This is a genomic window from Streptomyces sp. NPDC053367 (assembly GCF_044545925.1).
Classification (GTDB): domain Bacteria; phylum Actinomycetota; class Actinomycetes; order Streptomycetales; family Streptomycetaceae; genus Streptomyces.
Map to the genome: position 1 here is coordinate 166,904 of NZ_JBITYN010000009.1, position 112,344 is coordinate 279,247.

Below are 112,344 nucleotides of genomic sequence, written 5' to 3' on the forward strand. Positions count from 1 at the left end.
CGCGCGGTGTCCTCCAACCCGGACGCCTACGTCTACCTCGCCGAGTCCATCCGCGCCTGGCCCGACCAGCCGGCACTCGCCGCGCGGCTGCAGCAGGCCGGCTGGGACGACGTGGCGTGGCGGAACCTGACGGGCGGCGTGGTCGCGCTGCACCGGGGGTTCAAGAAGGGCTGAGCCCGGCCCCTTGAGTGGTCCGCGCGGATCACCGTACGGCCATGTACGGGTCCTCCGGCGCGTCCAGCTCCCGCTCCAGCCCGCCTCCGCCCGGGCGCGGCAGACGCGGCTCGCGCACGCCTCCGCCGCCCTCTCCGTCGCGGAAGTCGAACCACACCGTGACCACGGCGTCCCGCGGCACCTCGACGCCGGGCGGCGGGTACTGCCGTACGACGTGGTCGACGACGGCGAGATGGAAGTCGGGCCGGTCCGGCGCGGCCAGCAGCAGGCCGTGCCGCTCGGCTTCGCGGCGCGCGTCGACGGCCATCAGGCCGACCAGCCGCGGTACACGCACATCGGGCGTTGTGTGAGGTATGCGCACAGATGTCACCCCCAGCGGTACTGGAAGGGTAACCGCCCGGGGTGCCGTCCGGAAGCGTCAAGTCGCTTTCCGTAGCAGGCTGTTACCGTGTGTCACAGGTCGAGTCGGTAGCAGTGTCCCTGCTGCTTCGACTGCGGGCTGACGAAGGTCTCCGCGAGCCGCATGCCCAGCCGTCGGGTGACCGCGATCGAGCGGGCGTTGCGGGCGTTGACCATGGCGACCACGCCGCCCACGCCGGCCGCACGGACACGTTCCACGGTCATCCGGGCGGCCGCGGTGACGTATCCCTTGCCCCAGTGCGCCCGTCCGAGCCGCCAGCCGATCTCTATCTCGCCCTTGGGGCCCCACTCCTCCGGCCACGGCTGCGCGCCGGTGAAGCCGACGACCTCGCCGGACTCGTCCAGCACGGTCCACAGGCAGAAGCCCAGCTCGGCGTCGTGGCGGCGCTGGCGGGCGGTCAGCTCCTCGTAGACGGACAGCTCCGCGGACCTGCCGCCGTGGAACTCCATGACGTCCCGGTCGTCGAACACCCGGTGCCAGGCGACGGCGTCCTCGTCGGTGGGAACGCGCAGCCGTACTACGGGGAGAGCTCGGTTCACTGGGCAGCCCTTCAGCCGGTTGATCAATTCTGCTGCATAGACTGCCCATGTCCAGTGCCGGTCGGCACGCAGATTTCGAGCTTTGGGGAGATCCCGCCGTGACCGAGCCCCTCTCCGAGAACACCGCCGATGTGATCGTCGTCGGCGCGGGGCCAGCCGGCTCCACCACCGCGTACCACCTTGCCAGGGCCGGCCTGGACGTCCTTCTGCTGGAGAAGACCGAGTTCCCCCGCGAGAAGGTGTGCGGCGACGGCCTGACCCCACGGGCCGTCAAGCAGCTGGTCTCCATGGGCATCGACATCTCCGAGGAGGCCGGCTGGCTGCGCAACAAGGGCCTGCGCATCATCGGCGGCGGCGTCCGCCTCCAGCTCGACTGGCCGGATCTCGCCTCCTTCCCGGACTACGGCCTCGTCCGCAAGCGCGACGACTTCGACGAGCAGCTCGCCCGCCAGGCCCAGAAGGCGGGCGCCCGGCTGTACGAGCACTGCAACGTCTTCGGCCCGATCGTCGACGACCGCACCGGCCGCATCACCGGCGTGAAGGCCAGGCTCGGCGAGGAGAAGCGCGAAGTCTCCTTCCACGCCCCGCTGGTGGTGGCCGCCGACGGCAACTCCACCCGGCTGTCCCTCGCGATGGGCCTGCACCGCCGCGAGGACCGCCCGATGGGCGTGGCCGTACGGACGTACTTCACCTCGCCGCGCCACGAGGACGACTACCTGGAGTCCTGGCTGGAGCTGTGGGACCGCCGTGGCCCCGGCGAGGACCGGCTGCTGCCCGGCTACGGCTGGATCTTCGGCATGGGCGACGGCACGTCCAACGTCGGCCTCGGTGTCCTGAACACCTCCGACTCCTTCAAGGAGCTGGACTGGCGCGAGGTCCTCAAGGCCTGGTGCGCCTCCATGCCGGAGGACTGGGGGTACACCCCGGAGAACATGACCGGCCCGATCCGCGGCGCCGCCCTGCCCATGGCCTTCAACCGCCAGCCGCACTACACGCGCGGGCTGCTGCTCGTCGGCGACGCGGGCGGCATGGTGAACCCGTTCAACGGCGAGGGCATCGCCTACGCCATGGAATCCGGCCAGATCGCCGCCGACGTCATCGTCCAGGCACACGCCCGCTCCACGCCCGCGGGACGCGAGATGGCCCTCCAGCACTACCCGCGCGTGCTGAAGGAGACCTACGGCGGCTACTACACGCTGGGCCGCGCCTTCGTGAAGCTCATCGGCAACCCGAAGGTCATGAAGATCGCCGCCCAGCGCGGTCTGACCCACCCGATGCTGATGAAGTTCACCCTCAAGCTGCTGGCCAACCTCACCGACCCGGCCGGCGGCGACGCGATGGACCGCATCATCAACGGGCTGAGCAAGGTGGCGCCCAAGGCGTGACGCCGGCCTCGGGGGCAACGGCGAAGGGCCGCTGCCCCCGAGCGGCTGCGGCCCTTCGTCCGGTCCTGCGTGTGCGCAGGCGCGTGGCGCGGCTCAGAGCACGCGCACCGCACCCGACGCCGGGTAACCGGACAGGTCCTGGATGACGACGCCCTTGGACGGGTTGGCCGCGTCCAGGTACTGGCCGTCGCCGATGTACACGCCCACGTGGTACGCGGAGCCCTTGCCGCCCCAGTACAGGATGTCGCCGACCTGGAGGTTGGAGGTGCCGACCTCGGTGCCCATCATCGACTGGTCCTGGGAGACGCGCGGCAGGTCCACACCGACCTCGCGGAAGGCGGCCTGGACGAGGCTGGAGCAGTCCCAGGCGTCGGGGCCCGTGGCACCCATGATGTAGGCGTCGCCCACCTGCGCCTTGAGGAAGGCGATGACGGTCGCGACGGAGCCGCCGGCCGGGGTGGAGACGGTGGTCTCGGCGGTGGTGTCGGCGGAGGTGCCGCCGGCGTCGGCGGAGGCGGTGACGAGGGCCTCGCGCTCCGCGGCGCGGGAGGCGGCCTCCTCGGCGGCGGCCCGGCGGGCAGCCTCCTCCTGTGCCTTCTTCTTGGCGGCGGCCTTCTTCTTGGCCACCGCGAGGTCCGCCCTGGCCTGCTTGGCGGCCTGGGCTGCGGCCGCGTCACGCTCGGCCTCGAGCTCGTAGTTCGCGGCGGCCAGCTCGGTGGCGTCCGCGGACTCGGCGACCTGGGCGGCCAGGTCGGCCGTCAGAGTGGGCAGTTCGAGCGTCTGCGTGACCGGCTCGGCGGCGTTCGCCGAGGCCGACGCACCCGCCGCCGCCATGCTGAGGACGCCACCGGCAACTCCGGCGCGCATCGCGAGCGTCGAGGACGCGTTGCGGCGGGGCTTCCGGTGGCTGCGTATGTGAGCGGTGTGGGACATGAGAGCAATCGGTATCAGGGGGTCCTCCATACCTTCAAGAAACGTGTCCTGCGCCACAGTTGTTCAACCGGACCCCCGAAACCCGGGCGCCTCGCTCTTTATTGACGCCGTAACGGACATAGCGGACGCACCCTTTCAAGCCTGTGATCATGGGCTTTCGTCGTTACGTCCGGATTGCCCCGCGCCTACCACTGGTGGCGACCGTTGGCCAAGCCCGCTTCTTATCGATCTTTCACAATGTGGCGCAGGTCACGGAACGGTCACCGTGTCCGCCGCGTCCCGCGCGGGCAGACGACGACCCCGCGCACGGCCCCGCGCTCGTGAACGCGTGCACACGTCCACATCCCGCCCCGGACCTCCCCCTGATGTGTGAACGCCGCCCTCTACCAAGAGGTGGCGTCTCATGCCAATTTGCATGCAGCGGAAGTCTCTTGATATTGAGACGCCCCCTCTGAGCTGCCCTGACGAGCGAAAATGTCACGTCTGGTGATCACTCGGACGCTTCGCGTGCGAAGATCACCGCTCATCCGACTTCATGATCCTTCGTCAGGTGGTGGAGATCACAAAGCTCGTGTAATACCCCGTGTCGCAGATCACAGAGCGCCGGGCATAAGATGCGAGGCAGTTGGGCTTGTGACCTGCTTCACATGTTCTCGATCTTGGCCCGGGACGAGCGGGGTTCGAGGGACTGGTGGGGCGGCTGTGAGTCCAGTGCAACCGCCACCAGTCAGTGCCGACTGAGAGGAGCGAGGAGCGGTGAACGCGTATGCGCCCATCCTCGTACTGGGAGCCCTCGGGGCAGGCTTTGCGATCTTCTCCGTGGTCATGGCCACGCTGATCGGTCCGAAGCGGTACAACCGCGCCAAGCTCGAGGCCTACGAGTGCGGCATCGAGCCGACACCGACGCCGGCCGGCGGCGGGCGTTTCCCCATCAAGTACTACCTGACGGCGATGCTCTTCATCGTCTTCGACATCGAGATCGTCTTCCTCTACCCCTGGGCCGTCACCTTCGACGCCCTGGGTGTGTTCGGGCTCGTGGAGATGCTGCTCTTCGTGCTCACCGTCTTCGTCGCCTACGCCTATGTATGGCGGCGCGGCGGCCTGGAATGGGACTGAGGGGCCTTTTACGACATGGGACTCGAAGAAAAGCTGCCGAGCGGATTCCTGCTGACCACCGTCGAGCAGGCCGCGGGCTGGGTGCGCAAGGCGTCCGTCTTCCCGGCCACCTTCGGACTCGCCTGCTGCGCCATCGAGATGATGACCACCGGCGCCGGTCGCTACGACCTGGCGCGCTTCGGCATGGAGGTCTTCCGCGGGTCACCGCGCCAGGCGGACCTGATGATCGTCGCCGGCCGGGTCAGCCAGAAGATGGCGCCGGTGCTCCGGCAGGTCTACGACCAGATGCCGAACCCCAAGTGGGTGATCTCCATGGGGGTCTGCGCCTCCTCGGGCGGCATGTTCAACAACTACGCCATCGTCCAGGGCGTCGACCACATCGTGCCGGTCGACATCTACCTCCCCGGCTGCCCGCCCCGGCCGGAGATGCTGATGGACGCGATCCTCAAGCTGCACCAGAAGATCCAGACCTCCAAGCTCGGCGTGAACGCCGAGGAGGCGGCCCGCGAGGCGGAGGAGGCGGCGCTCAAGGCCCTGCCCACCATCGAGATGAAGGGGCTGCTGCGGTGAGCGACGCACCCAAGGACGCGAACGGCGTCAACCCCGACAAGGCGCTCTCCGCCGAGAACCTCCCCGGCCAGCGAGGCCAGGGCGGCGAGGAGATCCGCGTCCAGCGCGGCATGTTCGGCGCGAACAACGGCGGCGACACCTCCGGCTACGGCGGTCTCGTCCGCTCGGTCCGCCTCCCGGGACCGGCGGCCCGCCCCTACGGCGGCTGGTTCGACGAGGTCGCCGACGAACTGGAGGGCGCCCTGGAGGAGCAGGGCCTCCTCCCCGAGAACGCCATCGAGAAGACGGTCGTCGACCGCGGCGAACTCACCTTCCACATCGAGCGCGAGCACCTGCTGCGCGTCGCCCGCACCCTGCGCGACGACCCGGCCCTGCGCTTCGAGCTGTGCACCGGCGTCAGCGGTGTGCACTACCCGCACGACAAGGGCCGCGAGCTGCACGCCGTCTACCACCTGCGCTCGATCACCCACAACCGGCTGATCCGCCTGGAGGTCAGCGCCCCGGACGCCGACCCGCGGATCCCCTCGCTCGTCCCCGTCTACCCGACGAACGACTGGCACGAGCGCGAGACCTACGACTTCTTCGGAATCGTCTTCGACGGTCACCCGGCCCTGACGCGGATCATGATGCCGGACGACTGGCAGGGCCACCCGCAGCGCAAGGACTACCCCCTCGGCGGCATCCCCGTCGAGTACAAGGGCGCCCAGATCCCGGCTCCGGACCAGCGGAGGTCGTACTCGTGAGCACTTCGCACGCATCCGCCGCTTCGGCGCGAGAGACCACCGAGGGCACCGTCTACACGGTCACCGGTGGCGACTGGGACGAGGTCGTCCAGAGCGCGTCCCGCGCGGACGACGAACGCATCGTCGTCAACATGGGCCCCCAGCACCCCTCCACCCACGGAGTGCTGCGCCTGATCCTGGAGATCGAGGGCGAGACGGTCACCGAGGCCCGCTGCGGCATCGGCTATCTGCACACCGGCATCGAGAAGAACCTCGAGTACCGCACGTGGACGCAGGGCACCACCTTCGTCACGCGCATGGACTACCTCACGTCCTTCTTCAACGAGACCGCCTACTGCCTCGCCGTCGAGAAGCTCCTCGGTATCGAGGACCAGATCACCGAGCGCGCCAAGATCATCCGGGTGCTCCTGATGGAGCTGAACCGGCTCTCCTCCCACCTGGTGTGCATCGCCACCGGCGGCATGGAGCTCGGCGCGACCACGATCATGATCTACGGATTCCGGGACCGCGAGATGATCCTGGACCTCTACGAGCTGATCACGGGCCTCAGGATGAACCACGCGTACATCCGCCCCGGCGGACTCGCCCAGGACCTGCCGCCCGGCGCGGTGGACCAGATCCGCGAGTTCGTGAAGAAGATGAAGCGGAACCTCCCGGAGTACGACAAGCTCGCCACCGGGAACCCCATCTTCAAGGCCCGTATGCAGGACATCGGCTACCTCGACCTGGCCGGCTGCATGGCCCTCGGCGCCACCGGCCCGATCCTGCGCGCCACCGGCCTGCCGCACGACCTGCGCAAGACGCAGCCCTACTGCGACTACGAAACCTACGACTTCGACGTCCCGACCGCCGACACCTGCGACGCCTACGGCCGCTTCCTGATCCGCCTGGAGGAGATGCGCCAGTCGCTCAGGATCGTCGAGCAGTGCCTGGACCGGCTCAAGCCCGGCCCGGTCATGGTCGCCGACAAGAAGATCGCCTGGCCCGCCCAGCTCGCCCTGGGCCCCGACGGACTCGGCAACTCCCTCGACCACATCAAGAAGATCATGGGCACCTCCATGGAGGCCCTGATCCACCACTTCAAGCTGGTCACCGAGGGCTTCCGCGTCCCGCCGGGACAGGCGTACGCGGCCGTCGAGTCCCCCAAGGGCGAACTCGGCGTGCACGCCGTGTCCGACGGCGGCACCCGCCCCTACCGGGTCCACTTCCGCGACCCGTCCTTCACCAACCTGCAGGCCATGGCGGCGATGTGCGAAGGCGGCCAGGTCGCCGACGTCATCGTCGCCGTCGCGTCCATCGACCCCGTGATGGGAGGCGTCGACCGGTGACCACCTCTTCCTCGGAGCGAGCCGAGCGAGGCGTCAGCCTGGGCATGCCCGAGCTGCCCGCGCCCGGCTACCCGGACGACGTCCGGGAAAGGCTCGAGCGTGACGCGCGCGAGGTCATCGCCCGCTACCCCGACTCCCGGTCCGCCCTCCTGCCGTTGCTGCACCTCGTGCAGGCGGAGGAGGGACACGTCACCCGCACCGGCATGCAGTTCTGCGCCGACGTGCTCGGCCTGACCACGGCCGAGGTCACCGCGGTCGCCACCTTCTACACCATGTACCGGCGCCGGCCCTCCGGCGACTACCAGGTGGGCGTGTGCACCAACACGCTGTGCGCGGTGATGGGCGGCGATGCGATCTTCGACGCCCTCCAGGAGCACCTGGGCGTCGGCAACGGCGAGACCACCGACGACGGCAAGGTCACCCTGGAGCACATCGAGTGCAACGCGGCCTGCGACTTCGCGCCGGTCGTGATGGTCAACTGGGAGTTCTTCGACAACCAGACCGTCGAGAGCGCCAAGCGCCTCGTGGACGACCTGCGCATCGGGCGGACGGTCTCGCCCACGCGCGGGGCGCCGCTGTGCACCTTCAAGGAGACCGCGCGGATCCTCGCCGGTTTCCCCGATGAGCGGCCAGGGGCCGTCGAGGCGGGCGGCAGCGCGGGACCGGCGTCGCTGGTGGGCCTCCGCCTGGCCAAGGGAGAGACCGCACCCGCGCGCGTGGTCCACCCGCGCGACGGCGGACCGCACGACGAGCCGCAGGACAAGGTGCACGAGCCGTCACCGGCCGAGCACGTCAGCTCGCACGACGCGCCACAGGACACATCGGCATCCGACCCCGCCCACCCGGCAGGGCCCACCGCCGAGGAGGGGGAGTGATGACCTTGGCACCCGAGCTGAAAGACACCAGCCCCGAGAAGCTGCTCGCACCCGTGCTGTCGTCCTTCTGGGACGAGGAGCGCTCCTGGACGCTGGACGTCTACCGAAGGCACGAAGGGTACGAGGGACTCCGCAAGGCGCTCGCCATGTCGCCGGACGACGTGATCGCGTACGTCAAGGAGTCCGGTCTGCGCGGGCGCGGCGGCGCGGGATTCCCCACCGGAATGAAATGGCAGTTCATTCCTCAGGGGGACGGAAAGCCGCACTATCTAGTTGTCAACGCCGACGAGTCGGAGCCTGGAACCTGCAAGGACATTCCGCTCCTCTTCGCGAACCCGCACAGCCTCATCGAGGGCATTGTCATCGCGTGTTATGCCATCAGGTCGTCGCATGCCTTCATTTATCTGCGTGGTGAAGTCGTCCCCGTTCTGCGGCGGTTGCACGAGGCCGTGCGCGAGGCCTACGCGGCCGGCTACCTCGGCGAGAACATCCTGGGCAGCGGTCTGAATCTGGAACTCACCGTGCACGCGGGCGCGGGCGCGTACATCTGCGGTGAGGAGACCGCGCTCCTGGACTCCCTCGAAGGCCGCCGCGGCCAACCGCGGCTGCGTCCCCCCTTTCCTGCGGTGGCAGGTCTCTACGCCTGCCCGACTGTTGTGAACAACGTCGAGTCGATCGCCTCGGTTCCCGCGATCATGCAAAACGGAAAAGAATGGTTCAGGTCGATGGGCAGCGAGAAGTCACCGGGCTTCACGCTCTACTCGCTCAGCGGCCATGTCGCGAGCCCCGGCCAGTACGAGGCGCCGCTCGGCATCACCCTGCGCCAGCTGCTGGAGATGAGCGGCGGGATGCGGCCCGGGCACCGGCTGAAGTTCTGGACGCCCGGCGGTTCCTCCACCCCGATGTTCACCGACGAGCACCTCGACGTCCCCCTCGACTACGAAGGAGTGGGCGCCGCGGGTTCCATGCTCGGCACCAAGGCGCTCCAGTGCTTCGACGAGACCACCTGCGTGGTACGGGCCGTCACCCGCTGGACCGAGTTCTACGCCCATGAGTCCTGCGGCAAGTGCACGCCCTGCCGCGAAGGCACGTACTGGCTCGTGCAGCTGCTGCGCGACATCGAGGCCGGCAAGGGCGTGATGAGCGACCTCGACAAGCTGAACGACATCGCCGACAACATCAACGGCAAGTCGTTCTGCGCCCTCGGCGACGGCGCCGCCTCGCCGATCTTCTCCTCGCTGAAGTACTTCCGCGAGGAGTACGAGCAGCACATCACGGGCCGCGGCTGCCCCTTCGACCCGGCCAAGTCGACGGCCTGGGCCGACCGTACGGAGGTGAACGCATGACAGTGACCACCAGCGCTCCCTCCGGAGGGGGCGAGGCGGCGGTCCCGCCGGAAGACCTGGTGTCGCTGACCATCGACGGCATCGAGATCAGCGTGCCCAAGGGCACCCTGGTCATCCGGGCCGCCGAACAGCTCGGCATCGAGATCCCCCGCTTCTGCGACCACCCCCTCCTCGACCCGGCCGGCGCCTGCCGCCAGTGCATCGTCGAGGTCGAGGGCCAGCGCAAGCCCATGGCGTCCTGCACGATCACGTGTACGGACGGAATGGTCGTGAAGACTCAACTGACCTCACCCGTGGCCGAGAAGGCGCAGCACGGCGTGATGGAGCTGCTCCTCATCAACCACCCCCTGGACTGCCCGGTCTGCGACAAGGGCGGCGAGTGCCCGCTGCAGAACCAGGCCATGTCCCACGGGCAGGCCGAGTCCCGCTTCGAGGGAAAGAAGCGGACCTACGAGAAGCCCGTGCCGATCTCCACTCAGGTGCTGCTCGACCGTGAGCGCTGCGTGCTGTGCGCGCGCTGCACCCGCTTCTCCGACCAGGTCGCGGGCGACCCGATGATCGAGCTCATCGAGCGGGGAGCGCTCCAGCAGGTCGGCACCGGCGAGGGCGACCCCTTCGAGTCGTACTTCTCCGGCAACACCATCCAGATCTGCCCCGTCGGAGCGCTCACCTCGGCGGCCTACCGGTTCCGCTCCCGCCCCTTCGACCTGGTCTCCTCGCCCTCGGTGTGCGAGCACTGCTCCGGCGGCTGCGCCACACGCACCGACCACCGGCGCGGCAAGGTCATGCGGCGCCTGGCGGCCACGGACCCGGAGGTCAACGAGGAGTGGATCTGCGACAAGGGCCGCTTCGCGTTCCGGTACGCCCAGCTGCGCGACCGGCTGGAGACACCGCTGGTGCGCGGAGCCGACGGTGAACTCGCCCCCGCGTCCTGGCCGGAGGCCCTCCAGGCCGCGGCCGATGGCCTGCTGGCCGCCCGCGGCCGTACCGGCGTCCTCACCGGCGGCCGACTGACCGTCGAGGACGCGTACGCGTACAGCAAGTTCGCGCGCGTGGCGCTCGACACCAACGACATCGACTTCCGCGCGCGGGTGCACAGCAGCGAGGAGGCCGACTTCCTCGCCGCGCGGGTGGCGGGCCGCGGCCGTGACCTCGACGGTACGGGCGTGACGTACACGTCGCTGGAGAAGGCGCCCGCCGTCCTGCTGGTCGGGTTCGAGGCCGAGGAGGAGGCGCCCGGCGTCTTCCTCAGGCTGCGCAAGGCCTGGCGCAAACACGGACAGCGGGTCTTCGCGCTGGCCACGCACACCACGCGCGGTCTGCAGAAGGCGGGCGGCACCCTGCTGCCGGCCGCCCCCGGCACCGAGACCGAGTGGCTGGACGCCCTCGCGAGCGGTGTCGGCCTGGAGGAGCCCGGCGGTCGGTGCGCCGAGGCGCTGCGCGCCGAGGGCGCCGTGATCGTGGTCGGCGAACGCCTCGCGGCGGTCGCGGGCGGGCTCACCGCCGCCGTACGGGCCGCCTCCGCGACCGGCGCGCGGCTGGTGTGGATCCCGCGCAGGGCCGGGGAGCGCGGTGCCGTCGAGGCCGGCGCGCTGCCGTCGCTGCTGCCGGGCGGCCGTCCCGCCACCGACCCACGCGCGCGTGAGGAGGTCGCGGCCGCCTGGGGCGTCGCCGAACTCCCGCACCGCTACGGCCGAGACACCGGCCAGATCGTCGAGGCCGCCGCCTCCGGCGAACTGCGGGCGCTGCTGGTGGCGGGCGTCGAGGTCGCCGACCTGCCCGACCCGGCACGCGCGCGTGAGGCGCTCGCCGAGATCGGCTTCCTGGTGTCGCTCGAGCAGCGGCCCAGCGAGGTCACCGACCACGCGGACGTGGTGCTGCCGGTCGCGGCGGTCGCCGAGAAGGCCGGCAGCTTCCTCAACTGGGAGGGCCGGGTCCGCTTCTTCGAGGCCGCTCTCAAGCCCGACCAGATGACCCGCCGCCTGGCCCCCGCCGACGCGCGCGTGCTGCAGATGCTCGCCGACGCCATGGACGTCCACCTGGGCCTGCCGGATCTGCGCACCGCGCGCGCGGAGCTGGACCGGCTCGGCGCCTGGGACGGGCCGCGGGCCACCGAGCCGCTGGAGACCGGGGGCGTGCTGCCCCGGCCCGCCACCGGGGAGGCCGTGCTCGCCGGGCACCGGCTGCTGCTCGACCAGGGTGTGCTGCAGCAGGGCGACGAGGCGCTCGCCGGCACGCGGCACGCGGCACACGCGCGTCTGTCCGCGGCGACTGCCGTCGAGGCGGGCGTGAAGGACGGCGACGTCCTGTCCGTGTCCGGCCCGTCCGGCACCGTCGAACTGCCGCTGTCGATCACCGAGATGCCGGACCGCGTGGTGTGGCTCCCGCTGAACTCCACCGGCCGGGGCGTCGCCTCCGACGCCGGGGTGCAGCCCGGCTCCCTCGTCCGCATCGGTCCGGCGACCCTCGCCGCCGAGGCCCCCAAGGAGGTGGAGTCATGAGCTGGCACCTCGCCGCCGAAGACCTCTCCCTGTTCGGCCGCGACCCCTGGTGGCTCGTCGCGGTCAAGGCGGTCTTCTGCTTCGCCTTCCTGATGGTGACCGTGCTGTTCTCCATCGTCTGGGAGCGCAAGGTCGTCGCTTGGATGCAGCTGCGCATCGGCCCCAACCGGCACGGCCCGTGGGGCATGCTCCAGTCCCTCGCCGACGGCATCAAGCTGATGCTGAAGGAAGACATCATCGTCAAGCGCGCGGACAAGGTCGTCTACGTCCTCGCGCCGATCGTCGCGGCCATCCCGGCCTTCATGGCGATCGCGGTGATCCCCTTCGGCCCGGCCGGCAACGAGATCTCGATCTTCGGCACGCGCACCACGATGCAGCTCACCGACCTGCCGATCGCGATGCTGTACATCCTCGCGGTCGCCTCGGTCGGCATCTACGGCATCGTGCTGGCGGGCTGGAGCTCCGGATCGACGTATCCGCTGCTCGGCGGTCTGCGCAGTTGCGCGCAGATGATCTCGTACGAGATCGCGATGGGAGCCGCCTTCGCGTCGGTGTTCCTCTACTCGGGGTCGATGTCGACGTCGACGATCGTCGAGCAGCAGGCCGACCGCTGGTACATCGTGCTGCTGCCGGTGTCGTTCATCATCTACATCGTCACCATGGTCGGTGAGACCAACCGGGCGCCGTTCGACATGCCCGAGTCCGAGGGCGACCTGGTCGGCGGCTTCAACACCGAGTACTCGTCGATCAAGTTCGCGATGTTCATGCTCGCCGAGTACGTCAACATGGTGACCGTCTCGGCGGTGTCCGTGACCCTCTTCCTCGGCGGCTGGCGGGCCCCGTGGCCGGTGAGCGGCTTCTGGGAGGGCGCCAACCACGGCTGGTGGCCGATGCTGTGGTTCACCGTCAAGGTGCAGCTGCTGCTGTTCTTCTTCATCTGGCTGCGCGGCACGCTCCCGCGGGTGCGCTACGACCAGCTGATGAAGCTCGGCTGGAAGGTCCTCATCCCGGTCTCCCTGGTCTGGCTGATGCTCGTCGCGACCGTGCGGGCCCTGCGCAACGAGAACTACGACTTCGCCGACATCGCCCTCTACGTCGGCGGCGGGGTGATCGCCCTGTTGCTGCTCTCCTTCGTCGCGGACTTCTTCCGCGACCGCGGCAAGCCCGCCGAGGCGGCGCCCGCGGACCGGGCCGCGTTCGACCCGATGGCGGGTGGATTCCCCGTGCCGCCGCTGCCCGGGCAGGAGCTTCCGGCGGTGCCGCGCAGGCGCTCGCGCCGGGAGGGGGAGCTGATTGTCAGTGGTGCCCCCGATACTCAGAGTGACGGATCGCTGGATGGAAAGGAGGCGTCCGATGGCTGAGGAACCCAAGGAGACCGACCCTGGTTTCCAGAACCCGGTGGCCGGCTTCGGCGTGACCTTCAAGGCCATGTTCAAGAAGCGGCTGACCGAGCAGTACCCGGAGCAGCAGAAGACCACCGCTCCGCGCTTCCACGGACGGCACCAGCTCAACCGCCATCCGGACGGCCTGGAGAAGTGCGTCGGCTGCGAGCTGTGCGCGTGGGCCTGCCCCGCCGACGCGATCTACGTGGAGGGCGCGGACAACACCGACGAGGAGCGCTACTCCCCGGGGGAGCGCTACGGCCGCGTCTACCAGATCAACTACGCCCGCTGCATCCTGTGCGGCCTGTGCATCGAGGCGTGCCCCACCCGCGCGCTGACGATGACCAACGAGTTCGAGCTGGCCGACTCCAGCCGCGCCAACCTCATCTACACCAAGGAGCAGCTGCTCGCCGGTCTGGACGAGGGCATGGTCGACACCCCGCACGCCATCTACCCCGGCATGGACGAACAGGACTACTACCGGGGCCTGGTGACCGAGGCCGCGCCCGGCACCGAGCGGCAGGTCGCCCTCTCCAAGGGCGAGGCCCCGCAGGAGGGCGCCTCGACCTTCGGCGCGGACGAGCCGGCGTCGGAGGAGGTGATCCGCCGATGAGCGCGCAGCTCGCCGCCTACTCCACCTCCACCGGCGAGGCCGTCCAGTTCTGGGTCCTCGGTACGGTCGCGGTGATCGGCGCGCTGTGCACGGTCTTCATGAAGAAGGCCGTCCACAGCGCGCTGTGCCTGGCCGGCACCATGATCATCTTGGCGGTGTTCTACCTCGCCAACGGCGCCTACTTCCTGGGCGTCGTCCAGATCGTCGTCTACACCGGCGCGATCATGATGCTGTTCCTGTTCGTGGTGATGCTCGTCGGTGTCACCGCGGCCGACTCCCTGAAGGAGACCGTCAAGGGCCAGCGCTGGCTGGCCCTGCTGTGCGGCCTCGGCTTCGGCATCCTGCTGGTCGCCGGGATCGGCAACGCCTCCCTCACGGAGTTCGACGGACTCGGCCAGGCCAACGCGGGCGGCAACGTCGAGGGCCTGGCCTCCCTGATCTTCACCAAGTACGTCTTCGCCTTCGAGATCACCGGCGCCCTGCTGATCACGGCCGCCGTCGGCGCGATGGTCCTCACCCACCGCGAGCGCACCGAACGGGCCCGCACCCAGCGCGAGATGGCCGAGCAGCGGGTCCGCGAGGGCAAGCACCTGCCGCCGCTGCCGGCGCCCGGTGTGTACGCGCGGCACAACGCCGTCGACATCGCCGGCCTGCTGCCCGACGGCACCCCGTCGGAGCTCACGGTCAACAAGACCCTGCGCGAGCGCGGCCAGATCCGGGACGTCTCGGCGGAGGCGCTGAACGACCTCAAGGCCATCGAGCAGCGCGCCGAGGAGCGCCTGGAGCGCACCGCGATCGAGCCGCCGCACTTCAAGCGGGCCGAGGAGGCGTCCAAGTGAACCCGGTCAACTACCTCTACCTCGCCGCCCTGCTGTTCACGATCGGCGCCACCGGCGTGCTCATCAGGCGGAACGCGATCGTGCTGTTCATGTGCATCGAGCTGATGCTGAACGCCTGCAACCTCGCGTTCGTCGCCTTCTCCCGGATGCACGGCAATCTCGACGGCCAGATCATCGCCTTCTTCACGATGGTCGTCGCCGCCGCGGAGGTCGTGGTCGGGCTCGCGATCATCGTGTCGCTGTTCCGTTCCCGCCACTCGGCCTCGGTCGACGACGCCAGCCTGATGAAGCTGTAAGGGGTCGCTCAAGTGGAGAACCTGATTGCGCTGCTGATCGCGGCGCCCCTGCTCGGAGCGGCCGTACTGCTGTGCGGCGGCCGGCGGCTCGACGCCGTCGGCCACTGGATCGGCACACTGCTCGCGGCCGTCTCCTTCGTGCTCGGCCTGGTGCTGTTCACCGACCTGCTCGGCAAGGGCGCCGAGGACCGCACCGTCACCCAGCACCTGTTCAGCTGGATCCCGGTCGAGGGCTTCCAGGCGGACGTCGCCTTCCGCCTGGACCAGCTGTCGATGACGTTCGTCCTGCTGATCACGGGCGTCGGCTCGCTGATCCACCTGTACTCGGTCGGGTACATGGAGCACGACGAGCGCCGCCGCCGCTTCTTCGGCTACCTGAACCTGTTCCTCGCGGCCATGCTGCTGCTCGTCCTCGCCGACAACTACCTGCTGCTGTACGTCGGCTGGGAGGGCGTCGGCCTCGCCTCCTACCTGCTGATCGGCTTCTGGCAGCACAAGCCCAGCGCCGCCACGGCCGCGAAGAAGGCCTTCCTGGTCAACCGCGTGGGCGACATGGGCCTGTCGATCGCGATCATGCTGATGTTCACCACCTTCGGCACCTTCGCCTTCGGCCCGGTCCTCGGCACCCACGAGGAGGCCGGTCTGGTCGCCGACACCGGTGAGGGCAAGCTGACCGCCATCGGCCTGATGCTGCTGCTCGCCGCCTGCGGCAAGTCGGCCCAGGTGCCGCTGCAGTCCTGGCTCGGGGACGCGATGGAGGGCCCGACCCCGGTCTCGGCCCTCATCCACGCCGCGACCATGGTGACCGCGGGCGTCTACCTGATCGTCCGCTCCGGTGCGATCTTCGACGCGGCGCCCGACGCCCAGCTCGTCGTCACCATCGTCGGCGCGGTCACGCTGCTGTTCGGTGCGATCGTCGGTTGCGCGAAGGACGACATCAAGAAGGCCCTGGCCGGCTCGACCATGTCGCAGATCGGCTACATGGTGCTGGCGGCGGGCCTCGGCCCCATCGGCTACGTCTTCGCGATCATGCACCTGGTGACGCACGGCTTCTTCAAGGCCGGGCTGTTCCTCGGCGCCGGTTCCGTCATGCACGGCATGAACGACGAGGTCGACATGCGCCGCTACGGCGGCCTGCGCAAGTACATGCCGGTCACCTTCGTCACCTTCGGCCTCGGCTACCTCGCCATCATCGGCTTCCCGGGCCTGTCCGGCTTCTTCTCCAAGGACAAGATCATCGAGGCGGCGTTCGCCAAGGGCGGCACCGAGGGCTGGATCCTCGGCGGCGTGGCCCTGCTCGGCGCGGCCATCACCGCGTTCTACATGACGCGCGTGATGCTGATGACGTTCTTCGGCGAGGAGCGCTGGCGCGACCGGCCCACCCCTTCCCCGGCCGAGCCCAGCGTGGAACCGGCCGCCGAGACGCACGGCGAGCACAGCGAGCCTCACCCGCACGAGTCGCCGAAGGTCATGACGATCCCGATGATCGTCCTGGCCGTGGGCTCCGTCGCGGGCGGCGCGTTCTTCAGCGTCGGCGACCGCTTCCTGCACTGGCTGGAGCCCATCACCGGGCACGACCACGGTGACGCGCCGATCAGCGCGGGCGTGGTCACCGGCGCCACGGTGGCCTGCATGGTCATCGGCGTCGCCATCGCCTGGGCGATGTACGGCCGCCGCCCGGTCCCGGCCGTCGCCCCGCGCGGGTCGCTGCTCACCCGGGCAGCCCGCCGCGACCTGCTCCAGGACGACTTCAATCATGTCGTCCTGGTCCGCGGCGGCGAGCACCTCACCCGGTCCCTGGTCTACGTCGACCACACCCTGGTCGACGGCGTCGTCAACGGCACGGCTGCCTCGGTCGGCGGCCTCTCCGGACGGCTGCGCAGGCTGCAGAACGGCTTCGCGCGGACGTACGCGGTCTCGATGTTCGGCGGTGCGGCGGTCATCGTCGCCGCGACCCTGCTGATGAGGGCGGTCTGATACCGATGTCCTTTCCTCTGCTGACAGCGACGGCGGTGCTCCCGGCCGTCGGGGCGGTGGCCACGGCCGCCGTGCCCGCCGCGCGCCGCACCGCCGCCAAGTGGCTGGCCCTGCTGGTCTCGCTGGCCACGCTCGCCCTGGCGATCGCGGTCCTGGTCCGCTTCGACCCTGACGGCGACCGCTACCAGCTCACCGAATCCCACGCCTGGATCAAGGAGTTCGGGGTCCGCTACGAGCTGGGTGTGGACGGCATCGGGGTGGCGCTGATCGCGCTCACCGCCCTGCTGATCCCGTTCATCGTCCTCGCGGGCTGGCACGACGCCGACCCGCTGGAGACCGGCAGCCGCCGCTGGCGGCCGACGCAGGGCTTCTTCGCCCTGATCCTCGCCGTCGAGGCGATGGTGATCCTCTCCTTCGAGGCCACCGACGTCTTCCTCTTCTACATCCTCTTCGAAGCCATGCTCATCCCGATGTACTTCCTCATCGGCGGCTTCGGGGACCGTGCCCACGAGCACGGCGAGGAGGTGGCGTCGACCCAACGCTCTTACGCCGCGGTCAAGTTCCTCCTCTACAACCTCGTCGGCGGACTGATCATGCTGGCCGCGGTGATCGGCCTGTACGTCGTCGCCGGGAACTTCTCCCTCACCGAGATCGCCGAGGCCCGCGCCAACGGCTCGCTCGACATGGCGACCAGCACCGAACGCTGGCTGTTCCTCGGCTTCTTCTTCGCCTTCGCGGTGAAGGCGCCGCTGTGGCCGCTGCACACCTGGCTGCCCAACGCCATGGGGGAGGCCACCGCCCCGGTCGCCGTCCTCATCACCGCGGTCGTCGACAAGGTGGGCACCTTCGCGATGCTCCGCTACTGCCTCCAGCTCTTCCCGGAGGCCAGCAAGTGGGCGACGCCCGCGATCCTCGTCCTCGCGCTCATCAGCATCGTCTACGGTGCTCTGCTCGCGGTCGGCCAGCGGGACATCAAGCGCCTGGTGGCGTACGCGTCGATCTCCCACTTCGGTTTCATCATCATGGGCATCTTCGCGATGACCAGCCAGGGCCAGTCCGGCGCGACCCTCTACATGGTCAACCACGGCATCTCGACGGCCGCGCTGATGCTGGTGGCCGGCTTCCTGATCTCGCGGCGCGGCTCGCGGCTCATCGCCGACTACGGCGGTGTGCAGAAGGTCGCCCCGGTGCTCGCCGGCACCTTCCTGATCGGCGGCCTGGCGACGCTGTCGCTGCCCGGACTCGCGCCGTTCGTCAGTGAGTTCCTGGTGCTGGTCGGCACGTTCGCCGAGTACCCGGTGGTCGGCATCATCGCCACCTTCGGCATCGTGCTCGCCGCGCTGTACACCCTCGTCCTGTACCAGCGGACGATGACCGGCCCGGTGAAGCCCGAGGTCGCCGCGATGCCCGACCTGCGGGTGCGCGAACTCGTGGTCGTGGCACCGCTGGTCGTGCTGCTGATCTTCCTGGGCGTCTACCCGAAGCCCGTGACGGACATCGTCAACCCGGCGGTGAAGCAGACCATGTCCGACGTACACAAGAAGGACCCCCGGCCCGAGGTGGAGGCGGCCAAGTGAGCGCAACAGCCGTCCACAGCCTGTGGACAACGGCGGCCGATCCGATCTCGAAGATCGACGCGCCGAAGATCGAATATGGGCAATTGTCGCCCACCCTGATCGTCGTGGGCGCGGCGATCGTCGGGGTGCTCGTCGAGGCGTTCGTGCCGCGCAAGTCCCGCTACTACGCCCATCTGTTCGTGTCCGTCGTCGCGCTGGTCGCGGCGTTCGCCGCGGTGGTGGCGCTCGCCGCGGACGGCTTCGGCACCACCAAGGCACGGATCGCGGCGATGGGCGCGGTCGCGGTCGACGGTCCCGCGCTGTTCCTGCAGGGCACGATCCTGCTGGTCGCGCTGGTCGGTCTGTTCACCTTCGCCGAGCGCCGCCTGGACCCGCTGGCGCACGGCAACCGCGTCGACTCCTTCGCCGCGCAGGCCGCCTCCGTGCCCGGCAGCGCCGGTGAGCAGGCCGCGGTGAAGGCCGGGTTCACCACCACCGAGGTGTTCCCGCTGCTGCTGTTCGCCGTCGCGGGCATGCTGCTGTTCCCCTCGGCCAACGACCTGCTGACGCTGTTCGTGGCCCTGGAGGTCTTCTCCCTGCCGCTGTACCTGCTGTGCGCGCTGGCCCGCCGCAAGCGGCTGATGTCGCAGGAAGCGGCCGTGAAGTACTTCCTGCTCGGGGCGTTCGCCTCCGCGTTCACCCTGTTCGGCATCGCGCTGCTGTACGGCTACTCCGGCTCGATGTCGTACGCCACGATCGCGCAGGTCGTCGACGGCTCGGTCACCGACGTCACCCCGGCCCTCGCCGACACCATGGGCAATGACGCGCTGCTGCTGGTCGGCGCCGCGCTGATCGTGATGGGCCTGCTGTTCAAGGTGGGCGCGGTGCCGTTCCACATGTGGACGCCGGACGTCTACCAGGGCGCGCCGACCCCGGTCACCGGCTTCATGGCGGCCGCCACCAAGGTCGCCGCGTTCGGTGCGCTGCTGCGCATCCTGTACGTCGTCCTGCCGGGCCTGCGCTGGGACTGGCGGCCGGTGATGTGGGGCGTGGCGATCGTCACGATGCTGGGCGGCGCGATCGTCGCGATCACCCAGACCGACATCAAGCGGCTGCTGGCGTACTCGTCGATCGCCCACGCGGGCTTCATCCTCGCGGGTGTCATCGCGACCACCCCGGACGGCGTGTCCTCGGTCCTGTTCTACCTGGGTGCCTACTCGTTCGTGACGATCGGCGCGTTCGCGGTCGTCACCCTCGTGCGGGACGCGGGCGGCGAGGCGACGCACCTGTCGAAGTGGGCCGGTCTCGGCCGGCGCTCCCCGTTGGTGGCGGCCGTGTTCGCGGTGTTCCTGCTCGCCTTCGCGGGCATTCCGCTGACCTCGGGCTTCACCGGCAAGTTCGCCGTGTTCAAGGCGGCGGCCGAGGGCGGCGCGGCCCCGCTGGTGGTGGTCGGTGTGATCTCGTCCGCGATCGCGGCGTTCTTCTACATCCGCGTGATCGTGCTGATGTTCTTCAGCGAGCCGCGGCCCGAGGGCCCGACGGTCGCCGTGCCGTCCCCGCTGACGATGACGGCGATCGGCGTCGGCGTGGCGGTCACGCTGGTGCTCGGTGTGGCTCCGCAGTACTTCCTGGACCTGGCGGGTCAGGCCGGGGTGTTCGTGCGCTGAGCAGCGGTGCGCCGATGGGCCCCGGTTCCCCCCGTGGGGACCGGGGCCCATCCGTGTGCGGCCTGCGGCGTCCCGTCAGGGGGCCGGGTTCGCCGGGCAGGTCACGGTCGGGTTCGTCGGGCTGAACAAACCGTCGGGGTTCGTCTTGTAGAGCCATGCGCGCAGCGTGTGGCCGGACCCGAGGGGCTGGGGGAGCAGGTCCGGGCCGTTGAAGTCCTGGCCGAACAGCGACGGCCGGTCGACGCCCGTCCCGGCCTGGACGATCCACTCCGCGCCCACGAGCCTGCGCCTCCCGTCAGGCCCGTCCTCGTACAGGAGAGCCTCGGGCTTACCGGGATCGAGGTCGCCGTCGTCCTGGACGGCGTCCAGGTCGACGTAGCGGTAGCCCAGGCCCGGCACGCACGGGGTGATGAGGTAGCCGCCCGCCTGCGTGAACGGCTCGTACCCGTACGCGCCGGTCGCCGTGTACGTCGAGACCAGCTGCGTCCAGGCGAACGGGAACGGGTCCGCGGCGGGCGCGGCCTGCGCGGGGACGGCCGCGAGGGACAGGGACAGGGCTCCGGCTGCCGCGAGGCCGAGGGCGGCTCTGAGGGGGCGGTGGGACACGGGGGACTCCTTGAGCGGGAAATCGAGGGACGAAAGGGAGGGACGAAAGGGAGGGACGGGCGGGCCCCCGTCCCGCCCCAGCAGGATGTCCCTGCCGCAGGCCGGCCGCCATGTGACGAGTCCGATCGAATGATCACGGAAAGTAATGACTGTCACCCGAACGGGTCTGTGGATAACTCCGGGGCTGTCGGTGCGGGCGCCTATCGTGGACGCAGTGGTCGAGACGCGACGTACGGGGGACACGACGATGGGCGGGACGGGCGGGATCATCGACATGCCAGAGGTGACCGGGTTGCCGGCGGCCGGGAGCGAGGCGCTGGCCACGCTGCACCGCGTCTTCGGCTACGACGCCTTCCGCGGTGAGCAGGAGGCGGTCATCGAGCATGTGGTGTCCGGCGGCGACGCCGTGGTGCTCATGCCGACCGGCGGCGGCAAGTCGCTGTGCTATCAGATCCCCGCCCTGGTCAGACCCGGCACGGGCGTCGTCGTCTCGCCGCTGATCGCGCTGATGCAGGACCAGGTGGACGCGCTGCGGGCGCTCGGTGTGCGGGCCGGGTTCATGAACTCCACGCAGGACTTCGACGAGCGGCGCATGGTCGAGGCGGAGTTCCTGGCGGGCGAGCTGGACCTGCTCTACCTGGCTCCGGAGCGGCTGCGTCTGGACGCCACGCTCGATCTGCTCTCCCGGGGCAAGATCTCGGTGTTCGCGATCGACGAGGCGCACTGCGTGTCCCAGTGGGGCCACGACTTCCGCCCCGACTATCTCGCCCTGTCCCTGCTCGGCGAGCGCTGGCCGGACGTGCCGCGCATCGCGCTCACCGCGACGGCGACCCACGCCACCCACCGCGAGATCACCGAGCGGCTGCACATGCCGACGGCCCGCCACTTCGTCGCGAGCTTCGACCGGCCCAACATCCAGTACCGGATCGTGCCGAAGGCGGACCCCAAGAAGCAGCTGCTGAGCTTCCTGCGCGAGGAGCACGCGGGCGACGCGGGCATCGTCTACTGCCTGTCGCGCAACTCGGTCGAGCGGACGGCCGAGTTCCTCACGGCCAACGGTATCGAGGCCGTGCCCTACCACGCGGGCCTGGACGCGGGCACCCGCGCCGCCCACCAGTCCCGGTTCCTGCGCGAGGAAGGGCTGGTGGTGGTGGCGACCATCGCCTTCGGCATGGGCATCGACAAACCCGACGTCCGCTTCGTCGTCCACCTGGACCTCCCCAAGTCGGTGGAGGGCTACTACCAGGAGACCGGCCGCGCCGGCCGTGACGGGCTGCCGTCGACGGCCTGGCTGGCGTACGGGCTGAACGACGTCATCCAGCAGCGCAAGCTGATCCAGTCGGGCGAGGGCGACGAGGCGTTCCGGCGCCGGGCCGCCGCGCACCTGGACGCGATGCTCGCCCTGTGCGAGAGCGCCCAGTGCCGGCGTGGACAGCTCCTCACCTACTTCGGCCAGGACGCCGACCCGGCGGGCTGCGGCAACTGCGACACCTGTCTGACCCCGCCGGAGACGTGGGACGGCACGGTCGCCGCCCAGAAGGTGCTGTCGACGGTGGTGCGGTTGCAGCGTGAGCGCGGCCAGAAGTTCGGCACCGGGCAGATCATCGACATCCTGCTCGGCCGGCGCACCGGCAAGGTCATCCAGTTCGACCACGACCAGCTGTCCGTGTTCGGCATCGGACAGGACCTCACCGAGGGCGAATGGCGCGGTGTGGTACGGCAGTTGCTGGCCCAAGGGCTGCTCGCCGTCGAGGGGGAGTACGGCACGCTGGTGCTGACCGAGTCCAGCGGTTCGGTGCTGCGGCGCGAGCGGGAGGTGCCGCTGCGCAAGGAGCCGAAGAAGCCGGCCGGGTCCCGGTCGGGCTCCTCGGGCCGGGGCGAGCGCAAGCCGAAGGCCGCCGCGGCCGAGCTGCCCGAGGCCCTGCTGCCCGCCTTCGAGGCGCTGCGCGCCTGGCGTGCGGAGCAGGCCCGCGAGCAGGGCGTCCCGGCCTACGTCATCTTCCACGACGCCACGCTGCGGGAGATCGCCACCGTCTGGCCCACCTCGGTGCGCGAGCTCGGGGGCGTCAGCGGGGTCGGCGAGAAGAAGCTCGCGACCTACGGGGAGGGCGTGGTCAAGGTGCTGGCCTCGCTGGACGGACCGGGCACCTCTGCCGGTGCGCGCGACGAGGGCGGGGCCGCGCCGGGCCGAGGGGCCGCGCCGGACGAGGGCCGGGCAGAACCGGACGACTGGCCGGAGATGGACGCCGAGCCGGAACCGGACGACTGGATATAGCGCCGGGGCCGGGCCCGGCCGTCGGGCCGCGGCTTGCCCGCAGGTCCCTGCACCTGCCCCTTCCCCTGCCCCGGGCGGGGTCCGGATACGGATCAGGACCCGGGCCGGGACACGGATCAGGACCCGGGCCGGGATACGGATCAGGACCCGGACCGGGCCCGCGCCCGAAACCCGCCCGTCAGCTCAGTGCCGTCAGGCCAGGGGCGAACGTGATCAGCAGCGGCAGCAACGGCACCAGCGCCGCCACCGTCGTCGTCAGGGCCCGCTGCCCGCGCTCCAGCCGGGGCGGTGGCTGCAGGAGGCGGTCGACGCGCTCGCCGAGGAGGCGGTTGCTGGAGGCGCAGGACAGGACACCGCGGTGCTGGTTCAGCTCGATCAGAGCCAGGGCGGTGGTGAGGTGGCCGCACCGGCGGGAGGCCGCGTCGTCGGCGGCGAGCTCGACCAGGCGGCGGGTCTGGTCGCAGAAGTGGGTGAACAGCGGCACCCGGGGGAAGCCGGTCGCCAGGGCCGTCGACAGGTGCAGCAGCCAGTCGTGGTGGGCGCGCGCGTGGCCGCGCTCATGGGTGAGCACGGCGTCCAGCTGACGGTCGGTGAGCCGGTGCAGGGCGCCGGTGGTGACGACCAGCTGGGGCGGGTGGCCCGGCATCCACCAGGCGTCCGGGTATTCGTCCTCCAGCACCAGTAGGGGGCCGCGCGCGGCCGGGAGGCCGGCGGGCAGGTCGGGGGCGCGTTCCCGCAGATGCGCCCGGGCCGCTCCGCGCCGGCGGCGGGCCTCCACCAGCTCACGGGCGAGCATCGCGGTGGTCCAGGCGGCCCCGCAGGCCAGCAGGAGGGTGAGGACGGTGACCCAGGGCGGCGCAGCGGACAGGTCGTAGGCGGCGGTGACGGCCGACGGGGCCGGGGCGAAGACCCGGGACCGGACGGTCCCGAAGACGGCGGCGGCACTCAGCACGAGGGCGGTGAGGCAGCACAGCAGAACGGTCGCCACCAGGCACTGCCACACCCACAGCGCGACCACGGGTTCCCGTTCGGGCCAGGCGGCCCGGGTCAGCGCACGGGGGACCGGCACGGCGGCCGTCAGGGCGACGACGCCCAGCAGGAGCATGCAGACGGTCATGCCACGGGCTCCGGATCCTGATCGGAAGGGTCGGCTGCGGGGCAGGTGGGCGGGCGACGCGGGGGTGCAACGCCGGGCGCCGCACCCTCCGGCGGTCGGAGCGGACCGGCGACCGCCCGCCGCCAGTATGACGGCGACGGGCGACCGACGTAAGAAATCCGGCAGGACCGTCGCGGATCACGGGCCTTGTCGAACGTGCCGACCGGGCTCACCTGGACAGGCCCCCGGCCAGACACCCCCGGCCAGGCGCCCCCAACCAGGCACCCCGGGCCAGGCGCCCCGGGCCAGGCGCCCCGGGCCAGGCGCCCCAAGCCAGGCATCCCCGGCCAGGCACCCCGGGCCAGGCTCACCCGGTGCCGCAGTGCCCTCGCCGGGGCGGAACCAAACAGGCTCACCCCCAGGATCCCGGGGATCCCGGCCGGCTCACCCGCGGAGCGAGCCCTCAGTCGACCCGGCCCGGCACGACGCGCCCGGTCACCTCGCCGAGACCCACCCGGGTGCCGTCCGGGCCGGGAGCCCAGGCGGTCAGGGTGACGACGTCGCCGTCCTCAAGGAAGGTGCGCTTGCCGTCGGGGAGTTCGAGGGGGTCGCGGCCGTTCCAGGTGAGTTCGAGGAGGGAGCCGCGCTGGGCCTCGGTGGGGCCGCTGATGGTGCCGGAGCCGTAGAGGTCGCCGGTGCGCAGGGAGGCGCCGTTGACCGTCATGTGGGCGAGCTGCTGGGCGGCGGTCCAGTACATGGTGGAGAAGGGAGGTTCGGAGACGACATGACCGTTGATCGCGACGGAGAGGCGCAGGTCGTAGCCGTGGGGCTCCTCGTCGCCGTCGTCGAGGTAGGGCAGCAGCGGGTGGGTGCGCTCGGGCGGGGCGACACGGGCCTCCTCCAGCGCCTCCAGCGGGGTGATCCACGCCGACACGGAGGTGGCGAAGGACTTGCCGAGGAACGGGCCGAGGGGGACGTACTCCCAGGCCTGGAGATCGCGCGCGGACCAGTCGTTGAGCAGGCACAGGCCGAAGACGTGATCGCGGAAGCCGGCGAGGGGCACGCTGCTGCCCATGGGCGACGGCGTGCCGACGACGAAGCCGACCTCGGCCTCGATGTCCAGGCGGACGGACGGGCCGAAGACGGGCGCGGGGTCGGCGGGGGCCTTGCGCTGGCCGGAGGGCCGGATGACGTCGGTGCCGGAGACCACGACCGTGCCGGAGCGGCCGTGGTAGCCGATCGGCAGGTGCTTCCAGTTCGGGGTGAGGGAGTCCTCGGCGTCGGGGCGGAAGATCTGGCCGACGTTACGGGCGTGGTTCTCCGAGGCGTAGAAGTCGACGTAGTCCGCGACCGTGAACGGCAGGTGCAGGGTCACCGAGTCGAGCGGGTGCATGAGCGGCTCGATGGTCTCGCGGTACGAGGGCACCGTCACCCAGGCCGTCAGCGCGCGCCGGACGTCGGACCAGGCCGTGCGGCCGGCGGCCAGCAGCCGGTCGAGGGAGGGCTGGGCGAGCAGGGTGACGTAGGGGGAGCCGAGGGCCCGGGCCGCCGCGCCCGCGTCGAGGACGTGGTCACCGAGCCGGACGCCGACGGTCCGCTGGTCCGGGCCGCCGGTGGAGAACACACCGTACGGAAGGTTGTGCGGGCCGAAGGGGTCGCCTTCGGGGACATCGAAGGGGGGCATGCGGTTGTGCCTCGCTCTCGTGCGTGCCGTGTGCGGTGCCGTGCGGCCGCCCGCCGGTGCGGGCACGGGCGGGCGGCTGGGCCACACGTTACGGCCGAGGCGGCCGTCTTGGGCAGTGCCCCAGGGGCTGGCGGGGTGCCGCCGCCGGTCGGGGGAGAGGAGGCTGCCCGACGGGGAGGTCGTAGGTTCGCAGGGCGACACCTGGGGGTGAAATCCCGGAGAGTGAAAGGGAGTTGAAGGGGCGTGTGGGCTGGGACGGGCGCCCTGCGGGGGCCGGTCGGCGCCGGGGAGGGGGCGCGCGATGTCCGTATTCTCTGATCATGGCCGCACCCACCGCATATGCCGAGCGCACCCCGTACTCACTCATCGCCACCGATCTGGACGGCACGCTGCTTCGCGGCGACGACACGTTCTCCGATCGGTCGCGGGCCGCTCTGGCGCTGGTGGCGCACGCCGGCGCCCGACATCTGGTGGTGACCGGCCGGCCCGCGCCCCGGGTGCGCCCCCTGCTGGAGGACCTGGGCTGCACGGGGCTCGCGGTGTGCGGGCAGGGCGCGCAGCTCTACGACGTCGGCGCCGACCGGCTGCTGTGGTCCGTCACCCTGGACCAGGAGCTGGCCGAGACCGCGCTCGGCAAGATCGAGGCCGAGGTGGGGCAGGTGTACGCGGCCGTGGACCAGGACGGCGTCGACGGGCTCACCCTCATCGAGCCCGGCTACACGATGCCCCACCCGACGCTGCCTGCGGTGCGGGTGGAGCGGCGCGACGATCTGTGGTGCGAGCCGATCAGCAAGGTGCTGCTGCGCCATCCGAGTCTGGGTGACGACGAGTTGGCTGCCGTGGCGCGCGGGGTGGTCGGATCGCTCGCCACGGTCACCATGTCCGGGCCGGGCACCGTGGAGCTGCAGCCGTGCGGTGTCACCAAGGCGACCGGCCTGGCACTGGCGGCCCGGCACCTCGGGCTGGCGCCCGGGGACACGCTGGCGTTCGGCGACATGCCCAACGACATCCCGATGTTCGACTGGGCCGCGCACGGCGTGGCCATGGCCAACGCGCATCCGGAACTGAAGGCGGTGGCCGACGAGATCACCTGCTCGAACGAGGACGACGGCATCGCCGTCGTCCTCGAACGGATCTACTGCTGAGGAGGGATCAGTACGCGCCGAAGACGTTGTCGATCGATCCGTAGCGGGCCGCCGCGTAGTTGCAGGCGGCGGTGATGTTCGCGACCGGGTCGTACGGGTCGAAGGCGGTGCCCGGCACGTGGTACGCCGCGAAGGTCGGGTCGATGACCTGGAGCAGGCCCTTGGAGGGGGTGCCCGCGAGCGCGTTGGAGTCCCAGTTGTTGATGGCGAGGGGGTTGCCCGAGGACTCGCGCATGATGTTGCGGTAGATGCCGTCGTAGCTGCCCGGGATTCCGTGCTGGGCCATGACGTCGAGGGACTGGCGGATCCAGCCGTCGAGGTTGTCGGGGTACACGGTCGCCGTCGCCGTGGCCGCGGGGGCGGCCGAGGCGCCGGTCGCGCCGACGAGCGGCAGCGCGAGCGCGGCGGCGGCCACACCGGCGGCGGCGAGGGCACGGGCGAGACGGGGACGGCGGTTTGCATGCGTGTGCGCAGGCATGGGGAATTCCTCTCCGGCGCCTGCGAGGTGAGCTGTCGGGTTCGGGCGGAAAGGTGCCCGGCCGTGCCGAAGAAGGCATGGCTTCACCCCTAGCCGTCCCGGGTGTCGTAGCTGGTACGACGTCCGGGACGGCGACTTACCTGGGTCCCCCGCTCCTGCCGCTGCGATGTCGGTGGGTGCCTTGGGCGGCGGCAGGACTAGGCGTCCGCCCGGCAGGCCGGGAACGTATGCGAGAGCACATGCGCGAAACAAGTGCCGGATTCACACAAAGCACCGGTCAGGCATGATCCAGTCTGTTTGCGGCACTTGATCCTTTATGGCGACTGCCGCTCAACCAGGCGGCGGGAGGCGGCTTGCGCCGGCGGGGCAGGCCGCCGCGCGACCGGCCGGGCAGTGAGTCATCTCACCGTCGATCACAAGAGCGGCAATTGAGACATCGAGCCCAACTCGCCCTTAATCGGCGGCCCGTGGAATCCGCTTCTCCCAGGTGCGGTGGAACACGACCTCGCCGCCCTCCGTGCAGACCACCTCGTCCGAGGTGACGAAGTGCTCCCCGTCGCAGCCGATCTCCGAACGGGTGCGGACCGTGGCCTCCCAGGGCAGCTCGGGCCGGTGCAGCCGGACCGACCACTCGGCGCGGGCGCGGGCCGACAGCGGATCGTCGGCGCGGATCGTGTACGTCTCCAGCGCCTCCTCGGTGAGCTCCAGACCGTCCGGGTACACGCGTGTGCCGCCACGGACCGGAAGGACCTCAAGGCGCCACAGGCCCTCGGCGACCTCGCGCACCACCACCCGCTCCGGCCGGGGCTCGTCCAGGGTGGCCGGCAGGCTCACCCCCAGCGGCTCGGCCTGCTCCGGCTCCTCGAAGCCGACCTCGGCGCCCGCCTCGCGCGAGCGCACGGGCAGCTCCAGCGTGCTGCCGGCCGGGTCCAGCGTGAAGCCGGCCCCCGACCCCGGCTCGGGCCAGATCCACGGCCAGTACGCCGAGGAGACGGCGAGCCGGATGCGGTGCCCGGCCGGGAAGGCGTACCCGACGGCGCCCAGCTCGAAGTCCGCCCGCTGCGCAGGCCCGGCGGCCACGAGGTCGAGCGTCCCGCGGGTGACCAGCGTCGAGGACCCGTCCGGGGCCACGTCGCACAGCCGGGCGGCCACCTGCCCGCGCGGCGCCGCGCAGGCAAGCCGCAGCCGCACCCGGGGCCGCCCCAGCACCCAGGTCTCCTCGCCCACCTCGAACTCGAAGCACGCCGAGCGCGCGTCCTCCTCCCGCTGGTCCGGCGGCAGGTCGGCGTCGTGGCCGAGGGGCCGGAAGCGGCCGGCGTCCACACCGGTGTGCATCGGCGACCGTACGACGACGGGGGCGCCCCGGAGGGCGTACGTCACCGGTGTCACCCTCGGCGAGGGCCAGGCGGGCTCCCCGGCCCAGCCGCCCGGCAGGGCCGGGTACGTCGTGGCCGGAGGGTGCGCGTCGGTGACGTAGGAGCGCAGCAGGGGCTCAGCCAGGACGCCGGTGTCCTCGTCCTTCAGCCAGTGGTCCCACCAGCGCAGCGTCTCCTGCAGGAAGCCGATCGCCGGGCCGGGCGGCCGGTCGCGGTCGGGATAGCGGTGGGGCCAGGGGCCGAGCAGGCCGCGGACCCGGTCGGCGGGCAGGCGCTCCAGCAGGTGGAGCACGGTGTCGCGGTACGGGTCGTGCCAGCCGCTCACCGCGAGAACCGCCGCGCGGATCGCGTCGGGGTCCACACTGCCGCCGCCCTGCGGCCAGGGCGCGTCCCCGGGCTGCCGGTCCAGCCAGGTGTGCACGGCCGGCGAGACGGCCTCCAGCCGCCTCAGCCACAGATCGCGCCGGCCCTGACCGGCGTACGACGGGTCCGGCGGGAGACAGACCCGGGCGAGGGCCGCGGCGGAGCGGGTCAGCACCTCCTCCGCCCGGACGGAACCCGAGGCGGTGTGCGGTTCGTTGTCGGGGTGGTCGTCGGCGCAGCAGACCGCGACGACCGCCCTGAGCGGCTCGGGCGCCAGAGCCGCGACACGGAGGGAGCTGAGGCCGCCGCGGCCGATGCCGAACATGCCGACCCTGCCGTCGCACCACGGCCGGGCCGCCAGCCAGAGCACCACGTCCACCCCGTCGGCCGTCTCCAAGGCCGAGCGGCCGTCCGCGGGCAGCCCCTCGCTGTTGCCGTACCCGCGGGCGTCCACCCGGACGGAGGCATAGCCGTGCCCCGCGTACCAGGGGTGGCGCTGGGCGTCACGGACCGCGGTCGAGTCGGTCAGCCGGTCCGGCGCGTACTCCAGGAGTACCGGGACGGGCTCGTCCGTCAGGGGCCGCCACACGCGCGCATACAGCAGCGTCCCGTCCGCGAGCGGGACGCGCAGGTCCTCGTGGGCCGTGTCGTGGGGGAAGGACGTACGGATGCGCATGGCGGGATCCCTCGGGGGGTACCTGGGCTCAGCGTTGGGGCGGCGCTCTGTTGAGTCGATAAATGTCCGTTCTTATCGGTTGATCAGCAACATACCGGCCGTGCCGCAATACCGCCCGGCCTGCGGGGTGGGTGGCAGCAGTGATCGAAACGTGACCGGATACGCTGACTTGAGTGATGGCAGCGACCTATCGACATACCGCGTAATCGCCAGTAGACACCAGCAGACAGGAGACCCCTCGTGACCGTCGTCGGGCCGTTCGGGCTGAGCGTGCGGGACCAGGCTCTGGAAGCCGATGTCCAGGCCGGATTGGCGGCTGTCGAGGAAGGGCTGCTCGAGGCCACCAAGAGCGAGGTGCCCTTCATCACCGAGGCCGCCCAGCATCTGGTGCGGGCGGGCGGCAAGCGGTTCCGGCCGCTGCTCGTGATGCTCGCCGCCCAGTTCGGCGACCCCTACGCGCCGGGCGTCGTGCCCTCGGCGGTGGTGGTCGAGCTGACCCACCTCGCCACGCTGTACCACGACGACGTCATGGACGAGGCGTCCGTGCGCCGTGGCGTGCCCAGCGCGAACACCCGCTGGGGCAACTCGGTGGCCGTCCTCACCGGCGACTTCCTCTTCGCCCGCGCCTCGCACATCCTGGCCGACCTCGGCCCGGAGGCGGTCCGCGTGCAGGCCGAGGCGTTCGAACGCCTGGTGACCGGGCAGATCCTGGAGACCGCGGGACCGGCCGACGGCCGCGACCCGGTCGACCACTACCTGGACGTGCTGGGCGGCAAGACGGGCTCGCTGGTGGCGGTCTCCTGCCGGTTCGGCGCCATGATGTCCGGCGCCGACGAGACGGTCGTCGACGTCCTCACCCAGTACGGTGAGCGGCTCGGCGTCGCCTTCCAGCTCGCGGACGACGTCCTGGACATCGCCTCCGACTCCCACGAGTCCGGCAAGACGCCCGGCACCGACCTGCGCGAGGGCATCCCCACCATGCCGGTGCTGCGGCTGCGCGAGCGCGCGGCCCGGCTCGGGCTCGCCGAGGACATCGCCCTGTGCGAACTGCTCGACTCCGACCTCACCGACGACGCCCGGCACGCCGAGGCGCTCGCCGCGATGCGGGCGCACCCCGCCCTGGAGCAGGCCCGCCGCGACACGATCAGGTTCGCGGAGGAGGCCCGGGCGGCGCTCGTGCCGCTGAAGGAGTGCGACGCGAAGGCGGCGCTGATGGAGCTGTGCGACGCGGTGGTGCACCGGGCCGGCTGACGACCCGTTCGACCGAGATCGCCCAAGGGCGGCGCGCCCTGGACCCTTACGGGTCGGGGGAGGCGCCGCCCTTGTGTGTCATACCGCAGTAGTACGCGGAGTTGGCTCCGGAGAGTGACGCCCCGGCGGCGGGCATTTGGTCAGATGGAGACCAGACGGAAAACACCACTCCTCACCGAATCGGGTGAGAATGGCGGCTCAGGGTGAACAGTGCGCATCGAGCTGAACGGCCGCCGCCGACACGGAGGTAGGGCACACATGGCACCGTACGAATCCGACGAGAGCACCACCGCAGCGGAGTCCGACGACCAGCGCGCGGGCCGACGCAGGGCCGCGCGGTACGTCGTCCCGGTCGCGGTGACCGGCGTCGCGGTGGCGACCATCGGGCTCGTCCCGGCACTGGCCGACTCCGGCAGCCCCGACCTGCCGAAGATCAGCGCCGAGCAACTCGTCCAGCACATCGCCGAGTCGGACACCGAGCAGCTGTCCGGCACGGTCCGTGTCAACACCGACCTCGGCCTGCCCGACCTCGGCGGACTGGAGAGCGGCCTGCTGGCCGGCGCCGCCCAGGACGGGGCCGGCGGCGAGGGCTCCGCGGCCGACCCGTCGGCCCGCCTCACCGAACTGGCCTCCGGCACCCACACCCTGCGCGTGGCCGCCGACGGCCCCGACCGGCAGAAGGTGTCGCTGCTCCAGGACGCCGCCGAGTACAGCGTCATCCACAACGGCAAGGACGTCTGGGGCTACGACAGCAAGTCCAACGAGGTCTACCACTCCACGACCGCCGAGAGCGGAAAGGCCGCGGACGTGCCCGCCACGCCCAAGGACTTCGCCGAGCAGGCGCTGAAGGCGGTCGACGACACCACGTCCGTCACGGTCGACGGCACCGCCCGGGTCGCCGGCCGCGACACCTACAAGCTGCTGATCAAGCCCAAGCAGTCCGGCACCACCGTCGGCGCGATCAGCATCGCCGTGGACGCGAAGACCTGGACGCCGCTGAAGTTCACACTCACCCCGGCCGGTGGCGGCGCGGCCGTCGTGGACGTCGGTTTCACCCAGGTCAGCTTCGCCCGGCCGGCCGCCTCCACCTTCGACTTCGCCCCGCCCAAGGGCGCGAAGGTCACCCAGGGCGACAGCCACGAACACCCCACGGCCGCCCAGCCGTTCGAGACCGAGGAGGACGCCGCCGCCCGCGGTACCGAGGGCATGAACACCATTGGCGAGGGCTGGAACGCGATAGCCACCTTCGACACCGGCGGCGAGGGCATCCCCTCCGGCGAGGAGGCCGGCGACTTCGGCGGCTTCCTGGACTCCCTCGGCGACCACGTCAGCGGCAAGTTCGGCTCCGGCACCGTCTTCGAGACCCGCCTGATCAACGCCCTGATCACCGAGGACGGCAAGGTCTACGTCGGCGCGGTCACCGAGGACGCGCTGGTGAAGGCGGCCGAGTCGCGGGGCTGACCACCGGTCCGTGGCGAAAGGGGTGCCGCCGGCGGTGGAGGGCGTGCGCGCGGGGCAGTGAGTACCGTACGCGCGTACGACGAGTCGAGGGAGCCGGGGAAGCATGAGCGCAGCGCCCGCCAGGAAGCCTGACCGCAGCGACGCGGGTGACGGTGTCATCGCCACCCGCGGCCTCACCAAGCGCTACCGCGGCGGGCAGCTCGCCGTCGACGGCCTCGACCTGACCGTCCCGGCGGGCAGCGTCTTCGGCTTCCTCGGCCCCAACGGCTCCGGCAAGACCACCACCATCCGCATGCTGATGGGCCTGATCGAGCCCACCTCGGGCACGGCACGCGTACTGGGGCAGCCCATGCCCCGCGCCGCACGCGCCGTGCTCCCGCAGGTGGGCGCGCTCATCGAGGGCCCGGCTCTGTACGGCTTCCTCTCCGGCCGGGACAACCTGCTGCGCTACGACGCGGCCGACCCCACCGCCGACCCGCGCACCCGGCGGGCCCGGGTCGCCGCCGCGCTGGACCGGGTCGGGCTCGCGGCCGCGGCCGGCAAGAAGGCCAGGGTGTACTCCCTCGGCATGAAGCAGCGGCTGGGGCTGGCAGCGGCCCTGCTCCAGCCACGCCGGCTGCTGGTGCTGGACGAGCCGACCAACGGGCTCGACCCGCAGGGCATGCGGGAGATCCGCACCCTGGTCAGGGAACTCGCCGCCGACGGCACGACCGTGTTCCTCTCCTCCCACCTCCTCGACGAGATCGAGCAGGTCTGCACCCACGCGGCCGTCATGGCCCGCGGCCGGCTCATCACCCAGGGGCCGGTCGCCGACCTCGCGGCCGGGGCGCGCGGGCGTCTCGTCGTCACGACGCCGGACTCGGGGGACGCGGCTCGGGTGCTGAAGGAGCAGGGCGTGGGCGATGTGGTCGTCGACGGGGACCGGGTGACAGGAGAGCCGCCTGAGCGGGAACTCTCCGATCTCACCGCCGCGTTGGTGAAGGCAGGGGTGCGGGTGCGCGGCTTCGGCGTCGAACGGCCCTCGCTGGAAGAGGCGTTCGTGGCACTGACGGGGGAGGGATTCGATGTCGCGGGCTGAGGCGCGGGTTGAGACGAAGACTGCGGCGCAGGCCGAGGCCGCCGTCCGGCCGAACCCCTTGTGGACCTTCGGCCTGCTGCGCAGCGAGCTGCTGACCACCTTCCGGCGCTGGCGCACCCTCGCCCTGCTGGGTGTCCTGGCGGCGGTGCCGGTGCTGGTCGGGATCGCCGTGAAGATCGAGACCAGTGACGGCTCGTCCCTGGGCGGAGGCGGCGGAGAGGGGCCGGCGTTCATCTCGCAGATCACCAACAACGGCCTGTTCCTGGTGTTCACGGGCCTCGCGGCGACCCTGCCGTTCTTCCTGCCGATGGCCGTCGGCGTGGTCGCCGGCGACGCCCTCGCCGGGGAGGCGAACGCGGGCACCCTGCGCTATCTGCTGGTCGCGCCCGCCGGCCGCACCCGCTTGCTGCTCACCAAGTACGCCACCGTGGTCGCCTTCTGCCTGGCGGCCACCCTCACCGTCGCGATATCCGCGCTCGCGGTCGGCGCACTGCTCTTTCCGCTGGGCGACCTGACGACCATCTCCGGGACCCGGATCAGCTTCGCCGAGGGCCTCGGCCGGGCGGTGCTGATAGCCCTGGTCGTCGCCGCGTCCCTGCTGGGGATCGCCGCGCTGGGACTGTTCGTCTCCACCCTGACCGGCAGCGGCATCGCCGCGATGGCGACGACCGTGGGCCTGCTGATCACCGTGCAGATCCTCGACCAGATACCCCAGCTGAGCGCCCTGCACCCGTACTTCTTCTCGCACCACTGGCTGTCCTTCGCCGACCTCATGCGCGAGCCGGTCTACTGGGAGGACCTGCGCAAGAACCTCGGGATACAGGCGCTCTACGCGGTGGTGTTCGGCTCGGCGGCCTGGGCGCGGTTCACCGCCAAGGACATCACCGCCTAGGACCGCCCGGGGCATCGGCGCCCGGGACGGGCCCGGCCGTCAGCTGTCGTAGGGGAATCGCGCGAAGGGTGCCTCCTGCGCGAAGAAGGTCTTGGCGCGGGTCAGGGCCTCGGTGTCGTCCAGCACGTCACCGGGCTTGCTGCCGTTGCCGAGCAGCACTCCGCCGAAGCGCATGCCCATGTAGGCGGCCGAGTGGTTGAGGGTGCCGACGAGCGGGTCGGCGACCTCGGTCTCCTGGTGCGCGAGCACGGTCACGCCCCACAGGGTGCGCCCGGCCATCGTGGCCCGGAAGTCGACGCCGGGCACGCGCAGCCAGCCGGACCAGTAGTCGAGGTAGCGCTTGGCCGGCGCGGAGAGCGAGTACCAGTACAGCGGCGAGACGATCACCAGGTCCGTCGCGGCGAGGGTGGCGTCGAGGAGCAGCTCGATGTTGGGGTCGGCGGAGCGGACGCGGTCAGGGGCGTGCCGCAGGTCCTCGAAGTCGGGCAGGGGGTGGTCGGCCAGGTGGAGCCACCGCTGCTCGACGTCCTTGGGGAGCTGCTCGGCGGCACGGCGGGCCAGCAGCTCGGTGTTGCCGTCGGCGCGGCTGCCGGCGATCAGGAAGAGAAAGCGGCGGTTCATGGGTCCCCCAGGTCTCGGTGTGGTGCCTTCGCCAGGCACCCCCACAGTATATGCACACGCATCTATCTGGCTGGGCGGCCTGATCTCCAGGGCGAGCGGAGCCCCGCCCGGCGCTTGGGACGAGGCTGTGACGTCGTGGTGACGTGTGCAGAGCCGCTGAGCGGAGAGACTCGACAGTGCGTGTCCGGCGGAGTTCGCGGACACATGTGAGTGGGGGGACCGATGACGATGACACGATCCAGCCGCGGCGAGCAGCGCGAGCAGCCGTTCGACGCCGAGACGCCCGCCGCCGGACCGGCGGAGCCGCTCGACGTCCGCGTCACCGCGGCCGGCGCGCTGGTCGGTGGGGCGCGCGTGACCGCCCCCTCCGGCGAGGAGCTCCAGCGCGCGGTCCTCAAGCATCTGCACACCCTCGCCCGCGCTGCCGGTCGCCCCGTCCTCGCCCGGATCCACGACGAGCGCATCGGGTACGTCGTCCCGCTCCAGGTCGCCCCGGACGGCGCGAGCACCTTCACGGGAGAGCCGGTGCGCATGCGACCTGAGCCGCGGTGGGCTTCGCCCGAGGGCGGGGCCCCGTCGTCGTCCGCCTCCGCTGAGCCTTCCCCCTCCTCGCAGCCCTCGTCTTCCTCCCCCTCGCCGTCCCGGTCCGCGGACGCCTCCCCCTTCCCCTCCCCGGCGTCACCTGCGTCCTCGGTGGGGGGCTTCGGGCCGCCGCCGGTGATGGGGGCGCCTTCGCGTGCGGCCGAGCCGTACGGGCGGCAGGCCGCTGCCCGGCCCGCCGGGTCGCCGTACGTGGCACCGCCGCAGTCCGCCCGGCCGGGGGAACCGAACCCGTACCTGCGGCCGACGGAGGGCCTGTGCCCGGAGTCGGGCACGGGCCGGGCACCGGCGCCCGAGCCCCGCATGACTCGTGAGGCCCCCGTCGCGCCCCCCGTCGCGCCGCGCGAAGCCCCTGTGGCCCCCACGGCCCCCCTCCCGCCCATTGCCCCCACAGCTCCCCTCCCGCCCATTGCCTCGGCGGCGTTCAGGGAGCCCGCCTCACCCACCTCCGCCACTCCCACCCCTCCCCGGGGCTTCGACGCCATCGCAGAAGCCGTGCTCGACGAGGGCCAGGGCGTGGCCGGTCCGCTGGCGGAGCCGATGGCCGGGATCAACGAGGCCGTGCGGTCGGGGCAGGTGGACAGGGCTGCCGAGCTGGCCGGGCGGGTGCTGGCGGAGGCGTCCGGGGCGTTGGGCGCGGAGCACCCCGAAGTGCTGCGGCTGCGTGAGCTGGCCGCGTACATCGCCTACCTGGCCGGAGACGGCGAGCGGGCCCTGACGCTGTCCCTGGAGCTGGCCCGGGTTCACCGCGCTCGGCGTGACGCCGAGGCCGCCTACGGCAACGTCCAGAGCGCGGCGACGGCCTGGCGCGCGGTGCGCGACCCGCGGCTCGGACTGCATCTCGGGCGAGAGCTGATCGGGCTGTGGACCGAGCTGGTGGCAGAGGGCGGCCCCGCGGCCGACGACCTGGAGGAACTGGAGTCGGCGCACGCCCGCATGGGCCGCCTCAAGGGACGAGCGGAGCGGGCGGAGACGGCCTGACGGAGGCCGACGCGTCGGCCCCCGCCCGACTGTCAGCCACCGGCGGGGCATGCACCTCGGTCCTAGTTCACGCAGAACTCGTTCCCCTCCGGGTCCGCCATGACCACCCACTGCCCCGAAGGCTCCTTCACCTCGCGCAGCACAGTCGCCCCGAGCCCCTTCAGCCGGTCCACCTCACGCTCGCGCAGCGCCTCGCCCGGGTGCAGATCGAGGTGGAGCCGGTTCTTGCCGGTCTTGGGCTCGGGGACGCGCTGGAAGAGCAGCCGCCGGCCGAGGCCGGTGCCACTGTTCGGGTCGACGGGGTCGTCGGGATGCCGTACGGCGACTAGGTCGCGGAAGGCCAGGCGCGCGTGGAACTCCACGACGGCCTCGCGCGGCAGGGCGCCGAGCTCCAGCAGGCGCTCGATGAGGGCGTTGTTGTCCTCGACCTCGTAGTGGAGCGCGGCGGCCCAGAAGTCGGCCTGGGTGTGCGGATCCGTGGCGTCGATGACGACCTTGAAGTGGACGGGTGCCGGAGAGCCGGCCTCGCTTGTGGATGCCTCGATGTCGGTCACGTAACCAGTTATATTGGTTACGTGACTGAGCGGGCAACCAGAACGCCGAGAACACCGCGGACGCCGGGAGCCTCGTCGAGGGAGCCCGGCCTGACCCTGCTCTCGCACGAGGGCAAGCCGTACCGCTTCGACCCCGGCGCCCTCTGCCTGGAGCTGCTGACCACCGGCGGCCCGGGCGCCTTCGCGCGCTACGAGGTGCTGCACGAGCCCGCCGACCTGGTGACCTGGGTGGGCCGCAGCCGGCTGGCGGACGGGCTGGACCTCGCCGTCACCGAGGAGGAGCTGGGCGAGGTGCGGCGCTTCCGTGACGCGCTGTTCCTGCTCACCGCCGACCGGGCGCACGGCAGGCCGCTCCAGCCGCGCCACCTCGACGTCGTCAACGCGGCCGCCGCCGAACCGCCCCTGATCGCCAGGCTGGCCCCCGACGGCTCCCGGACCTGGGCACCGGGCGCCACCGGGACCCGGCTGCTGGCCACGCTGGCCCTCGACGCGATCGAGCTGTTCAGCGGGCCGTACGCCGACCGTGTCCGGGAGTGCGGGGCGCACGACTGCTATCTGCTGTTCGTCGACACCTCGCGGCCGGGCCGGCGCCGCTGGTGCGCCATGGAGCACTGCGGCAACCGTGAGAAGGTCCGCGCCCACCGCGCCCGCGGCGCGACAACGGGACAGGCCATCCCGCCCACGGGCTCCAGGCCTAGGCCTGGGCCTCCTGCCTGACCTCGGAAGCCACCGCACCCGAGCCGGCCACCTGACCCGAGCCGGCCACCTGACCCGAGCTGGCCACCTGACCCGAGCTGGCCACCTGACCCGAGCTGGCCACCGCACCCGCCCCGGCCACCGCACCCGCACCGGCCGCCGCACCCGCCCCGGCCACACTGTCGGCGCCGGCCGCGGCCACGGCCACGTCCTCCACCCCGGCCACGCCGTCCTCGGCGGCCACCGCCACCTCCGGACCGCCGCGCAGCGCTCGCGCGCTGCGGCGTGCCGTGCGCAGCGCGTCCCACGTCAGCAGCGTCAGCGCCAGCCACACCAGCGTGAAGCCGGCCCAGCGCTCGGGCGGCATGGCCTCGTGGAAGTAGGCGACACCGAGCAGGAACTGGAAGACGGGGGCGAGGTACTGCAGCAGCCCCAGCGTGGACAGCGGCACACGGATGGCGGCGGCGCCGAAGCAGACCAACGGGACCGCGGTGACCAGGCCGGTCGCGGCGAGCAGCGCCGCGTGCCCGGCACCCTCGGTGGCGAAGGTCAGGTCGCCCTGGCCGCTCAGCCACACCAGATAGGCGAGCGCGGGCAGGAACTGCATCGCGGTCTCGGCGGCCAGCGACTCGAGGCCGCTGAGGTTGACCTTCTTCTTCACCAGCCCGTACGTGGCGAAGGAGAAGGCGAGGACCAGGGAGATCCACGGCGGCCGGCCGTAGCCGACGGTGAGCACCACGACGGCGGCGAAACCGGTCCCGACGGCGGCCCACTGCACGGGCCGCAGCCGCTCCTTGAGCAGCAGCACACCCATGGCGATGGTGACGAGCGGGTTGATGAAGTAGCCGAGGGAGGACTCCACGACCCGGTCGTTGTTGACGGCCCAGATGTAGGTGCCCCAGTTGATCGAGATCACCGCCGCGGCGGCGGCCACGAGCGCCAGCCTGCGCGGCTGCCGCACGAGCTCGCCGAGCCAGCGCCAGCGCCGTACGGCGAGCAGCACCAGGGCGACCACGACGAAGGACCACAGCATCCGGTGGGCGAGGACCTCGACCGCGCCCGCGGGCTTCAGCAGCGGGAAGAACAGGGGGAACAGCCCCCACATCCCGTAGGCCGCGAAGCCGTTCAGCAGTCCTATGCGCCGCTCGCCCTTCGACTCGCCCACGGGCCCTCCTCACCTCGTCGCCGTCACCCGTCCGGACGACGGTAACGCCGAGCACCCCCGGATGTCATGCCCGTATCGCCATACGGTCATGACAAGCCGAGGGTGTGGGGGTCACCTCAGGTCAGCCCTTGAGGGCGTCCGCGACCGCCTGCTCGAGCGATGTGGTGGGGCGCCCCGCAAGCCGGGACAGGTCGCCGGTCGGCACCACCAGCTCGCCCTTCGCGATGGAGGCGTCCACCCCGGCGAAGACCACCGCGAGCGGCTCGGGCAGTCCGGCGCCGGTGAGGATGCCGGTGAGGGCCTCGACCGAGACGGGGCGGTAGGCGATCTCCCGGCCGGTCTGCCGGCTCAGCTCGGCCGCGTACTCGGCGAAGGAGAAGGACGTGTCGCCGCCCAGCTCGTAGGTCTTGTTCTCGTGTCCCTCGCCGGTCAGCACCGCGACCGCGGCGGCCGCGTAGTCGGCGCGCGAGGCGGCGGAGACGCGACCGTCGCCGGCGGCCTGGACGACGGCGCCGTGCTCCAGGACCGGGGCCAGGTGCTCGGTGTAGTTCTCGAAGTACCAGCCGTTGCGCAGCAGCGTGTAGGGCACGCCGGAGCCGAGCAGGATCTCCTCGGTCGCGCGGTGGTCGTCGGCGAGCGCGGCGGTCAGGGAGCCGGGCGCGCTGGTGTAGGCGAGCAGGGCGACGCCCGCGGCCTTCGCGGCGTCGATGACGCCCTTGTGCTGGGCGGGGCGGCCCTTGTCGAACTCGTTGCCGGAGATCAGCAGCACCCGGTCGCCGGTCGCGAAGACCCCGGCGAAGGTCTCGGGGGCGTTGTAGTCGGCGACCGCCAGCTGCACGCCGCGTTCGGCGAGGTCGGCGGCCCGGGCCTTGTCCCGTACGACCGCGGTGATCTGTTCGGCCGGGACCTTCTCCAGCAGCTGCTCCACGACGTGGCGGCCGAGCTTTCCGGTGGCGCCGGTGACGACGATGCCCATGGTTCATGTCTCCTTCGGTGGGGTCTGACACTCACCTTAGGAGGGGCGCTAACTATTCGTAAGTACCCACTTTGAAGTAAGGTACTGGCATGGCAGTAAGTACCGCGTGGGACTCCGAGGCCCTGTGCCCGCACCGCCTCGTCCTGGAGCACGTCACCAGCCGCTGGGGCGTCCTCGTGCTGATCGCCCTGCTCGAGCGCTCCTACCGGTTCAGCGAGCTGCGCCGGGAGATCGGCCGGACCGGCCGGGGCGTCAGCGAGAAGATGCTGACCCAGACCCTGCAGACCCTGGAGCGCGACGGCCTGGTCCACCGTGCCGCCCAGCCGGTCATCCCGCCGCGCGTCGACTACTCCCTCACCGAGCTGGGCCGCGAGGCCGCCGAGCAGGTACGCGCCCTCGCCGCGTGGACCGAGCGGCGCATGACCGCCGTACAGGAAGCCCGTCAGGCATACGACGAGGCCCGGGCGACGGGCGCCCGGGCCTCCTGAAAGCAACGCCTCCTGAGAGACAGGCCGGTCAGCCGAGGACCGTCCAGGTGTCCCCGCCAGCCAGCAGCGCCGCCAGATCGCCCTTGCCGTTCTGCTCGATGGACCGGTCGAGCTGGTCGGACATCTGGACGTCGTAGACCGGCCGCTCCACCGAACGCAGCACGCCGATCGGCGTGTGGTGCAGGGTGTCGGGGTCGGCGAGACGGGACAGCGCGAACGCCGTGGTCGGGGACGGCGCATGGGCGTCGTGCACCAGCACCTGCGCCTCGTTCTCCGCGGTCACGGTGACCACCTTCAGATCACCCGTCGCCGGATCGCGTACGACGCCCTTGGCGAGGTCCGTGCCGAAGCGGATCGGCTGCCCGTGCTCCAGCCGGATCAGCGCCTCGTCGGCGGAGTCCTTGTCCTTGAGGGCGTCGAAGGCGCCGTCGTTGAAGATGTTGCAGTTCTGGTAGATCTCGATCAGCGCGGTGCCCGGGTGGGCGGCGGCCTGCCGCAGCACATCGGTCAGGTGCCTGCGGTCGGAGTCGATCGTGCGGGCCACGAACGACGCCTCGGCGCCCAGCGCCAGCGACACCGGGTTGAAGGGCGCGTCCAGCGACCCCATCGGTGTCGACTTGGTGATCTTCCCGACCTCGGAGGTGGGGGAGTACTGGCCCTTGGTGAGCCCGTAGATCCGATTGTTGAACAGCAGGATCTTCAGGTTCACATTGCGGCGCAGCGCGTGGATCAGATGGTTGCCGCCGATGGACAGCGCGTCGCCGTCACCGGTCACCACCCACACGCTCAGGTCTCTTCGGGAGGCGGCGAGCCCCGTCGCGATGGCCGGGGCGCGGCCGTGGATGGAGTGCATCCCGTAGGTGTTCATGTAGTACGGGAAGCGCGAGGAGCAGCCGATGCCGGAGACGAAGACGATGTTCTCGCGGGCCAGCCCCAGCTCCGGCATGAAACCCTGCACCGCGGCGAGGATCGCGTAGTCACCGCAGCCGGGACACCAGCGCACTTCCTGATCGGACTTGAAGTCCTTCATGGACTGCCTGGCCTCGGCCTTGGGGACCAGCTTCAGTGCCTCAGTCATCGATGGCCTCCTTCAGGGCCCTGGCGAGCTGCTCCGCCTTGAACGGCATGCCGTTGACCTGGTTGTACGAGTGGGCGTCCACCAGATACTTCGCCCGGATCAGCGTGGCGAGCTGACCGAGGTTCATCTCGGGCACGACGACACGGTCGTAGGCCCGCAGCACCTCGCCGAGGTTGCGCGGGAACGGGTTGAGGTGGCGCAGATGGGCCTGCGCGATCTGCTGCCCGGCCGTGCGCAGCCGCCGTACCGCCGCGGTGATCGGGCCGTACGTCGAACCCCAGCCCAGCACCAGCGTGCGCGCGCCGTGCGGGTCGTCGACCTCCAGGTCGGGCACCTCGATGCCGTCGACCTTGGCCTGGCGGGTACGCACCATGAAGTCGTGGTTGGCGGGGTCGTAGGAGATGTTCCCGCTGCCGTCCTGCTTCTCGATGCCGCCGATACGGTGTTCCAGACCCGGCGTGCCCGGCACCGCCCACGGGCGGGCGAGCGTCTGCGGGTCGCGCTTGTACGGCCAGAAGACCTCGGAGCCGTCGTCCAGGGTGTGGTTCGGGCCCTGCGCGAACTGCACCTGGAGGTCCGGCAGCTCGTCCAGGTCCGGGATGCGCCACGGCTCGGAGCCGTTGGCCAGATAGCCGTCCGACAGCAGGAACACCGGGGTGCGGTAGGCCAGCGCGATCCGGGCCGCCTCCAGCGCCGCGTCGAAGCAGTCCGCCGCGGTGCACGGGGCGACCACCGGGACCGGCGCCTCGCCGTTGCGGCCGAACATCGCCTGCAGCAGGTCAGCCTGCTCGGTCTTGGTCGGCAGACCCGTCGAGGGACCGCCGCGCTGGATGTCCACGATCAGCAGCGGCAGCTCCAGCGACACCGCCAGCCCGATCGTCTCCGACTTCAGCGCCACACCGGGCCCGCTCGTCGTCGTCACCGCCAGCGAGCCGCCGAACGCCGCGCCGAGCGCCGCACCGATGCCCGCGATCTCGTCCTCGGCCTGGAAGGTGCGCACACCGAAGTTCTTGTGCTTCGACAGCTCGTGCAGGATGTCGGAGGCCGGGGTGATCGGGTACGAGCCCAGGAACAGCGGCAGATCCGCCTGCCGGGAGGCCGCGATCAGCCCGTACGCCAGCGCCAGGTTCCCGGAGATGTTGCGGTAGGTGCCCACCGGGAACGCCTTCGCCGCCGGCGCCACCTCGTAGGAGACCGCGAAGTCCTCGGTCGTCTCCCCGAAGTTCCAGCCCGCGCGGAACGCCGCGATGTTCGCCGCCGCGATGTCCGGCTTCTTGGCGAACTTCGACGTCAGGAACTTCTCCGTGCCCTCCGTCGGCCGGTGGTACATCCATGACAAGAGGCCGAGCGCGAACATGTTCTTGCTGCGCTCGGCCTCCTTGCGGGTGAGGTCGAAGTCCTTCAGGGCCTCCACCGTCAGGGTGGTCAGCGGGACCGGGTGGAGGTGGTAGCCGTCCAGCGAACCGTCCTCGAGCGGATTGCTGTCGTAGCCGACCTTCTGCATCGCCCGTTTGGTGAACTCGTCCGTGTTGACGATGATCTCCGCGCCGCGCGGCAGATCCCCCACGTTCGCCTTCAGCGCGGCCGGGTTCATGGCCACCAGCACGTTCGGCGCGTCGCCCGGCGTGAGGATGTCGTGGTCGGCGAAGTGCAGCTGGAAGCTCGACACACCGGGCAGGGTGCCGGCGGGCGCCCGGATCTCGGCGGGGAAGTTCGGCAGCGTCGACAGGTCGTTGCCGAAGGACGCCGTCTCCGAGGTGAAGCGGTCACCGGTGAGCTGCATCCCGTCACCGGAGTCCCCCGCGAACCTGATGATCACCCGGTCGACGCGCCGGACGTCCTTCGCCCCGGCCGGTTTGCGCTGCTCTCCTACGACGGCTCCGTCGGCCTGTTCCGCTGCACTGCTGACCTGGCTGGTCACTGAACTGGACCTCCTTCGAGGCGGCTGTCGGGGAGCGGCCTTCCCGCAGGCCTTCCCAGGATCAACCCTACGTCTGTAAGGGTCGCCTTCCCTGGACCACTCGCGCGTTGCCCTGAAGACGTACTCCGCTCATTGTTCGGTTCTGGGCTCGACCGTGGCTCGAAAACGAGCCCCGGCTTCAGATACGCCGGCCGGGAGTTCGGATACGCCGGTGACGAGCCGGGAAACGAGAGCCGGCAGTCCGGATGGGCGGGTCAGGAATTCAGATACGTGAGCACGGCCAGCACCCGGCGGTGATCGCCCTCGCTCGGCGACAGCCCGAGCTTGAGGAAGATGTTGCTGACGTGCTTCTCCACCGCGCCGTCACTGACCACCAGCTGCTTGGCGATCGCGGAGTTGGTCCTGCCCTCGGCCATCAGCCCCAGCACCTCCCGCTCCCTCGGGGTGAGCCCCGCGAGCACGTCCTGCTTGCGGGAGCGCCCCAGCAACTGCGCGACCACCTCCGGGTCGAGCGCCGTACCCCCTCCGGCTACCCGCACCACGGCGTCCACGAACTCGCGCACCTCGGCGACCCGGTCCTTCAGCAGATAGCCCACGCCCCGGCTGGAACCGGCCAGCAGTTCGGTGGCGTAGCGCTCCTCCACGTACTGCGACAGCACCAGGACGCCGAGCCCCGGGTGCGACTGCCGCAGCCGTACGGCGGCTCGTACGCCCTCGTCGGTGTGGGTCGGCGGCATCCGCACGTCCGCCACGACCACGTCCGGCAGCGCGCCCTCGGCGTCCAGCTCGGTGATGGTCTTGATCAGGGCCTCGGCGTCCCCGACTCCGGCGACCACGTCATGACCGCGGTCCGTCAGAAGCCGGGTCAGGCCCTCTCTGAGCAGCACGGAGTCCTCGGCGATGACTACGCGCACTCTGTTCTCCACGTTGTTCTGTCCCCCCGTGCCCTGGCTCTGCCCGTACGGTGCTCAAGCATTCCAGGGAATCGGGGTCGGCGGGGGGAAGTGAGGGGAGCAGGTGACCGAATCAGGTCAGCTGCCCTTCTCCGAGGCCGGTCAGCCGCCCGTCAGCGGGGGCCGGTCAGCCGCCCGTCAGCGGGGGCCGGTCGGCTGACCCGTCATCGCGGGCCCGTCGGCTGTCCGTCATCCGGGGCCGGTCAGCCGTGCCTTCATCCGGGGCCGGTCAGCCGCGCCACGGGAGCTCGGCCGTGATCGTCGTCGGACCGCCCGCGGGGGAGTCCACCACCAGGACGCCGTCGACCGCGTCCAGCCGTTCCGCCAGGCCCGCCAGGCCCGACCCCCGGCTCGCGTCGGCGCCGCCGACTCCGTCGTCCGTCACCTGGAGCATCAGCCGGTTCTCGGCCCGCCACACGTCCACGCCCGCCGACCGGGCCCGCGCGTGCTTGCTGATGTTCTGCAGCAGCTCGGAGACGGTGAAGTAGGCGATGCCCTCGATCGCGGGGGCCGGGCGGGAGGGCAGGTCGACCTCGACCGTGACCGGGACCGCGCAGCGGGAGGCGACCGCGGAGAGCGCGGCGTCCAGACCGCGGTCGGTGAGCACGGCCGGATGGATGCCGCGCGCCAGGTCACGCAGCTCCTGCAGCGCCGTCTTCACCTCGCCGTGCGCCTCGTCCACCATCCGCGCCGCCGCCCGCGGATCCTCGGTCAGCTTCTCCTTCGCCAGCCCCAGATCCATCGCCAGCGCCACCAGCCGGGCCTGCGCCCCGTCGTGCAGATCCCGCTCGATCCGCCGCAGATCCGCCGCCGCCGTGTCGACCACGACCCCCCGGTCCGACTCCAGCTCCACCACCCGCGCCGACAGCCGCGACGGCCCCAGCAGCCCCTGCACAAGCAGCCGGTCCACCATCGTCAGCGCCCGCACGATCCACGGCGTGGCCAGCGTGACCAGCAGCCCGAGGACCGCCGTCACCCCGATCTCGAACGGGTTGTCCAGATAGATCGCGTGCGTCTCGTCTCCGTACAGCTGCAGTCCGTCCTGACCCGCGTACGCCGGGAACAACCAGAACCACAGCGGATACGTCAGCATCGCCCAGCCGTACGACCAGAAGCTGACCGCGACGGCGAAGGAGAACACCGCCCACGGCAGGTGCAGCACCGCGTACAGCAGCTGTCGCCAGGACGAGCCGCTCTTGAAGACGGCACCCATCCACGCCATCAGCCCGTTGCCGCGCATCCGCAGCGGCTCCGGATCGGCCACGTCCAGCCGCAGCAGCGCCCGGGCCCGCACCCGCTCCAGCGCCCCCAGCCCCCGGCACCCGGCGAGCGCCGCCGCCAGCACCGGGATGCCGAGGAACGTCACCAGCAGACCCGCCCCGAGCGACACCATCGTCACGGCGTAGGTGAACATCAGCACGCTCACCGGCAGGCTCACCAGGACATAGAGCAGTTCGCTCCAGTGCCGCGCCTCGAACGGCGCCCGCAGCCCGGTGGGCAGCCGGCGCCGCCCGCCGTGACGCCGCCCGTAGTCCGGCCCGTACCCCTGCCCGTACCCGGTGTCGCCGTACCCGGTGTCCCCGTACCGCGTGGTGGCCATCGCCCGCCGTCCGTTTCTGCTCGCGGATTCCTGCTGTCGTACGTCCAGACTGTCGGCCCGGGACGCCGCGGACCATGGAGTCCGTCGGCGTCCCGGAAGGGGGGTTTTCCCTACCCCCGGCCGGGCACCGTGGCCCGCTCCCGCCAGGGCAGCTCGGCCGTGACGGTCGTCGGACCGCCCTCCGGCGACTCCACGACCAGCAGCCCGTCGACCGCGTCCAGCCGCTCGGCCAGCCCCCGCAGCCCGCTGCCGCCGTCCAGCCGCGCCCCGCCCCGGCCGTCGTCCCCGACCTGGATCAGCAGCCGGTCCCCGCTGCGCCACACCTCCACCGCGGCGGTACGCGCCCCCGAGTGCTTGCTGATGTTCTGCAGCAGCTCCGAGACGGTGAAGTAGGCGATCCCCTCGATGGCCTCGGCCGGCCGCGCGCCCAGATCGACGGTCACCTTCACCGGCACCGTGCACCGCGACGCCACCGCCGACAGCGCCGCGTCCAAGCCGCGGTCGGTGAGCACGGCCGGATGGATGCCGCGCGCCAGATCACGCAGCTCCTGCAGCGCCAGCTTCACCTCGCCGTGCGCCTCCGCCACCATCGAGGCGGCGGCGTCGGGGTCCTCCAGCAGCTTCTCCTTCGCCAGGCCCAGACCCATCGCGAGGTTCACCAGCCGCGCCTGCGCCCCGTCGTGCAGGTCCCGCTCGATCCGCCGCAGATCCGCCGCCGCCGTGTCGACCACGACCCCCCGGTCGGACTCCAGTTCGGCGATACGGCGCTCCAGCTCGTCCGACGGCGACAGCAGCCCGCGCACCATCGCCCGGTCCGCGTTCGCCAGCCCCCGTGCCAGATACGGCAGCACCGGCCACAGCACGAACAACGACACCAGCGTCAGCGTGAAGGTCAGCACCCCCCACGGCAGCCGGATGAAGTCGTACAGCAGCGTCCGCCAGCCCACCGGGTCCTTCAGCATCATCCACAGCTGCTGCAGGAACCCGCCCCGCCCGCGCATCGGCAGCCGCGACGGTTCCTCCACCCGCACCCCGAGCAACGCCCGGGCCCGCGCCCGCTCCAGCTTCCCCAACTGCCGCGCACCCATCAGCCCCGCCGCGAGCAACGGGAACCCGATCACGGTGACGGTGAGGAACGCGCTGGTGAACACCACGGTCGTCACATAGACGAAGCCCAGTAGCGCCATCGGGAAGTTCGCCAGGAGATGCGCGATCTCCCTCCAGGTGTGAGCGTCGTAGGCGAGGCGCGGCGGCGGCAACGGCTCGGCCGTCTCGGCGCCCACGGACGGAGTACGTTCGGTCATACGGCTCAGCCTGCCCGGCCGCGCCCGGCCACGCCATGAGGCGGACCGCCCGGCTCTGCTGGGGAAAACCCCACCCCTGGCGTCTCAAGGTCATCTCAAGGCGTGACGGGCTGCTTACCGCCTCTTTATCAGGGCCTAGACTCCCGTGCGTACAGATCGTCGAACAAGAGGCCGTCGGGGATCGAGGGCCGAAGTCCAGGGAGCGAGGGGACGGACGTGCGGGAACCGACCGTCGAACCGGCTGTCGTCGTCGCGGCGGACTACTTCCAGTCCTATTCGGTCGTGGGACTGCTCGCCGCCGTCGGCGTGCTGTTCGTCGCCGTCGCCTTCGGGGCCGGCCGGCTGCTGAGGCCCGTCGTGCCCACCCCCGAGAAACTCCTCACCTACGAGTGCGGCGTCGACCCGGTCGGCGAGGGCTGGGCCCACACCCAGGTCCGCTACTACGTCTACGCCTTCCTCTACGTCATCTTCGCCGTCGACTCGATCTTCCTGTTCCCCTGGGCGACCGTGTTCGCCGCGCCCGGCTACGGGGCGGCGACCCTCGTCGAGATGTTCATCTTCCTCGGCTTCCTGGCTGTGGGCCTGCTGTACGCGTACAAGAAGGGTGTCCTGGCATGGACGTGACCCCCTCCGAACCGGTCCTGCTCCCCGAGCCGAAGCGCCTGGGCGCACTCGCGCGCCTCGCCCCCGAGCCCATGAAGGTGGTCCTCAACTGGGGCCGCCGCTACTCCCTGTGGGTCTTCAACTTCGGCCTCGCCTGCTGCGCCATCGAGTTCATCGCCGCGTCGATGGCCCGCCACGACTTCATCCGCCTCGGCGTGATCCCCTTCGCCCCGGGCCCGCGCCAGGCCGACCTGATGGTGGTGTCGGGCACGGTCACCGACAAGATGGCCCCTGCCGTCAAGCGCCTGTACGAGCAGATGCCCGAGCCCAAGTACGTCATCTCCTTCGGCGCGTGCAGCAACTGCGGCGGCCCCTACTGGGACTCCTACTCGGTCACCAAGGGCGTCGACCAAATCATCCCCGTCGACGTCTACGTCCCCGGCTGCCCGCCCCGCCCCGAGGCGCTGCTGCAAGGCATCCTCAAGCTCCAGGAGAAGATCGCCCGCGAGTCCCTGGACGAGCGCTACGGCACCCGCCCCTCCGCGGCGGCCCTGCAGAGCGGCCTGGTGAAGCCGCCGGCGCCGGCCGAGGGAACCGACCCGGCCACGGAGGGCACGCGATGACCACCACCGGCTGGCTGCCCGCCCCCGCCGAGGAACTCTTCGGCCCGGAGGCCACCGCCGAGGAGTCCTACGACGTCCTCACCGTCGACGTCCCCCCGGCCGCCTGGATCCCGGCCCTGCGCACCGCCCGCGACGAGCTGAGCTGCACCTACTTCGACTGGCTCAGCGCCGTCGACGAACCCGGCACCGGCTTCCGCGTCGCCGCCCACGTCGTCGCCCTCCACCCGGTCCACCGCCTCCTCCTCCGCACGACCGTCCCGCACGAGAGCCCGACCCTCGCCTCCGCCGTGGACGTCTACGCCGGTGCCGCCTGGCACGAGCGCGAGACCCACGAGATGTTCGGCGTCACCTTCGAGGGCCACCCCGGCCTGGAGCCCCTCCTCCTCCCGGACACCTTCGAGGGCCACCCCCTGCGCAAGGACTTCGTCCTCGCCGCCCGCGTCGCCAAGGCGTGGCCAGGCGCCAAGGAGCCGGGCGAGTCCGACCACGGCGGCCCCAAGCGCCGCCAGATGCTCCCCCCGGGCGTCCCCGACCCCAACGACTGGGGCCCCCTGAAGGGCCAGCTCCCCCCGGCCCCGGCCCGACCCGCCCGAGGCGCCGCCCGCCCCGCCGGCGAACGCCCGGCCCGACGCGCCCGCACGGCCTCGGAGGGCTCCGCGAGCCAGACGGCCCCGGCCACGGAAACCCCCGCCACCCCGGCTCGCCGCACCCGAAGCGCGTCCCAGGGCTCAGCGTCCCAACACCCAGCGACGGAGGCTCCCGCCGCAGCGGCAGCCCCGGCGACCGGGGTGGGCGGGGCGGCTCCTGCGACTTCGCCGTCCCCGGCGGGAGGGGCAGCCCCGGCGCACGAGGTAACCCCCGCGACTCCGCCGACCCCGGCAGGCGGGTCAGCCCCCGCCGCCCCGGGAGGGCCTCGGCGTGCCCGCAGCGCATCGCAGGGCTCGGCCTCGCAGCGCGCCGTGGCTCCCGCCGAGCAGGAGCCCCCGGCGGAGCAGCCGCCTTCCGCGGGACAGCCGGCCCCGGCCGGGCCCAAGCCCCGCACGGCCCCCCGCAGCGCCGACGCCCCGTGGCACCACGCCCGCCCGGCCTTCGACGAACCTGAACGGGAGCCGGTGGCTGCGCCTGCCCCCGAGCGGCCGAAGGCGCCGCGGGCCAAGGGCGCGGCCGAGACCGAGCCGAGCCCTGAGCCGCCCGGGACGCCTGCCCCCGAGCGGCCGAAGCCGGAGGTCACCGCGCCGACGGAACAGACCCCTGCCCCTGGCCCGGCCCCGGAGTCCGAGCCCGCGGAGCCGTCGAAGCCGGCAGAGCCCTCGAAGCCCGCAGAGCCCTCGAAGCCCGACGCGCCGTCGAAGGACGCAGACCCCAGCCATCCCGAACGCCCCGCCGACCCCGCAGGAGGCCCGCAGTGAACGACGCGCTCGACGTCGCCCTGCGACTCCTGGTCGTCTTCGGCGTCTTCCTGACCTTCCCGCTGATCATCGGCCAGACCGAGCACAAGGTGATGGCCCATATGCAGGGCCGCCTTGGCCCTATGTACGCCGGTGGCTTCCACGGCTGGGCCCAACTGGTCGCCGACGGCGTGAAGTTCGCGCAGAAGGAGGACGTCGTCCCCGCGGGCGCGGACCGCCGGATCTTCCAGCTCGCCCCGGCCGTCGCCCTGCTGCCCTACCTCCTCGTGCTGCTCGCCATCCCGATCGGCCCGAGCGAAGGCGCGGTCGGTGAGGTCATCGACGCGGGTGTCTTCTTCGTCCTTGCGGTGATGGGCGTCGGCGTCCTCGGCTCGCTCATGGCCGGGTGGGCCAGCGCCAACAAGTTCTCCCTCCTCGGCGGCCTGCGCACGGCCGCCCAGCTGCTCGCCTACGAACTCCCGATGCTGCTCGCCGCCGCCTCGGTGGCGATGGCGGCCGGCACCGTCTCTCTGCCTGGCATCCTCGACGCGTTCGAGTGGTGGTGGCTGCCCTGGCAGATCGTCGGCGCGATCGTGTTCTTCGTCGCCGGTCTGGCAGAGCTCCAGCGGCCTCCCTTCGACATGCCCGTCGCCGACTCCGAGATCATCTTCGGCGCGTACACCGAGTACACCGGTCTTCGTTTCGCCCTCTTCCTCCTCGCCGAGTACGCAGGGATCGTCGTCCTGTGCGGCCTGACCACCGTCCTGTTCCTGGGCGGCTGGCACGGCCCCTGGGGCGCCGACGGCCTCGGCTGGGTGTGGACCCTGCTGAAGACGGCCGTCCTCGCCTTCGTCGTGATCTGGCTCCGCGTCACCTATCCCCGGCTGCGCGAGGACCAGCTCCAGAAGCTCTCCTGGACGCTCCTCGTCCCCCTCTCTCTCGCCCAGATCGCCCTCACCGGCATCGTCAAGGTGGTGATCCAGTAACCATGGCCATTCCTGGCTCCGGCCTCGCCAAGGGCCTGGCCGTCACCCTTCGCACGATGACGAAGAAGACCGTCACCGAGCAGTACCCGGACGTCCAGCCCGACCTCCCGCCCCGCACCCGCGGAGTGATCGGCCTGTTCGAGGAGAACTGCACGGTCTGCATGCTCTGTGCCCGTGAGTGCCCCGACTGGTGCATCTACATCGACTCCCACAAGGAGACGATCCCGGCGGCGACGCCCGGCGGACGCGAGCGCAGCCGCAACGTCCTCGACCGCTTCGCCATCGACTTCTCGCTCTGCATGTACTGCGGTATCTGCATCGAGGTCTGCCCCTTCGACGCGCTCTTCTGGTCCCCGGAGTTCGAGTACGCCGAGACCGACATCCACGAGCTCACCCACGAGCGCGACAAGCTCCGCGAGTGGATGTGGACGGTGCCGGCGCCGCCCGCGCTCGACCCGGGTGCGGAGGAACCGAAGGAGATCGCCGCGGCCCGCAAGACGGCGGAGAAGCTCGCCGCCGCCCAGGCCGAGCCGACCGAGCCGGCCGACCCGCGGGGAGGGGACGCGTGAGCCTCGCCTCCCTCGCCGTGGCCCCCGGTTCCACCGCGCTGACCACGGTCGCCGCGGACAGCCACGGCTTCCTCTCACCGACCGGCGTGGAGATCGCCTTCCTCCTCGTCGGCCTGGCCACCTTCGGCGCCGCCCTGATCACCGTCTCCACCCGGCAGCTGGTGCACGCCGCCCTGTGGCTGGTGGTGACCCTCGGCGGCCTCGCCGTCGAATACCTCCTGCTCACCGCCGAGTTCATCGCCTGGGTGCAGGTGCTGATCTATGTGGGTTCCGTCGTCGTCCTCCTTCTCTTCGGGCTGATGCTCACCAGGGCTCCCATCGGCCGCTCCCCGGACGCGGACTCCGGCAACCGCTGGGCCGCCCTCACGGTCGCCGTCGCCTCGGCGGCCGCCCTGATCTGGGTGGTCGTCGACGCCTTCCGCACCACTTGGATCGACCTCGACGGCGCCCCGGCCGGCTCCACCGAGGTCACCGGCGAGGCGCTCTTCCAGAACTGGGTCCTCCCCTTCGAGGCCCTCTCCGTCCTGCTCCTCGCGGCCCTGGTCGGCGCGATCGTCCTGTCCCGCAAGGCCAAGGCGGAGTCGAGCTCTCCCCCTGTGAACTTCCGGGCCGCCACCGGTGGTTCCCCCTTCGCCCCGAATTCCCGTAATCACCCGATCGGGCGAACGAGGTCGACTGGGGGAACCCGGCCGGGCGCGAGGACGGCGGAGCGAGCGGGGACGGCCCCGCGAACGGGCCCCGCGGAGGCAGCCGACCCGGCCGCGCGGCCCAGCCGGTCTGAGGCCGTGAGCTCCTCCGCAGCGGGGAGCCCGTCCGCAGACCGGAGCCCCTCTGCGGCCACCAGCCAGTCGCCGGCGCCGAGCCAGTCGGCGGCGCCGAGCCCGTCCCCGACCACGGGCCAGTCGGCGGCGCCGAGCCCGTCCCCGACCACGAGCGGGTCCGAGGGCGCGAGCCGATCCGCTGCCGCGAGCCCGTCCGCGGACAGCAGCCGATCGGAGACTGCGAAGTCCTCCGCCGCCACCGGCCGCCCCGCGGCCGAGAGCCCGTCGGAGGCCGCTGGCGAGTCCGAGCCCGCCGGCCAGTCGGATGCCCCCGGCCAGTCTGAGCCCGCCGGCCCGTCGGAGGCCGGTGGCGAGTCCGAGGCCCCCGGCCATCCCGAGCTGACCGGCCCGTCGGAGGCCGGTGGCGAGTCCGAGGCCGCCGGCCAGTCGGAGGCCCTCGGCCATCCCGAGCCGGCCGGCCAGTTCGAGCCCGCCGGTCCGTCCCATGCCCCCGGCCGATCCAGGCCCACCGGCCCGTCCGAGGCCCCCTCGTCCGAGCAGGAAGGCGCCCGCTGATGCACCTCGCCTATCCCGCCGTACTGTCCGCGCTCCTCTTCTGCACCGGCCTGTACGGCGTCCTCGCCCGCCGCAACGCGATCCTGGTGCTGATGTCGGTCGAGCTGATGCTGAACGCCGTCAACCTCAACCTCGTCGCCTTCGACGTCTGGCTCAGCCGTACCGCCGAGGAGACCCTGCACTCCGGGCAGGCACTGACCCTGTTCACCATCGCCATCGCCGCCGCCGAGATCGGCATCGGCCTGGCGATCGTCCTCGCCGTGTACCGCAACCGCGGTACCGCGGACATCGACAAGCTCCGCGACACCGCCGAGGGCCACGAGACCGACGTCCCCGGGGCGGGTACGGCCGCCGAGAAGGCTGAGGCCACCGCGTGACCACGACCACCCTCGCCGTCCTCGTCCCCCTCCTGCCGTTCCTCGGTGCTGCCGCCGGGCTCCTCCTCGGCCGCACCGCCCCCGGGTTCGTCCGCCCGCTCGCGGTCCTGCCGGTCCTCACCTCCCTCGTGCTGGCCTGCGTGGTCGCGGCCCGCCAGGGCGGGGACGCGGCCGTCGACGCGGCCACCGAACTGACCCCCACCGGCTCGGTCCCCATCGAACTCGCCCTGCACATCGACGGCTTCGCCGCGCTCGTCGCCGTCCTGGTCGCGTTCGTCGCCGGCTGCGTGCAGATCTACTCCACCGGCTACCTGCGCGACGATCCGCGCTACCCCTCCTACGCCGCCCTCGTCTCGCTGTTCACCTCCGCGATGCTGCTGGTCGTCTACTCGGGCGACCTGATGGTGCTGCTCGTCGGCTGGGAAGTCATGGGCATCTGCTCCTACTTCCTCGTCGGCCACTACTGGGAGACCCCCGAGGCCCGCGCCGCCTCCCTCAAGGCCTTCCTGGTCACCAAGCTCGGTGACGTCCCCTTCCTGATCGGTCTGTTCGCCCTCGCCACGGACGCCGGGTCCTTCCGCATCACCAAGGTCCTCGGCGCCGTCGCGAGCGGTGGCCTCGACCACCCCACCCTGATCGCCCTGCTGCTGCTCGCGGGTGTGGCGGGCAAGTCGGCGCAGTTCCCGCTGCACACCTGGCTCCCCGACGCGATGGCCGGCCCCACCCCGGTCTCCGCGCTGATCCACGCCGCGACGATGGTCGCCGCCGGTGTCTACTTCATCGCCCGGCTCCTGCCGGTCTTCCAGGCATCCACGGCAGCGATGGTCACCCTCGCCGTGATGGCGGCCGTCACGATGGTCGGCTCCGGCCTCGCCGCGCTCGCCCAGGACGACATCAAGCGGGTCCTCGCGTACTCGACGATCGGCCAGCTCGGCTACATGACCGGTGCCCTCGCCGTCGGCGACCGCGGTGCCGCCGTGTTCCACCTCCTGTCCCACGGCGCCTTCAAGGCGCTGCTGTTCCTCGCCGCCGGCGTGATCATCCACGCCGCCGGCACCAACTCGCTGGCCGCCATGTCCCGGATGAAGGACCTGCGCGACCGCGTCCCGGACGCCTACTGGACGATGACCGTGGCGCTCCTCGCGCTCGCCGCGATCCCGCCGTTCAGCGGCTTCTTCTCCAAGGAGTCCGTCCTCGGCGCCGCCGAGCACGTCTCCACCGGGCACACCGAGCACGCCCCCGGCGCCGCCGGCTGGATCGTCCTCGTCGCGGGCCTGCTCACCGCCCTGCTCACCGCGGCGTACGCGACGCGGCTGTGGCTGCGCGCCTTCCGCGGCCGGGGTGCCGAGGCGCCCGACCACGGCCGCCAGCCGCTGACGATGACCGTGGTGCTGTGGGTGCTCGCCCTGCCGTCCCTCGCGTTCGGCGGGCTCACCTACCGGCTGCTGCCCGACTGGTTCGACGGCAACGACCTCGCGCCCACGCTGACCACCTCCGTGCTCGGCACGGGCGTGGCCCTCGTCGGCGGCCTCGTCACCTACGCCGCCTGGCGGCACACCACCGCCCTCGCCGCGCGTGTGCCCCTGGGCGCGGTCGCCGCCCACCCCGAGGGCGACGCCGGGCTCGTCGAGGCCGAGGCGATCGCCAGCCACGAGCCCGTCTACGGCGACGTGGCCTACGCCCCCGACCCGGCCGACCCCGGACGGCTGCTGCTCGGCCCGCTGCACCGGCACGCGGCCGTCGGCTTCCACCTGGACGCGGTCTACTCGGCGCTGTTCGTCCGGCCTGTGCGGGCCGGGGCGAGCCTCGTCCGGTTCCTGGACCGCGAGGTCGTCGAGACCTATGTACGCGGCGCGGGCGCCCTGCCCCGCCTGCTCGGCGCGGCCGTCCGGCGCGCCCAGACCGGCAATGTGCAGACCTATGTGAGCGCGCTGCTCGCCGGCACCGTCGTCCTTGCGGTCGCCGTCGTCCTCGTCGCCACGGGAGCGTGAGCAGGCGTGATCGATATCAACGAGTCAGTGATGCAGTTCCTTCTGGCGTTCGTCGTCGTCGGCCCGCTCCTCGGTGCCGTCGCCGCTCTGCTGCCCGCCCCGCCCGGACTGAAGGGGAAGTCGCCCGACCAGGCCGTGCTCCGCCACGGCGTGACCGTCACCGGCGCGATCCTCGTCGCCGCGGTCGTCCTCACGCTCGGCTTCGACCACGACCACCCGTCGAAGATGCAGGCCAGGACCGACATCAGCTGGATCCCCGCACTCGATGTGCGCATCCACCTCGGCATCGACGGCATCTCCCTCCCCCTTCTGGTCCTGACCGCGCTGCTGACCTTCCTCTGCGCGCTCTACAGCTACTTCAAGATGCCGTCGGGCCCGTCCCCGAAGGCGTTCGTCGCCCTGCTGCTCGTCCTGGAGTCCGGCACCCTCGCCACCTTCGCCGTCCTCGACCTGCTGCTGTTCTTCCTCGCCTTCGAGATGGTCCTGATCCCGATGTACTTCCTCATCGCCCGCTGGGGCGGCGAGGGACGGGCCGAGGCATCCTGGCGGTTCATCCTCTACACGCTGCTCGGCTCCGTGGTCATGCTGCTCGGCCTGCTCCTGATCGGCATCGAGGCGGGCACGTTCGACATGGTGGCACTCGCCACTGACAACGGCCGGTCCCTGACCGCGTCCGTGCAGGTCATCGCCGTACTGACGATCGGTCTCGGGCTCGCGGTGAAGACCCCGATGTGGCCGCTGCACAGCTGGCTGCCCGACGCCCACACCGCCGCCCCGACCGTGGGCTCGGTGCTGCTGGCGGGCGTGCTGCTGAAGATGGGCACCTACGGGTTCGTGCGGATCCTGCTCCCGGTCGCGCCCGACGGGTTCCGGGACTTCGCGCCCTACCTCGCAGCCTTCGCGGTCGTCGGCATCGTCTACGGATCGCTCGCCTGCCTGGCCCTCGCCAGGCGCGGCGCGAAGGGCGACCTGAAGCGGCTCATCGCCTACTCGTCCGTCGGCCACATGGGCTTCGTCCTGCTGGGCATCGCCACGATGACCCCGACCGGCGTCAACGGCGCCCTGTTCGCCAACGTCGCCCACGGCCTGATCACCGGCCTGCTGTTCTTCCTGGTCGGCGCCCTGAAGGACCGCACCGGCACCATGGACCTCGACACCCTCGCCGAGAAGACCGGCGCCGCCCTGTACGGTCGCGCCCCGCGCCTCGGCGGACTCCTCGCGTTCGCCGCGGTCGCCTCCCTCGGGCTGCCCGGACTCGCCGGATTCTGGGGCGAGATGCTCGCGCTGTTCGGCGCGTTCGACCCCGCCGACGGGCTCAGCCGGCCCGCGTTCCTCACCTTCATGGCGATCGGTGCGTTCGGCACCCTGCTGACGGCCGCGTACCTGCTGGTCGTGGTCCGCCGCGTGTGCATGGGCGCCCCGCGGGACGAGGTGCCGAAGCTGGCAGACGTGCACGCCTACGAGTTCGCGGCCTGGACCCCGCTCGTCGTCCTCACCGTCGTGGCCGGCCTGTGGCCCAAGACCCTCCTCGGCCTGACCGACCCGGCCGTGCAGCAGCTCCTCGCAGGAGGCACCCGATGAGCTCCCCGGCCCAGACACTGGCCGTCAACCTCGTCCAGGACGTCGACTGGCTCGCCGTCGCCCCGCCCACCATCGCGGCGGTCGTCGCGCTCGCCGTGCTCGTCGCCGACCTGTTCGTGGCCGACGGCAGGAAGGCCGTGCTCGGCTGGATCTCGGTCGCGGGCCTCGCCGCGTCGACCGCCATGCTGCTGCCCCTCCTGGACGGCGACCGCTCCACCTTCTGCCTCACCGGCGACACACGCGTGTGCAGCTACACGGCGGACCGCTTCACCCTCGTCATCCAGTTCCTGGTCCTCGCCGGAGCCCTCCTCGCCGCCCTGCTGTCGGTGACCGCGCTGAAGGACGCGCGCAAGGAGCTCCCCGAAGGGGAATTCTGGTTCCTGCTGCTGTCCTCGGCCGCCGGCGCAGCCCTGCTGCCCGCCTCCCGCGACCTGGCGACCCTGATCGTCGCCCTGGAGGTCGCCTCCCTGCCCGCCTTCGCCCTCGTCGGCCTGCGCCACGGCGACAAGCGTTCCTCCGAGGCGGCCCTGAAGTTCTTCCTGTCCTCGGTCACCGCCACCGCGGTCAGCCTGATGGGCATCAGCTTCGTCTACGCCACCACCGGCACCCTCTACCTCACCCAGGTCGCCGAGCGCATCCAGAACGTCGACGGCCAGCTGCACACCCTCGCCCAGACCGGTGTCGTCCTCACCCTCGTCGGCTTCGCCTTCAAGACGGCCGCCGTGCCCTTCCACTTCTGGGTCCCCGACACCTACGTCGGCGCGCCCCTGCCCGTCGCCGCCTACCTGTCGGTCGTCGGCAAGGCGGTCGGCTTCTCCGGCCTGATCCTGGTCACCGTCGTCGCCCTGCCGTCCTACGCCGACGTCTGGGGCCCCGCCCTCGCCGTACTGGCCGCGCTCACCATGACCGTCGGCAACGTCGGCGCCCTGCGCCAGCAGGCCACGCGCGCGTACAGCGCCGTACGCCTGCTCGCCTGGTCCTCCGTCGGCCAGGCCGGCTACCTGCTGGTGCCGATCGCCGCCGCCGCGTACTCCGACGACGCCGAGCACTCCATCGGCTCGACCGTCGCCTACGCGCTCATGTACGGCGTCGTGAACCTCGGCGCGTTCGCGGTGGCCGCCCTGGTGGGCCGTAGGCACGCCCTGAACCGCGTGGCGGACTACCGGGGCCTCTGCGCCAGGAACCCGGTCACCGCGCTGGTCCTGGCGTTCTTCCTGCTCTGCCTCGCCGGTCTGCCGCCGGGCATCATCGGCCTGTTCGCCAAGGTCACCGTCTTCTCGGCGGCCGTCGACGCGGGCCTCGGCTGGCTGGCCGTGGTGATGGCCGTGAACGTCGTGATCGCGCTGGTCTACTACCTGAAGTGGACGGCTCTGCTGTTCCGCACCCCCGAGGGCGAGCCCGGCCGGCACACCGTCCCGGCGCCCCTCACGGCCGCGATCGCCGTCACGGCCGTCATCGGCATCGCTCTGTCCGGAGCGCCCCAGCTGGTCCTGCGCTTCACCGACACGGGCCTGTTCTGAGGCACGTCCGAGCGCGTACACGCCTGTTCCGAGGCGCGTAGGCCTCGTCCGAGGCACGTGGGCCGACGGGTCACCCGTACGGCCCACGTCCGCCTCCGCACGCAGCCCACGGGCACAAGGGAACTAGTGGCCCTCGCCTCGCGTTGTCCCAAGCGGGAGGGTCCACTGGACGTGACACCACGGCACCAGTGGCATCGAGATCGACACAGCGAGATCGACACAGCAAAGGGTTCCCCTGCCGCACCACTTGGAGGGCGTACCGTGCACCGCCGGCACAACGGGCTCAGGACCGCAGTACTCCTCGGGGGACTGTCCGCACTCATCATCGTCATCGGCGGCTTCTTCGGCCGTACGGGACTGATCGTCGCGGTGGTGGTCGCCCTCGGCACCAACGCGTACGCGTACTGGAACAGCGACAAGCTGGCCCTGCGCGCCATGCGGGCCCGCCCGGTCAGCGAGTTCGAGGCGCCCGCGCTGTACCGCATGGTCCGTGAGCTCTCCACGCAGGCCCGCCAGCCCATGCCACGCCTGTACATCTCGCCGACGGAGGCGCCCAACGCCTTCGCCACCGGCCGCAATCCGCGCAACGCCGCCGTGTGCTGCACGGAAGGCATCCTGCGTCTGCTCGACGAGCGCGAGCTGCGCGGGGTCATCGGCCATGAGCTGAGCCATGTCTACAACCGGGACATCCTCATCTCCTCGGTCGCCGGCGCCCTCGCCTCGGTGATCATGTTCCTCGTCAACTTCGCCTGGCTGATCCCGGTCGGCCGCTCGGACGACGACGAGGGCCCCGGACTCCTCGGCATGCTGATGATCATGATCCTGGGCCCGCTGGCGGCCGGCCTCATCCAGCTGGCCATCAGCCGTTCCCGCGAGTACCAGGCCGACGCCTCCGGAGCCCAGCTCACCGGCGACCCCCTCGCGCTCGCCTCCGCTCTGCGCAAGCTCGACGCCGGCACCAAGCAGCTCCCGCTGCCGCCCGAGCCGAGAATCGAGACCGCGAGCCACATGATGATCGCCAACCCGTTCCGGCCCGGACAGGGCATGTCCCGGATGTTCTCCACCCACCCGCCCATGGCCGAGCGCATCTCGCGCCTGGAACAGATGGCAGGTCCCCGCCGATGAAAGTCATCCTGAACGTCATCTGGCTCGTCCTGAGCGGCTTCTGGCTCTTCCTCGGCTACCTGGCCGCGGGCCTGCTGCTGTGCATCACGATCATCGGCATCCCCTTCGGGATCGCCGCGTTCCGGATCGGCGTCTACGCCCTGTGGCCCTTCGGCTACACCACGGTCGAACGCCGCGACGCGGGCGCCCCGTCCTGCCTCGGCAACGTGCTCTGGCTGGTGCTGGCCGGCTGGTGGCTGGCGCTCGCGCACATCGCCACCGGTATCGCCCTGTGCCTGACGATCATCGGCATCCCGTTCGGCATAGCCAACTTCAAGCTGATCCCGGTCTCACTGATCCCGCTGGGCCGCGAGATCGTCCCGACGGACCAGCCGTTCGCGGCCCGCTGACCCGCGCGCTTCCAGCCCGCCGGGCTGACCCGCGCGCTTCCGGCCCGCCGGGCTGACCCGCGCGCTTCCGGCCCGCCGGGCTGACCCGCGCGGTGCCTGCCCGCCGCGCCGACCCGCGCGGAGCCCGCCCCGCCGGACTAGGCGGCACGCGCGCGTACGCCGTAGGCGACCACCCCGGCCGCCAGCGCGGCCGCGCCGGTCAGTACCGAGAGCCCCGGCAGCGAGAACGCCAGCACCGCGCAGCCCAGCAGGCCCAGCACGGGCAGGGCGCGCGCCCTGGGGGAGGGGTCGAGGGTCCAGGCGGAGGCGTTGGCGATGGCGTAGTAGGTCAGGACCCCGAAGGAGGAGAAGCCGATCACGCCCCGCAGGTCGGCGGTGGCGGCGAGGACCGCGACGACCGCGCCCACGGCGAGTTCGGCCCGGTGGGGCACCTGGAAGCGAGGGTGCACGGCGGCGAGCGGGCGCGGCAGATGGCCGTCGCGGGCCATCGCCAGGGTGGTGCGGGAGACCCCGAGGATCAGCGCGAGCAGCGAACCCAGCGCGGCCACGGCGGCACCCACGCGCACGACCGGCGCCAGCCCCGGCAGCCCGGCAGCGCGTACGGCCTCGGAGAGCGGCGCCGTCGCCTGGCCGAGCCGGTCGGGACCCAGCACGGCGAGCACGGCCACCGCCACGCACGCGTACACGGCGAGGGCGATGCCCAGGGCGAGCGGGATGGCGCGGGGGATGGTCCGCGCCGGGTCCCGCACCTCCTCGCCGAGCGTGGCGATACGCGCGTACCCGGCGAAGGCGAAGAACAGCAGCCCGCCCGCCTGCAGCACCCCGCCCAGGCCGTCGGAGAGGCCGATGTCCAGGTTGGCGGCCACCGCGTCCCCCGAGCCCAGGCACACGGCCACGACGAGCGCGAGGACGGCCAGCACGACGGCCACGATCGCCCGGGTCAGCCGGGCGGACTTCTGCACGCCCCCGTAGTTGACCGCGGTCAGCGCGACCACGGCCGCGACCGCGACGGCGTGCGCCTGCTCCGGCCAGACGTACGCCCCCACGGTGAGGGCCATCGCCGCGCAGGAGGCCGTCTTGCCGACGACGAAGGACCAGCCGGCGAGGTAGCCCCAGAAGGGTCCGAGGCGTTCGCGCCCGTACACGTACGTGCCGCCCGAGGCCGGGTACAGAGCGGCGAGCCGGGCGGAGGCCATGGCGTTGCAGTAGGCGACCACGGCGGCCAGCGCGAGCCCGAGCAGCAGCCCCGTACCGGCCGCCCGCGCGGCGGGGGCGAGCGCGGCGAAGATACCGGCCCCCACCATCGAGCCCAGTCCGACGACCACGGCGTCGCCCACCCCGAGCGTGCGGCGCAGCCCGGGGCCAGAGGTGTGCGTCATGCGGCGCACCCTAGCGAAGGAATTCGAACGGCTCGGCCACCGACGAGGCGGGAGGGCACCCCCGGGAAACACCCCGGATGCCCGCCCGCCACGGTCGGTGAGGTCACCGGCCCAGTGAGGTCACCGACCCGATGAGTTCACCGGTAGTTCACGAACTGCAGCGCGAAGTCGAAGTCCTTGCCCTTCAGCAGGGAGATGACGGCCTGGAGGTCGTCGCGGCTCTTGGAGCTGACACGCAGCTCGTCGCCCTGCACCTGCGCCTTGACGCCCTTCGGGCCCTCGTCGCGGATGATCTTCGCGACCTTCTTGGCGTTCTCCTGGGAGATGCCCTCCTCGATCGACGCGAAGATCTTGTACTCCTTGCCGGAGAGCTGCGGCTCGCCCGCGTCCAGCGCCTTCAGCGAGATGCCCCGCTTGATCAGCTTGGACTGGAAGACGTCGAGGACGGCCTTGACCCGGTCCTCGGAGTTCGCCTCCATGAGGATCTTGTCGCCGGACCACGAGATCGAGGCGCCGACGCCCTTGAAGTCGTAGCGCTGGGAGATCTCCTTGGCGGCCTGGTTGAGTGCGTTGTCGACCTCCTGCCGCTCGACCTTGGAGACGATGTCGAAACTGGAGTCGGCCATGACGTGTGGCTCCTTGCTCGGGTGCTGGATGACGCTCTGCGGGTAGGCCCAAGCCTAGCGATCTCACCGCTGATCAACCGGGTGGCGAAGCACCCCCCGGGATCAGGTATTGTTTACGTCGTTGCCACGGAGCACCGCCGAAAAGCGGCTCCGGGCAGCAATCCCAGGCGGTGTGCCCGAGTGGCCAATGGGAGCGGACTGTAAATCCGTCGGCTTAGCCTACCCAGGTTCGAATCCTGGCGCCGCCACACTGGGGAAGACCCCCTCCGTGAGAACGGAGGGGGTCTTTGCGTTGTGTGCGCGGCGCCCGTTGTCAGACCCGGCGGGCACACTGATCCCATGTCGTCCCGCCGCAGGCGCTGCCCCGAGTGCCGTCGTGAAATCGCCGTCGTCGCCGGACGGTTCGCCCGGCACGATCCGCCCGGGGCGCGGGAGGGCGACCGGCTCGTCTCGTGCCCCGGTTCCCGCCGGCCCGCGCAGCTCGGAGCGGTGCAGCCGTCGCTCGACGGCTACGTCGTGCCCGAGTTCCCGGGGCAACTGCCCCTGTTCTGACGTCCGTTCCCCGCACCGGGGGAGGTTCAGTTGCCCGCCACCGACTTCACCGCGACCGACACCGGCACCGACCCGCCGACCAGTTCGAGGGTCAGACCCGCCGTCGCCGGGGTCTCGATCAGCTCCGCGAGCACGGCGGCCACGTCGTCGCGCGGGACCGCGCCGCGACCGGTGTGCGCCTCCAGCCGGACCAGCCCGGTGCCGGCGTCGTCCGTCAGCGAACCGGGGCGCAGGACCGTCCAGTCCAGCGCCGCCAGGCCCTGCACATGCGCGTCCGCCTCGCCCTTGGCGCGCAGATACACGTCGAAGACCTCGTCGCCCTCGTGCCGCGGGTCCGCGCCCATCGAGGACACCACCAGGAAGCGCCGTACGCGCGCCCGGACCGCCGCGTCCGCGAACAGCACGGCCGCGCCCTTGTCCACGGTCTCCTTGCGGTCCGTCCCGCTGCCCGGGCCCGCGCCCGCCGCGAACACCGCCACGTCCGCGCCCTGCAGATGCGCGGCGACCTCCTCCACCGAGGCCGACTCCAGGTCCAGCAGCACCGGTTCGGCGCCCGCCTCCCGCAGATCGTCGCCCTGCTCGGCCTTGCGGATGATGCCCGCGACCTCGTAACCGCGCGCGGCGAGCAGCCGCTCCAGCCGCAGCGCGATCTGACCATGACCTCCAGCGATGACAATGCGCATGTCTTCGACCGTACGCCCGAACGCCCGCCCCCGCCGCGCGACTCGGACGCCGTCGCGCTTTCGAGTGCTCCCGTCCCGGCGGCGTGACGCGAACCCCGCCCCGCTTCCGAGCGCCCCGGCCGAGGAGCACCCCGCGACCCGCGCGTCCCGGCGCCGCCCGCCGGGGAATCCAGCGCCCCGGGTTCTACGACAACTCCCCCCGCCCCTGCCGCGGCAGGCCCAGTTCCGCCGCCACGGCCGAGTTGCAGTACTCCCGCACCGCGCTGGTGCGGGCCACCACCCGCCCCCGGTGGACGACGATGCGGCTGTAGGCGAGCGACAGGGCGCCCGACAGCCGGTCTCCGCGCACCGCGAGCAGCTCGGCGGGGAAGCCGGCCTCCACCCGCACCTCCGGCAGCCCCAGCACGGCTCGCGCGGAGCCGCTCACGGCGTCGTAGGCGTCCTCGGGGCGCAGCCCGTAGCGGGAGGCCAGCAGGTACGCGGCCTCCAGCGGGTCGCCGCGCCCCACCGGGTTGGACACGTCCCGCAGCGCCCCGCTGCCGGCCGCGAGCCGGACACCCGCGGCGCGCAACAGCCGTACGGGAGCCGTGCCGCGCCCGTCGACACCCGCGCAGCCGCCCTGCGGCAGGCACACCACGCTCACCCCGGCCGCGGCGAGCTGGTCGGCGGTGCGGGAGACGGCCTCCACGGGCAGCCGGGCCAGGCCCGCGCAGGGGCTCAGCGTCACACCGGGCCGCAGCCCGCCGGCCATCGCGGCGAGCCTGGCGAGCCGGGCCGGGTCGGTGGCGTCGGTGTGCAGGTCGACGGGGCAGCCGTGCTCGGAGGCCACCTCCAGGACCGCCTCGGCGTAGCCCGTGGGGTCCGGGTCGAGGTCGGGGCAGCCGCCCACCACCGAGGCGCCCATCTTCACCGCGTCCCGCAGCATGGCGAGCCCGTCGGCCCCGGCCACCCCCGTCAGCAGCCGCGGTACGGCCACCGTCGTCAGCTCGGCGAGCCCGCGCAGCGAGCGCCTCGCCCGGAGCAGGGCGCCCAGCGCGCCCAGGCCCTGTACGTCGCCCACACGGACATGGGCGCGCACCGCGGTGGCGCCGTGGCCGAGCTGGAGCAGGGCCGCCTCGGTGGCGCGGCGCTGTACGTCGTGGGGGTCGTCGGAGGCCGGCCCGTCCTGGTCGGCGGTGAGCGCGGTGTCGCCGTGGGCGTGCGGTTCGGCGGGGGCGGGCAGCAGGAGGTAGCCGGAGAGGTCCAGCCGCGTGCCCTGGCCGCGGGCGGCTCCGCCCAGGCTGCCGGTCGTGCCGACCGCCTCGATGTGCCCGCCGCCCAGCCGCACGTCGACGGTCCGGCCGTCGGTGAGCCGTGCCCCGCACAGCAGCAGCGTGTCGGACTGCCCGGAGGAGCCCGGCGTGGACGACGGGGGTGGCGGCTGCGGCTGGCTGTCGGGCATCGCGCTCCAGGGGCTCGGCTCGGGGGTCGGATTCCGGCGGGCGGATCGGACGGCTCGGGGCTCGGGACGAAGGGGCTCGGGTCTGGCGGGCTCAGGACCAGCTCGCAAGATCACACAGAGTGAGTCGAGCCTAGGACCGCCGCCCGCCCCCGGCCGGGAGGAGCGCAATAGTCGTACCGGTGTGGCCCCGGGTGGACGCAGGTGACGGGTGGGGCCGGAAGGGCCGCCGAGAGCGGTGCGCAGGGCGGGCGGAGGGGGCCCGGGATACGGATTTGGGTGAACGGCCGCAGACCGTGTAATGTCTTCATCGCTCGCCCCAATAGCTCAGTCGGCAGAGCGTCTCCATGGTAAGGAGAAGGTCAACGGTTCGATTCCGTTTTGGGGCTCTGGTAAGAGAGGTTTCCGTCGTAGGACGGGATCCGATCGAACCGCAGCGGTGTAGCTCAGTCGGTAGAGCAAGCGGCTCATAATCGCTGTGTCACCGGTTCAAGTCCGGTCACCGCTACTAACAGTAGCCGATTGCGGGGTCGGTCCTTCAGTCGGCTACTCTTTCTTGTGTTGAATCACCTACCCGTTCGTCAAGGAGCACTCACGTGGCTGCCACCGACGTCCGCCCGAAGATCACGCTGGCCTGCGTGGAGTGCAAGGAGCGGAACTACATCACCAAGAAGAACCGGCGTAACAACCCGGACCGTCTTGAGATGAAGAAGCACTGCCCGCGTTGCAACGCGCACACCGCGCACCGCGAGACGCGCTGACTCAGACTCACGTACGAGGCCGCCCCCATCATTCAGGGGGGCGGCCTCGTGCCGTTTCCGCAAGCAGAACCACCGCTGAGACCGCTGAGACCAGGAGGCGCCGAACCATGGCACTCGATCAGTCCTTCGTGGGGCGCACGTATCCGCCCACCGAGCCCTATGAGGTGGGCCGGGAGAAGATCCGTGAGTTCGCGGAGGCCGTCGGGGACACCAATCCGGTCTACACGGACCCGGAGGCCGCCAAGGCGTTCGGCCACGCCGATGTGATCGCCCCGCCGACCTTCGTCTTCGCGATCTCCTTCAAGGCCGCGCAGGAGGTCGTCCATGACCCGCAGCTCGGCCTGGACTACAGCCGCGTGGTGCACGGCGACCAGAAGTTCGCCTACACGCGCCCCGTGCGCGCCGGCGACCGGCTGACGGTCACCTCCACCATCGAGGCGATCAAGTCCCTGGCCGGCAACGACATCCTGGACATCCGCGGCGAGGTGCACGACGAGGCCGGCGAGCATGTCGTCACCGCCTGGACCAAGCTCGTGGCCCGCGCGGCCGAGGAGGCGTGAGCAGCAGATGACCGCCAAGATCGCGTACGCCGACGTCGAGGTCGGCACCGAGCTGCCCGCGCAGACCTTCCCCGTGACGCGTGCCACCCTCGTCCGCTACGCGGGCGCCTCCGGTGACTTCAACCCGATCCACTGGAACGAGAAGTTCGCCAAGGAGGTCGGGCTGCCGGACGTCATCGCGCACGGCATGTTCACCATGGCGGAGGCCGCGCGTGTGGTCACCGACTGGACCGGCGACCCCGGCGCGCTCGTCGAGTACGGGGTGCGCTTCACCAAGCCCGTCGTCGTCCCCAACGACGACGAGGGCGCCGAGATCCAGGTCAGCGGCAAGGTCGCGGCCAAGCTCGACGACAACACCGTACGAGTGGACCTGACGGTGACCAGCGCCGGACAGAAGGTGCTGGGCATGTCCCGCGCGGTCGTACGACTCGCCTGACGGCGGGTCCGCAGCGAGGGGGCGCCTGGCGCGAGCCGGCGCCCCTTTTCCGCCTTGACTTGGTTAGTGATTGAGTACTAACTTAGCCGCATGGTCAGGATGAGCGCAGAAGAGAGGCGCGCCAGCGTCGTCCGCGCGGCGATCCAGGAGTTCGCCCGCGGCGGCTACCACGGCACGTCGACCGAGGCGATCGCCAAGCGTGTCGGCGTCTCGCAGCCGTATCTCTTCCGGCTCTTCCCGGGCAAGAAGGCCATCTTCCTGGCGGCGGCCGACTGGTGCATGGAAGACACCATCCGGACCTTCCAGGAGGCCTCCGAGGGGCTCGAGGGCGAAGACGCCCTGCGGGCGATGGGTGACGCGTACACCAGGGTCATCGCCGAGCAGCCCGAGCGGCTGCTGATGCAGATGCAGATGTACATCGCGGTCGGGGCCGCCGAGCAGGAGGGCGACCACGAGTTCGGCGAGGCCGTGCGCGCCAACTGGATGCGGCTGTGGGACACCGTCCATGTGCCGCTCGGGGCGGACGTCAACGAGACGACGACGTTCCTGGCGTACGGCATGCTCATCAACAGCCTGGTGGCCATGGGTTTCCCGCCCGGGCACCGGGTGTGGGAAGGGCTGTACCCGCAGGCGCGGGCCAAGGGCTCGCTGGGGACGTAGTCCCACGCACGCGCACTTCGCATCACTCGACGGACGGCGGACCTCCGCCTGTCCGGGGCCGGGGCTCTTCATGGCCGCGAAAGTTAGTCATCAATAACTAATCAACGCACCCGCTGGGGGAGAGATGTCACAGCACAGCGCACCGCCCGCCCGCCGTGGAGGAATCGGCTGGGCCCTCGCCATCACCAGCGTCGCCGGGTTCATGGCGGCCCTCGACAACCTCGTCGTCACCACCGCGCTGCCCTCCATCCGGGAGGACCTCGGCGGGGGACTGCACGACCTGGAGTGGACCGTGAGCGCCTACACGCTCACCTTCGCCGTGCTGCTGATGTTCGGTGCGGCCCTCGGCGACCGCTTCGGCCGCCGCCGGCTCTTCGGCGTCGGGCTCTCGATCTTCACCCTCGCCTCCGCCGCCGCGGCCCTCGCGCCCGGCATCGACTCGCTCATCGCCGCCCGCGCGGTGCAGGGCGTCGGCGCGGCCGTCATGATGCCGCTCACCCTGACGCTGCTCACCGCCGCCGTCCCCGCCGAGAAGCGCGGCATGGCGTACGGCATCTGGGGCGCGGTCAACGGACTCGCGGTCGCCTCGGGGCCGCTGATCGGCGGCACGCTCACCGAACACGTGTCCTGGCAGTGGATCTTCTGGCTGAACGTCCCCCTCGGCATCGCCCTGCTGCCGCTCGCCCGGCTGCGCCTCGCCGAGTCGCACGGCACCGGTGCCCCGCTCGACATACCCGGCACCCTGCTGGCCAGCGGCGGTCTCTTCGGGCTCGTCTACGGCCTGGTCCGCGGGCCCGCCGACGGCTGGACCGCGCCGGCCGTGCTGCTCGGCCTGTTCGCCGGGGCGGCCCTGCTCGCCGGGTACGTCCTGCACGGCGCCCGCGCCAAGAACCCCATGCTGCCGATGCGGCTGTTCCGCTCCCGGGCCTTCGCCGGGATCAACGCCGCGAGCATGCTGATGTTCCTCGGGATGTTCGGCTCGATCTTCCTGCTGAGCCAGTACATGCAGGGCGTGCTCGGCTACTCGCCCACCGAGGCCGGACTGCGGATGCTGCCCTGGACCGGTATGCCGATGCTGGTCGCGCCCGTCGCCGGCATCCTCTCCGACCGCATCGGCGGCCGGCCGGTCGTCGCCGCGGGGCTCTTCCTGCAGGCCGCGGGCCTCGCCTACCTCGCCTCCGTGGCCACCGCCGACGCCTCCTACGCCTCCCAGCTGCCCGGGCTGACCCTCAGCGGCATCGGCATGGCGCTGTTCTTCGCACCCGCCTCGGCGCTGGTCATGGCCAGCGTCAGCGCCAAGGAGCAGGGCATCGCCTCCGGCGCCAACAACGCGCTGCGCGAGGTGGGCGGCGCGCTCGGCATCGCGGTCATGTCCTCGATCTTCTCCGCCCAGGGCGGCTACGAGTCCGCGCAGTCCTTCGTCGACGGCCTGCGGCCCGCGGTCGCCGTCGGCGCCGGGATCGTCGCGCTGGCCGGAGTCGCGGCCCTGGCCGTCCCGGCCCGCCTCCGGGCCCTGCCGGAGGCGACCGGCGCCGGCGAGCCCGCACCGGCGAAGGTGCCCGCCGGAGCCACCCGCTGACCCCGTGTCGACCACACAGAGGAGCCCGCCATGCCCACCCTCCCCTGGACCTTGCCGAACACCCCGCCCGCCGGCGCCGAGGTCCACGTCTTCGCCTCCCGCTTCGAGACCCGCACCCTGTGGGGAGCGCTCAAGTTCCTCGCCCGCACGCCCGGAGTGTGGCGGCAGGTGAGCGGCGCACCCGGCGCCTACGGGGCCACCCTGAAGGCCGAGCCGCTGAAGCGGACCTTCTGGACGCTGTCCGCCTGGGAGTCGCCCGCCGCCCTCAAGACCTTCGCCCGCGCCGGAGCGCACGCCCCGACCTCCAGGGGACTGGCCGGCGAGATGAAGGACGTGAAGTTCGCGACCTGGTCGGTGTCCGCCGGCGAACTGCCCCTCGGCTGGCCCGAGGCGTTCCGGCGGCTGACCTGAGGACCGGGCGCCCGAGACCGGCGGCTGACCTCGCGGCCGGGCGCCTGAAACCGGCGCCTGAGGCTGAGACCGGGCGCCTGAGGCAGGGTGCCTGTCCCGAGACCGAGTCCGGCACACGCGTGTACGGCCCCGCCCAGTCCGGCGGGGCCGTACACGCGTGTGCCGGGGCTGTCAGTGGTGTCTCGTAGTCTTGGGCGCGTGCAGGAACTCCACGACGCCCCCCTCGCCCCGCTGACCACCTTCCGGCTGGGCGGCCCCGCCACCCGGCTGGTCACCGCGACGACCGACGCCGAGGTGATCGACGTCGTCCGCGAGGCGGACGCCACCGGCACCCCCCTGCTGGTCATCGGCGGCGGGTCGAACCTGGTCATCGGGGACAAGGGCTTCGCCGGCACCGCCCTGCGCATCGCCACCCGCGGCGTGGAGCTGACCGGCACCCGCCTGGAGCTGGCCGCCGGCGAGGTGTGGACCGACGCCGTCGCGCGCAGCGTGGAGGCCGGGCTCGCCGGCATCGAGTGCCTGGCCGGCATCCCCGGCTCGGCGGGCGCGACGCCGATCCAGAACGTGGGCGCGTACGGCCAGGAGGTCTCCTCCACCATCACCGAGGTCATCGCCTACGACCGCCACGCGGGCGAGACGGTCACGCTCACCGGCGCCGAGTGCGCCTTCTCGTACCGCCACAGCCGCTTCAAGGCCGACCCCGAGCGGTACGTCGTCCTGCGGGTCCGCTTCGAGCTGGAGGACGCGGGCGGGCTGTCCGCGCCGGTCAAGTACGCCGAGACGGCCCGCGCCCTCGGCGTCGAGCCCGGCGACCGGGTGCCCCTCGCCGACGCCCGCGAGACCGTGCTGAAGCTCCGGGCGGGCAAGGGCATGGTGCTCGACCCCGAGGACCACGACACCTGGTCGGCCGGGTCGTTCTTCACCAACCCGATCCTCACCGACGCCCAGTTCGCCGCCTTCCACGCGCGCGTGAAGGAGCGCCTCGGCGAGGGCGTCGAGCCGCCCGCCTATCCGGCGGGGGAGGGCCACACCAAGACCTCCGCGGCCTGGCTGATCGACAAGGCCGGCTTCACCAAGGGCTACGGCAGCGGCCCGGCCCGCATCTCCACCAAGCACACCCTCGCCCTCACCAACCGCGGCGAGGCCACCACCGAGGACCTGCTCGCCCTGGCCCGCGAGGTCGTCGCCGGGGTCCGCGAGGCCTTCGGCATCACCCTGGTCAACGAGCCGGTGACGGTCGGGGTCAGCCTCTAGGGGGCGTCTCGCCGATCATGCCGGGCTCCCGGCGCCCGGCACCGCGCCTCGCCGCGTCGTCGTCAGTCGCCGAATCCCCCACTCTCGGCTTCGCGCGAGCGGGGGGACCCCCATCGCGTCGACCCCTTCCTCCGCCTTGCTACGCACGGCACCGGGCGCCGCTCGCTGATCCCGCCTGATCGACGAGACCCCCCAGGGCCCGCGCCGAGGCTCAGTAGGCCACCCCGACCCCCTGCCTCACCGCCCCCGGGTCGTCCGTCAGCGCCAGCATCGCGTGGGCCACGTCCGCGCGGCCGATGAAGCGGCCCCGGGGCGGGAAGCCGCCCACGACCGTGCGATAGCTGCCGGTGAGCGGCTTGTCCTGGAGCCGCGGCGGCCGTACGACCGTCCAGTCCGTGGCGCTGCCCGCCAGCGCGGCCTCCATCGCCCGCAGGTCGTCGTACACCTCCTTGAGCACCGCCGAGACGATCGCGCGCATCCCCCGGTCGAGGAACCCGTCGTCGGGCTCCGGTCCCACCGGCCCGGCGCTCACCACGACCAGGCGGCGCACCTCCGCGGCCTCCATGGCGTCCAGGACCGTACGGGTCAGGCGCGCGGCGACACCGGCGTCCTTGCGGCTGCGGGCGCCGAGCCCCGACAGCACCGCGTCCCGGCCCGCGAGCGCCGGACGCAGCGACCGGGCGTCCGTCAGCTCGGCGCGCACCACCTCCAGCCGGCCGCCCGCCTCCACGCCGAGCCGGGCGGGGTCCCGTACGACCGCGGTGACCTCGTGGCCCGCGTCCAGGGCCTGACGGACGATCTGTCCGCCGATGCCGCCGGTGGCTCCGAAAACGGTGAGCTTCATGGGGACTCCCGCACGTCGAGATGGTGGGTGAGTGTTCACTCACCCCCGTCACCTCTAGGGTGGGTAAGCACTCACCCACCCGTCAAGGGCGATTGGACGACCACCCCATGGAGAACAAGCCGACCCGGGCCCGGATCCTCGACGCCGCGCACGAACTGATGCTCACGGTCGGACTGGCCCGCACCACGACCAAGGAGATCGCGCGGGCCGCCGGATGCTCGGAGGCGGCGCTCTACAAGCACTTCGCCGGCAAGGAGGAGCTGTTCATCCGCGTCCTCACCGAGCGGCTGCCCCGGCTGAACCCGCTGCTGCACAGCCTCGCCGCCGCACCGGGCCGCGGCACCCTGGAGGACAACCTCACCGGCATCGCCCGCCAGGCGGCCCTGTTCTACGAACAGAGCTTCCCGATCGCCGCCTCCCTGTACGCCGAGACCCACCTCAAGCGACGGCACGACGACGCCATGCGCCGGATGGGCGTGGGCCCGCACCTGCCCATCACGTCCCTCGACGCCTATCTGCGCGCCGAGCAGGCCAATGGCCGCCTGCGCTCCGACGCGGACACCTTCGCCGCCGCCTCCCTCCTCCTCGGCGCCTGCGCCCAGCGCGCCTTCGCCTACGACGCCGACGAGGACGCCCGCCCGCCCGTGGACGAGTTCGCCGCCCGGCTCGCGCGGACGCTGCTCGCCGGAATCTCCGTTGCCGACGGCACCCCGGGGCCGCGACCCTGAGGGCCATGCACCCGCCCTCCGGAAACCCCGCATGCGTCTGAGGCTCCGCCGCTTCCGGCCCCGCACCGGTCCCCACGAGCACCGAGTCGTCCAGCCCCTGCACCCACTGCGCCACACCTCACTGCGCGACCCGGCCCCCATCGGCCACCTGCTCGCCGACCACGACGGACTCAGCGCCCTCGCGGGCCTGTTCTCGTTCGCCGCCTACTCCCGGCACACCGTCGTCCACATCCCCCTGCGCGACGGCGTCCCGCCCGACGAGGGCGTCGGCGAGCTGGTGGACCTGGTCGTGGCGCACCACTCCTACGGACTGCGCCCCAGCCAGTGGCCCGCACTGCGCCGCCGGCTCACCCACGGCACCCCGCTCACCGTCCGCACCGACGAGCGGCGCACCGCCCGCGACGCGGCGGCCCGGCGGGAGCGCGCCCAGCGGGCGGACCACCGCGACGAGCTGCGGCACACCACCCACGCCCGCACGTTCTTCCTGTTCGGCAGCCGCGACGTGTTCGCCGAGGCCGCCGGCTCCTTCGCGGACGCGGCCGGCAACGGGCCGCGGCACAAGCGCGTCGAGCAGGGGCACCTCGCCCTCGTCGCCGGACTGCCGGGACTGCGTCAGCCCCCCGGCGGCGGGCACCCCTTCGAGGTGCTGATCTGCTTCAAGGCGTATCCGCCGTACGCCCACTTCAAGCGGCCGGGCCGCTGAGCCAGTCGTCCACGCCCGCGAGCAGCTTCGCCTTCGTCTCCTCGGGAGCCGCCGAGGCACGCACCGACTGGCGGGCCAGCTCGGCCAGCTCCTGGTCCGTGAAGGCGTGGCTGTGCCGGGCGATCTCGTACTGGGCCGCGAGGCGTGAGCCGAAGAGGAGGGGGTCGTCGGCGCCGAGGGCGAGGGGGACACCGGCCTCGAACAGAGTGCGCAAGGGGACGTCCTCGGGCTTCGCGTAGACGCCGAGGGCCACGTTCGAGGCCGGGCAGACCTCGCAGGTGATGCCCCGGTCGGCCAGCCGCTTCAGCAGGCGCGGGTCCTCCGCCGCGCGCACGCCGTGCCCGATGCGGTCGGCGTCCAGGTCGTCCAGGCAGTCGCGGACCGAGGCCGGACCGGTCAGCTCCCCGCCGTGCGGGGCCGACAGCAGGCCGCCCTCCCGCGCGATGTGGAAGGCCCGGTCGAAGTCCCGCGCCATGCCCCGCCGCTCGTCGTTGGACAGCCCGAAGCCGACCACGCCCTGATCGGCGTACCGCACCGCGAGGCGGGCCAGGGTGCGCGCGTCCAGGGGGTGCTTCATCCGGTTCGCGGCGACCAGCACCCGCATCCCGAGCCCGGTCTCCCTGGAGGTCGTCTCCACCGCGTCCAGGATGATCTCCAGCGCCGGGATCAGCCCGCCCAGGCGCGGCGCGTACGAGGTGGGGTCCACCTGGATCTCCAGCCAGCCCGAGCCGTCCTCGAGGTCCTCCTCCGCCGCCTCGCGCACCAGCCGCTGGATGTCCTCCGGCTCCCGGACGCACGAGCGGGCCGCGTCGTACAGCCGCTGGAAGCGGAACCAGCCGCGCTCGTCCGTCGCCCGCAGCTGCGGCGGCTCCCCGCTCGTCAGCGCCTCGCTCAGCACCTCCGGCAGGCGCACCCCGTACTTGTCGGCCAGCTCCAGCACGGTCCCCGGCCGCATCGAGCCGGTGAAGTGCAGGTGCAGATGGGCTTTCGGCAGTTCAGAGACATCACGTACACGCTCCATCCGCCGATCCTGCCGTACGCCGTACATGTCCCGGTAGCCGTTTCCCCCTACGGGGCTTGCCCGCACAAAGAAACAGGGGCCCACCGGTCCGGTGAGCCCCTGGTCCGCGGGAACGCGTCAGTCGCGGGCCTCGGCCAGCAGCTTCTGGATGCGCGAGACGCCCTCGACGAGGTCCTCGTCGCCGAGCGCGTACGACAGGCGCAGGTAGCCCGGGGTGCCGAAGGCCTCGCCCGGGACGACCGCGACCTCGACCTCCTCCAGGATCAGCGCGGCCAGCTCGACGGTGTCCTGCGGGCGCTTGCCGCGGATCTCCTTGCCGAGCAGCCCCTTCACCGACGGGTAGGCGTAGAAGGCGCCCTCGGGCTCGGGGCAGTACACGCCCTCGATCTCGTTGAGCATCCGCACGATCGTGCGGCGGCGCCGGTCGAAGGACTCCTTCATCTTCTCCACGGCCGCGAGGTCACCGGAGACGGCGGCCAGGGCCGCGGCCTGCGCGACGTTGGAGACGTTCGACGTGGCGTGCGACTGCAGGTTCGTCGCGGCCTTGACCACGTCCTTCGGGCCGACGATCCAGCCCACGCGCCAGCCCGTCATGGCGTACGTCTTGGCGACGCCGTTGACCACGATGGTCTTGTCGGCGAGCTCCGGCACGACCACCGGCAGCGAGTGGAACTCGGCGTCGCCGTAGACCAGGTGCTCGTAGATCTCGTCGGTCAGGACCCACAGGCCCTTCTCGGCGGCCCAGCGGCCGATCTCCTCGATCTGCTCACGGGTGTAGACCGCGCCGGTCGGGTTGGACGGGGAGACGAAGAGCAGGACCTTCGTGTTCTCCGTGCGGGCCGCCTCCAGCTGCTCCACCGAGACGCGGTAGCCGGTCGTCTCGTCCGCGACGACCTCCACCGGGACACCGCCGGCCAGCCGGATCGACTCCGGGTACGTCGTCCAGTACGGGGCCGGGACGATGACCTCGTCACCCGGGTCGAGGATCGCGGCGAAGGCCTCGTAGATGGCCTGCTTGCCGCCGTTGGTGACGAGGACCTGGGAGGCCTCGACCCGGTAGCCGGAGTCCCGCAGCGTCTTGGCGGCGATGGCCTCCTTCAGCTCGGGCAGGCCGCCGGCCGGCGTGTAGCGGTGGTACTTGGGGTTCTTGCAGGCCTCGACGGCCGCCTCGACGATGTAGTCCGGGGTCGGGAAGTCCGGCTCACCCGCGCCGAAGCCGATCACCGGACGCCCGGCGGCCTTCAGTGCCTTCGCCTTGGCGTCCACGGCGAGGGTGGCGGACTCGGAGATCGCGCCGATTCGGGCGGAGACCCGGCGCTCGGTGGGAGGGATTGCAGCGCTCATGCCGCCCATCGTTCCAGACCCGAAACCAGCCCGGCACACGGGTTTCACGGACTGAACATGGACGGGCAACAGTCCGGACAGGTGTCCGGATCATGTCCGGATCCACGGCCCGGCCTGGTGATCTTCCGGCGATCCTTCGCTTTCCCGGCAGCTTTCCCTGCCCCACGGGCACTTTCTGTTCGACGCCCGGCTCAGGACCACGTACACTCTCACCTCGTCGGCCTCCAGCGGCACGCACACAGACGGTGCACACCGAGCACCCGTCCGGATGCGGTACGTTGGGGGACACACAAAGGGTCGTAGCTCAATTGGTAGAGCACCGGTCTCCAAAACCGGCGGTTGGGGGTTCAAGTCCCTCCGGCCCTGCTACACACACCGCCAGGATGTGTGCGCAGGTACGTACAGCAATGCACCGCCGTGCGGCTCAGACCGGGCGCGGCACGGCCACGACCCGGGATCAGGTGAGGATGAATGACGGACGCCGTGGGCTCCCTCGACACGCCTGACGCCCGGGATGAGGCGCCTGAGTCGAAGAAGGCCCGCAAGGGCGGCAAGCGCGCCAAGAAGGGCCCGCTGAAGCGTCTCGCGCTCTTCTACCGCCAGGTCATCGCGGAACTCCGCAAGGTCGTCTGGCCCACGCGCAATCAGCTGACCACGTACACGACCGTAGTGATCGTCTTCGTGGTCATCATGATCGGCCTGGTCACCGTGATTGACTATGGACTCGACCACGCAGCCAAGTACGTCTTCGGCTGAGCCAAGTGCGAAGGGCGCCGCGGTTACCGGCGCCCCTTTCGCATGTTCCACCCCTATGTATCCAGGAAGAAGCAGCCACCGTGTCTGACCAGAACCTGAACGACGCCATCGAGCCGGATGAGTCGGAGGACGACGAGCTCGACATCGTCGAGGGCGCGGACGAGGACCTGGACGAGTTCGAGGCTGCCGAAGCCGAGTCGGGCGAGCCCGCCGAGGAAGCCGCTGTGCACGTCGAGGACGAGGACGAGGCCCTCGCGACCGGCGAAGAGGCCGAAGAGGCCGGCGACGCCGAAGAGGCCGGCGAAGAGGTCGAGGAAGAGGAGGAGGCCGAGGAGGCCGCTCCCGTCGACCCCGTCCAGGCCCTGCGCGAGGAGCTGCGCACCCTCCCCGGCGAGTGGTACGTCATCCACACCTACGCCGGCTACGAGAACCGCGTGAAGACCAACCTGGAGCAGCGCGCGGTCTCCCTGAACGTCGAGGACTACATCTTCCAGGCCGAGGTGCCGCAGGAAGAGGTCGTCCAGATCAAGAACGGCGACCGCAAGACCATCCGTCAGAACAAGCTCCCCGGCTACGTGCTGGTGCGCATGGACCTGACGAACGAGTCCTGGGGCGTCGTCCGCAACACCCCCGGCGTCACCGGCTTCGTGGGCAACGCCTACGACCCCTACCCGCTGACCCTGGACGAGATCGTCAAGATGCTCGCCCCGGAGGCGGAGGAGAAGGCCGCCCGCGAGGCCGCCGAGGCCGAGGGCAAGCCCGCCCCGCAGCGCAAGGTCGAGGTCCAGGTGCTGGACTTCGAGGTCGGCGACTCGGTCACCGTCACCGACGGTCCGTTCGCCACGCTGCAGGCCACGATCAACGAGATCAACGCCGACTCGAAGAAGGTCAAGGGCCTCGTCGAGATCTTCGGCCGCGAGACCCCGGTCGAGCTGAGCTTCGACCAGATCCAGAAGAACTAGTCCCTTCTGGACGTACCGCTTCCGGACAGGTCGGGCAAGCCGCTGAGGCTTGTCTGACCTGCTCGGTTTTTGGCCGCACACCTATACCCGTTATCGTTGTGCGGTATGCCTGCGTCCGGGTGATTCCCGCGCGCGGGCAGGACCCGAATCGAAAGGACCCGGAGAGCTATGCCTCCCAAGAAGAAGAAGGTCACGGGGCTCATCAAGCTCCAGATCCAGGCCGGTGCCGCCAACCCGGCTCCGCCGGTCGGCCCCGCGCTGGGTCAGCACGGCGTCAACATCATGGAGTTCTGCAAGGCCTACAACGCCGCGACCGAGTCGCAGCGTGGCTGGGTCATCCCGGTGGAGATCACGGTCTACGAGGACCGCTCCTTCACCTTCATCACCAAGACCCCGCCGGCCGCGAAGATGATCCTCAAGGCCGCGGGTGTGGAGAAGGGCTCCGGCGAGCCGCACAAGACCAAGGTCGCCAAGATCACCCAGGCGCAGGTCCGCGAGATCGCCGAGACCAAGATGCCCGACCTCAACGCCAACGACCTGGACGCCGCGTCGAAGATCATCGCCGGCACCGCCCGTTCCATGGGCATCACGGTCGAGGGCTGAGAACCCACCTCGTAGACACGCAGTAGTGGCAGGGCCTGCTCGGCCCGGACCACAACTCCTAAGCAAACCCAGGAGCAGTAGTGAGCAAGCGCAGCAAGTCTCTCCGCGCTGCGGACGCCAAGGTCGACCGGGAAAAGCTGTACGCCCCGCTCGAGGCCGTCCGTCTCGCCAAGGAGACCTCCACGACCAAGTTCGACGGCACCGTCGAGGTCGCCTTCCGTCTGGGTGTCGACCCGCGTAAGGCCGACCAGATGGTCCGTGGCACCGTGAACCTTCCGCACGGCACCGGTAAGACCGCCCGGGTCCTGGTCTTCGCGACCGGCGACCGTGCCGAGGCCGCGCGTGCCGCGGGCGCCGACATCGTCGGCGCCGACGAGCTGATCGACGAGGTGTCGAAGGGCCGTCTGGACTTCGACGCCGTCGTCGCCACCCCGGACCTCATGGGCAAGGTCGGCCGCCTCGGCCGCGTGCTCGGTCCGCGTGGTCTGATGCCGAACCCGAAGACCGGCACCGTCACCCCCGACGTCGCCAAGGCCGTCACCGACATCAAGGGCGGCAAGATCGAGTTCCGCGTCGACAAGCACTCGAACCTGCACTTCATCATCGGCAAGGTGTCGTTCGACGACAGCAAGCTGGTGGAGAACTACGGCGCCGCGCTGGAGGAGATCCTCCGTCTGAAGCCGTCCGCCGCCAAGGGTCGCTACATCAAGAAGGCCGCCATCACCACCACGATGGGCCCCGGCATCCCCGTCGACCCGAACCGCACCCGCAACCTCCTCGTCGAGGAGGACCCGGCCGCGGTCTGAGCCCCCAAGGCTCACTGAAGCAGGCCACGGGCCCCGCACCTTCATCAGGTGCGGGGCCCGTTCCCGTGGTGCCGCCCTGCGCTAGCGTGCGGGCAGGGACGGGCGCGGGGGAGGACGTATGGCCGGCGGCAGGGCGTGGCGGGGCCGGGTACTGCTGGCGGTGCTGCTGCTCATGGGCGCGGCCGCCTGCACCTCGGCCGGCGGCGACGCCGCCGCGGACCGAGCCCCCGACCGTCGTACGGCCGACCCGGCCCCTGCCGTCCTCGCCGCGCTGCGGGCCGCCGAGCGGGCCACCGAGGCGGCCGGCTCGGCGCGCGTGCGGTCCACGGCCTCCCTCGGCGCGGACGCCGCCATGACCTCCACGGGCGCCCTCGCCTGGCGCGACGGGCTCTGCGGCGCCCTCACCCTCACCTACACCGGCGGCGGCGTCGCCGGGACGCTGGGGGAGCTGGGCAGCACCTCGACGCAGGCCCGCTATCTGCCCGACGCGTACTACACGCGCGTGGGCGAGGAGTTCGCGGCGAAGGCGGGCGGCCGGCACTGGATCCGCTACGGCTGGGATGACCTGGCCGGTCTCGGCGGCGCCGACGGGCCCGGGCTCGCCGGGCAGATCCGGGAAGCCGCCCCGCACCGCTTCCTGGCGCTGCTGCGGGCCGCCGACGGTGTGCGCCGGGTCGGTGTCGAGACGGTCCGAGGGGAGCGGGCCACGCACTACACGGGCGTCGCACGGCCCGCCGGACTGCCGGAGCAGACCCTCGATCTGTGGGTCGACGGCGACGGACTGCTGGTCAAGAAGGCCGAGAGGAGCCGGACGCAGGACGGCGAGGTGTCCCAGACCGCGTACTACGACGACTACGGCGTGCGCGTCTCGGTCCGGCCGCCGCCGCCCGCGGACACCCAGGACTTCGGGGAGCTCGTCCGTCCCCGCGGCCGGAATTGAGAGGTCGGCCGTCAGTGGCCTCGGATACGCTCGCAGCCTGACTGTGTATCGGCCATCTGTTCCGTGGGGGGAATCATGGGCCTTTCTGTACGTACCCGTGGCGGGGTGACGCTCGCCGGGCTCTCGGCGCTCCTGCTCGCGGGCGGGGCCGTCGGCTGTGCCGGCGACAAGGGGGAGAACAGGGCCGACCGCACGCCGTTCCAGGTGCTGACGGCGGCGTACGAGAAGACCGCCGAGGCCAAGTCCGCGCGTGTCCACATGACCATGACCGCGCCCGCGATGCTGGGCGGCTCGGAGGAGCCCTCCACCGTGAGCGGCGTCATGGGCTGGGACCCGGCCGTCATGGACCTCACGGTCGAGGGCTCCTCGGAGCCGGGCATGCCGGCGAAGATCCGCATGATCCTGCGCGACGACGTCATGTACATGGACGGCGGCAAGGAGGCCGCCGCCGAGATGGACGGCAAGCGCTGGATGAAGCTGGACTTCGGCGCCGCGGCCGAGGCCTCCGGCGACAAGGACATGGCCCGGCAGATGACGGCGGGCCTGGACAACCTGAACCAGAACCCGGCCGAGCAGATCGCCCTGCTGCTGGAGTCGCCCAACCTCAAGCACGTGGGTGCCGAGAAGATCGGCGGCGTCGAGGCCGAGCACTACAAGGGCACGCTGACCGTCGCCGAGATGATGAAGACCAACAAGGCGCTGGACGTGCTGAAGCCCCAGGAGCGCAAGCAGCTCCTGGAGAACATCGAGAAGTCCGGCATCAAGGGCTACGACACCGAGGTATGGGTGGGCGAGGACGACCTGCCGGTCCGGATGGACGTCGGGATGGACACTCCGCAGGGCGACGTCGAGATGAGCATGACCTTCTCCGACTACGGCACCAAGGCGGACGTCCAGGCGCCGCCGGCCTCCGAGACCTTCGACCTCATGGAGATGTTCAAGGAGCTCGGCGAGAGCGGGGCCTTCGACGAGGGCGCCCTCGGCGAGGACACCCTCGACCTGGAGGGCCTGGACGACCCCGAGCCCCTCGACGCGGGCTGAGCCCGTCCTGGGCCCTTCGAAGATCCTGGTACGACCGGATTTGCTTCCCGGCGATCCGGTCACGTACTCTCCTTCTCGAAGCCAAAGACCGCTGGTCGTTGCCGTGCGCTCGCGAGAGGGCGCGGTGGCCGAAGGATCCGCTGAAAATGCGGACGACCCGCGCAGGTGACTGTGGAAGAACTCCTGGTGTGCACACCATCGCGTGTGTACGGCCGGTCGAGTCCGCCCCGTGCGCCTGCGCCGGGGCGTTTCGTTTTCCCCAGTCCTCCTTCGGGTCCGCGCGGTCCGAATCACCCGGAAGGAGGCCGAGGCTCTATGGCGAGGCCCGACAAGGCTGCCGCGGTTGCCGAGCTGACGGACAAGTTCCGTAGCTCCAACGCCGCCGTGCTGACCGAGTACCGCGGTCTCACCGTGGCGCAGCTCAAGACGCTGCGTCGTTCGCTCGGTGAGAACGCCCAGTACGCCGTGGTGAAGAACACGCTGACCAAGATTGCGGCCAACGAGGCCGGGATCACGCTGGACGACCAGCTCTTCGCTGGTCCGACGGCCGTCGCCTTCGTCACCGGTGACCCGGTGGAGTCGGCGAAGGGTCTGCGCGACTTCGCCAAGGACAACCCGAATCTCATCATCAAGGGCGGTGTCCTTGACGGCAAGGCGCTGTCCGCCGATGAGATCAAGAAGCTTGCGGACCTCGAGTCCCGCGAGGTTCTGCTCTCCAAGCTGGCCGGTGCCATGAAGGGCAAGCAGTCGCAGGCTGCCTCTGTCTTCCAGGCGCTGCCGTCGAAGCTCGTCCGCACCGTGGACGCGCTCCGTGCCAAGCAGGACGAGCAGGGCGGTGCCGAGTAATTCGGCTCGCTTTCTGATCCGCGCCGCCTAGCGGCACGGGTCGCAGCGGGCCCGACGTACGCCCGCCTCACCCAGTACACCCGGCACCTGCCGAATTAGTGGAAGGACCGCCATCATGGCGAAGCTCAGCCAGGAAGACCTGCTCGCGCAGTTCGAGGAGATGACCCTCATCGAGCTCTCCGAGTTCGTGAAGGCCTTCGAGGAGAAGTTCGACGTCACCGCCGCCGCTGCCGCGCCGGTCGTCGTCGCCGGTGGTGCCGCTGGTGGCGCCGCCGCCGAGGCCCCCGAGGAGAAGGACGAGTTCGACGTCATCCTCACCGGCGCCGGCGACAAGAAGATCCAGGTCATCAAGGTCGTGCGTGAGCTGACCTCGCTGGGTCTGAAGGAGGCCAAGGACCTCGTCGACGGCACCCCGAAGCCGGTCCTGGAGAAGGTCAACAAGGAGGCCGCGGACAAGGCTGCCGAGGCCCTCAAGGGCGCCGGCGCCTCCGTCGAGGTCAAGTAACACCTCACGGGTCCGCACGGACTCACGCGAGCTGATTGCGGCCCTGTAGGGCTGTAACGCTGACGCACCGAAGAGCGATCATCCATCCGGGTGGTCGCTCTTCGGCGTTTGCGGGGGGCCGGCCGCGGTTGCCTTGCACCCGGTACGGCGGGGGGTATGGTGATCTTCGTCGTGTCTTCGAACGTCCTGGTTCCGGCCAGGGGGCCTTGACGAACCGAACGCAGCGCGCAATTCTCAGGACGCGTCGTCACAACGGTCCGAATCCGAGGCATGGATCGGCGACGAAGAGGGCAGTATCAACGTGCGTTGAGGGCAGACATGCCGCAGACGTTGAGAACAAAGAGGGTCCCTATGGGTGTGGTGCAAACCGGGACTGGACATCAGTGTGCCCAGTGGCTACACTGACCCTTTGCGCTGCCTGTTAGCTGTCCCCTGCCCGTCACCAGGGGTCTGCCCTCACCTCAGCACGACGACCAGAACTCTCTGACCTGGCCCAACAGCCACAAAGGGAAGCCTGTCGCCTCGTGTGAGTGAGGGGCCGGTACGCGCGTAGTGAGTCCGAGCCCTCGGAAGGACCCCCTCTTGGCCGCCTCGCGCAACGCCTCGACCGCGAATACGAACAACGGCGCCAGCACCGCCCCGCTGCGCATCTCTTTTGCAAAGATCAAGGAGCCTCTCGAGGTTCCGAACCTGCTCGCGCTGCAGACCGAGAGCTTCGACTGGCTGCTCGGAAACACCGCCTGGCAGAGTCGGGTCGAGGAGGCTCTGGAGAACGGTCAGGACGTCCCCACCAAGTCCGGTCTGGAGGAGATCTTCGAGGAGATCTCCCCGATCGAGGACTTCAGCGGGTCGATGTCGCTGACCTTCCGTGACCACCGCTTCGAGCCGCCGAAGAACTCGATCGACGAGTGCAAGGAGCGCGACTTCACGTACGCCGCGCCGCTCTTCGTCACGGCCGAGTTCACCAACAACGAGACCGGCGAGATCAAGTCCCAGACCGTCTTCATGGGCGACTTCCCGCTCATGACGAACAAGGGCACCTTCGTCATCAACGGCACCGAGCGTGTCGTGGTGTCGCAGCTGGTCCGTTCGCCGGGTGTCTACTTCGACTCCAGCATCGACAAGACGTCCGACAAGGACATCTTCTCCGCCAAGATCATCCCGTCCCGGGGTGCCTGGCTGGAGATGGAGATCGACAAGCGCGACATGGTCGGCGTCCGCATCGACCGCAAGCGCAAGCAGTCGGTGACCGTCCTGCTCAAGGCGCTCGGCTGGACCACCGAGCAGATCCTCGAGGAGTTCGGCGAGTACGAGTCCATGCGCGCCACCCTGGAGAAGGACCACACCCAGGGCCAGGACGACGCGCTGCTCGACATCTACCGCAAGCTGCGTCCGGGCGAGCCCCCCACGCGTGAGGCCGCGCAGACGCTGCTGGAGAACCTCTACTTCAACCCCAAGCGCTACGACCTCGCGAAGGTCGGCCGCTACAAGGTCAACAAGAAGCTGGGTGCGGACGCCCCGCTCGACGCGGGCATCCTGACCGTCGAGGACATCATCTCGACGATCAAGTACCTGGTGAAGCTGCACGCCGGTGAGACCGAGACGGTCGGCGACAACGGCGACACGGTCGTCGTCGAGACCGACGACATCGACCACTTCGGCAACCGTCGTCTGCGCAGCGTCGGCGAGCTCATCCAGAACCAGGTCCGTACGGGTCTGGCGCGTATGGAGCGCGTCGTGCGTGAGCGCATGACCACCCAGGACGTCGAGGCGATCACGCCGCAGACCCTGATCAACATCCGGCCGGTCGTCGCCTCCATCAAGGAGTTCTTCGGCACCAGCCAGCTGTCGCAGTTCATGGACCAGAACAACCCGCTGTCCGGGCTGACGCACAAGCGTCGTCTGTCCGCGCTCGGCCCGGGTGGTCTGTCCCGTGAGCGGGCCGGCTTCGAGGTCCGAGACGTGCACCCGTCCCACTACGGACGCATGTGCCCGATCGAGACCCCCGAAGGCCCGAACATCGGTCTGATCGGTTCGCTCGCCTCCTACGGCCGCGTCAACGCGTTCGGCTTCGTCGAGACGCCGTACCGCAAGGTCGTCGACGGCCAGGTCACCGACGAGGTCGACTACCTGACCGCCGACGAGGAGGACCGCTTCGTCATCGCGCAGGCCAACGCCGGCCTGAACGACGACATGCGCTTCTCCGAGAACCGCGTCCTGGTCCGCCGTCGTGGCGGTGAGGTCGACTACGTCGCCGGTGACGACGTGGACTACATGGACGTCTCGCCGCGCCAGATGGTGTCGGTCGCGACCGCCATGATCCCGTTCCTCGAGCACGACGACGCCAACCGTGCCCTCATGGGCGCGAACATGATGCGCCAGGCCGTTCCGCTCATCAAGGCGGAGGCCCCGCTCGTCGGCACCGGCATGGAGTACCGCTCCGCCGTCGACGCCGGCGACGTCGTCAAGGCCGAGAAGGCCGGTGTGGTCCAGGAGGTCTCCGCGGACTACATCACCACCGCCAACGACGACGGCACGTACATCACGTACCGCCTGGCCAAGTTCGCCCGCTCCAACCAGGGCACCTCGGTCAACCAGAAGGTCATCGTCCACGAGGGCGACCGCATCGTCGAGGGCCAGGTCCTCGCCGACGGTCCCGCCACCGAGAACGGCGAGATGGCCCTGGGCAAGAACCTGCTCGTGGCGTTCATGCCGTGGGAGGGTCACAACTACGAGGACGCGATCATCCTGTCGCAGCGCCTCGTGCAGGACGACGTCCTCTCCTCGATCCACATCGAGGAGCACGAGGTCGACGCCCGTGACACCAAGCTCGGCCCCGAGGAGATCACCCGGGACATCCCGAACGTCTCGGAGGAGGTCCTCGCCGACCTCGACGAGCGCGGCATCATCCGCATCGGTGCCGAGGTCATCGCCGGTGACATCCTCGTCGGCAAGGTCACGCCCAAGGGTGAGACCGAGCTGACGCCCGAGGAGCGCCTGCTGCGCGCGATCTTCGGTGAGAAGGCCCGTGAGGTCCGTGACACCTCGCTGAAGGTGCCGCACGGCGAGACCGGCAAGGTCATCGGTGTGCGCGTCTTCGACCGCGAGGAGGGCGACGAGCTTCCCCCCGGTGTGAACCAGCTGGTGCGCGTCTACGTCGCGCAGAAGCGCAAGATCACCGACGGTGACAAGCTCGCCGGCCGCCACGGCAACAAGGGCGTCATCTCCAAGATCCTGCCGATCGAGGACATGCCGTTCCTGGAGGACGGCACCCCGGTCGACATCATCCTCAACCCGCTGGGTGTGCCGTCCCGAATGAACCCGGGACAGGTTTTGGAGATCCACCTCGGCTGGCTCGCCAGCCGCGGCTGGGACGTCTCCGGCCTCGCCGACGAGTGGGCGCAGCGCCTCCAGGCGATCGGCGCCGACCGCGTCGAGCCCGGCACCAACGTCGCCACCCCGGTCTTCGACGGTGCGCGTGAGGACGAGCTCGCGGGTCTGCTGCAGCACACCATCCCGAACCGCGACGGCGAGCGCATGGTGCTCCCGACCGGCAAGGCGCGGCTGTTCGACGGCCGTAGCGGTGAGCCGTTCCCGGACCCGATCTCGGTCGGCTACATGTACATCCTCAAGCTGCACCACCTGGTCGACGACAAGCTGCACGCGCGTTCGACCGGCCCGTACTCGATGATCACCCAGCAGCCGCTGGGTGGTAAGGCGCAGTTCGGTGGCCAGCGCTTCGGTGAGATGGAGGTGTGGGCCCTCGAGGCCTACGGCGCCGCGTACGCCCTCCAGGAGCTGCTGACCATCAAGTCCGACGACGTCACCGGCCGCGTGAAGGTCTACGAGGCCATCGTCAAGGGCGAGAACATCCCCGAGCCCGGCATCCCCGAGTCCTTCAAGGTGCTCATCAAGGAGATGCAGTCGCTCTGCCTGAACGTGGAGGTGCTGTCCAGCGACGGTATGTCCATCGAGATGCGCGACACCGACGAGGACGTCTTCCGCGCTGCGGAGGAGCTCGGCATCGACCTGTCCCGGCGCGAGCCGAGCAGCGTCGAAGAGGTCTGACGGGAGTCCGGCGGGCCTTGAGCGATCAAGGCCCGCCGGCCCCAGGACCCCCGTTTCAGACCCCAAGACTTACAACCCTGAGAGGGATTGACGCATAGTGCTCGACGTCAACTTCTTCGACGAGCTCCGGATCGGTCTGGCTACCGCTGACGACATCCGTCAGTGGAGCCACGGCGAGGTCAAGAAGCCGGAGACCATCAACTACCGCACCCTGAAGCCCGAGAAGGACGGACTCTTCTGCGAGAAGATCTTCGGTCCGACCCGGGACTGGGAGTGCTACTGCGGCAAGTACAAGCGTGTCCGCTTCAAGGGCATCATCTGTGAGCGCTGTGGCGTCGAGGTCACCCGCGCCAAGGTGCGCCGTGAGCGGATGGGCCACATCGAGCTGGCCGCCCCCGTCACGCACATCTGGTACTTCAAGGGCGTCCCGTCGCGCCTGGGCTACCTGCTCGACCTCGCCCCGAAGGACCTCGAGAAGGTCATCTACTTCGCGGCGTACATGATCACCTACGTCGACGAGGAGCGCCGCACCCGCGACCTGCCCTCGCTGGAGGCCCACGTCTCCGTCGAGCGCCAGCAGATCGAGCAGCGCCGCGACGCCGACCTGGAGGCCCGCGCCAAGAAGCTCGAGTCCGACCTGGCCGAGCTCGAGGCCGAGGGCGCCAAGGCCGACGTGCGCCGCAAGGTGCGCGAGGGTGCCGAGCGTGAGATGAAGCAGCTGCGCGACCGTGCGCAGCGCGAGATCGACCGCCTCGACGAGGTGTGGAACCGCTTCAAGACCCTCAAGGTCCAGGACCTGGAGGGCGACGAGCTCCTCTACCGCGAGCTGCGTGACCGCTTCGGCACGTACTTCGACGGCTCGATGGGTGCCGCGGCGCTGCAGAAGCGCCTGGAGTCCTTCGACCTCGAGGAGGAGGCCGAGAAGCTCCGCGAGATCATCCGCACCGGCAAGGGCCAGAAGAAGACCCGCGCCCTCAAGCGCCTCAAGGTCGTCTCCGCGTTCCTGCAGACGTCCAACAGCCCCAAGGGCATGGTGCTCGACTGCGTGCCGGTCATCCCGCCGGACCTGCGTCCGATGGTGCAGCTGGACGGTGGCCGCTTCGCGACCTCCGACCTGAACGACCTGTACCGCCGTGTGATCAACCGCAACAACCGTCTGAAGCGCCTGCTCGACCTGGGTGCTCCGGAGATCATCGTCAACAACGAGAAGCGCATGCTTCAGGAGGCCGTTGACGCCCTCTTCGACAACGGTCGTCGTGGTCGCCCGGTCACCGGTCCCGGTAACCGCCCGCTGAAGTCCCTCAGCGACATGCTGAAGGGCAAGCAGGGCCGCTTCCGTCAGAACCTGCTCGGCAAGCGTGTGGACTACTCCGCGCGTTCCGTGATCGTCGTCGGTCCGCAGCTGAAGCTGCACCAGTGCGGTCTGCCGAAGGCGATGGCGCTGGAGCTGTTCAAGCCGTTCGTGATGAAGCGCCTGGTCGACCTGAACCACGCGCAGAACATCAAGAGCGCCAAGCGCATGGTGGAGCGCGGCCGCACGGTCGTGTACGACGTCCTCGAAGAGGTCATCGCCGAGCACCCGGTGCTGCTGAACCGTGCTCCCACCCTGCACCGCCTCGGCATCCAGGCCTTCGAGCCGCAGCTGGTCGAGGGCAAGGCCATCCAGATCCACCCGCTCGTCTGCACCGCGTTCAACGCGGACTTCGACGGTGACCAGATGGCCGTGCACCTGCCGCTGTCCGCGGAGGCGCAGGCCGAGGCCCGCATCCTGATGCTGTCCTCGAACAACATCCTCAAGCCCGCCGACGGCCGTCCGGTGACGATGCCGACCCAGGACATGGTCCTCGGTCTGTTCTTCCTCACCACCGACGGCGAGGGCCGCAACGTCAAGGGCGAGGACCGCTCGTTCTCGTCGGTCGCCGAGGCGATCATGGCGTTCGACGCCCGGGAGCTCTCGCTCCAGGCGCGCGTGGACATCCGCTTCCCGGTGGGCACCATCCCGCCGCGCGGCTGGGAGCCCCCGGCGCGCGAGGAGGGCGAGCCGGAGTGGCAGCAGGGTGACAGCTTCACGCTGCGCACCACGCTGGGCCGCGCGCTCTTCAACGAGCTGCTGCCCGAGGACTACCCGTTCGTCGACTACGAGGTCGGCAAGAAGCAGCTCTCCCAGATCGTCAACGACCTGGCCGAGCGCTACCCGAAGGTCATCGTGGCGGCGACGCTCGACAACCTGAAGGCGGCCGGCTTCTACTGGGCCACCCGTTCCGGCGTCACCGTCGCCATCTCCGACGTCGTCGTCCCCGAGGCGAAGAAGGAGATCGTCGCCGGGTACGAGGCCAAGGACGAGAAGGTCCAGAAGCAGTACGAGCGCGGTCTGATCACCAAGGACGAGCGCACGCAGGAGCTCATCGCGATCTGGACCAACGCGACCAACGAGGTCGCCGCGGCGATGAACGACAACTTCCCGAAGACCAACCCGATCTTCATGATGGTGAACTCGGGTGCACGAGGCAACATGATGCAGATGCGTCAGATCGCCGGTATGCGTGGTCTGGTGTCGAACGCGAAGAACGAGACGATCCCGCGTCCGATCAAGGCGTCCTTCCGTGAGGGTCTGTCCGTGCTGGAGTACTTCATCTCCACGCACGGTGCCCGTAAGGGTCTGGCGGACACCGCTCTGCGTACCGCCGACTCGGGTTACCTCACCCGTCGTCTGGTCGACGTCTCCCAGGACGTCATCATCCGCGAGGAGGACTGCGGCACCGACCGTGGTCTGCGCCTGCAGATCGCGTCGGTCGAGGACGGCACCCTGGTCAAGGCCGAGGACGTCGAGACCTCCGTGTACGCGCGCTGCCTCGCCGAGGACATCGTCGTGGACGGCCGTGTGCTGGCCCCGGCCGGCACCGACCTGGGCGACGTGCTCATCGACGAGCTCATCGCCAACGGCGTCGCCGAGGTCAAGACCCGCTCGGTCCTGACCTGTGAGTCCGCCGTCGGCACCTGCGCCATGTGCTACGGCCGCTCGCTGGCCACCGGCAAGCTGGTCGACATCGGTGAGGCGGTCGGCATCATCGCCGCCCAGTCCATCGGTGAGCCCGGTACCCAGCTGACGATGCGTACCTTCCACACCGGTGGTGTGGCCGGTGACGACATCACCCAGGGTCTGCCGCGTGTCGTCGAGCTCTTCGAGGCCCGTACCCCGAAGGGTGTCGCCCCGATCTCCGAGGCCTCCGGCCGCGTGCGGATCGAGGAGACCGAGAAGACCAAGAAGATCGTCATCACGCCGGACGACGGCAGCGACGAGACGGCGTACCCGATCTCCAAGCGCGCCCGACTCCTGGTCAGCGAGGGCGAGCACGTCGAGGTGGGCCAGAAGCTCACCGTGGGTGCCACCAACCCGCACGACGTGCTGCGCATCCTGGGTCAGCGTGCCGTCCAGGTCCACCTGGTCGGCGAGGTCCAGAAGGTCTACAACTCGCAGGGTGTGTCGATCCACGACAAGCACATCGAGATCATCATCCGGCAGATGCTGCGCCGTGTGACGATCATCGAGTCCGGCGACGCCGAGCTGCTGCCCGGCGAGCTGGTCGAGCGCTCGAAGTTCGAGACCGAGAACCGTCGTGTGGTCCAGGAGGGCGGTCACCCGGCCTCCGGTCGTCCGCAGCTCATGGGTATCACCAAGGCCTCGCTGGCCACGGAGTCCTGGCTGTCGGCGGCGTCCTTCCAGGAGACGACGCGAGTCCTCACCGACGCGGCGATCAACGCCAAGTCCGACTCGCTCATCGGCCTCAAGGAGAACGTCATCATCGGTAAGCTCATCCCGGCCGGTACGGGTCTGTCCCGCTACCGCAACATCCGGGTCGAGCCGACCGAGGAGGCCAAGGCCGCGATGTACTCGGCCGTCGGCTACGACGACATCGACTACTCGCCGTTCGGCACCGGCTCCGGCCAGGCCGTCCCGCTGGAGGACTACGACTACGGTCCGTACAACCAGTAAGGCGTACGTCCACTGAAGGGCGGTCACCCCGTTTCGGGGGTGGCCGCCCTTCGGCGTGTTCAGCGCCCGGTCACCTCCCAGGCCATCAGGGCCACCGTCGCCACGGCGGCCAGCGTGCCGATGCCGGCCAGCGGCCAGCGGGAGCGTTCCAGGGCGTCCAGGCGGGCCTCGTGGTCGGCGAGCTGCTTGTCGGTCTGGTCGCTGCGCTGCACCAGCAGCGCGAGCGAGCCGTCGACCCGGGCGAAGCCCGCCTCCACGGTGCCGCGCAGCCGCTCCAGCTCCACGGCGACGGCGGTCGGGTCGGAGAGCGAGTGCGGCTCGTTCACCTGGCCCTCCGTTCCGGGTCCGGTGCGCCGGCCCTGTCGGCGGGGGCCGGCGGCCCGGTGTCCGCGCCGACGGCGGCACCGGTGCGCAGCCAGGCAGGGAGCAGCGCCTGGACGGCCGGCACGGCCATCACCCGGGTCACGGCCGCGGCGACGGCGAGCGCCCCGGCGATCCAGGGGAGCGTGGCGGGGACGCCCGCGGCGGTGACGACGGTCGGCAGCAGCACACACAGGGCGACAGCGGTCTGCAGGACGGTACGAAGGGTGCGTTTGGCGGCCTCTGACATGGCGGACCTCGCTTCTCGGGGCGTTTCAGGAGCTGTAGGGGACCTTCAGCGCGGCCCAGGACGAGGGGCCCGGCCAGCCGTCGGCGGCGGAGCCCCGGTAGCCGAGCTTGCGCTGCCAGGCGGCGTAGGACTCGCGGTCGGCCTCGCTCCAGCGCGAGCCCGGGCCCACGCGGTAGCGGCCGCAGCCCTCGGCGACCAGCCGGCGGCCCATCGCCGTGACGATGGCGGAGTCCGGCCGCGATCTGAAGAAGGAGGAACCGGGGAACGGCTGGTAGCGGGGCGGGGCGGGCCGCCGAGGGGGCTCGGGCCGCTGTCCGCCGCCCGGGGCGCAGGCCAGACGGGTCTGGATGCGGCGGCGCATGCCGGTCATGGAGAAGCCCCGGGGATCGCTCTTCCAGTCGGACCACTCCAGATGCCCGATGACGGACTTCGCCCCCCATCCGTGGGAGCGGCACAGAGCCGCCGCGACCCGTTCGACCGCGTCCAGCTGCTCGGCGGGCCAGGGGTCGTGGCCGTCGCCGAGGTTGACGCACTCGAAGCCGTAGAAGCGGGCGTTGCCGTCGACGGCTCCCGCGCTTCCGTCGTGCTCGTGCGGGGCCGGCGGCCGGTCCGCGTACGTCTCGGTGATCACGGCCTGGAGGACCGAAGGGTCGCCGCCGCCCGCGTGATTGGCGCGGCCGTTGCCGACCAGATGGACGGTGCCGTCCTTGGCGATGACTCCGTGGCACAGCGGTCCGGGCAGGCCGGCGTGGCCGTCGAAGCACAGGCGGACGCTGGAGTCGGTGCCCGAGGTGACGGTGTGATGGATGACGACCCCGCTGACCGGCCCCCAGCGTCCCTTGTGGTTGCGGTTGTTGGAGCGCCAGCCGGGGTGCTCGACGACGGTGACGCCCTCGGCCCGCAGGGCGGACACGAGGGCGTCGGCGGACAGGGGTGTGGCCATGGCGGATGCCTTCCGGTCGACTCGATGGGGCGGGTGTGCGGGGGCCGTGGGTCCGGACCTGCGGTGACACCCGACGCGGTGGATCACGCGTGCTACGCGTGGAGTAGGATCCGGCCGTCCTCCCGTTTGTGAATCAGATGTGAATACCGCGAATCCGTACGGGAACTGAGGGCGTGTCATACGACGTTGTTCGTTGGCGGGGGTGCCTCGGACGGGGGCGCGACGGGGCAGGGGCGAGAGCAAGGCCACGGGTGGACGGGGACGCGATCAAGGCGCGGCAGCAGCATGTGACCGACTGGCTCGAACAGGCCGTCGATCTGCCACATCTCCTCGCCAGGGTCTCCGAGCTGGTGCACTGCCTCGGATACGCGGCGGAGGACCTCGTCGTACTGCCGCGCGCCGAGCTGGACCGGCGTGAGCTGGCCGCCTACCGCGCGGGCTGGGCCGATGTGGTGGAGGAAGGGCTGCCGACCGTCCGGCGCGCCTACGAGGAGCGGATCACCGCCGCCTACCTGCAGGGACAGGCCGACGCCCGCACCGGCCGCCGGCCGCGCCGGGCCCGCCGCCCGGAGGGCGAGGAGGGCGGCGAGGTCATACCGCTGCCGTACCTCCACCGCCCGCCCCCGGAACCGGCGCGCGCGGAGCGGGAGCGGCCGGCGGCGGACAGGGTGCCGGCGCCGCCCGAGGAGAGCGGCGCCGGCGGCCCGGGAGCGGCGGACGGCGATCCCACTCCCTCGGTCGACTTTCTGCTGTCGGCCCGTGAGGTGCGGGAGAAGAGAGGGGCGTCCGTGCAGCGGCGGCCGGTGGTCCGGCGCAGGGGGCGGCCCAGCGTGCCCCCGCTGCCCCCGCGCCGCCCCGCCGACGAACCGCAGGACCGGACGCCCGATCGCCACGGCTCCTGTCCGGAGGCACCGGGCGGCTGAGGCGGGTGTGCGGCGCGGGGGCCGCGGGTCACACCTCCGGCGGGGCCGGCTCGGCCGGCGGTTCGGGGGCGGGAAGACCGCCGATACCGGAGGGGGCGGCGACGACCTCCGGTTCCCCGGAGGGCTCCGGTTCCGCCGGCGGTTCGGGCACCACCACCGGGCCGGGCTCGGTCACCACCACGCTCACCGGCTCACCGGGGGCCGGCGCCGACGTCTCCTCGGGCACGGTCTCAGACATGAGCGGACTCCATGATCTGGCCCCAGGTGTGTCCGGACGCGGTCAGCGCGGACAGCGTCGGGAAGGCGGACGTGACCGAGGCGTAGGTGGACAGGGTCGCGACCAGCGGGTCGGCGGCGGCGTCGGGGGTGAGCCCCGCGTCGGCCGGTGTCCCGTTGGGCTGGGTGCCGCGCAGGGTGAGGGTCTGCCGTACGCCGGCGTCGGCCGTGGCCGTCGTGCTGATGCCGACCACCCAGGCGAGCGTGTCCAGCCGGGTCCCCGAGGTGTCGGTCAGCCGTACCACGTCACCGAGCTGGACCCGGGGGTCGTACAGCACCTCCACGTCGCCGATGACCGGCACCGGGTACGCGCCCGCGTTGTACAGCGCGTTCGCGATGGACTGGGCCGCGGCCAGGTTCTGGATCCAGTCGGTGGTCTCGCCGGTGTGCTCCTGGCGGCCGTAGAAACGCTCGCTCGCGGTTCCGGGGACGTAGGCGGTTGCCTTGCGCTCCACGGGGTCGGCCTGCGGCTTCAGCGTCACCAGGGACACGGACGGGGTGCCGTCCTTCTTCGCCGTGTACAGCGGCTGGGACGTGCGGTTGCTGAAGCGCACCACCAGGTAGCCGTCCTCCCGGCGGGTCAGCACGTCGACGGCGCCCTTGACCGCCGTCGTGCCGGCGGGCGTGGTCGCGAAGCGGACCTGGGAGCCCGTGGTGACCACCGAGTCGTCGTCCGTCACGGGCGGACCGATGTCGAACTCCTCCTCCGCCATCACGTACGACACGGTCAGCGTGCCGTTGGCCGGGATGGTCCGCACCTGGGTGTCGGTGTAGGTGGTGCCCGCGCTGACGCCGAAGTCCTCCCACACCTTGGCGGGCTGGACGACGTAGTTGCGGCAGGCGTCGATCTCCTCGGTGAGGGTGAGCGAGGCGATGTCCCGCACCGAGGTGAGGGTGAGGTCGGGCCGGCTGGGCGGGGTGTTGAACCGGGTGTGGTTCCGCCAGCGGAACACGCCCCGCTCGTCGAACTGGGCCGTCGACATGGTCGCCTTGGCGATCTGCCCGATGACCTCCCACTGCGACCCCGACACCCGGGGCACCGCGTGCAGCGGCAGGATCGCGTCGTCGAGTTCGGCGCCCTTGGTCCAGGTGCCCGTCTGCGCGAACACCGACGGCGTCGGCATCGCGGCCAGCCCGCTGGTGAGCTGCACGCCCTCCACCGCCATGTCGGTGGTCAGCTTCAGCTCGCGCAGCTCGGAGGCGTACTGGAGCCCGTAGGTCTCGACGTACGTGGCGGGCGAGCCCAGGTACTGGGTGCCGTCCGGGCTGGTCAGGCGGGGCTGCACGGTCGGGTAGACCGAGGTGCCGGTGCTGCCGGTGGTGTCGAACAGGGCGCCGATGTGCCAGGGCCCCATGAGCGCCCCGCGCAGCCCCGTCCAGCTCCACTCGAAGTACCAGTAGGCCCCGTCGATGGTCGCGGAGACCATCCGTACGGTGCCCGCGGCGAAGTCGACCTCCATGCGCAGGGAGCCGCGCGCGTTGCCGGTGCGGTCCAGGATCAGCTCCAGGGAGACCTTGTCGCCGGTTCCGACCGCCGGGTTGACCCACGCCTCCGCGAACAGCCGGGTTCCCGGCACGGTGATCCGCGAGCGCGGGAACCAGCTCGCGCTGAGGTCGGTGACGCCGGCGCGCGGAACCAGCGCCATCTCGTGCGGGGCGCCGTCCCGCGTCCAGGTGTACGCGGCCTCGCGCGGCAGGGTCTCCGGCTGGCCGTACGGTGTGGCGAAGCCGCCATGCAGGGTGGCGTGGACGAGGGTGAGCGGCTGGCCCTCGGCGAACTCGGGGTAGCGGGCGGGCGGCGAGGTGAGCACACCGCCCTGGCGCAGCAGCTCGTCCACGCACCAGGTGGCGGTGGCGACCGGGTGGCCGGAGTAGAACCCGGCGTACGGCTTGGGCAGCAGCGCGGGGCCGCGCAGCCGCTCGGCTCCGTCGAGGGCGGTGATCTGCACGGTGTCCGTGCCGGCCTGTGCCGAGCGGGAGCGCACCGTGCCACGGAACGCGGGCAGGGTGGTCGTGCCGACCCCGCCGCGCATCACCACGGACTGCCCAGGGCGGGTCAGGTCGCCGGTGCTGCGGTTCGCCCAGGGGGCGTACAGCTCGGGCGCGGACGCGCCGCCCGTCCCGGACAGCTGGAGCTGCAGCTGCGCCGAGGACGAGCCGGAGAACGCGCGCATCGCGGCCGGCAGGTCGGTGGCGTAGGACCGCTCCACCGACCAGGACTGCACCTGTGCGGAGACGTCCTTGCCGCCGAGCCGGGTGCTGTGCTTCGTGGTGCGTTCACCCGCCGCGAGCGCCGCGGTGGTGGCGTCGTCAGCCTGCTGCACCGGACACCTCCACCAGGTCGATGCTGAAGTTGCGGTACGGCAGCGGGCGGCCGGGGGTGTCGCTGTAGCCGGTCACGGCCATCGGGGGCAGCCCGTCGCCGGGGACGTCGGCCTCGGCGATGCCGCCGTACGTGAAGCAGGCACCGGCGAGCGAATAGGTGCCGGCGGTGCCCGGCTTGGCGGTCGGGGTGGCGTAGGCGGCGCCGGCCGGGACGGTCCCGGAGACGAGGGGGCCGGTGGCCGAGGACGAGCTGAGGTAGGACCCGTCGGCCTTCTTGTAGTCGATGCCGACGCTCAGCGTGCCGAGCGCCGCGAGGGCGGCCGGGGCGCGGAAGGAGACCTTCAGGCCGGGTGAGACGGGGAAGTTGCCGGTGGTGCCGGGGCAGCGCCAGGCGAGCGCGCTGTTGGCGTCGGCGGCGGTGAAGACGAAGCTGCCGGGGGCGGTGGTGCTCTCGGCCACGGCTCCGGTCGCCGACGTACGGAACCACTGGCCGAGCCCGGTGGTGTCGGCGGCGCCGGGGGCACCGAGCCCGGCGGCCTGGGCGGCGCCGAGGACGTTGCCGGCGGCGGGGTCGACGACGAACACCGGCCCGGAGCCGCCGACCCGGCGGGCGATGCGGTCCAGGGCGCGGGCGTGGGCCGGCGCGAGCAGGTCCCAGGACAGCTTGAGCCGGCGGACGGGGGCCTGGTTGCGGGTGACGGTGACCCGGCCGCCGAGTGACTTGAACTCGCTCACGCCGAGGTCGGCGCTGCGGTCGAAGGACTTCGCGGCCTGGTCGATCTCGGTCATGGAGCCGGGCGGGCCGATCCAGAGGTTTCCCATGAGGACTCCTGAAGGCATGAAAAAAGCCGACGGGTGGGCGTCGGCCTCGGGATGTGCGGGGGATACCGCTAGCGGCGGGCGAGCTGTCGCCGGCCCAGGAACACGGCGCGGGCGATCTCCTGGGAGTCGACCTGGACGACGACCGGGCGGTCGGCCAGCCGCTCCACGGCGGAGGTGAGGGCGCGCAGTCCGCCGCCGTGCCCGAGCATCCGCTCCAGCTTGGACAGCGGGATGACCGCCTCGCTCTCGCCGGCCTCGCCGAGCAGCGCGAGGGTGCCGCCGGAGCGGGCCTGTACGACACCGCCGGTGGCGAGGTGGGGGACCGGCACGTGCAGGCGGGGGAAGCCGAACGAACGGCCGCCGAACTTGGGCACCCAGTCGGGAATGTTGATGTGGATCCCGGCGAGGGCTCCGAGCAGGCCGTTCACGGCGGTGGCGAGGCCGGTCATCGGGGCGAGCATGGCGTTGCCCAGTCCCCTGAGGATCGGGCCCGCGTTCTTGGCCAGTCCGCTCATCGCCGAGCCCATGATCCGCATGGCTGTGGAGACGGTCCGCCGTAGCACGGCGGTGACCTTGTCCATGTTGACGAACTGGGCGATGAGCGGCGCCAGCAGGGTCATGACCAGGCCGAAGGGGTTGGCGGCCATGGCCAGGTTCAGGCCCTTCTGCGCCAGGGAGGCCCCCTTGAGGCCCTTGCCCAGGCTGCCCATGGACTTGCCGCCCTTGTCGGCGTTCTTCGCGGCCTTGCCGACGGACTTCTCGACTGCGTCGGACTGCGACTTGACCTTCTTCAGCTCGCCCTGGGCGCCCTTGGCGGAGGACTTGAGCTTGTCGAGGGACGACTTGAGCTTGTCGGAGCCGGACTTGGCCTTGGTGAGGGAGGACTCGCTGCTGCGGAGGCCGGACCGCAGCTTGGTCACCGCGTCGTTGCTGTTCCGCACGGAGGTGCGCAGCTTCCCGACGGCCGTGGCGGCCTGGTTCGAGCCGTTGCGCAGCCCGGAGAGGGGCGCGGTCGCGCCGGTGGCCCCGCGCTGCAGGCTCGCCATGCCGGACGCCGACTGGGTCAGCGACCTTCTGAGGCCGCCGAGGCTGGTGTTGACTTGCTGGACTGCCTTTTTGAGACTCATGGGATCCTCCTCGGACTACATGCCGCCCAGTGACGTGATGAGAGCCGTCACCCGGTTGTCGATCGTCTCGAACTCGTCGGCGATGTCCTCCAGGTCGGCCTGGTGGTCGCGGCGCAGGCGGACGACGTCGTTCTCCACGGCGCGTGCCTTGTCCATCGCCCGGCCGGCCTGGTTGCGGACATCGTTGATGCCGGCGCGCAGCTGCTCCGGAAGCAGGTTGCGTGAGCTGAGTTCGGCCCTTTCCTTCTTCTTCTGGTACTCGGCGATCGGGTCGAAGAAGGTGTGCTCGAGCTTGATCCCGGTGACTTCGGCGTTGAGGCCGTGGGCTGCCATCACGGCACCGTTGGCCTCGCTCTTGACGCCGGACAGCTCGATCTGCTTGACGTACTCCCTGCGCACGATGTCCTGGGTCCAGGCCTTCCAGCTGCCCCGCAGGCTCGTGAGCTCGCGTTTGACGATCGAGGTCACCCAGTTCTCGTCGTTCTCCTCCTGTTTCGCCATTCCGGCCGCCTTCCCTTCGCTCGTGTGTGGAACAAAAAAAGTGCGCCCTCGGTTCGAGAGCGCACCCGTGCTTATGGAGGTGTGTGTCCGTCACGCCACGGAGATCCGCCATCTCCCGGTGGCCGAAAGGGTCACGTATCCGTGCTGGGGGAGCCGGAGCGTGCCCCTCTGGGTGGCGGCCGAGGTGTGGCGGACGACTTGAGCGGACCCGTTCGCGGGGGTGTAGGTCACCGTTCCCGGTGCGTCGACGAAGTCGTAGCTCAGGACCGGCGCGTACTCGTAGTAGGGCTTCGGGGCGAAGTATCCGAACGTGTCGGTGCCCTTGCCCTCGCAGTCCTTCACCGGCAGGCTCCGCAGGGCGTCCCCGTCGGTGACCGAGAGCCGCCACCGGCTGAACCCCCCGGCGCCCTCGCGGTAGCGGATGCGCTGGACCTCCACGGCGTCGCAGTTCGCCGGCAGCACGAGGTGCGAGGTGGCGCCCCGGTGGATCTCGGCGATCGACGTGCGAGCGCGCTGATGGTGTGCGCCCGCCCGGACGGCGACGATGTCGAAGTTGGACGTGAGACCGCCGCGGAACCGCAGCACCAGAGGCTTGCCGGTTCCACCCCCGGGGACCTGGATGACCTTGTCCCGCCACCCCGACCACGCGGATGCCGCTGTCCCGTTCATCTGCCTTCCCCCTCCTGGCCCGCTCGATGGCTTCCGGGGCGATCGTCGCACGGCGGCCGGCCGCCCGGACGGCTTCTTCGAGGAGCCCGCCGGGCGCGGTCCGCCGCGGCCGTCAGAGCTGCTCGTCCTCCGGGTGCGGGCGGGCCGACGGGTTGCCGGACGGGTGGGGGAGCGGGAGGACCTTCGCCGTCGGCCGGGGGCCGTGGGGCTGCGGCTCCGGCTGGGAGCGACGGGGTCGCGGCTGCGGCTCCGGCCCGGTGGCGGCTTCCGCCCTGCGGCGCTGCTCGTGCTCGCCGCGGTCCTGCCAGCCGTGCGCGTACGCGGTGAACTCCCGCTTCTCGATCTCCGCGCGCGTCGTGATCACCAGGTCGGGCGGCAGCGGCCGTCCTCTGAAGCGCGTGGCCAGGGCGTGCTGGAGCTCCAGCGTCGCCTCCCTGACCTCGGCTTCGCTCCATACCGTGCCGTCGTCCCTCGTCACGACCCCCACCCTCCGTGTTGCCGCTCCTATATTCGAACGCCTGAGCGATAACCGCTTGGCAGCGTACCTCAACGGCCGCCCGGGGGCCGGGAATCCAGTGGTGGTTTCAGGCCACCTCGTACGTGCCGACGATGCGGATCGCGCCACCGCTGGCCCATGCCCCGCCGAGCACTCCGGTGCTGCCGAGCTGGTCGAGGTCCGGGGACGTCGTCGACCTCGGGCCCCACAGCGTGTAGGTCGTGGCGCCCGTGCTCGACGCCGGCTGGCAGGAGATCATCGCCCGGCCGCCGCTGACGGTGGCCACGCCGTGGAACTGCACCAGGCCGCTGGCGCCGGCCGTGACGGGCAGGCTGAAGGAGTAGTTGCCGCTGCCGTACGTCGTCGTCGTGCCGAACGCCACCAGGGTGGAGAAGTGGCAGACCTTGCCCACCACCGCGTACTTGCCGGTCAGCGTGCCGTTGCCGATCGAGGGAGCCGTGGTGTCGGCGGTCCAGACGGGGGTGTACGCGTTCCAGGCGCCGAGCGCGATCCACGCGGAACCGGTGTAGTACGTGAGGGTCCCCGGTGTGGACAGCCAGGCGACCATGCCGGCCACCGGGGTGGTGACCGCCGCGTCCCGGTTGGCGGCCGTCGCGTAGCGCAGGATCGTACGGTTGTCGATGCCCTCCGCGAGGGACTGGAGGTGGAGGGGGAGGTTCGCGGTGTCGGTGGGCTGCGGGTACGGCAGTCCGCTCAGCGGGGTGTAGAGGGTCATGGGTGCATCACTCCTGAGAGGGGTTTCGCGTCGGTCTCGGCGTTCGGTGCTCAGCTGAAGAACTGCACCAGCTCGGCGGGTTCGGGCCGGCTGACCTCCCCGGCACCACCGGCGCCACCGGCACCACCGGCGCCACCGGCACCACCGGCGCCACCGGCACCACCGGCGCCACCGGCGCCACCGGCACCACCGGCGGCCTCGGCGGCCTCGGCCCGCGGGGCGGGTGGCTGCCCGGCTCCGGGGCGCGGCACGGGCTTCGGGTACTCCAGCGGCTCCGCGTCCTCGTCCCGGTTGACGGTCGCGAACATCCAGTTCGCCTCGGCGAGGTGGTCGACGGCGGCGGCCAGCAGATAGTCCGTGACCGTCCACTCGGCCGAGTCGCCGTGCATCTGGCGCAGGGTCGCGCTGTCGCGTGGCAGATGCCTGACCAGCACCGCGAGCCGGCGTGAGGAGAGCCGGCCGCGGTGCCAGTCGAGCAGGTCCACGCCGTAGTGACGGAGCAGGTCGGCTTCCAGGGCCTCGGCGTGTTCGTCGACGAACTCGCCGAGGCTCAGCCTTCCCCCAGGCCGAGCCCGGTCTCCTTGCCGTAGGCCTCCAGGATCGCGGCGATGTCCTGCAGGGTGACCTCGTGCCGGTCGAAGCGTTCGAACTGGGCCTCGCCCAGCAGTACGCGCAGCAGGCCGTCCACGTCGTTGTCGTCGAGCTCGCGCAGCTTGTGGGCCGTCTTGCGGGTCAGCTCGGTGGGCAGCGTGAAGGTCTCACCGTCGAGGGCGAAGGACCAGGCGCGGCCGAGGGCCTCCTGGCGCTGGGCGCGGGCCGCGGTGACGTCGAATGCCGCCATGCTTCAACTCCTGTGATCGAGAGGGAAGAGGACCCGCCCCCGGGTGACCGGGGGCGGGAGAGGGGCGCGGGCGGGCCGGCGCCGAGGCCGTACGGCCCCGGTTCCGGCCCGCCCGCCGTGGAGCGGCCTGATCAGCCGGCGGCGTACGCCGAGTCCTTCATCAGGAAGGTGGCCAGCGGCGTGGTGTCGTCGACCGCCAGCGCGCTGAACGTGACGCCGAGCTTGATGGCGGCGTTGCGGGTCAGCGCCAGCTCCTCGGTGTCGGTGACGTGGCCGCGCGGGATGACGAACCGGTAGGTCACCGCGCTGCCGTCGGTGAACTCGATGCCCAGCGCCCGCTCGTTGATCTTCGGGCTGGTCGCCACCTCGTACTTGTAGACGCCGGAGCTGGCCGCGGTCTCCGCGATGGTGCCGCCGCCCATGAAGAAGGGCAGGGTGTCCTCGTTGAGCTGCATCATCTGGAACTTGACCGTCAGGTCGCGGTCCGAGAGGACGAACCGGGCCGGGGAGAGCGACTGCCAGGTGTCGATCGGGTCCAGCTTGTCCTTCTTCGACAGCTTGATCCCGTCGGTGGAGGTGTAGCCGAGGTCCTTCCACGCGCTGCCCCACGCGGCGGTGGTGTCGGTCGGCGCGGCCGTCTCGGCCGGGGCGACCAGGATGCGGCCGGTGCCGGCGACTCGGATCTCCTTGACGCTGTTGCCTGCCATGGGTAACTCCTCTGAATCGAAGGTGTGTCGAGCCATCTCCGGGTCCGGACATGGCGAAGGCCCTGCCGGTGCCGTGAAGGGCGGGCAGGGCCCGAAGGGGGGAGCGGGCCGGGTGGCGCGCTCAGGCGGGCTGGACGACCAGCCGGACCGTGGAGTAGTAGCGGTTCGCCGCGGAGCGGTTCCAGTCGGGCAGCCAGCGCGGGCCGTCGGCCTCGACGACGTCCGCCACGTAGGCGGTGCCGTACGTCGTGCCGCGCAGGGCGAGCAGCGCCGAGCGGACCCTCAGGGCCAGCGTGTGGGCCGCGGTCTTGTCGGGGCCGTAGACCTCGAAGTCGACCAGTGGCTGGTCCAGGTGCTGGTCGTCGATCCAGGCCCCGCCGGCGCGGGAGACCAGGACGACCGGCTGGGTGCCGTTGAAGCCGGCCGGCGGCACGTTGTCCACGGTGGCGGTTGCGAGTTCGGTGCGGTCGGTCAGGAAGTCGACGACGAGTCGCTCGACGTCGGGGAAGGTGACCGCAGGGTCGGCCACGGGGGCCTCCCTTCTGTCAGGCCGGCGGACGGACCGCCGGCGGAACGGCCCTGGGAAAGCGGGCCTCATGCGAAACGGCGGGCCGTCCCCGTAGTGGGCACAGCTCCGCCGCTGCACCAACTGTGACATGTTGCGTGCGCGAGCGCAACCTTTGGGTCGGACGGGCCGGGACGAGCAGGGGAGCCGGGCGCCCTACGGGTGTGAATGCCCGGCGCCGGACGGCCGGAAAGTCTGAGGTCGGCGACCGCGGTGCGGGGTGCCGGCGCGGGGAGCGCGGCTGCCGGAACGCGCGATGCCCCGCCGCATGGGGAGAGCGGCGGGGCATCGCGGGGGCGAGGCGGTGGCGGTCACTCGGCGCCGGCGGACGCGCTCGCGCCGGGGGCCAGACCCGTCTCGCCGGGCAGGAACTGCTCCACGATCCTGACGAACATCTCGCGCCGGTCCGCCGGTACGCCCAGCAGTTCCGCCACCTCCTCCGGTGTGGGTCTGCGGCCGTACTCGGGGGACGGTGCGGGCGGGGTCAGGTAGTCGTGCGGGTCGGCCAGCTCCTCGGCGGTCAGCCGGCCGGAGCGGATGAGCATCTCGCGCACCGGTACGTCCAGGGCCCTGGCCAGCCGGCGCGTGGTCTCCAGGTCCGGCATGCTCTGCCGCTGCAACAGGCGTGTGACCGCGGCGCGGTGCACACCCGCCTCGTCCGCGATCCGTGACTTCCCGCCTCCGCGTGGGCTGTCGATGTCGTACCCGCGGGCCCGCATCAGGTTTTCGACCCACGCGGCAAACGTGTTCAGATCCTGGCTGCTCATGTGGTGTTCGCCCCCTTTCGGAAGCCCTGAGTTTAGCTTGCTTGCGCGCGCGGTATTACCCTTCGTCTACCCGTGCTGTGAAAAAACAGTGCAGGTGGGGGACTTCTGAGTAAAGCGACTGTCGGAGTCCGGTGTCACGGAGTCGAAATTAGTTGCGAGCGCGCGCGCAATCTGTGAGGCTGGTGGAGCCCGTTCGGCATCCGCCGACATCCGCCGCACCAGGGAGGCCACATGTCCGTCGCCGGTTCCCGCCCACCGCACCCTCCGAGCGCGCCCCGGGCCGCCCGCCGCTCCCTGCCCCTCGCGCGAGGGGACCGGCAGTCCGCGGCGGCCTGCGCCGGACTCCCGCCCGAGGTCGTCTTCGCCACGAAGGCCGGTCGGGCCGCGCCCGCGCTGCGCGCCTGCGCCGGCTGCGCCGTGCGCCGCGAGTGCGAGGCGGTGGTCGCGCCGGAGGACAACTGGTTCGACGGGGTCTGCGGCGGCCGCCTCTGGCGCTCCGGCCGGCCGGTCGCGCTCGGAGGTCACGTTGCCTGAGACACCTCGACCGAGCGCCCGGGCCGCCGGCCGCGGGGACGCTGATGACCGTGGGGAGATTGACGTCCGCCGGGTGCCTGACGCCCGCGGGGACGCCGACGTCCGCCGGGTGTCTGACGCCCGTGGGGACGCCGACGACCGCCTGGTCCCTGACGCCCGCCGGGAGGCCGGCAGCCGCCGGGGGCCTGAGGCCCGTGGGGACGCCGACGTCCGCCTGGTCCCTGACGCCCGCCGGGAGGCCGGCAGCCGCCGGGGGCCTGAGGCCCGTGGGGACGCCGACGTCCGCTTGGTCCCTGACGCCCGCCGGGAGGCCGGCAGCCGCCCGGAGAGCGAGAGCCTCCCGGGCGCGGGGAGCGCGTCGGAGGCCGACAGCCTTCCGGAGAGCCGCAGCCTCCCGAAGCCGGAGCGCGCCCCGGAGGCCGACGGCCTCCCGAAGGCCGAGAGCGGCCCCGGTATCCACGCGGCCGTCTGGATCGGCATGCTCCTCCAGCAGTTCCCCGAGCTGTCCACCGAGCTCGTCCCGGGCCGGACCTCACCGGCCCACCGCGTCCCGGCCCCACCGCCCGCCGACCTGGCCGGGCGCCTTGCCGAGGAACGCGCCGAGGCGCTGCTCCTCCAGCAGCGGCACGGCCTGACGGCACCCGGCCACAGCGCGGCCCCCCTGCGGCTGCACGTCTCCGACGCCATCCGCGACATCACCGACGGGGTGGTCGAACTGGAGGAGGCCGTCCGGGACCGGCTCGGCCTGCCGCGGGCCCGCCGGGCCCCGGTGCCCGAGCGGCTGCGGAGGATCGCCGCCCTGCTCGGCCGCGTGGCCGCCGACCCCGTGCTCGCCGCGCACGTGCGGGACGAGACCCGCCGCATGGCCCGCCGCTGCGCCCGGGTGCTCGGTGACACCGAGACCGTCGTACGCGTGTCCGGCCGCTGCCCCTGGTGCGACTCGGTCTCCCTGCGCGCCTTCCCCGACCGCGGGGTGATCCTGTGCATCAACCCCGCGTGCCGCTGCGCGGACGAGCTGTGCGGCTGTCATGACGACCCGGCCTACCGGCACACCTGGGACGAAGGAGAGTGGCGGCGTACGGCCACGGAGCAGGAGGACGCCCGATGAGCGGCGCAGCGGGCCTGCCGGCCCTGATCCCCGGACCCCTCGCGGCGCGGGAGGCCGGCGTCGCACCCGCGACCATCCGTAAGTGGGTCCAGCTGGGCCGCCTCGCCCCCGCCGCCAGGGCCGGACGCGCGCAGCTGTTCCGGCTGGAGGACGTCTTCGCCGCGGAGCGGGCGTCCCGCGGCACGCAGCACCGCGCACGCCGGGCCTCCGCCTGAGCCGAAGGGGCGGTCCCCGCCGGGGTGACCGCCCTTCGGTATACGCGGGGTTGTGCCGAAAGCGCCGTCTGGGCGCATGATGGGCGGGCACAGTCTCGGGAGGTGCTCTTCGGTGTCGTATCCCGCATGGCAGCCGTGGTCCGGGCAGAACGCCCCGGCGATGCTCGCCTCCCACGCCGACCGCGAGCGGGCGGTCGATGTGCTGCGGGCCGGTTTCGGCGAGGGACGCCTGGAACGGGCGGAGTTCGAGAAGCGGGTGGAGCGGGCGTACACCGCCCGTACGGTCGGGGAGCTGGCCCTGCTGGTGGCGGACCTGCCTCAGGGGCCGATGCACCCGATGCACGCGCAGCAGACGCCGGCCGTGTTCGTCCCGGTGGGGCGGCCGAAGACCAACGAGAAGGCCCTCGGGGCGGCGGTCTGCGGCGGCCTGGTGTTCTTCACGGGCGGCCTCACCGGCATTCCGGCGGTCGTCCTCGGGCACGCGGCCCGGGGCGAGATCCGCCGCACCGGGGAGGGCGGTGACGGACTCGCGCTGGCCGGGCTGATCCTCGGGTGGATGGCGGTGGCCGCGTGGGGGGTCGCGGTGGTGTCGCTGATCCTGATGGCGCTCGTGCTCGTGTGACCCGTCCCGGCGCCGACGCGTCCCTCCGCGACCCGCCGGGAACCCCGAGGACACATGCGGCAAGTCGGGCAGGTCGGGCCCGGTTCCATTTGTTTTGACCGCAGCGAATGCGGTAGGTACGCTCAGACCTTGTGCCTGGGGTGTGCCCTGGCCCCCGTGCGTGCCTTCGACCGCATACGGGCCGAGAGCGGCCACCGTAATCTGCGCTCTTCTCGCCTCGCGGCGGAGGTCCGCCGGATTCGACACACCCGACCGCGTGGGTCGGCGACGTTCCAGGTTAGCTTCACCATTCGGCACACAGAAACCGGAGAAGTAGTGCCTACGATCCAGCAGCTGGTCCGCAAGGGCCGGCAGGACAAGGTCGAGAAGAACAAGACGCCCGCACTCGAGGGTTCCCCTCAGCGTCGTGGCGTCTGCACGCGTGTGTTCACGACCACCCCGAAGAAGCCGAACTCGGCCCTGCGTAAGGTCGCGCGTGTGCGTCTGACCAGCGGGATCGAGGTCACCGCTTACATTCCGGGTGAGGGACACAACCTGCAGGAGCACTCCATCGTGCTCGTGCGCGGCGGCCGTGTGAAGGACCTGCCGGGTGTTCGCTACAAGATCATCCGCGGCTCGCTCGACACCCAGGGTGTCAAGAACCGCAAGCAGGCCCGCAGCCGCTACGGCGCCAAGAAGGAGAAGTAAGAATGCCTCGTAAGGGCCCCGCCCCGAAGCGCCCGGTCATCATCGACCCGGTCTACGGTTCTCCTCTTGTCACGTCGCTGATCAACAAGGTGCTGCTGAACGGCAAGCGCTCCACCGCCGAGCGCATCGTCTACGGCGCCATGGAGGGCCTGCGCGAGAAGACCGGCAACGACCCGGTCATCACGCTGAAGCGCGCTCTGGAGAACATCAAGCCGACCCTCGAGGTCAAGTCCCGCCGTGTCGGTGGCGCCACCTACCAGGTCCCGGTCGAGGTCAAGCCCGGCCGTGCCAACACCCTGGCGCTGCGCTGGCTGGTCGGTTACTCCCGCGCCCGTCGCGAGAAGACCATGACCGAGCGTCTGCTCAACGAGCTTCTCGACGCCTCCAACGGCCTCGGTGCCGCTGTGAAGAAGCGCGAGGACACGCACAAGATGGCCGAGTCCAACAAGGCCTTCGCGCACTACCGCTGGTAGTCGCTACCCACATCGAGACCGAGAGAAGACTGAAGCCTTATGGCTACCACTTCGCTTGACCTGGCCAGGGTGCGCAACATCGGCATCATGGCCCACATCGACGCGGGCAAGACGACCACCACCGAGCGGATCCTGTTCTACACCGGCGTTTCGTACAAGATCGGTGAGGTCCACGACGGCGCTGCCACCATGGACTGGATGGAGCAGGAGCAGGAGCGTGGCATCACGATCACCTCTGCTGCCACCACCTGTCACTGGCCGCTTGAGGGCGTCGACCACACCATCAACATCATCGACACCCCGGGTCACGTCGACTTCACCGTCGAGGTGGAGCGTTCGCTCCGCGTCCTCGACGGCGCCGTGACGGTGTTCGACGGCGTTGCCGGCGTGGAGCCGCAGTCCGAGACGGTGTGGCGTCAGGCCGACCGTTACGGCGTGCCCCGCATCTGCTTCGTCAACAAGCTGGACCGCACCGGCGCCGAGTTCCACCGCTGCGTGGACATGATCTCGGACCGCCTGGGCGCCCAGCCGCTCGTCATGCAGCTCCCGATCGGCGCCGAGGCCGACTTCAAGGGCGTCGTCGACCTCGTGACGATGAAGGCCCTGGTCTGGTCCGCCGAGGCCGCCAAGGGCGAGATGTACGACGTCGTCGACATCCCGGACACGCACACCGAGGCTGCCGAGGAGTACCGCGGCAAGCTCATCGAGGCCGTGGCCGAGAACGACGAAGAGATCATGGAGCTGTACCTGGAGGGCGAGGAGCCCACCGAGGAGCAGCTGTACGCCGCGATCCGTCGTATCACCATCGCGTCCGGCAAGGGCACCGGCACCACCGTGACCCCGGTGTTCTGCGGCACCGCGTTCAAGAACAAGGGCGTCCAGCCCCTGCTCGACGCGGTCGTGCGCTACCTCCCCACGCCGCTCGACGTCGAGGCCATCGAGGGCCACGCCGTGAACGACCCGGACGAGGTCATCAAGCGCAAGCCGTCCGACGACGAGCCGCTGTCGGCGCTGGCGTTCAAGATCATGAGCGACCCGCACCTCGGCAAGCTCACCTTCGTCCGGATCTACTCCGGTCGCCTGGAGTCCGGCACCGCCGTGCTGAACTCCGTCAAGGGCAAGAAGGAGCGCATCGGCAAGATCTACCGCATGCACGCGAACAAGCGTGAGGAGATCGACTCGGTGGGCGCCGGCGACATCGTCGCCGTCATGGGCCTGAAGCAGACCACCACCGGTGAGACGCTGAGCGACGACAAGAACCCGGTCATCCTGGAGTCCATGGACTTCCCGGCGCCGGTGATCCAGGTCGCGATCGAGCCCAAGTCCAAGGGCGACCAGGAGAAGCTGGGTGTCGCCATCCAGCGTCTCGCGGAGGAGGACCCCTCCTTCCAGGTCCACTCGGACGAGGAGACCGGCCAGACCATCATCGGCGGCATGGGTGAGCTGCACCTCGAGGTGCTGGTCGACCGTATGCGCCGTGAGTTCAAGGTCGAGGCCAACGTCGGCAAGCCGCAGGTCGCGTACCGCGAGACGATCCGCAAGGCCGTCGAGCGCGTGGACTACACCCACAAGAAGCAGACCGGTGGTACCGGTCAGTTCGCCAAGGTGCAGATCGCGATCGAGCCCCTCGAGGGCGGCGACACGTCGTACGAGTTCGTGAACAAGGTGACCGGTGGCCGCATCCCGAAGGAGTACATCCCTTCGGTCGACGCCGGTGCGCAGGAGGCCATGCAGTTCGGTATCCTCGCCGGCTACGAGATGACCGGCGTGCGTGTCACCCTGCTCGACGGTGCCTACCACGAGGTCGACTCCTCCGAGCTCGCCTTCAAGATCGCCGGTTCGCAGGCCTTCAAGGAGGCCGCGCGCAAGGCCAGCCCCGTGCTGCTCGAGCCGATGATGGCCGTCGAGGTCACCACGCCCGAGGACTACATGGGTGAGGTCATCGGTGACATCAACTCCCGCCGTGGCCAGATCCAGGCCATGGAGGAGCGGGCCGGTGCCCGCGTCGTGAAGGGTCTCGTGCCCCTCTCGGAGATGTTCGGCTACGTCGGCGACCTGCGCAGCAAGACGTCCGGCCGCGCCAGCTACTCCATGCAGTTCGACTCCTACGCCGAGGTTCCGCGGAACGTCGCCGAGGAGATCATCGCGAAGGCCAAGGGCGAGTAACGCACCGCGTTCTCACGCCGTAGGCTTGACTCCGGAGCCTCGCGGGGCAAACGCACACGATCGTGGGTGTTTGCCCCGGGTTCCGGGACTTAACAGCAAAGATCACCTGGCGCCGATGAAGTAAGGCGTACCAGAACCACTCCCAGGAGGACCCCAGTGGCGAAGGCGAAGTTCGAGCGGACTAAGCCGCACGTCAACATCGGCACCATCGGTCACATCGACCACGGTAAGACGACCCTCACGGCCGCCATTACCAAGGTGCTGCACGACGCGTACCCGGACCTGAACGAGGCCACCGCGTTCGACAACATCGACAAGGCGCCCGAGGAGCGTCAGCGCGGTATCACCATCTCCATCGCGCACGTCGAGTACCAGACCGAGGCGCGTCACTACGCCCACGTCGACTGCCCGGGTCACGCGGACTACATCAAGAACATGATCACCGGTGCCGCCCAGATGGACGGCGCGATCCTCGTGGTCGCCGCGACCGACGGTCCGATGCCGCAGACCAAGGAGCACGTGCTCCTGGCCCGCCAGGTCGGCGTGCCGTACATCGTCGTCGCCCTGAACAAGGCCGACATGGTGGACGACGAGGAGATCCTGGAGCTCGTCGAGCTCGAGGTCCGTGAGCTCCTCTCCGAGTACGAGTTCCCGGGCGACGACCTGCCGGTCGTCAAGGTCTCGGCGCTGAAGGCGCTCGAGGGCGACCCGGAGTGGACCAAGACCGTCCTCGAGCTGATGAAGGCCGTCGACGAGTCCATCCCGGAGCCCGAGCGTGACGTCGACAAGCCGTTCCTGATGCCGATCGAGGACGTCTTCACGATCACCGGTCGTGGCACCGTCGTCACCGGTCGTATCGAGCGTGGTGTCCTCAAGGTCAACGAGACCGTCGACATCATCGGCATCAAGACCGAGAAGACCACCACCACGGTCACCGGCATCGAGATGTTCCGCAAGCTGCTCGACGAGGGCCAGGCCGGTGAGAACGTCGGTCTGCTGCTCCGTGGCATCAAGCGCGAGGACGTCGAGCGCGGCCAGGTCATCATCAAGCCCGGCTCGGTCACCCCGCACACGGAGTTCGAGGCCACGGCGTACATCCTGTCCAAGGACGAGGGTGGCCGCCACACGCCGTTCTTCAACAACTACCGCCCGCAGTTCTACTTCCGTACCACGGACGTGACCGGCGTGGTGACCCTCCCCGAGGGCACCGAGATGGTCATGCCGGGCGACAACACCGACATGAAGGTCGAGCTGATCCAGCCGGTCGCCATGGAGGAGGGCCTGAAGTTCGCCATCCGTGAGGGTGGCCGGACCGTGGGCGCCGGCCAGGTCACCAAGATCACCAAGTAAGTTCCGCTTGCTTGAGGGTCCGTTGACCCGGTAGCTCCATCGAGCTCCCAGAAGGGGCCCGCACGACTTCGGTCGTGCGGGCCCCTTCGCATTCCTCCGTTCTTTCCGTCGGGGCCGGTGAAGTCTTCGGGAACGCCGGGCCGCCACCGCTGGAAAAGTGGGGCAACAACGGCGAGCGCACGGGGGAATTGGGCCCTGGTGTCCGCAAGGTGTGGATGGTTCCCCCGTAGCGTGCGGGTGTGCCCAGATCGTCGATAGCCGTGAACGGCCCGGCCGTCGCCGAGCGCCCCGCTGCGGGCGCGCCGGCCGGGACGCCCAAGCAGGAGCAGGCCAGCGCCGACCGCAGGCGTCCCCGCCTCTACCTGGTGGACGGCATCCGGCTGCTCGCCGCGCTGCTGGTGGTGATGCACCACTTCGCCGGCACCAAGCGCGCCGACCGGCCGGGCAACGCCATCTGGGACCGGCCGGTGCAGGACATCATGCCGACCGTCTTCCGGGTCGCGTCCTTCGGCTGGATCGGCGTCGAGATCTTCTTCGTGATCAGCGGGTTCGTGATCTGCATGTCCTGCTGGGGCCGCTCGCCCCGGCAGTTCTTCGTCTCCCGTGTGATCCGCCTCTATCCGGCGTACTGGTTCGCGGTCCTCTTCACCACCGGCGTGGTCGCCGCCCTCCCCGGTGTCTGGGACCGGCTCCCCGCCCGTGACGTGCTGCTGAACCTCACCATGCTGCAGACCGGCTCCCGCGTCCCGCACGTCGACGCCGTCTACTGGACCCTCTGGTCCGAGCTGCGCTTCTACCTGCTCTTCCTCGTCGTCGTCGCCATGGGGCTGACGTACCGCCGGGTGGTCGCCTTCTGCTGCGTCTGGGGCGCGGCCGCCATGCTCGCCCCCGTCGCCGAGCTGCCGCTGCTCACGCTGATCGCCCAGCCGGACGGCGCCTGGTACTTCATCGCCGGCCTCGCCCTCTACCTCATGCACCGCTTCGGCCAGGACCTGCTGCTGTGGGGCGTGCTCGGCATGTCCTGGCTGATGGCCCAGCGCGAGCTGGCCGAGCGGGTGGTCTACGAGGGCGTCTCCAGCTGGCGCGGCGCGCTGCTGATCTACACCGTGTTCCTGCTGGTCATGGTCGCCGTCGCACTCGGCCGGGCCGACCGCCTGCAGTGGGCCTGGCTGGCGACCGCGGGCTGTCTGACGTACCCGCTGTACCTCCTGCACTACGTCGCCGGTACGACGGTCATCAACCGGCTGCGCGACACCATGGACCCGCGCCTGCTGATCGCCGTCGTCACCGCCGGTTTCCTGCTGCTGAGCTGGCTGGTGCACCGGTGCGTGGAACGGCCGGTGTCCCGGCTGATGAAGCAGGGCCTGAACGCGTCGTTCACCCGGCTGCGTCAGCGGGCCTGAGCGCTCCTGACCCGGGGGTCCGTGGTGGTACGGCGGTGCCAGACCGGGTCGACGCCCGTGGTCCTGCCGAGCCACAGTGCGAGCAGGGGCGCCGCGGCCAGGGCGGCGACCGGCAGACAGCCCGTCAGGTGGGACGCCGTACCCGTCAGGACCGGCACCGTGCTCGCCGCGGCCGCCGCGTAGACGACGACGAGGGCGAGACGGCCCCGCGGCGTCGTCGTACAGGCGCCCTCCCAGTCGCGGGCGGTGACGGACGGGTCCGTGCCGGCGAAGGCGACCACGCCGCCCGCGGTGAGCGAACGGACGTCCGAGCGCAGGGCGGTGAAGCGGAACACCCGGCCGTCCGGGGCGGCGTACACGCCCGGGACGGCCTGCTTCTCGTCCGTCATCTCCCAGCGGCGCGCGAAGAGCAGCCGCCCGCCGCCGGCGCCGAACTCCTTCACCAGGGGCTCGATGTCGTCCCGGGGCACGAACAGCTGCACGGTGCCGTTCGCGGTGGCGGCCTCCAGGGAGCGGCGCACCTCGGTCCTGGTGCTGCCGGCCCGGGAGCCGACCGTCCTGTGTTCGCCGTGCACCGCCGTCAAGCCGGTCACCCGCACCGCGTGCACACGGCCCCGCGCCGCGTCCTCGCGCAGCAGCCGCCGCGCGCCACGGCCGCTCAGACGGGAGCCCTCCGCCGCCGCGAAGACCGTGACGACCACGACGAGCGACAGGAAGAACGGCCCGAAGGCGAACGGCGGCCGCCAGGTGTGGACGTAGGCCGTGACGTCGGTGCTGTCGTCCACCCAGCCGCCCAGCTCCGGGTGCCCGGGCGCGTGCAGCACGTCCACCTCGTCATAGGCGTAGGGCGCACCGGCGACGATGCCGCGGTCCACGGCGAGGCGGGTGCCGTCCGGCAGTTCGACGGTCAGGGAGGCGTAGTGGTACGCCCCGAACTTCCGCCCGGACACGCCGACATGGGTCTTCTCGTCCGCCGTCACCGCGGTGATCCTGCCGTGCGACACCCGGGCGCCCGCGTCCTGGATCGCCGCGAGCGTGCGGCCCTGCGCGCCGTCCGGCTGCCACGCGAGCAGCTGCGCCGCGACGAGGGCGTACGCCCCGACGGTCACGGCGAGCCCGCGGCCGAGCGAGGACAGCGGGCGCCGCGGGATCACCCCCGGCACCGGCCCGTCGTCCAGGGGCCGCGCGGCGGCGACCAGCGGGGCGCGCCAGGTCGCCGCCACCCAGCCGAGCCCGCTCACCAGCGACACGGCCGCCGCGGCCATGACGTCCCAGCGCGGGACGGGTGCGCCGTAGCGCAGGAAGGGGAGCAGGACGGCCGCGGCGGCGGACACCAGGGCGGCCGCGCCCCAGCCGCGCGTCCAGGGGGTGGATCTTCGCATGATGTGATCAAACCGGGTGCGCGGGTGGCTGTACAGGCGCTCGCCCGGCGCGCAGACGTGCGGGGCGGTCCATCCGCGCCTGTGGAGATGCCCCTGCGCCTTCGGAGATGCCCCACGACCCCGAACCCGCCGTCGGCGCCGCCGCGGACCTGCCGCTGGGCCGTCGAGCGGCCGGCCGGGCTGCCGGGGGGAGCGGCTGGAGGCGAGGCTCGTCCGGTCCGCGGACGCCCCCCTGCGTCGGCATCCGAATCCCTGGGGCTTCTGACGGGCGGCTCACCCCGGGTTTGACCTGCGTCACTCTCGGGGTATTCTCTCCGGCTCGATTGGCGTCGGCCATGCCCCGTATGGCAGACTGTCGGAGTTGCTCGGTCGAGTGTTGATGCTGCGCGCCTCCCGCCGGGAGGACCGGAAGCGAGTCCCACAGTACTCGTCGCCCTAACTGCCTGATGGCAGCACTGGGGCGGACGTACGGGAATCTTCCGGGAAGCGTTGCGCGGCACCGGCCAGGCACCCGGTGGGCCTTCCGCC

General features: G+C 71.1%; 106 protein-coding genes, 4 tRNA genes, 2 pseudogenes and 1 riboswitch (1 of these 113 running past the window's edge). Of the genes and pseudogenes, 71 read left to right on the forward strand and 41 right to left on the reverse strand.

Annotation, left to right across the window (positions count from 1 at the left end; genetic code table 11):
- Positions 1-174 carry the end of a demethylmenaquinone methyltransferase gene (locus ACIGXJ_RS25355; protein ID WP_399649528.1) on the forward strand. The gene continues 522 nt to the left of window position 1, outside the view, so 174 of the gene's 696 nt are visible here — the last part of the coding sequence; the start codon falls outside the window, past its left edge; its stop codon occupies positions 172-174.
- Between the two features lie 28 nt (positions 175-202).
- On the opposite strand, the gene ACIGXJ_RS25360 is transcribed toward ACIGXJ_RS25355, so the two are convergent.
- Positions 203-508, reverse strand: a complete 306-nt coding sequence (locus ACIGXJ_RS25360; protein ID WP_399649531.1) for a PASTA domain-containing protein — start codon at positions 506-508, stop codon at positions 203-205.
- Between the two features lie 119 nt (positions 509-627).
- Complete coding sequence (locus ACIGXJ_RS25365; RefSeq protein ID WP_399649534.1) at positions 628-1,134, reverse strand: GNAT family N-acetyltransferase; 507 nt, start codon at positions 1,132-1,134, stop codon at positions 628-630.
- A gap of 47 nt (positions 1,135-1,181) precedes the next feature.
- Between ACIGXJ_RS25365 and ACIGXJ_RS25370 the strand changes: the two genes are divergently transcribed.
- Complete coding sequence (locus ACIGXJ_RS25370; protein ID WP_399649537.1) at positions 1,182-2,519, forward strand: geranylgeranyl reductase family protein; 1,338 nt, start codon at positions 1,182-1,184, stop codon at positions 2,517-2,519.
- A gap of 93 nt (positions 2,520-2,612) precedes the next feature.
- On the opposite strand, the gene ACIGXJ_RS25375 is transcribed toward ACIGXJ_RS25370, so the two are convergent.
- On the reverse strand, positions 2,613-3,482 hold the full coding sequence (locus ACIGXJ_RS25375; RefSeq protein WP_399649539.1) for a C40 family peptidase: 870 nt from the start codon (positions 3,480-3,482) through the stop codon (positions 2,613-2,615).
- Positions 3,483-4,208: 726 nt separating this feature from the next.
- Between ACIGXJ_RS25375 and ACIGXJ_RS25380 the strand changes: the two genes are divergently transcribed.
- Genes ACIGXJ_RS25380 through nuoN form a run of 14 tightly spaced genes read left to right on the forward strand, consistent with a single transcriptional unit; the run spans position 4,209 to position 20,261 of the window.
- Positions 4,209-4,568, forward strand: a complete 360-nt coding sequence (locus ACIGXJ_RS25380; protein WP_007383963.1) for an NADH-quinone oxidoreductase subunit A — start codon at positions 4,209-4,211, stop codon at positions 4,566-4,568.
- Between the two features lie 15 nt (positions 4,569-4,583).
- Positions 4,584-5,138 (forward strand): NADH-quinone oxidoreductase subunit B family protein, encoded by a 555-nt coding sequence (locus ACIGXJ_RS25385; protein ID WP_003998928.1) that lies wholly within the window; start codon positions 4,584-4,586, stop codon positions 5,136-5,138.
- Positions 5,135-5,881 carry an NADH-quinone oxidoreductase subunit C gene (locus ACIGXJ_RS25390; protein WP_399649543.1) on the forward strand — a complete coding sequence of 249 codons (747 nt, stop codon included), beginning with the start codon at positions 5,135-5,137 and terminating at the stop codon, positions 5,879-5,881. The genes ACIGXJ_RS25385 and ACIGXJ_RS25390 overlap by 4 nt, the downstream gene beginning before the upstream one ends.
- Entirely contained in the window at positions 5,878-7,209 is a 1,332-nt protein-coding gene (locus tag ACIGXJ_RS25395; RefSeq protein ID WP_399649545.1) for an NADH-quinone oxidoreductase subunit D, read from the forward strand. Before ACIGXJ_RS25390 ends, ACIGXJ_RS25395 begins: the two co-directional genes overlap by 4 nt.
- Positions 7,206-8,084, forward strand: coding sequence for an NADH-quinone oxidoreductase subunit NuoE (nuoE, locus tag ACIGXJ_RS25400; protein WP_399649548.1), 879 nt, complete (start codon positions 7,206-7,208; stop codon positions 8,082-8,084). The genes ACIGXJ_RS25395 and nuoE overlap by 4 nt, the downstream gene beginning before the upstream one ends.
- Positions 8,084-9,430 carry an NADH-quinone oxidoreductase subunit NuoF gene (gene nuoF / locus ACIGXJ_RS25405; protein ID WP_399649550.1) on the forward strand — a complete coding sequence of 449 codons (1,347 nt, stop codon included), beginning with the start codon at positions 8,084-8,086 and terminating at the stop codon, positions 9,428-9,430. Before nuoE ends, nuoF begins: the two co-directional genes overlap by 1 nt.
- Positions 9,427-11,931, forward strand: a complete 2,505-nt coding sequence (locus ACIGXJ_RS25410; RefSeq protein ID WP_399649552.1) for an NADH-quinone oxidoreductase subunit G — start codon at positions 9,427-9,429, stop codon at positions 11,929-11,931. The genes nuoF and ACIGXJ_RS25410 overlap by 4 nt, the downstream gene beginning before the upstream one ends.
- A complete protein-coding gene (gene nuoH, locus ACIGXJ_RS25415) occupies positions 11,928-13,292 on the forward strand; it encodes an NADH-quinone oxidoreductase subunit NuoH (RefSeq protein WP_399649555.1) in 1,365 nt (454 codons plus the stop codon). The genes ACIGXJ_RS25410 and nuoH overlap by 4 nt, the downstream gene beginning before the upstream one ends.
- The gene (nuoI, locus tag ACIGXJ_RS25420) at positions 13,285-13,926 is read left to right on the forward strand and encodes an NADH-quinone oxidoreductase subunit NuoI (RefSeq protein WP_399649557.1); all 642 of its coding nucleotides are present in this window, start codon (positions 13,285-13,287) and stop codon (positions 13,924-13,926) included. Before nuoH ends, nuoI begins: the two co-directional genes overlap by 8 nt.
- Complete coding sequence (locus ACIGXJ_RS25425; protein ID WP_399649560.1) at positions 13,923-14,765, forward strand: NADH-quinone oxidoreductase subunit J; 843 nt, start codon at positions 13,923-13,925, stop codon at positions 14,763-14,765. Before nuoI ends, ACIGXJ_RS25425 begins: the two co-directional genes overlap by 4 nt.
- Positions 14,762-15,061 carry an NADH-quinone oxidoreductase subunit NuoK gene (nuoK, locus tag ACIGXJ_RS25430; RefSeq protein WP_053760538.1) on the forward strand — a complete coding sequence of 100 codons (300 nt, stop codon included), beginning with the start codon at positions 14,762-14,764 and terminating at the stop codon, positions 15,059-15,061. Before ACIGXJ_RS25425 ends, nuoK (ACIGXJ_RS25430) begins: the two co-directional genes overlap by 4 nt.
- A gap of 12 nt (positions 15,062-15,073) precedes the next feature.
- Positions 15,074-17,038, forward strand: coding sequence for an NADH-quinone oxidoreductase subunit L (gene nuoL / locus ACIGXJ_RS25435; RefSeq protein WP_399649562.1), 1,965 nt, complete (start codon positions 15,074-15,076; stop codon positions 17,036-17,038).
- A gap of 5 nt (positions 17,039-17,043) precedes the next feature.
- Positions 17,044-18,615, forward strand: a complete 1,572-nt coding sequence (locus ACIGXJ_RS25440; RefSeq protein ID WP_399649565.1) for an NADH-quinone oxidoreductase subunit M — start codon at positions 17,044-17,046, stop codon at positions 18,613-18,615.
- The gene (gene nuoN / locus ACIGXJ_RS25445; RefSeq protein ID WP_399649567.1) at positions 18,612-20,261 is read left to right on the forward strand and encodes an NADH-quinone oxidoreductase subunit NuoN; all 1,650 of its coding nucleotides are present in this window, start codon (positions 18,612-18,614) and stop codon (positions 20,259-20,261) included. The genes ACIGXJ_RS25440 and nuoN overlap by 4 nt, the downstream gene beginning before the upstream one ends.
- A gap of 75 nt (positions 20,262-20,336) precedes the next feature.
- Here nuoN and ACIGXJ_RS25450 read toward each other — a convergent pair whose 3' ends face one another.
- Positions 20,337-20,867, reverse strand: a complete 531-nt coding sequence (locus ACIGXJ_RS25450; RefSeq protein ID WP_399649569.1) for a hypothetical protein — start codon at positions 20,865-20,867, stop codon at positions 20,337-20,339.
- A 247-nt stretch (positions 20,868-21,114) separates the two neighbouring features.
- Here ACIGXJ_RS25450 and recQ point away from each other — a divergent pair, with 247 nt between their 5' ends.
- The gene (recQ, locus tag ACIGXJ_RS25455) at positions 21,115-23,142 is read left to right on the forward strand and encodes a DNA helicase RecQ (protein WP_399650212.1); all 2,028 of its coding nucleotides are present in this window, start codon (positions 21,115-21,117) and stop codon (positions 23,140-23,142) included.
- A 178-nt stretch (positions 23,143-23,320) separates the two neighbouring features.
- On the opposite strand, the gene ACIGXJ_RS25460 is transcribed toward recQ, so the two are convergent.
- Both ACIGXJ_RS25460 and fahA read right to left on the reverse strand, forming a co-directional pair.
- Positions 23,321-24,259, reverse strand: coding sequence for a M56 family metallopeptidase (locus ACIGXJ_RS25460; RefSeq protein ID WP_399649572.1), 939 nt, complete (start codon positions 24,257-24,259; stop codon positions 23,321-23,323).
- 442 nt (positions 24,260-24,701) lie between these two features.
- Complete coding sequence (fahA, locus tag ACIGXJ_RS25465) at positions 24,702-25,922, reverse strand: fumarylacetoacetase (protein ID WP_399649575.1); 1,221 nt, start codon at positions 25,920-25,922, stop codon at positions 24,702-24,704.
- A gap of 320 nt (positions 25,923-26,242) precedes the next feature.
- Between fahA and ACIGXJ_RS25470 the strand changes: the two genes are divergently transcribed.
- Positions 26,243-27,067: an HAD family hydrolase gene (locus tag ACIGXJ_RS25470; RefSeq protein WP_399649578.1), complete on the forward strand. Its 825-nt coding sequence runs from the start codon at positions 26,243-26,245 to the stop codon at positions 27,065-27,067.
- Between the two features lie 7 nt (positions 27,068-27,074).
- Here ACIGXJ_RS25470 and ACIGXJ_RS25475 read toward each other — a convergent pair whose 3' ends face one another.
- Positions 27,075-27,545: a transglycosylase SLT domain-containing protein gene (locus ACIGXJ_RS25475; RefSeq protein ID WP_399649581.1), complete on the reverse strand. Its 471-nt coding sequence runs from the start codon at positions 27,543-27,545 to the stop codon at positions 27,075-27,077.
- A 4-nt stretch (positions 27,546-27,549) separates the two neighbouring features.
- A riboswitch (cyclic di-AMP (ydaO/yuaA leader) is annotated at positions 27,550-27,730 on the reverse strand.
- A 268-nt stretch (positions 27,731-27,998) separates the two neighbouring features.
- On the reverse strand, positions 27,999-29,960 hold the full coding sequence (locus tag ACIGXJ_RS25480; RefSeq protein ID WP_399649583.1) for a CocE/NonD family hydrolase: 1,962 nt from the start codon (positions 29,958-29,960) through the stop codon (positions 27,999-28,001).
- A gap of 240 nt (positions 29,961-30,200) precedes the next feature.
- Here ACIGXJ_RS25480 and ACIGXJ_RS25485 point away from each other — a divergent pair, with 240 nt between their 5' ends.
- The 4 genes from ACIGXJ_RS25485 (at position 30,201) to ACIGXJ_RS25500 (ending at position 34,642) form a co-directional block, all read left to right on the forward strand.
- Entirely contained in the window at positions 30,201-31,211 is a 1,011-nt protein-coding gene (locus ACIGXJ_RS25485) for a polyprenyl synthetase family protein (RefSeq protein WP_399649586.1), read from the forward strand.
- Positions 31,212-31,469: 258 nt separating this feature from the next.
- Positions 31,470-32,672, forward strand: a complete 1,203-nt coding sequence (locus tag ACIGXJ_RS25490; protein ID WP_399649589.1) for an outer membrane lipoprotein carrier protein LolA — start codon at positions 31,470-31,472, stop codon at positions 32,670-32,672.
- A 103-nt stretch (positions 32,673-32,775) separates the two neighbouring features.
- Positions 32,776-33,750 carry an ATP-binding cassette domain-containing protein gene (locus tag ACIGXJ_RS25495; RefSeq protein WP_399649592.1) on the forward strand — a complete coding sequence of 325 codons (975 nt, stop codon included), beginning with the start codon at positions 32,776-32,778 and terminating at the stop codon, positions 33,748-33,750.
- Entirely contained in the window at positions 33,737-34,642 is a 906-nt protein-coding gene (locus ACIGXJ_RS25500) for an ABC transporter permease (protein ID WP_399649595.1), read from the forward strand. Before ACIGXJ_RS25495 ends, ACIGXJ_RS25500 begins: the two co-directional genes overlap by 14 nt.
- Before the next feature lie 39 nt (positions 34,643-34,681).
- Here the strand turns inward: ACIGXJ_RS25500 and ACIGXJ_RS25505 are convergent, their stop codons facing one another.
- Positions 34,682-35,263, reverse strand: a complete 582-nt coding sequence (locus tag ACIGXJ_RS25505; protein ID WP_399649597.1) for a flavodoxin family protein — start codon at positions 35,261-35,263, stop codon at positions 34,682-34,684.
- Positions 35,264-35,491: 228 nt separating this feature from the next.
- Between ACIGXJ_RS25505 and ACIGXJ_RS25510 the strand changes: the two genes are divergently transcribed.
- Positions 35,492-36,844, forward strand: a complete 1,353-nt coding sequence (locus ACIGXJ_RS25510) for a tetratricopeptide repeat protein (RefSeq protein WP_399649600.1) — start codon at positions 35,492-35,494, stop codon at positions 36,842-36,844.
- 62 nt (positions 36,845-36,906) lie between these two features.
- On the opposite strand, the gene ACIGXJ_RS25515 is transcribed toward ACIGXJ_RS25510, so the two are convergent.
- Positions 36,907-37,398 carry a VOC family protein gene (locus ACIGXJ_RS25515; RefSeq protein ID WP_399649603.1) on the reverse strand — a complete coding sequence of 164 codons (492 nt, stop codon included), beginning with the start codon at positions 37,396-37,398 and terminating at the stop codon, positions 36,907-36,909.
- Positions 37,399-37,494: 96 nt separating this feature from the next.
- Here ACIGXJ_RS25515 and ACIGXJ_RS25520 point away from each other — a divergent pair, with 96 nt between their 5' ends.
- The gene (locus tag ACIGXJ_RS25520; RefSeq protein ID WP_399650214.1) at positions 37,495-38,115 is read left to right on the forward strand and encodes a CGNR zinc finger domain-containing protein; all 621 of its coding nucleotides are present in this window, start codon (positions 37,495-37,497) and stop codon (positions 38,113-38,115) included.
- Here ACIGXJ_RS25520 and rarD read toward each other — a convergent pair.
- Together rarD and ACIGXJ_RS25530 are read right to left on the reverse strand one after the other, a co-directional pair.
- Positions 38,093-39,199 carry an EamA family transporter RarD gene (rarD, locus tag ACIGXJ_RS25525; protein ID WP_399650217.1) on the reverse strand — a complete coding sequence of 369 codons (1,107 nt, stop codon included), beginning with the start codon at positions 39,197-39,199 and terminating at the stop codon, positions 38,093-38,095. The two genes, ACIGXJ_RS25520 and rarD, sit on opposite strands and share 23 nt — an antisense overlap.
- A 181-nt stretch (positions 39,200-39,380) precedes the next feature.
- Positions 39,381-40,235, reverse strand: a complete 855-nt coding sequence (locus ACIGXJ_RS25530) for an SDR family oxidoreductase (protein ID WP_399649605.1) — start codon at positions 40,233-40,235, stop codon at positions 39,381-39,383.
- A gap of 89 nt (positions 40,236-40,324) precedes the next feature.
- Here ACIGXJ_RS25530 and ACIGXJ_RS25535 point away from each other — a divergent pair, with 89 nt between their 5' ends.
- A complete protein-coding gene (locus tag ACIGXJ_RS25535) occupies positions 40,325-40,723 on the forward strand; it encodes a winged helix-turn-helix transcriptional regulator (RefSeq protein ID WP_399649607.1) in 399 nt (132 codons plus the stop codon).
- A gap of 28 nt (positions 40,724-40,751) precedes the next feature.
- Here ACIGXJ_RS25535 and ACIGXJ_RS25540 read toward each other — a convergent pair whose 3' ends face one another.
- The 5 genes from ACIGXJ_RS25540 to ACIGXJ_RS25560 all read right to left on the reverse strand — a co-directional run bounded on the left by ACIGXJ_RS25540 (position 40,752) and on the right by ACIGXJ_RS25560 (position 47,579).
- On the reverse strand, positions 40,752-41,801 hold the full coding sequence (locus ACIGXJ_RS25540; protein ID WP_399649610.1) for a 2-oxoacid:ferredoxin oxidoreductase subunit beta: 1,050 nt from the start codon (positions 41,799-41,801) through the stop codon (positions 40,752-40,754).
- A complete protein-coding gene (locus ACIGXJ_RS25545; RefSeq protein ID WP_399649613.1) occupies positions 41,794-43,722 on the reverse strand; it encodes a 2-oxoacid:acceptor oxidoreductase subunit alpha in 1,929 nt (642 codons plus the stop codon). Before ACIGXJ_RS25545 ends, ACIGXJ_RS25540 begins: the two co-directional genes overlap by 8 nt.
- Before the next feature lie 254 nt (positions 43,723-43,976).
- Complete coding sequence (locus ACIGXJ_RS25550) at positions 43,977-44,648, reverse strand: LuxR C-terminal-related transcriptional regulator (protein ID WP_399649616.1); 672 nt, start codon at positions 44,646-44,648, stop codon at positions 43,977-43,979.
- Positions 44,649-44,904: 256 nt separating this feature from the next.
- Positions 44,905-46,275, reverse strand: coding sequence for a sensor histidine kinase (locus ACIGXJ_RS25555; protein ID WP_399649618.1), 1,371 nt, complete (start codon positions 46,273-46,275; stop codon positions 44,905-44,907).
- Between the two features lie 110 nt (positions 46,276-46,385).
- The gene (locus ACIGXJ_RS25560; protein ID WP_399649621.1) at positions 46,386-47,579 is read right to left on the reverse strand and encodes a sensor histidine kinase; all 1,194 of its coding nucleotides are present in this window, start codon (positions 47,577-47,579) and stop codon (positions 46,386-46,388) included.
- A 216-nt stretch (positions 47,580-47,795) separates the two neighbouring features.
- Between ACIGXJ_RS25560 and ACIGXJ_RS25565 the strand changes: the two genes are divergently transcribed.
- From ACIGXJ_RS25565 to ACIGXJ_RS25620, 12 genes and pseudogenes are all read left to right on the forward strand, one after another.
- On the forward strand, positions 47,796-48,203 hold the full coding sequence (locus tag ACIGXJ_RS25565) for an NADH-quinone oxidoreductase subunit A (protein WP_399649623.1): 408 nt from the start codon (positions 47,796-47,798) through the stop codon (positions 48,201-48,203).
- Positions 48,194-48,805 carry an NADH-quinone oxidoreductase subunit B gene (locus ACIGXJ_RS25570; protein WP_399649626.1) on the forward strand — a complete coding sequence of 204 codons (612 nt, stop codon included), beginning with the start codon at positions 48,194-48,196 and terminating at the stop codon, positions 48,803-48,805. The genes ACIGXJ_RS25565 and ACIGXJ_RS25570 overlap by 10 nt, the downstream gene beginning before the upstream one ends.
- Positions 48,802-50,214, forward strand: coding sequence for an NADH-quinone oxidoreductase subunit C (locus ACIGXJ_RS25575; protein WP_399649628.1), 1,413 nt, complete (start codon positions 48,802-48,804; stop codon positions 50,212-50,214). Before ACIGXJ_RS25570 ends, ACIGXJ_RS25575 begins: the two co-directional genes overlap by 4 nt.
- Positions 50,211-51,179 carry an NADH-quinone oxidoreductase subunit H gene (locus ACIGXJ_RS25580; protein WP_399649631.1) on the forward strand — a complete coding sequence of 323 codons (969 nt, stop codon included), beginning with the start codon at positions 50,211-50,213 and terminating at the stop codon, positions 51,177-51,179. The genes ACIGXJ_RS25575 and ACIGXJ_RS25580 overlap by 4 nt, the downstream gene beginning before the upstream one ends.
- 2 nt (positions 51,180-51,181) lie before the next feature.
- Positions 51,182-51,748, forward strand: coding sequence for a NuoI/complex I 23 kDa subunit family protein (locus tag ACIGXJ_RS25585; protein ID WP_399649633.1), 567 nt, complete (start codon positions 51,182-51,184; stop codon positions 51,746-51,748).
- Positions 51,745-52,416: pseudogene (locus tag ACIGXJ_RS25590) on the forward strand (NADH-quinone oxidoreductase subunit J); the annotation flags it as partial. The gene ACIGXJ_RS25585 and the pseudogene ACIGXJ_RS25590, both read left to right, overlap by 4 nt.
- Positions 52,417-53,084: 668 nt before the next feature.
- Complete coding sequence (gene nuoK / locus ACIGXJ_RS25595; protein ID WP_399649635.1) at positions 53,085-53,462, forward strand: NADH-quinone oxidoreductase subunit NuoK; 378 nt, start codon at positions 53,085-53,087, stop codon at positions 53,460-53,462.
- Positions 53,459-55,453, forward strand: a complete 1,995-nt coding sequence (locus ACIGXJ_RS25600) for an NADH-quinone oxidoreductase subunit L (protein ID WP_399649637.1) — start codon at positions 53,459-53,461, stop codon at positions 55,451-55,453. The genes nuoK (ACIGXJ_RS25595) and ACIGXJ_RS25600 overlap by 4 nt, the downstream gene beginning before the upstream one ends.
- A 6-nt stretch (positions 55,454-55,459) precedes the next feature.
- Positions 55,460-57,034 (forward strand): NADH-quinone oxidoreductase subunit M, encoded by a 1,575-nt coding sequence (locus tag ACIGXJ_RS25605; protein ID WP_399649639.1) that lies wholly within the window; start codon positions 55,460-55,462, stop codon positions 57,032-57,034.
- On the forward strand, positions 57,031-58,554 hold the full coding sequence (locus tag ACIGXJ_RS25610) for an NADH-quinone oxidoreductase subunit N (protein WP_399649642.1): 1,524 nt from the start codon (positions 57,031-57,033) through the stop codon (positions 58,552-58,554). Before ACIGXJ_RS25605 ends, ACIGXJ_RS25610 begins: the two co-directional genes overlap by 4 nt.
- A gap of 261 nt (positions 58,555-58,815) precedes the next feature.
- Entirely contained in the window at positions 58,816-59,679 is an 864-nt protein-coding gene (gene htpX, locus ACIGXJ_RS25615) for a zinc metalloprotease HtpX (RefSeq protein WP_399649644.1), read from the forward strand.
- Entirely contained in the window at positions 59,676-60,068 is a 393-nt protein-coding gene (locus ACIGXJ_RS25620) for a YccF domain-containing protein (protein WP_399649646.1), read from the forward strand. The genes htpX and ACIGXJ_RS25620 overlap by 4 nt, the downstream gene beginning before the upstream one ends.
- 137 nt (positions 60,069-60,205) lie before the next feature.
- On the opposite strand, the gene ACIGXJ_RS25625 is transcribed toward ACIGXJ_RS25620, so the two are convergent.
- Together ACIGXJ_RS25625 and ACIGXJ_RS25630 are read right to left on the reverse strand one after the other, a co-directional pair.
- Positions 60,206-61,447 carry an APC family permease gene (locus ACIGXJ_RS25625; protein WP_399649649.1) on the reverse strand — a complete coding sequence of 414 codons (1,242 nt, stop codon included), beginning with the start codon at positions 61,445-61,447 and terminating at the stop codon, positions 60,206-60,208.
- A gap of 137 nt (positions 61,448-61,584) precedes the next feature.
- Positions 61,585-62,073, reverse strand: a complete 489-nt coding sequence (locus ACIGXJ_RS25630; RefSeq protein WP_286064023.1) for a YajQ family cyclic di-GMP-binding protein — start codon at positions 62,071-62,073, stop codon at positions 61,585-61,587.
- Positions 62,074-62,239: 166 nt separating this feature from the next.
- Between ACIGXJ_RS25630 and ACIGXJ_RS25635 the strand changes: the two genes are divergently transcribed.
- Positions 62,240-62,321, forward strand: a tRNA-Tyr gene (locus ACIGXJ_RS25635).
- Positions 62,322-62,412: 91 nt separating this feature from the next.
- Positions 62,413-62,625 (forward strand): hypothetical protein, encoded by a 213-nt coding sequence (locus tag ACIGXJ_RS25640; RefSeq protein ID WP_399649652.1) that lies wholly within the window; start codon positions 62,413-62,415, stop codon positions 62,623-62,625.
- Between the two features lie 26 nt (positions 62,626-62,651).
- Here ACIGXJ_RS25640 and ACIGXJ_RS25645 read toward each other — a convergent pair whose 3' ends face one another.
- Together ACIGXJ_RS25645 and ACIGXJ_RS25650 are read right to left on the reverse strand one after the other, a co-directional pair.
- A complete protein-coding gene (locus ACIGXJ_RS25645) occupies positions 62,652-63,308 on the reverse strand; it encodes an SDR family oxidoreductase (protein ID WP_399649655.1) in 657 nt (218 codons plus the stop codon).
- A gap of 184 nt (positions 63,309-63,492) precedes the next feature.
- On the reverse strand, positions 63,493-64,749 hold the full coding sequence (locus tag ACIGXJ_RS25650; RefSeq protein ID WP_399649658.1) for a hydrolase: 1,257 nt from the start codon (positions 64,747-64,749) through the stop codon (positions 63,493-63,495).
- 313 nt (positions 64,750-65,062) lie between these two features.
- Between ACIGXJ_RS25650 and ACIGXJ_RS25655 the strand changes: the two genes are divergently transcribed.
- The 9 genes from ACIGXJ_RS25655 (at position 65,063) to ACIGXJ_RS25695 (ending at position 70,407) form a co-directional block, all read left to right on the forward strand.
- Positions 65,063-65,135 (forward strand) — tRNA-Thr (locus tag ACIGXJ_RS25655).
- Between the two features lie 46 nt (positions 65,136-65,181).
- Positions 65,182-65,254, forward strand: a tRNA-Met gene (locus ACIGXJ_RS25660).
- A gap of 88 nt (positions 65,255-65,342) precedes the next feature.
- The gene (gene rpmG, locus ACIGXJ_RS25665; protein ID WP_003948671.1) at positions 65,343-65,507 is read left to right on the forward strand and encodes a 50S ribosomal protein L33; all 165 of its coding nucleotides are present in this window, start codon (positions 65,343-65,345) and stop codon (positions 65,505-65,507) included.
- Between the two features lie 107 nt (positions 65,508-65,614).
- Positions 65,615-66,067, forward strand: a complete 453-nt coding sequence (locus tag ACIGXJ_RS25670) for a MaoC family dehydratase N-terminal domain-containing protein (protein WP_399649661.1) — start codon at positions 65,615-65,617, stop codon at positions 66,065-66,067.
- 7 nt (positions 66,068-66,074) lie between these two features.
- A complete protein-coding gene (locus ACIGXJ_RS25675; RefSeq protein WP_399649663.1) occupies positions 66,075-66,503 on the forward strand; it encodes a MaoC family dehydratase in 429 nt (142 codons plus the stop codon).
- A gap of 90 nt (positions 66,504-66,593) precedes the next feature.
- Positions 66,594-67,163, forward strand: a complete 570-nt coding sequence (locus tag ACIGXJ_RS25680) for a TetR/AcrR family transcriptional regulator (protein WP_399649666.1) — start codon at positions 66,594-66,596, stop codon at positions 67,161-67,163.
- Between the two features lie 124 nt (positions 67,164-67,287).
- Positions 67,288-68,742: a DHA2 family efflux MFS transporter permease subunit gene (locus tag ACIGXJ_RS25685; RefSeq protein WP_399649668.1), complete on the forward strand. Its 1,455-nt coding sequence runs from the start codon at positions 67,288-67,290 to the stop codon at positions 68,740-68,742.
- 30 nt (positions 68,743-68,772) lie between these two features.
- Positions 68,773-69,153, forward strand: coding sequence for a DUF3291 domain-containing protein (locus ACIGXJ_RS25690; protein ID WP_399649671.1), 381 nt, complete (start codon positions 68,773-68,775; stop codon positions 69,151-69,153).
- Positions 69,154-69,351: 198 nt separating this feature from the next.
- Positions 69,352-70,407: a UDP-N-acetylmuramate dehydrogenase gene (locus ACIGXJ_RS25695; protein WP_399649674.1), complete on the forward strand. Its 1,056-nt coding sequence runs from the start codon at positions 69,352-69,354 to the stop codon at positions 70,405-70,407.
- A 211-nt stretch (positions 70,408-70,618) separates the two neighbouring features.
- Here ACIGXJ_RS25695 and ACIGXJ_RS25700 read toward each other — a convergent pair whose 3' ends face one another.
- On the reverse strand, positions 70,619-71,251 hold the full coding sequence (locus ACIGXJ_RS25700; protein ID WP_399649677.1) for an NAD(P)-dependent oxidoreductase: 633 nt from the start codon (positions 71,249-71,251) through the stop codon (positions 70,619-70,621).
- 107 nt (positions 71,252-71,358) lie between these two features.
- Here ACIGXJ_RS25700 and ACIGXJ_RS25705 point away from each other — a divergent pair, with 107 nt between their 5' ends.
- Both ACIGXJ_RS25705 and ACIGXJ_RS25710 read left to right on the forward strand, forming a co-directional pair.
- Complete coding sequence (locus ACIGXJ_RS25705) at positions 71,359-71,979, forward strand: TetR/AcrR family transcriptional regulator (protein WP_399649679.1); 621 nt, start codon at positions 71,359-71,361, stop codon at positions 71,977-71,979.
- A gap of 31 nt (positions 71,980-72,010) precedes the next feature.
- Positions 72,011-72,682, forward strand: a complete 672-nt coding sequence (locus tag ACIGXJ_RS25710) for a hypothetical protein (RefSeq protein ID WP_399649682.1) — start codon at positions 72,011-72,013, stop codon at positions 72,680-72,682.
- Here ACIGXJ_RS25710 and ACIGXJ_RS25715 read toward each other — a convergent pair.
- Positions 72,663-73,703 (reverse strand): adenosine deaminase, encoded by a 1,041-nt coding sequence (locus tag ACIGXJ_RS25715; RefSeq protein WP_399649685.1) that lies wholly within the window; start codon positions 73,701-73,703, stop codon positions 72,663-72,665. The genes ACIGXJ_RS25710 and ACIGXJ_RS25715 overlap by 20 nt on opposite strands.
- A gap of 117 nt (positions 73,704-73,820) precedes the next feature.
- Positions 73,821-75,047 carry a pyridoxal phosphate-dependent aminotransferase gene (locus ACIGXJ_RS25720; protein WP_399649688.1) on the reverse strand — a complete coding sequence of 409 codons (1,227 nt, stop codon included), beginning with the start codon at positions 75,045-75,047 and terminating at the stop codon, positions 73,821-73,823.
- Positions 75,048-75,340: 293 nt separating this feature from the next.
- Here ACIGXJ_RS25720 and ACIGXJ_RS25725 point away from each other — a divergent pair.
- From ACIGXJ_RS25725 to ACIGXJ_RS25775, 11 genes are all read left to right on the forward strand, one after another.
- Positions 75,341-75,413 (forward strand) — tRNA-Trp (locus tag ACIGXJ_RS25725).
- Between the two features lie 105 nt (positions 75,414-75,518).
- Positions 75,519-75,803: a preprotein translocase subunit SecE gene (gene secE, locus ACIGXJ_RS25730; protein ID WP_399649690.1), complete on the forward strand. Its 285-nt coding sequence runs from the start codon at positions 75,519-75,521 to the stop codon at positions 75,801-75,803.
- 80 nt (positions 75,804-75,883) lie between these two features.
- Entirely contained in the window at positions 75,884-76,765 is an 882-nt protein-coding gene (gene nusG, locus ACIGXJ_RS25735) for a transcription termination/antitermination protein NusG (RefSeq protein WP_399649693.1), read from the forward strand.
- Positions 76,766-76,933: 168 nt separating this feature from the next.
- A complete protein-coding gene (gene rplK / locus ACIGXJ_RS25740; RefSeq protein ID WP_093613725.1) occupies positions 76,934-77,368 on the forward strand; it encodes a 50S ribosomal protein L11 in 435 nt (144 codons plus the stop codon).
- Between the two features lie 80 nt (positions 77,369-77,448).
- Positions 77,449-78,174, forward strand: coding sequence for a 50S ribosomal protein L1 (rplA, locus tag ACIGXJ_RS25745; protein ID WP_399649697.1), 726 nt, complete (start codon positions 77,449-77,451; stop codon positions 78,172-78,174).
- Positions 78,175-78,292: 118 nt separating this feature from the next.
- Positions 78,293-79,114 carry a hypothetical protein gene (locus tag ACIGXJ_RS25750; RefSeq protein WP_399649700.1) on the forward strand — a complete coding sequence of 274 codons (822 nt, stop codon included), beginning with the start codon at positions 78,293-78,295 and terminating at the stop codon, positions 79,112-79,114.
- Positions 79,115-79,189: 75 nt separating this feature from the next.
- Positions 79,190-80,155, forward strand: coding sequence for a hypothetical protein (locus tag ACIGXJ_RS25755; RefSeq protein WP_399649702.1), 966 nt, complete (start codon positions 79,190-79,192; stop codon positions 80,153-80,155).
- Positions 80,156-80,470: 315 nt separating this feature from the next.
- A complete protein-coding gene (gene rplJ / locus ACIGXJ_RS25760; RefSeq protein WP_383334194.1) occupies positions 80,471-81,001 on the forward strand; it encodes a 50S ribosomal protein L10 in 531 nt (176 codons plus the stop codon).
- 115 nt (positions 81,002-81,116) lie between these two features.
- On the forward strand, positions 81,117-81,506 hold the full coding sequence (gene rplL, locus ACIGXJ_RS25765) for a 50S ribosomal protein L7/L12 (protein WP_399649705.1): 390 nt from the start codon (positions 81,117-81,119) through the stop codon (positions 81,504-81,506).
- Between the two features lie 582 nt (positions 81,507-82,088).
- Complete coding sequence (gene rpoB, locus ACIGXJ_RS25770; protein WP_399649707.1) at positions 82,089-85,574, forward strand: DNA-directed RNA polymerase subunit beta; 3,486 nt, start codon at positions 82,089-82,091, stop codon at positions 85,572-85,574.
- A gap of 97 nt (positions 85,575-85,671) precedes the next feature.
- Entirely contained in the window at positions 85,672-89,568 is a 3,897-nt protein-coding gene (locus ACIGXJ_RS25775; RefSeq protein ID WP_399649710.1) for a DNA-directed RNA polymerase subunit beta', read from the forward strand.
- Positions 89,569-89,627: 59 nt separating this feature from the next.
- Here ACIGXJ_RS25775 and ACIGXJ_RS25780 read toward each other — a convergent pair whose 3' ends face one another.
- From ACIGXJ_RS25780 to ACIGXJ_RS25790, 3 genes are read right to left on the reverse strand one after another with little or no spacing between them, the layout of a single operon-like run.
- Positions 89,628-89,894: a hypothetical protein gene (locus tag ACIGXJ_RS25780; RefSeq protein ID WP_399649712.1), complete on the reverse strand. Its 267-nt coding sequence runs from the start codon at positions 89,892-89,894 to the stop codon at positions 89,628-89,630.
- On the reverse strand, positions 89,891-90,178 hold the full coding sequence (locus tag ACIGXJ_RS25785) for a hypothetical protein (protein ID WP_399649715.1): 288 nt from the start codon (positions 90,176-90,178) through the stop codon (positions 89,891-89,893). Before ACIGXJ_RS25785 ends, ACIGXJ_RS25780 begins: the two co-directional genes overlap by 4 nt.
- A gap of 25 nt (positions 90,179-90,203) precedes the next feature.
- Entirely contained in the window at positions 90,204-91,121 is a 918-nt protein-coding gene (locus ACIGXJ_RS25790) for a peptidoglycan-binding protein (RefSeq protein ID WP_399649718.1), read from the reverse strand.
- A gap of 251 nt (positions 91,122-91,372) precedes the next feature.
- Here ACIGXJ_RS25790 and ACIGXJ_RS25795 point away from each other — a divergent pair, with 251 nt between their 5' ends.
- On the forward strand, positions 91,373-92,044 hold the full coding sequence (locus ACIGXJ_RS25795) for a hypothetical protein (protein WP_399649721.1): 672 nt from the start codon (positions 91,373-91,375) through the stop codon (positions 92,042-92,044).
- 28 nt (positions 92,045-92,072) lie between these two features.
- On the opposite strand, the gene ACIGXJ_RS25800 is transcribed toward ACIGXJ_RS25795, so the two are convergent.
- From ACIGXJ_RS25800 to ACIGXJ_RS25860, 13 genes and pseudogenes are all read right to left on the reverse strand, one after another.
- Positions 92,073-92,282, reverse strand: a complete 210-nt coding sequence (locus ACIGXJ_RS25800) for a hypothetical protein (protein ID WP_399649724.1) — start codon at positions 92,280-92,282, stop codon at positions 92,073-92,075.
- A complete protein-coding gene (locus ACIGXJ_RS25805) occupies positions 92,275-94,644 on the reverse strand; it encodes a hypothetical protein (protein ID WP_399649727.1) in 2,370 nt (789 codons plus the stop codon). Before ACIGXJ_RS25805 ends, ACIGXJ_RS25800 begins: the two co-directional genes overlap by 8 nt.
- Positions 94,631-95,467 carry a hypothetical protein gene (locus ACIGXJ_RS25810; RefSeq protein WP_399649729.1) on the reverse strand — a complete coding sequence of 279 codons (837 nt, stop codon included), beginning with the start codon at positions 95,465-95,467 and terminating at the stop codon, positions 94,631-94,633. The genes ACIGXJ_RS25805 and ACIGXJ_RS25810 overlap by 14 nt, the downstream gene beginning before the upstream one ends.
- A 68-nt stretch (positions 95,468-95,535) precedes the next feature.
- A complete protein-coding gene (locus ACIGXJ_RS25815; protein ID WP_399649732.1) occupies positions 95,536-96,594 on the reverse strand; it encodes a hypothetical protein in 1,059 nt (352 codons plus the stop codon).
- Positions 96,595-96,609: 15 nt separating this feature from the next.
- The gene (locus ACIGXJ_RS25820) at positions 96,610-97,095 is read right to left on the reverse strand and encodes a hypothetical protein (protein WP_399649734.1); all 486 of its coding nucleotides are present in this window, start codon (positions 97,093-97,095) and stop codon (positions 96,610-96,612) included.
- 90 nt (positions 97,096-97,185) lie between these two features.
- Positions 97,186-97,764: a hypothetical protein gene (locus ACIGXJ_RS25825; protein WP_399649737.1), complete on the reverse strand. Its 579-nt coding sequence runs from the start codon at positions 97,762-97,764 to the stop codon at positions 97,186-97,188.
- Between the two features lie 112 nt (positions 97,765-97,876).
- Positions 97,877-98,242, reverse strand: a complete 366-nt coding sequence (locus ACIGXJ_RS25830) for a hypothetical protein (RefSeq protein WP_399649740.1) — start codon at positions 98,240-98,242, stop codon at positions 97,877-97,879.
- A gap of 106 nt (positions 98,243-98,348) precedes the next feature.
- A complete protein-coding gene (locus ACIGXJ_RS25835; protein ID WP_399649742.1) occupies positions 98,349-98,996 on the reverse strand; it encodes a hypothetical protein in 648 nt (215 codons plus the stop codon).
- Between the two features lie 194 nt (positions 98,997-99,190).
- Positions 99,191-99,481: pseudogene (locus ACIGXJ_RS25840) on the reverse strand (hypothetical protein); the annotation flags it as partial.
- Between the two features lie 65 nt (positions 99,482-99,546).
- The gene (locus ACIGXJ_RS25845) at positions 99,547-99,837 is read right to left on the reverse strand and encodes a hypothetical protein (RefSeq protein WP_399649744.1); all 291 of its coding nucleotides are present in this window, start codon (positions 99,835-99,837) and stop codon (positions 99,547-99,549) included.
- A 131-nt stretch (positions 99,838-99,968) separates the two neighbouring features.
- Positions 99,969-100,544: a phage tail protein gene (locus ACIGXJ_RS25850; protein WP_399649746.1), complete on the reverse strand. Its 576-nt coding sequence runs from the start codon at positions 100,542-100,544 to the stop codon at positions 99,969-99,971.
- 121 nt (positions 100,545-100,665) lie between these two features.
- Positions 100,666-101,073, reverse strand: a complete 408-nt coding sequence (locus ACIGXJ_RS25855) for a hypothetical protein (protein WP_399649749.1) — start codon at positions 101,071-101,073, stop codon at positions 100,666-100,668.
- Between the two features lie 347 nt (positions 101,074-101,420).
- Complete coding sequence (locus ACIGXJ_RS25860) at positions 101,421-101,876, reverse strand: helix-turn-helix domain-containing protein (protein WP_399649751.1); 456 nt, start codon at positions 101,874-101,876, stop codon at positions 101,421-101,423.
- A 231-nt stretch (positions 101,877-102,107) separates the two neighbouring features.
- On the opposite strand from ACIGXJ_RS25860, the gene ACIGXJ_RS25865 reads away from it, so the two are divergent.
- The 9 genes from ACIGXJ_RS25865 to ACIGXJ_RS25905 all read left to right on the forward strand — a co-directional run bounded on the left by ACIGXJ_RS25865 (position 102,108) and on the right by ACIGXJ_RS25905 (position 110,434).
- Positions 102,108-102,410 carry a WhiB family transcriptional regulator gene (locus ACIGXJ_RS25865; RefSeq protein ID WP_399649753.1) on the forward strand — a complete coding sequence of 101 codons (303 nt, stop codon included), beginning with the start codon at positions 102,108-102,110 and terminating at the stop codon, positions 102,408-102,410.
- A 109-nt stretch (positions 102,411-102,519) separates the two neighbouring features.
- Entirely contained in the window at positions 102,520-103,518 is a 999-nt protein-coding gene (locus ACIGXJ_RS25870) for a hypothetical protein (protein ID WP_399649755.1), read from the forward strand.
- Positions 103,515-103,733, forward strand: coding sequence for a hypothetical protein (locus tag ACIGXJ_RS25875; protein WP_399649758.1), 219 nt, complete (start codon positions 103,515-103,517; stop codon positions 103,731-103,733). The genes ACIGXJ_RS25870 and ACIGXJ_RS25875 overlap by 4 nt, the downstream gene beginning before the upstream one ends.
- 112 nt (positions 103,734-103,845) lie before the next feature.
- Complete coding sequence (locus tag ACIGXJ_RS25880; protein ID WP_399649760.1) at positions 103,846-104,355, forward strand: DUF1707 and DUF4190 domain-containing protein; 510 nt, start codon at positions 103,846-103,848, stop codon at positions 104,353-104,355.
- A 315-nt stretch (positions 104,356-104,670) separates the two neighbouring features.
- On the forward strand, positions 104,671-105,042 hold the full coding sequence (gene rpsL / locus ACIGXJ_RS25885) for a 30S ribosomal protein S12 (protein ID WP_003948652.1): 372 nt from the start codon (positions 104,671-104,673) through the stop codon (positions 105,040-105,042).
- Positions 105,043-105,044: 2 nt separating this feature from the next.
- On the forward strand, positions 105,045-105,515 hold the full coding sequence (gene rpsG / locus ACIGXJ_RS25890) for a 30S ribosomal protein S7 (protein ID WP_003998848.1): 471 nt from the start codon (positions 105,045-105,047) through the stop codon (positions 105,513-105,515).
- A gap of 39 nt (positions 105,516-105,554) precedes the next feature.
- Entirely contained in the window at positions 105,555-107,681 is a 2,127-nt protein-coding gene (gene fusA, locus ACIGXJ_RS25895) for an elongation factor G (RefSeq protein WP_399649764.1), read from the forward strand.
- Between the two features lie 156 nt (positions 107,682-107,837).
- Complete coding sequence (tuf, locus tag ACIGXJ_RS25900) at positions 107,838-109,031, forward strand: elongation factor Tu (protein WP_399649767.1); 1,194 nt, start codon at positions 107,838-107,840, stop codon at positions 109,029-109,031.
- A 239-nt stretch (positions 109,032-109,270) separates the two neighbouring features.
- Positions 109,271-110,434 carry an acyltransferase family protein gene (locus tag ACIGXJ_RS25905; RefSeq protein WP_399649769.1) on the forward strand — a complete coding sequence of 388 codons (1,164 nt, stop codon included), beginning with the start codon at positions 109,271-109,273 and terminating at the stop codon, positions 110,432-110,434.
- Here ACIGXJ_RS25905 and ACIGXJ_RS25910 read toward each other — a convergent pair.
- Positions 110,422-111,816, reverse strand: coding sequence for a hypothetical protein (locus tag ACIGXJ_RS25910; RefSeq protein ID WP_399649772.1), 1,395 nt, complete (start codon positions 111,814-111,816; stop codon positions 110,422-110,424). The two genes, ACIGXJ_RS25905 and ACIGXJ_RS25910, sit on opposite strands and share 13 nt — an antisense overlap.
- Positions 111,817-112,344: the final 528 nt, after the last annotated feature.

Bases quoted from the DNA above. Each gene is read 5' to 3' on its own strand.
- ACIGXJ_RS25370 (WP_399649537.1), top strand. From the start codon at position 1,182: ATGTCCAGTGCCGGTCGGCACGCAGATTTCGAGCTTTGGGGAGATCCC.
- ACIGXJ_RS25375 (WP_399649539.1), bottom strand. From the start codon at position 3,482: ATGGAGGACCCCCTGATACCGATTGCTCTCATGTCCCACACCGCTCAC.
- ACIGXJ_RS25385 (WP_003998928.1), top strand. From the start codon at position 4,584: ATGGGACTCGAAGAAAAGCTGCCGAGCGGATTCCTGCTGACCACCGTC.
- nuoF (WP_399649550.1), top strand. From the start codon at position 8,084: ATGACCTTGGCACCCGAGCTGAAAGACACCAGCCCCGAGAAGCTGCTC.
- ACIGXJ_RS25410 (WP_399649552.1), top strand. From the start codon at position 9,427: ATGACAGTGACCACCAGCGCTCCCTCCGGAGGGGGCGAGGCGGCGGTC.
- nuoH (WP_399649555.1), top strand. From the start codon at position 11,928: ATGAGCTGGCACCTCGCCGCCGAAGACCTCTCCCTGTTCGGCCGCGAC.
- nuoI (WP_399649557.1), top strand. From the start codon at position 13,285: ATGGCTGAGGAACCCAAGGAGACCGACCCTGGTTTCCAGAACCCGGTG.
- ACIGXJ_RS25425 (WP_399649560.1), top strand. From the start codon at position 13,923: ATGAGCGCGCAGCTCGCCGCCTACTCCACCTCCACCGGCGAGGCCGTC.
- ACIGXJ_RS25440 (WP_399649565.1), top strand. From the start codon at position 17,044: ATGTCCTTTCCTCTGCTGACAGCGACGGCGGTGCTCCCGGCCGTCGGG.
- recQ (WP_399650212.1), top strand. From the start codon at position 21,115: ATGGGCGGGACGGGCGGGATCATCGACATGCCAGAGGTGACCGGGTTG.
- ACIGXJ_RS25460 (WP_399649572.1), bottom strand. From the start codon at position 24,259: ATGACCGTCTGCATGCTCCTGCTGGGCGTCGTCGCCCTGACGGCCGCC.
- fahA (WP_399649575.1), bottom strand. From the start codon at position 25,922: ATGCCCCCCTTCGATGTCCCCGAAGGCGACCCCTTCGGCCCGCACAAC.
- ACIGXJ_RS25470 (WP_399649578.1), top strand. From the start codon at position 26,243: ATGGCCGCACCCACCGCATATGCCGAGCGCACCCCGTACTCACTCATC.
- ACIGXJ_RS25475 (WP_399649581.1), bottom strand. From the start codon at position 27,545: ATGCCTGCGCACACGCATGCAAACCGCCGTCCCCGTCTCGCCCGTGCC.
- ACIGXJ_RS25480 (WP_399649583.1), bottom strand. From the start codon at position 29,960: ATGCGCATCCGTACGTCCTTCCCCCACGACACGGCCCACGAGGACCTG.
- ACIGXJ_RS25490 (WP_399649589.1), top strand. From the start codon at position 31,470: ATGGCACCGTACGAATCCGACGAGAGCACCACCGCAGCGGAGTCCGAC.
- ACIGXJ_RS25495 (WP_399649592.1), top strand. From the start codon at position 32,776: ATGAGCGCAGCGCCCGCCAGGAAGCCTGACCGCAGCGACGCGGGTGAC.
- ACIGXJ_RS25500 (WP_399649595.1), top strand. From the start codon at position 33,737: ATGTCGCGGGCTGAGGCGCGGGTTGAGACGAAGACTGCGGCGCAGGCC.
- ACIGXJ_RS25505 (WP_399649597.1), bottom strand. From the start codon at position 35,263: ATGAACCGCCGCTTTCTCTTCCTGATCGCCGGCAGCCGCGCCGACGGC.
- ACIGXJ_RS25510 (WP_399649600.1), top strand. From the start codon at position 35,492: ATGACACGATCCAGCCGCGGCGAGCAGCGCGAGCAGCCGTTCGACGCC.
- rarD (WP_399650217.1), bottom strand. From the start codon at position 39,199: ATGTGGGGGCTGTTCCCCCTGTTCTTCCCGCTGCTGAAGCCCGCGGGC.
- ACIGXJ_RS25530 (WP_399649605.1), bottom strand. From the start codon at position 40,235: ATGGGCATCGTCGTCACCGGCGCCACCGGAAAGCTCGGCCGCCACGTC.
- ACIGXJ_RS25535 (WP_399649607.1), top strand. From the start codon at position 40,325: ATGGCAGTAAGTACCGCGTGGGACTCCGAGGCCCTGTGCCCGCACCGC.
- ACIGXJ_RS25540 (WP_399649610.1), bottom strand. From the start codon at position 41,801: ATGACTGAGGCACTGAAGCTGGTCCCCAAGGCCGAGGCCAGGCAGTCC.
- ACIGXJ_RS25555 (WP_399649618.1), bottom strand. From the start codon at position 46,275: ATGGCCACCACGCGGTACGGGGACACCGGGTACGGCGACACCGGGTAC.
- ACIGXJ_RS25560 (WP_399649621.1), bottom strand. From the start codon at position 47,579: ATGACCGAACGTACTCCGTCCGTGGGCGCCGAGACGGCCGAGCCGTTG.
- ACIGXJ_RS25570 (WP_399649626.1), top strand. From the start codon at position 48,194: ATGGACGTGACCCCCTCCGAACCGGTCCTGCTCCCCGAGCCGAAGCGC.
- ACIGXJ_RS25575 (WP_399649628.1), top strand. From the start codon at position 48,802: ATGACCACCACCGGCTGGCTGCCCGCCCCCGCCGAGGAACTCTTCGGC.
- ACIGXJ_RS25585 (WP_399649633.1), top strand. From the start codon at position 51,182: ATGGCCATTCCTGGCTCCGGCCTCGCCAAGGGCCTGGCCGTCACCCTT.
- nuoK (WP_399649635.1), top strand. From the start codon at position 53,085: ATGCACCTCGCCTATCCCGCCGTACTGTCCGCGCTCCTCTTCTGCACC.
- ACIGXJ_RS25610 (WP_399649642.1), top strand. From the start codon at position 57,031: ATGAGCTCCCCGGCCCAGACACTGGCCGTCAACCTCGTCCAGGACGTC.
- ACIGXJ_RS25620 (WP_399649646.1), top strand. From the start codon at position 59,676: ATGAAAGTCATCCTGAACGTCATCTGGCTCGTCCTGAGCGGCTTCTGG.
- ACIGXJ_RS25625 (WP_399649649.1), bottom strand. From the start codon at position 61,447: ATGACGCACACCTCTGGCCCCGGGCTGCGCCGCACGCTCGGGGTGGGC.
- ACIGXJ_RS25630 (WP_286064023.1), bottom strand. From the start codon at position 62,073: ATGGCCGACTCCAGTTTCGACATCGTCTCCAAGGTCGAGCGGCAGGAG.
- ACIGXJ_RS25640 (WP_399649652.1), top strand. From the start codon at position 62,413: ATGTCGTCCCGCCGCAGGCGCTGCCCCGAGTGCCGTCGTGAAATCGCC.
- ACIGXJ_RS25645 (WP_399649655.1), bottom strand. From the start codon at position 63,308: ATGCGCATTGTCATCGCTGGAGGTCATGGTCAGATCGCGCTGCGGCTG.
- ACIGXJ_RS25650 (WP_399649658.1), bottom strand. From the start codon at position 64,749: ATGCCCGACAGCCAGCCGCAGCCGCCACCCCCGTCGTCCACGCCGGGC.
- ACIGXJ_RS25670 (WP_399649661.1), top strand. From the start codon at position 65,615: ATGGCACTCGATCAGTCCTTCGTGGGGCGCACGTATCCGCCCACCGAG.
- ACIGXJ_RS25675 (WP_399649663.1), top strand. From the start codon at position 66,075: ATGACCGCCAAGATCGCGTACGCCGACGTCGAGGTCGGCACCGAGCTG.
- ACIGXJ_RS25680 (WP_399649666.1), top strand. From the start codon at position 66,594: ATGGTCAGGATGAGCGCAGAAGAGAGGCGCGCCAGCGTCGTCCGCGCG.
- ACIGXJ_RS25685 (WP_399649668.1), top strand. From the start codon at position 67,288: ATGTCACAGCACAGCGCACCGCCCGCCCGCCGTGGAGGAATCGGCTGG.
- ACIGXJ_RS25690 (WP_399649671.1), top strand. From the start codon at position 68,773: ATGCCCACCCTCCCCTGGACCTTGCCGAACACCCCGCCCGCCGGCGCC.
- ACIGXJ_RS25700 (WP_399649677.1), bottom strand. From the start codon at position 71,251: ATGAAGCTCACCGTTTTCGGAGCCACCGGCGGCATCGGCGGACAGATC.
- ACIGXJ_RS25705 (WP_399649679.1), top strand. From the start codon at position 71,359: ATGGAGAACAAGCCGACCCGGGCCCGGATCCTCGACGCCGCGCACGAA.
- ACIGXJ_RS25710 (WP_399649682.1), top strand. From the start codon at position 72,011: ATGCGTCTGAGGCTCCGCCGCTTCCGGCCCCGCACCGGTCCCCACGAG.
- ACIGXJ_RS25715 (WP_399649685.1), bottom strand. From the start codon at position 73,703: ATGGAGCGTGTACGTGATGTCTCTGAACTGCCGAAAGCCCATCTGCAC.
- ACIGXJ_RS25720 (WP_399649688.1), bottom strand. From the start codon at position 75,047: ATGAGCGCTGCAATCCCTCCCACCGAGCGCCGGGTCTCCGCCCGAATC.
- secE (WP_399649690.1), top strand. From the start codon at position 75,519: ATGACGGACGCCGTGGGCTCCCTCGACACGCCTGACGCCCGGGATGAG.
- rplK (WP_093613725.1), top strand. From the start codon at position 76,934: ATGCCTCCCAAGAAGAAGAAGGTCACGGGGCTCATCAAGCTCCAGATC.
- ACIGXJ_RS25750 (WP_399649700.1), top strand. From the start codon at position 78,293: ATGGCCGGCGGCAGGGCGTGGCGGGGCCGGGTACTGCTGGCGGTGCTG.
- ACIGXJ_RS25755 (WP_399649702.1), top strand. From the start codon at position 79,190: ATGGGCCTTTCTGTACGTACCCGTGGCGGGGTGACGCTCGCCGGGCTC.
- rplJ (WP_383334194.1), top strand. From the start codon at position 80,471: ATGGCGAGGCCCGACAAGGCTGCCGCGGTTGCCGAGCTGACGGACAAG.
- rplL (WP_399649705.1), top strand. From the start codon at position 81,117: ATGGCGAAGCTCAGCCAGGAAGACCTGCTCGCGCAGTTCGAGGAGATG.
- ACIGXJ_RS25785 (WP_399649715.1), bottom strand. From the start codon at position 90,178: ATGTCAGAGGCCGCCAAACGCACCCTTCGTACCGTCCTGCAGACCGCT.
- ACIGXJ_RS25790 (WP_399649718.1), bottom strand. From the start codon at position 91,121: ATGGCCACACCCCTGTCCGCCGACGCCCTCGTGTCCGCCCTGCGGGCC.
- ACIGXJ_RS25800 (WP_399649724.1), bottom strand. From the start codon at position 92,282: ATGTCTGAGACCGTGCCCGAGGAGACGTCGGCGCCGGCCCCCGGTGAG.
- ACIGXJ_RS25810 (WP_399649729.1), bottom strand. From the start codon at position 95,467: ATGGGAAACCTCTGGATCGGCCCGCCCGGCTCCATGACCGAGATCGAC.
- ACIGXJ_RS25815 (WP_399649732.1), bottom strand. From the start codon at position 96,594: ATGAGTCTCAAAAAGGCAGTCCAGCAAGTCAACACCAGCCTCGGCGGC.
- ACIGXJ_RS25820 (WP_399649734.1), bottom strand. From the start codon at position 97,095: ATGGCGAAACAGGAGGAGAACGACGAGAACTGGGTGACCTCGATCGTC.
- ACIGXJ_RS25825 (WP_399649737.1), bottom strand. From the start codon at position 97,764: ATGAACGGGACAGCGGCATCCGCGTGGTCGGGGTGGCGGGACAAGGTC.
- ACIGXJ_RS25835 (WP_399649742.1), bottom strand. From the start codon at position 98,996: ATGACCCTCTACACCCCGCTGAGCGGACTGCCGTACCCGCAGCCCACC.
- ACIGXJ_RS25845 (WP_399649744.1), bottom strand. From the start codon at position 99,837: ATGGCGGCATTCGACGTCACCGCGGCCCGCGCCCAGCGCCAGGAGGCC.
- ACIGXJ_RS25850 (WP_399649746.1), bottom strand. From the start codon at position 100,544: ATGGCAGGCAACAGCGTCAAGGAGATCCGAGTCGCCGGCACCGGCCGC.
- ACIGXJ_RS25860 (WP_399649751.1), bottom strand. From the start codon at position 101,876: ATGAGCAGCCAGGATCTGAACACGTTTGCCGCGTGGGTCGAAAACCTG.
- ACIGXJ_RS25865 (WP_399649753.1), top strand. From the start codon at position 102,108: ATGTCCGTCGCCGGTTCCCGCCCACCGCACCCTCCGAGCGCGCCCCGG.
- ACIGXJ_RS25875 (WP_399649758.1), top strand. From the start codon at position 103,515: ATGAGCGGCGCAGCGGGCCTGCCGGCCCTGATCCCCGGACCCCTCGCG.
- rpsG (WP_003998848.1), top strand. From the start codon at position 105,045: ATGCCTCGTAAGGGCCCCGCCCCGAAGCGCCCGGTCATCATCGACCCG.
- fusA (WP_399649764.1), top strand. From the start codon at position 105,555: ATGGCTACCACTTCGCTTGACCTGGCCAGGGTGCGCAACATCGGCATC.
- ACIGXJ_RS25910 (WP_399649772.1), bottom strand. From the start codon at position 111,816: ATGCGAAGATCCACCCCCTGGACGCGCGGCTGGGGCGCGGCCGCCCTG.